This window comes from Streptomyces sp. JH14 (assembly GCF_029428675.1).
Taxonomy (GTDB): Bacteria; Actinomycetota; Actinomycetes; order Streptomycetales; family Streptomycetaceae; genus Streptomyces.
The window spans coordinates 3,955,760-4,070,016 of the sequence record NZ_JAJNEL010000001.1 but is presented as its reverse complement, the minus strand read 5'-3'; the positions used below and the strand labels follow the sequence as shown (position 1 = coordinate 4,070,016).

The window sequence follows — 114,257 nt, the reverse complement described above, 5'->3', positions numbered from 1 at the left end:
AGCGGAAAGGCGTCGAGCTGGCTGCTGGGCGCCCCCGATGTGCTGCTGCCGGACCACGACCCCTCGCTCGGCGAGATCGAGCGGCTCAACGAGCAGGGGCTGCGGGTCCTGCTGCTGGCCCGCGCCCAGGGGGAGCTGGAGGGGCCGCAGAGCGCCGCGGGGGCCGAACCGACCGCACTGGTCGTCCTGGAGCAGCGGCTGCGGCCGGACGCCGGGGACACGCTGCGCTACTTCGCCGACCAGCGAGTCGCCACGAAGGTCATCTCCGGGGACAACGCCGTCTCGGTCGGCGCGGTCGCGGGCAAGCTGGGCCTGCCCGGCGCCGAGCACACCCTGGACGCACGCCGGCTGCCCGCCGATCCGGACGACATGGCCTCCGCCATGGAGGAGCACACGGTCTTCGGCCGGGTCACCCCGCAGCAGAAGCGGGAGATGGTCGCGGCCCTCCAGTCCCGCGGCCACACCGTCGCGATGACGGGCGACGGGGTCAACGACGTGCTGGCGCTCAAGGACGCCGACATCGGGGTCTCGATGGGCTCCGGCTCGGAGGCGACGCGCGCGGTGGCGCAGATCGTGCTGCTCAACAACAGCTTCGCGACCCTGCCGTCGGTGGTCGCCGAGGGCCGCCGGGTCATCGGCAACATCACCCGGGTCGCCACGCTGTTCCTGACGAAGACCGTCTACTCGGTGCTGCTGGCGATCCTGGTGGTCTGCTCCCAGGTCGAGTACCCGTTCCTGCCCCGGCACCTGACCCTGCTGTCGACGCTGACGATCGGCGTCCCGGCGTTCTTCCTGGCCCTCGCGCCCAACAAGGAGCGGGCCCGGCCCCACTTCGTCCGCAGGGTCATGCGGTACTCGGTGCCGTCCGGCGTCATCGCGGGCATCGCCACGTTCGTGACGTATCTGATCGCCCGGCACTACTACACGGGTCCGGGGTCGCTGGACGCGGAGACCAGCGCGGCGACGCTCACGCTGTTCCTGGTCTCGATGTGGGTCCTCGCGATCATCGCCCGCCCCTACACCTGGTGGCGGATCGTCCTGGTCGCGGCGATGGGCGGAGCCTTCCTGATCGTGCTGATCGTGCCGTGGCTGCAGGAGTTCTTCGCGCTGAAACTGGTGGGTTCCGTGATGCCGTGGACGGCGGTGGCGATCGCGGTGGCGGCGGCGACCGCCCTGGAGTTCACCTGGCGCCTGGTCAGCCGCCGCTTCCCGGTGTAGGCCGCCCGCTCGCCCCTCGGCCGCCGCTCAGCCCCTCGTCCGCCCGCCGCGCCCGTCAGTCGAACCAGCGGTCCCGGGCCAGTTCCTCCGTGCGGGACGGGTCCTCCAGCAGCGCGGCGACCTCGAAGCGGCGCGGCCACTGGCCCGCCGCCCAGGCCAGGCCCGCCGCGACACCCTCCAGCGTCGACGCGTGGACGACCCCGTCCGGGGTGCGGCGCCAGTCCAGTTCGACGCCGCCCGCGCGGAGCTCGCCGTGCTCGACGTACGTGTCAGGGGTACCGGCGCCGAGCAGGATCCGTACCGGCTCCGGCACCCGGTGCTCCTCGCCCTCGGTCGTCACCTGCGCCTCGACGGTCTCACCGAGCCGTCGCACCTGGAAGAGTTCGGCCAGTTCCGCCGCACGCGCGGGAGCCACCGGCAGGAGCGGCAGACTGTCCGTCAGCGGCAGCAGATCGGGAGCGTCTGCGATCACCGCGTCCGCCGCGTCGACGACCCTCACCTCGCCGTCGACCACGGCCCGCAGTTCGTCGGGGAGCGTGACCTGCTCGGGGTCGAGATCGGCGAGGGCCGTGTACAGCTCATGGAGTTGCACGGAGCCGACCGGACGGTCCCCGTCCGCGAGCCGCCCGAGGAGCTCGGCCGCGCCGCCGGGCTCGTCGAGGAGCGCGGCGACCGAGGTCCGCACCCCGAGGGCGCGCAGCACCTGGGCATCGTCGAAGCCGGCCGCGTCCGCGGAGTCGTACAGTCCGGACAGCCGCGGGTCACTGCCCGCCGCCCGCAGACCCGCCGGGCGGCGGCCGTCGAGCACCGGGTGGTCGCGCAGCCACCAGGCGGTGTACGGGCGCACGGACTGCGTCGTGCCGTCCGGGAGGAGCACCCGCACCGGCTGGGTCAGCGCGTCGCGCAGCGGCGGCCGGGAGAGCAGGGCGAGCGCCTGCGGCCAGGCGTCGTCGTCCACGAGGTCGAGGTCACGGACGGCGACGAGTTCGGTGACGACCGGCGGCACCGCGGCGTCCGGCAGCTGGTCGAGGACGTCCTCGCACCACACGTCGACGGCGTCGAGCAGCCCCGCGTCGTCGGGCTCGGCGAAGTCCCCTTCGCGCGGCTCCAGTTCGTCCGGGTCGAGAACGACATCGGTGGCCCGGACCAGCGCGAAGGTGGCCAGCACCCCGCAGGCGGTCAACGGCTGCTCACCCCAGCGCTCGGCCAGTTCCTCGTCGCAGAGCGCGAGTTCTCCTTCGCGCATGATGCCCGCGAACGGGCTGCCCGGCAGGACGAGTTCACCGGCCGGTGCGGGTTCGCCGTCCTCGTCGGGCAGGGCCAGGGCGCCGAGCCAGGGTTCGTCGCCGGGGGCCAGGCCTGCGTCCCGGACGAGCGTGAGAACGGTCTCCGCGAGCTCTTCGGCGTCCAGCGCGTCCTCGTCCCACACCTCGCCCGCATCCAGCGAGGCGGCGACGGCAGCCCGCACCTGCGGGGTCGTCAGCACGGCACGCGGAGTGGCGGGCAGGGCGCCCAGCTTCTCCAGGAGCGGATGGGCGGCGTCCGGATGTGCGACCTTCAGCCCGAGCCGGGCCAGCCGGTCGAGGACGGAGCCGGTGAGCGCTTCGGGCAGGGGCAGCAGGACCTGCCGGGGCCCGATCGTGGTGCGCGGGGCCGCGGTGACGTCCGTCCCGTCCACCGCCTGCGTCGTCTCCGCCGTCCCGGCCAGCGGCACCGGCAGTCCGGAGAGCCGGTCCGGGTCCATGCCGGCCAGGCTGTCGTACAGCCGCCGCCACCACGCGGGATCGCGCTCCAGACCGGCGAGCCGGTCGATGGCCTCGGTCAGCGGCACCCTCGCCACCCCGAGCGTCCGCAGCTCGCTGCGGCGCTCGAGTCCCGCGGGCAGCAGGCACGGCAGCACCTCGGCGAGCACCTGGACGGTCTCGGCTCCGACCCCCTCCAGCACCTCCGCCTCGATGGGCCGCAGACCGAAGGTGGCCTCGCCGGCGCTCTCCGTCTCCGCGTCCCAGGCGTCCCAGCTGTGGGGTTCGGCGGCGGGGTCGCGCGGGGCGGCGGGCTCCAGGAACGCGACGCGCGGCAGCCGTTGCAGGATCGCGCCGCGCAGCGCCCCGTCCAGCTCGCTCTTGCCGAGCGGGCCGGGCACCAGGTCAAGCGTGCCGACACTCACCGGCTGCCAGTCGGCGAGCAGTTCGGCGTACGCGTCGGCCGCGCGCTGCACGAGGAAGTCGGTGAGCGGGCCGGGAGCCGGGTGGCGGCGGGTGGTGTCCAGCGGCAGCGACGCGATGAACAGGGCGGGGACGCCAAGGGGTTCGTCGGTGGGGGTCGGGGCGTGGACGACGGGGGCGGTACGGGGGTAGACCGGCGCCCCTTCCCCGTCCACGGGCACCGCCCAGGTCACCGACCAGTGCGGGCGCAGCCGTTCCTCCAGCGGGCGGTCGGCGAGCAGGGCCGGTTCGATCGGCCCGTGGTGCACGACCGTACGCCAGCGGTTGCGGCCGTACGCGGAGTCGTCGACATGCGTGTACGGGCCGTGCTGGGAGCGGAGCAACGTCCGTACGCCGTCGGGGGTGTCGATGACGATCTCTTCGAGGCCGGGCAGTGTCAGGAGCAGCGCGTCGTCGACGGCGGCGAGCAGCCGGCCGACGAGGTCCTCGGCGACGCCGTCGCGCAGCGGCAGGACGACGACCGTGTCGTACCCGTCCGGTGCGGTGCCCTCGGCGGGCAGCGGGAGCCGGAGCAGCGGCACGTGTCCGTCGCGGCGGCGCAGCTCGTCACCGAGGCCGGGGCTGCCGACGGCGGCCTGACGGGCAAGGTCGCGGGCCTCGGCGAGGGACCAGCGGACACCGCCGTGCCGGCCGACGACGGCGGGCTCGTCACTGACCGCGAGCACGGCGGCGAACCCGACACCGAACCTGCCGACGGCGGACTCGTGCCCCTCCCGCTTGGCGGAGGCCCGCAGCGTGCTGAGCGATTCGACGCCGGTGGCGTCGAGGGGGGCACCGGTGTTGGCGGCCGCGAGGACGGCATGCTCCGCGTCGCCGGGGTGCAGGGTGAGGCGCAGGCGGCCGGGTACGCCGGCGCGGGCGGCGGCGTCGGCGGCGTTCTGGGCCAGCTCGACGACGAGGCGGTCGCGGTAGCCGCCGAGCGCGAGGTCCTCCTCGGCGTTGGCGTCCTCCCGGAACCGGGCGGGACCGGCGCCCCAGGCATCGAGCACCCCGCGCCGCAGCCGTGCCGTCCCGAACGGATCGGCCCCCTCGGTCGCATTCATGCCCACGCTCTGACTCCGCTCTGTCCGGTGACGCGTTACCTGTGCGGCGGAGGGTGCGGGTGCACCCGTGCCGCCAGTGTGCGCCCGAAGGTACCGCGAGCGGAAAGCCGGTGCGCCGAGCCCGGGCGCCACGCTCTGTCCCCGGTCTCCCACGTGGCCCGAAAGGGACGGGCGGACTCTCGACGGGCTCGAAGTGCCGCGGCGCGGCGACGCCCCGGGCGCCCCGGGGTCGCCGGGTCCCGCCCGGCACCCGGCTCAGCCCATGCGGGAGCCCGGCCGGCGCTCGCCGGCAGAGCGGTCACCACGTGGGCTGCGCCCCCACCACGACGTCGGGGCCCCGCAAGCCGGGCCCCGGCGGCCAGGAGCGTCAGGAGTGGCCGAGATCCTCCGACGGCCCGTCCGTCTCCACCGGAACGGACCCGCTGTCCCGCGGCGGACGCAGCAGGTACTCGTCCACCTGCATCGTGTCCAGCGCATGCGGCGCCGGCTTCGGCGGCTTCGGCATCACCGCGGCCTCCGAGTGCCCACCGCACCCGTACGACAGCGAGACGACCCGCCCGTCCGCCGGGCTGAACTCGTTCGCGCACACTCCGAACGCCTGCCGCAGCGATCCCGCCACCGGCACCAGGAAGGCACATGTGTCGCAGGACGCCGGTGCCGCCTGAGCCATCGGCGTCTTCGCGCCGAACGACTCGTCCCACCGGTCGGCCGCCGCGTGCAGCCCGTACCGGGAGAGCACCCGCGCCCGCCGCATCCCGAGTTCCTCGGCCACCGCCGCGATCGAGCCGCGGTCCGTCGCCTCCGGGCGCGTCGTCAGCTCCGCGTCCTCCGCGTCGACGAGGTCGGCCAGTTCCTCCGACATCTCGGAGACGACCGAGTTCGGCGGCGGCTCGTCCTCGCCGGTGTACCCCGGCTCCAGCCGGAGATCCTCCGCCTCGGTGGGCAGCAGATCGCCGGGCCCCATGTCCCCGGGGCGCAGCCGCTCGCTCCACGGCACCCATTCCGGCGCGAGCAGCGCGTCCGCACCGGGCAGCAGTACGGCCTCGTCGAGCGTGACGTTCTTGGCACGGGAGGCCCTGGCGACCGTCACCGCCCAGCGCCAGCCCCGGTAGCCGGGCTCCTTGCACTCGAAGTAGTGCGTGACGACCCGGTCCCCTTCGGAGACCAGCGCCACATGCTCACCGACCACTCCCGGCGCGGCAGCCTCCTCGGCCGCCGAGCGTGCGAGGTCTACCGCCTCCGCGCACAGGCGGTCGGGGGCAGGGGTACGGGCAGTACGGCTTCGCGTCGTAGCAGCACTCACAGGTCTCGCTTCTCTCCATACGCCGTCTCACGAGCGCGCCAGCAGATCCATCGATTTCGGCCTCAACGGTTGCGGGCGGAGCGGACCTGGGGGCCGCGTCGACGTCCACACCCGTTGTGCCTGCCTCGGGCGCGCCTTCTGCTATCCATTCTGCGGGATCGCTGAGAGGCGCGCGGCCAAGAACAACCGCCGGTGGCGCGCTACGCACGCTACCCTCTCCGCCGCTTCCCGCCCACCTGCCCGTCCCAAACGACGCTGTATCCACTGCCGTGTCCGTGTCAGATCGGACACGGGGACGGACGGAACGGACATCGGGGAGGGGCGCCGAAGGTGTCCAGGAGCGGCTACCGGTGATCTTCACTGACCCGACAGGGCGGCACTCACCGCGCCCCGCACCGTTCTCGGTTCGTTACCGGTGGGACTGGGGCACTATGACGAAGTGGCTTCCGCCAGGTCGCACGACGGGTCCGGCCCGCTCCGCAGGACGGGCCGGTCGATCGGCCGTGCCCTGCACGCGCCGTTCACCGGCACCGCGAAGGGCATCCGCAGGGCGACCCACGCCCACGGCGCCGGGGAGTCCGGGCTCGGCAAACTGATCGAGCTGCATGCCGTGAACGGCGCGGGCGACGTGATGATCACGGTCGCGCTCGCCTCGACGGTGTTCTTCTCCGTGCCGACGGACGAGGCCCGCGGACGCGTCGCCCTCTACCTCGCCATCACCATGGCGCCCTTCACGCTCCTCGCCCCCGTCATCGGCCCGCTCCTGGACCGCCTGCCGCACGGCCGCCGCGCCGCGATGGCGGCCGCCATGCTGGCTCGGGCGCTGCTGGCGCTCACCATGTCGGGCGCGGTCGCCACCGGCGGTCTGGAGCTGTATCCGGCGGCACTCGGCGTCCTGGTCTCCTCGAAGGCGTACGGCGTCGTGCGCAGCGCGGTCGTCCCGCGCCTGCTGCCACCCGGCTTCTCCCTGGTGAAGGCCAACTCCCGGGTCACGCTGGCCGGCTTGCTGGCCACCGGTGTGGCGGCACCGATCGGGGCCGGGCTGCAGACCGTCGGACCCGGCTGGCCGCTGTACGGCGCGTGTCTGGTCTTCATCGGCGGCACCGTTCTCGCCTTCACGCTGCCCCCCAAGGTCGACTCGGCGAAGGGTGAGCGCCGGGCCCGGCTGGTCGACCACCACGGGCATCAGCCGCCCGCCCGCCCGGCACCGTCCACGACCGGCAGAAACGGCAAGTCCGGCAGGGTCAACGGCAAGAGATCCGGGGAAAAGGAGAAACGGCCAGGGCTGCGGACCGTCGGACCGTCCGTCCTGCACGGACTCCAGGCCAACGCCGCACACCGGGCCCTCTCCGGGTTCCTGATCTTCTTCCTGGCGTTCCTGCTGCGCGAACACCCCCTGGCCGGGCAGAGCGCCGCCGTCTCGCTCGGCATCGTCGGCGTCGCGGCCGGTGTCGGCAATGCCCTCGGTACGGCGATGGGCTCCTGGCTCCGCGCCCGCGGCCCCGAGGTGATCATCGCCTCGGTGCTGGGCCTGGCCCTCTGCGTCGCCGTCCTGGCCGCCGCCTTCTTCTCCACCCTGATGGTCGCCGCGCTCAGCGCCATGGCGGGCTTCACCCAGGCCCTGTCCAAACTGTCGCTGGACGCGATGATCCAGCGCGACGTGCCCGAGGAGGTGCGGACCTCCGCGTTCGCCCGGTCCGAGACGCTGCTCCAGATGTCCTGGGTGGTCGGCGGCGGCATCGGCATCGCCCTCCCCCTCAACGGCGTACTGGGGATGTCGGTTGCCGCGGGCATCCTCGCCCTGGGCGCGGCAGCCTCCGTACGGGGTCTGCTGAGCGCCGCGCGGCGCGGCTCGCCGCACCCCCGCGTGGCGTGAACGGAAGCGACCGATAACCTTCGGGCCATGACCGTTGCGTTCTTCTCCGGTAAGGGCCGTCGAATCGGCGTCGCTCTTGGTGCCGTGTCCGCGGGACTCCTCGTCCTGTCCGCCTGCGACAAGCCGACGCCGCTCGCCACCGTGACGGTCGGCGACACGTCGGTGTCCACCGAGGCCACCTGCTACAACGACGGCGACGCCATCAAGGCGTCCGAGGTCCAGGCCTGCCTGAACAAGAAGGCGGAGAAGTCCGTCAAGGTCGCGATGGACGACAAGGTCCGCTTCGGCGTCGACCCGGAGATCGCCGACCACGGCTGGACGCTCTTCATCAACGGGCAGCAGGCCGAGCAGGAGCCGTACAAGAGGACCTACCGGTCCATCCCGGGCAGCGCCTTCTTCTCCAGCCAGACCGGCGAGACCGCGGACAAGGCGCAGATCAGCATCGTCGAGACCGACGGCAAGAAGCTCACGGGCATCTGGCACTTCGAGCTCAAGAAGACCAACTGATCCCCTTCCGACCTGGGAGCGCCCTCCCCGTGCGTGTACTTGTCGTGACCGCGGTCCCGGTGGAACGGGACGCGGTCACGCGTGCGTTCACGGACCGGCCCCAGCAGCTCGACGTGCCCGGCGCTGAGCTGCACCGCGCCGGCCTCGTCGACGTCGTCGCGGGCGGCGCCGGACCGGCCGCCTCGGCCGCCACGGCCGCCTTCGCCCTGGCCTCGGGGGCCGGGGCAGAGGCGGGAACCGGGGCCGGCGCGGAGCCGTACGCTCTGGTCGTTTCGGCCGGGATCGGCGGCGGGTTCGCGCCCGCCGCCCCCGTCGGCTCCCTCGTCGTGGCGAGCGCGATCGTCGCCGCCGATCTGGGCGCCGAGACCCCCGAAGGATTCGTGCCCGTCACCGCCCTCGGCTTCGGACGGGACCGGTTCGTACCACCGCCCGCACGGGTACGGGACGTGGCCGCCGCCACCGGCGCACTGGCCGGCGAGGTCCTCACCGTCTCCACGGTGACCGGCAGCGCCGAACGCGCCGCCGCTCTGCGCACCGCCCATCCGCACGCCGTCGCCGAGGCCATGGAGGGCTTCGGGGTCGCCGAGGCCGCCGAGCGGCTGCGCGTACCGGTGCTGGAGCTCCGGGCCGTCTCGAACGCAGTCGGCCCGCGCGACCGGGACGCCTGGCGCATCGGCGACGCGCTGGCCGCGCTCACCGAGGCGTTCGGGAAGCTCACCCCCGTACTGGAAGGCTGGACCACCCACCATGACCGACACCACCGGCACCACTGACGCGACCGGCGACGCCCTGCGCATCGCGTACTCGCCGTGCCCGAACGACACGTTCGTCTTCGACGCCTGGGCCCACGGCCGGGTACCCGGCGCGCCCGCCCTCGACGTCACGTTCGCCGACATCGACCTCACCAACGGCATGGCCGAGCGCGGCGAACTCGACGTGCTGAAGGTGTCGTACGCGGTGCTCCCCTGGGTCCTCGAGGAGTACGCGCTGCTGCCGTGCGGCGGGGCGCTGGGACGCGGCTGCGGGCCGCTCGTCCTGACGAAGGAGCCGGGTACGGATCTGACGGGGAAGACCGTCGCCGTGCCGAGCGAGCGGTCGACCGCCTACCTGCTGTTCCGGCTCTGGGCGGCGGACGTCGTCCCGGGCGACGTCGGCGACATCGTCGTCATGCCGTTCGACGAGATCATGCCGGCCGTGCGGGACGGGAAGGTGGACGCCGGACTCGTCATCCACGAGGCGCGGTTCACGTACCGCACCTACGGGCTGCACAGCCTTGCCGACATGGGCGAGCACTGGGAGCTGACGACCGGTCTGCCGATCCCGCTGGGCGCGATCATCGCCAAGCGGTCGCTGGGCGCGGAGAAGCTGAAGGTACTGGCCGAGTCGGTGCGTACGTCGGTACGGATGGCCTGGGACGACCCGGAGGCGTCGCGGCCGTACGTGCTGGAGCACGCCCAGGAGATGGACCCGGCCGTGGCCGACCAGCACATCGGGCTGTACGTGAACGAGTTCACCGCCGACCTCGGTGAGAACGGCTACGCGGCGATCCGCGGACTGCTGACCCGCGCCGCGGCCGAGGGGCTGGTACCGCCCCTCGGCCCGGACGCGCTGTCGTTCGTCTGACGTCGAGGCCCTGGTGCCTCTCGTGGCGAAAGGCGCCAGGGCCTCTCGTGGCGAAAGGCCCTAGACGTCGAGCTGGTCGGCGACTGCGCGCAGCAGGCCGCCGATCTGCTTGCCGGCCGCCTTGTCGGGGTAGCGGCCCCGCTCCAGCATCGGCGTGATGTTCTCCAGCAACGTCGTCAGATCCTGCACGATCGATGCCAGTTCGTCCGGTTTGCGGCGCTGCGCGGCCGCGACGGACGGCGTCGGATCGAGGATGGCCACCGAGAGCGCCTGATCTCCACGCTGACCTGCGACGACACCGAATTCGACACGCTGGCCGGGCTTGAGTGCGTCGACTCCGTCAGGGAGCACCGACGAGTGCACGAACACGTCGCCACCGTCGTCGCGGGAAAGGAAGCCGAAGCCCTTCTCGCTGTTGAACCATTTGACCTTGCCAGTCGGCAAAGCACGCACCCCATCTCAACCCGTAAGCCGGAACCAAGCCTCAGCAGGTCAGGCCGGACCATGGTCGTGCTCCCCTGCTGGCAGAAGCCTCCACAGGTGCAGTACCCCTCGTCAAGCCTGGTCATCCGGACTGTGTCCAGAAACGGCACACTCCGGGTGAAGGGGGGATCGTCCGGGGCGGGAACTACCCTGGCGCAGTGAGTACTACACCTTCCGGCGCAGGCGACCGGCTCGTCCGGGTCGGCGCGATCGTCTTCTTCATCGGGGCGCTGGCCACACTCGTCACCGTGGCCCCGCTGTTCCTCGGGACCGACCCGTTCCCCTCCTTCGCATATGCAGTGTGCATGCTGATGGGGGTGGGGTTCCTGATCGCGGCAGCGGGTGTGCTGCGGTCGGTGTGGGCGGCGTCCCCGAAGCGGAGCGCCGCGCGGTAGAGCGCCACGCGGGAGGGCGCGGCCGCCCACGGCCCCCTATCCGGCCCGGTAGGCACCCAGCCACGCCGGGAACTCGGTCAGGTCCCGCAGGATCACATCCGCGCCCGCCGCCCTCAGTTCGTCCGCGTCGCACGGTCCCGTCGTGACCCCCACCGACAGCGCCTCGGCCCGGCGGGCACCGCGTACGTCGCCGGTGTGGTCGCCGACGTACACCTGGGCGCCGTGCTCGCGCAGCGCCCGCGCCTTCCCCTCCGCCCACAGGCCGCCGATGATCTCGTCGGTCTCGATCCCGAGGTGCGCCAGGTGGAGCCGGGCGTTCGGCTCGTGCTTCGCGGTGACGACGACGGTCCGGCCGCCGCGTTCGCGGATCGCGGCTATGGACTCCCGGGCGCCGGGCAGCGCCGGAGTCGGGATGATGGCGTGTGTGGGATAGATCTCCCGGTAACGGTCGGCCGTGGCGGCCACGACGTCCGCCGGGAACCAGTTCGCCAGCTCGTCCTCCACCGGCGGACCGAGCCTGCTCACGACCAGGTCGGCGTCGATGTGCGTCCCCGTCTCGGCGGAAAGCGCCTGGTAGGCGGCCTTGATGCCGGGCCGGGAATCGATGAGCGTCATATCGAGGTCGAAGCCGACCGTCAGCGGGTGCGAAGCCATGGTCCCCATTGTGCCGAGCCCGCGATCCGCCCCTCGCCCTTCGGGTCCCGGTGGCCCCCGCCTAGACTAAGCCAAGCCTTACCTGGCTGCGCCCGACCATGGGGGGCTGCGCCGCCAGGCCGTCCAGCTCGCCGATTGGGTCCGATGCCAGCCGCCGCACCTCGCCGCCACAGACGCGCTCTCGCGACGGCGGCGGCCGTCCTCGCGCTGCTGGTGGCCGTCCTGCTCAGCCTTGCCGTGGGCGCGCGCACCATCCCGCCGTCCGCGGTGCTCGACGCCCTGCTGCACGGCGGGCACTCCGACGCCGCCGAAGTGATCCGCCAGCTGCGGGTGCCGCGCACCCTGATCGGGCTGATGGTCGGTGCGGCGCTCGCCCTCGCGGGCACGGTGTTCCAGGGCATCACCCGTAACCCCATCGCCGACCCCGGCATCCTCGGCATCAGCCAGGGCGCCTCGGTCGGCGTGGTGCTGGCCATCGCCTTCGCCGGTGTCCACACGCTCACCGGGTACGTCTGGTTCGCGTTCGCGGGCGCCGCCGTCGCGTCCGTCGCGGTGTACGCGATCGCCTCGCGCGGACGCGGCGGTGCCACGCCGGTGAAGCTCGCGCTGGGCGGCGCCGCGATCAATGCGCTGCTGGTGTCGGTGACGATGGCGGTGCTGACGACGAAGGCGTCCGCGCTCGACGAGTTCCGCTTCTGGCAGGTCGGTTCGATCGGCGGGCGCGAGGCCGAGGTGGCACAGCAGATCTGGCCGTTCCTGCTGGTCGGCACGGTGCTCGTGCTGTCCGTGGCACGCGGTCTCGATGCGCTGGCACTGGGCGAGGACGTCGCGAAGGGCCTGGGGCAGAAGGTCGCGACGGTACGGATCGTCGGCGGTATCGGGGCCACCGTGCTGACCGGCGTCGGGGTGGCCGCGGCCGGACCGATCGCGTTCATCGGGCTGGCCGTCCCGCACATTGCCCGCGCGATCGTCGGCAGCGACCACCGGTGGCTGCTGCCGATGGCGGCGCTGACCGGCCCCGTGATGCTGCTCGTCTCGGACGTCATCGGACGCATCGTCTTCCCGCCGAGCGAAGTCCCGGCGGGTGTGATGACGGCGCTGATCGGGGTGCCGTTCCTGGTCACGCTCGTACGTCGGAAGGCGGTCCCGGCATGAGCGGCACCCTCACCCGGACCCGGGTCCGGCCCGCCGGGTACAGCGTCGTACGGATCGGAGCGCGCGGACGCTTCCTACTGCACCGGCGGGCGGCCGTCGTCGCGGCGGTCCTCGTCGTGCTGCTGGCGGCCGTCTGTGTCGCGTACCTCTGTGTCGGCGAGAGCTTCGTCGCGCCGTCCGAGGTCGTGAAGGTGATCCTCGGGCAGCCGTCGCAGAGCGAACTGGTCGTCGGAACGCTGCGGCTGCCGCGCATGGTCGTCGGGCTGCTCGTCGGCACCGCGTTCGGCTTCGCCGGGGCGCTGATCCAGACGGTGGCCCGCAATCCGCTGGCCAGCCCCGACATCATCGGCATCAGCCAGGGCGCGGGCGCGCTCACGGTCGGCGCGATGACGTTCGGCGTCACCTCGTACACCGTGCTGCCGTACCTGTCGGTCATCGGCGGGATCGCGGCGGCGGCGCTCGTGTACGTCTTCGCATGGCGCGGCGGACTGCACGCCACCCGGTTCGTCCTCATCGGCATCGGCTTCGCCATCGCGCTGCGGTCCGTCACCACCCTGTTCCTGACGAAGGGCGACTACCTGGTCGCCCAGCAGGCGCAGATCTGGATGACGGGTTCGCTGAACGGCCGCGGCTGGAGCGAGGTGGCACCGATCGGCTGGACGCTGCTGGTGCTCGCACCGGCCGTCCTGTGGGCGGCGCGTGCGCAGCGGACCGTGTCCATGGACGACGACACAGCGACCGCGCTCGGCGTGCGGCTGGGCCGGGTACGCCTGGGCCTCGTCGCGCTCGGCGTGATCCTGGCGTCCGTGGCGACCGGGACGGCCGGGCCGGTCGACTTCGTGGCCCTGCTCGCCCCGCAGATCGCCCGCCGCATGACGCGTACCGCGCAGATCCCGCTGCTGTGCTCGGCGCTCCTCGGTGCGGTGATCGTCGTCTTCGCCGATCTGCTGGCCCGCAAACTCTTCTCGCCCACCGAGCTGCCGGTGGGCGTACTGACGGCGGCGGTCGGCGCCCCGTATCTGATCTGGCTGATCATCCGCGGTCACGGTGGCCGCAAGGGAGGCAAGGCATGAGCCCGACCCGTACGTCCGATGCCGTCGCGGTCGCCGAGGAGACGGCCGGCCGGCTCACCGCGCGCGGACTGACTCTTGCCTACGAGGACCGCACGGTCGTGCACGAGCTGGACCTCACCGTTCCCGACGGCCGGGTGACGGTCATCGTCGGCCCGAACGCGTGCGGCAAGTCGACCACCCTGCGGGCGCTCGGCCGGCTGCTCAAGCCGCGCGGCGGAGCCGTGCTCCTCGACGGTACGGAGCTGTCCCGGATCCCCACCAGGAAGATCGCCCAGTCGATAGGGCTGCTGCCGCAGACCCCGGTCGCGCCCGAGGCGATCACCGTCTCCGACCTCGTCGCGCGCGGCCGCCAGCCGCATCAGCACTGGTGGCAGCAGTGGTCGGAGGCGGACGAACGGGCCGTCACCGACGCGATGGACCGTACGGACATCACGACGCTCGGCGACCGGCCGGTCGACGAACTGTCGGGCGGGCAGCGGCAGCGGGTCTGGATCGCGATGGCGCTCGCGCAGGAGACGGACCTGCTGCTCCTCGACGAGCCGACCACGTACCTCGACATCGCGCACCAGGTGGAGGTCCTCGACCTGGTGCGTCAGCTGGCCGCACCGGCGGCGGACGGCACCCGCGGCCGGACGGTCGTCACCGTGCTCCACGACCTGAACCAGGCCGCGCGGTACGCGGACCACCTGGTCGCGATGAAGGCGGGCCGGATCGTCGCGGAGGGCCCTCCGGGGGACGTCGTCACGGCCGAGCTCGTACGCGAGGTGTTCGGCCTGGACGCAGTGATCGTCCCGGACCCGGTGACGGGTTCCCCCCTGGTGGTACCGGGCGCCCCGTGGTCCCCTGCACGATGACCCCTCCGGGGGGCGTCAGTTGTCCCACCCCGGTCCGAGGCGGAGGGTTCCGTCCTCAATCGCCGGACGGGCTCGATGTCGCTGCCCCGGTCCGGGGCGGGGGGTCCGTCCTCAATCGCCGGACGGGCTTGGTTGTGTCACCCCGGGCCGTGGGGGTGCCGTCGCCTCCGGCCGGGGGTGGGGTGGGCGGTGCCCCTCCGGGGCGTCTCCTCAGGACTGGCGCGGAAGCCCGCAACGCGGACGAGCCCGGCACGTGCGCCAGCCCCTGCGGGGACTCCCCTGCACGGCCCCACCCACGCATCACTCGCGCCTGCACCCCGGTGGTCGTGACACGTCCGCGCCTTGGTGGGATGTGCCCGCGCCCCGGTGGTCGTGACATGAAGGCACAAGCGCCCGCGGGCGCGTACCGGCCGGTCCGGGGCCGTGCAGGGGGGTCCCTGTAGGACGACGAACGGATACCCGGGCTCGCCCGACGACGAGCCCGAACGTTCGTCGTTCGAGGAGACACCCCGGAGGGGCCCCGGACCACCACCCACCGAACCAAGGCGACCGCACCCCCGGAGAACCGCGCCAGGGCGGACACCCCAAGCCCGTCCGGCGATTGAGGACGGAACCCCCGCCCGGGGCGACGGCACCACAACGGACCCGGCGGACACCCCAAGCCCGTCCGGCGCTTGAGGACAACCCGGCAGCCGGACGCCCCGGCACAAGCCCCCGCCTACTCCACCCTCCGCGCCCGCCACACCAGGAACACCGCCGACGCCACCGCCGCCCCGCGTACCACCACCGGCCACACTCCGCTCAGCGCCTCCGCCATCCCGTCCTGCGGGATCGGCTCGCCCCAGCGCCCGTCCAGCCGCCCCCACAGCCAGACCAGTCCGCCCGCCGCGACCGCGCCCGGCAGCCACATCGCGGCCAGTTTCGCCTCCGTACGCGAGAGCGTGCGGGAGCCGTACGCGAGCAGCCAGCCGCCCGCCAGGGCCACCCAGGACCCGGTCAGCGCCCCCGTGACCAGCAGCACGGCAGCGAGCAGCAGCAACGGGTGGGAGAAGCCGAGCCCCCTGCCCTCACGCGGCGCACGCCGACGCAGCCGCCACCGGCCGCGCTCCGCCTCGTCCCCCACCTCGTCCCCCTCCTCGTCACCGCCCTCGTCGGAGTCGTCCTCGTCCTCGTCCCCATCCGCATCCGCATCCGCCCCGGCCTCCTCCGCAGGCTGCCGCGGCTGCTTCAGCAGCTCGGCGATCTCCACCCCGCCCACGAACCCAGGCACCTCCACCCCCTCCCCGAACGGCCCCGGCTCGATGCGCCACCAGTCGGGCTCGCTCCCGGACGCGCCCAGCTCGTCCGTCCCCGCCATGTGCGGCGGCGACGGCGGCCGCTGCGCCGGCACATTGCCCGCCGCGGCCCCCGGGTCCCCGGAGCCCCCCGGCTCCTCCTGCGACGCGCCCTTGCGTGAACTCTCTTTCCGGAGCGTCCCCCTGCGCGGCCGCGGGATCCCCCGCGGCTCCGGACCGCGCTCCGCCGAACCCCCCGCCGCCCCCGGCAACGTCACCGTTCCGTCCGCCGACCCGGCGGCCGCGGCGACCAGTTCGTCGGGCGTGCCGAGCCGCCCGATGATGCGCCGCACCGCCGCCGGCGAGTCCGTGGCCTGGCTTCCGCGCTGCCGGTCGATCTCGGTGCGCAGGGCCGCCACGAGCCGCATCCGGGCGCCCGAGGAAAGCTGGTGCTGCTGGGCCAGGTCCCCGACCCGGCTCAGATAGTCGTAGACGAGCTGGTCGCTCTCGATCCCCACGCGATGGTTCCCCTCTGACGGGCCTGCACCGACGGTAGCGCCCTCGGGCCTGTCCGGAGCGACTACCGTGGGACGGATGGGGATGACCACACCACCGCGGACGCTCGCCGAAGCTCTGCGCGCCCGGGACGACGAGTCGTTGGCCGGGCTGCTCCGTGCCCGCCCCGATCTGCTGTCCCCCGTGCCGAACGACATCACCCAGCTCGCGACACGGGCCGGTACCCGGGCCTCCGTCGTCCGCGCGCTGGAACACCTCGACCGGTTCGCCCTGCAGACCGCGGAGGCGCTGGCCGTGGCTCCGGACCCGGCACCGTACGACACGCTGCTCGCCCTGCTCACCGGCGACGGCCAGGACGACGGCGCGGACCGCGACGACGCGGGTGCGGCTATCCGGGACGCGGCTCCCTTCGCCCTTGCGACGCTGCGCGAACAGGCCCTCGTCTGGGGCGAGGACGACCGGCTGCGCCTGGTGCGCACCGCGCGCGAAATCCTCGCCCCGTCCCCGCAGCACCCGTCTCCCACCGGGCTCGGGCCGACGGTCGCCGAGGCCACGTCGGGCATGTCGCCGGGCCGGCTCCAGGAGATCCTGGTGACGGCCGGACTGCCCGCCACGCACGACCCGGTCTCGGCGGTGGCGTCCCTGTCCGCACTGTTCACCGACCGCACCAGGATGGGCGAACTGCTCGACACCGCCCCCGTGGAAGCCCTGTCCGTACTGGACCGGCTGGTGTGGGGTCCGCCCTACGGTGAAGTGACCCCGAACCCGACCCCTCCCGTGAAGTGGCTGCGCGACCGCGGCCTGCTGCTGCCGGTGTCGACGCGCACGGTCGTGCTGCCGCGCGAGGCGGCCCTGCACCTGCGGGCCGGGCGTGCCCACCGCGTACCGGAGCCGCTGCCGCCCGCCGTCGTGGCGCTCGCGACGCGTGATCCCCAGGCTGTGGACAGTGCGGCGGCGGGCCAGGCGTTCCTGGCGGTGTCCACCGTCGAGGAACTCCTGACGAGCTGGAACGGCGGCGGCCCCCCCGATACTGCGCGCCGGCGGCCTCAGCGTCCGCGAGCTGAAGCGGATCGCGGCCGTCCTCGACGTGTCCGAGCCGATCGCCGTGTTCTGGCTCGAACTCGCCTACGCGGCCGGGCTGCTGGCCTCCGACGGCGAGGCCGACGAGCGGTACGCACCGACGCCCGCGTACGACGACTGGACCGAACTCCCCGTCCAGGACCGCTGGGTGCACCTCGCCACCGCCTGGCTCGCCGCGACCCGCACCGCCGGTCTGGTCGGCGGTCAGGACGCCAAGGGCCGGGCCCTGTCCGCACTCGGCCCCGAACTCGACCGCTCGGCCGCCCCCGAGGTACGCCACCGGGTCCTGGCCCTGCTCACCTCGCTGGACCCCGGCACCGCACCGGACCCGGAGACGCTGCTGGCCCGGCTCCGCTGGGAACGGCCGCTGCGCGGTGCCTCCGCGTCCGCAGGGGACATCACCGACCTGCGCTCCCGGATCGCCCTGTGGACGCTGAACGAGTCCGAACTCCTCGGCATCACCGGCCGTGGCGCGCTCTCCTCCCAGTCCCGCGCCCTGCTCGACTCCGGGCCCGCGAAGGCCGCCGCGCTGCTCGCCCCGCTCATCCCGGAACCCCTCGGCCACGTCCTGCTCCAGGCCGACCTGACGGCCGTCGCCCCCGGCCCGCTGGAACGCCCCCTCGCCGACACCCTGTCCGTCCTCGCGGAAATCGAGTCGAAGGGCGGTGCGACGGTCTACCGGTTCACGCCCGGCTCCGTGCGCCGCGCGCTGGACGCCGGACAGTCCGCGGCCGATCTGCACGCGTTCCTCGCCGCCCACAGCCGGACGCCCGTCCCGCAGCCCCTCAGCTACCTCATCGACGACGTCGCCCGCCGCCACGGCCATCTGCGGATCGGCGCCGCGTCCGCGTATGTGCGCTGCGACGACGAGGCCGTGCTCAACGAGATCCTCGCGGACCGGCGCTCGGCCACCCTGCGCCTGCGCCGCCTCGCGCCGACGGCGCTGGCCGCCCAGATCGACCCCGCGTCCCTGCTCGAAGGGCTGCGCGAGATGGGCTACGCCCCGGCCGCCGAGTCCGCCGAGGGCGACGTCCTGATCACCCGCGCCGGCATCCGCCGCACCCCGCCCCGTACACCCCCCGTCCCCGTGCCCGAGGGCCCGCCGGTCCCGGACGGAACACTGCTGGGCGCGGCGGTACGGGCGATCCGCGCCGGCGACACGGCCGCGACGGTCGTCCGCAAGGACGCGGACAGCACCCCCGCCGCCCCGGCCGGCTCCCTGCCCCGTACGACCTCCGCGGAGACCCTGGCCACGGTCCAGGCGGCGGCGATGACGGGCTCGGCCGTATGGATCGGCTACGTCAACGCGGACGGCGCGGCCAGCCAGCGGGTCATCGCCCCGGTCCGGGTGGAGGGTGGCTTCGTGACGGCGTACGACCACACGGCCGACGAGGTCCGCACGTACCCGCTGCACCGCATCACCGGTGTCGCCGAACTGGCCGACGCCGAAGACGCCTGACGTCCCGGGTGACCGGCCGACGGGCCATGGCCGGTGCGGCTGCTCGCCGACGCCTACGCGCCACCTACCCCGCATGCGGCACACTGGACGTTTGGCCGCACTGGTGGCCGCACCCCGTAGAAAGGGCCGAGACGCGTGACCGGACCCCTCATCGTCCAAAGTGACAAGACGCTGCTCCTGGAGGTCGACCACGACCAGGCCGATGCCTGCCGTCGTGCGATCGCGCCCTTCGCGGAACTGGAGCGGGCGCCGGAGCACATCCACACCTACCGGCTGACCCCGCTCGGGCTGTGGAACGCACGCGCCGCCGGGCACGACGCCGAGCAGGTCGTCGACGCCCTCGTGCAGTACTCGCGCTATCCGGTGCCGCACGCGCTGCTCGTCGACATCGCCGAGACGATGGCCCGGTACGGCCGCCTCACACTCTCCAAGCATCCGGTCCACGGGCTGGTGCTGACCTCCACCGACCGGCCCGTGCTGGAGGAGATCCTCCGGTCGAAGAAGGTCCAGCCGCTGGTCGGGGCACGGATCGACCCGGACACCGTGGCGGTGCACCCGTCCGAGCGCGGGCAGATCAAGCAGACGCTGCTGAAGCTGGGCTGGCCGGCGGAGGACCTTGCCGGGTACGTCGACGGCGAGGCGCACCCGATCGAGCTGGCCGAGGACGGCTGGGCGCTGCGGCCGTACCAGAGGCAGGCCGTCGAGGGGTTCTGGCACGGTGGCTCCGGCGTCGTCGTACTGCCCTGTGGTGCGGGCAAGACGCTGGTCGGGGCCGGTGCGATGGCGGAGGCCAAGGCGACCACGCTGATCCTGGTGACGAACACCGTCTCGGCCCGGCAGTGGAAGCACGAGCTGGTGAAGCGGACGTCGCTGACCGAGGACGAGATCGGTGAGTACAGCGGTACGCGCAAGGAGATCCGGCCGGTCACCATCGCCACCTACCAGGTGCTGACGACCCGCCGGAAGGGCATCTATCCGCACCTGGAGCTGTTCGACTCCCGCGACTGGGGGCTGGTGATCTACGACGAGGTGCATCTGCTGCCCGCCCCCGTCTTCAAGTTCACCGCCGATCTGCAGGCGCGGCGGCGGCTCGGTCTGACGGCGACGCTCGTCCGCGAGGACGGCCGCGAGTCGGACGTCTTCTCGCTGATCGGCCCCAAGCGGTTCGACGCACCGTGGAAGGAGATCGAGGCACAGGGCTACATCGCGCCCGCCGACTGTGTCGAGGTCCGGGTCAATCTGACGGACTCGGAGCGGCTGGCGTACGCGACCGCCGAGGCCGAGGAGAAGTACCGGTTCTGCGCGACGACCGCGACGAAGCGGAAGGTCACGGAGGCGCTGGTGCGCAAGCACCGGGGCGAGCAGACCCTCGTCATCGGGCAGTACATCGACCAGCTCGACGAGCTGGGCGAGCATCTCGACGCCCCGGTGATCAAGGGCGAGACGAGCAATGCGCAGCGGGAGAAGCTCTTCGACGCGTTCCGCGAGGGCGAGCTCAGCGTCCTCGTCGTGTCGAAGGTCGCGAACTTCTCGATCGACCTGCCGGAAGCAACCGTCGCCATCCAGGTGTCGGGAACGTTCGGCTCGCGGCAGGAGGAGGCGCAGCGGCTCGGCCGGGTGCTGCGGCCGAAGGCGGACGGGCACGAGGCCCGGTTCTACTCGGTGGTCGCCCGCGACACGATCGACCAGGACTTCGCGGCCCACCGCCAGCGGTTCCTGGCCGAGCAGGGGTACGCGTACCGGATCGTCGACGCGGACGAGCTGCTGTCGGAGAACTGAAGCCGGTCCCTCGCGGGGCGACGCCCGGACCGGGGTCGCGGCTCAGTGGTCGCGGTGGTGGATGTTCGCCTCCGTCTCCTCCGCGTACTCGCCGAGGACGGCCACACCGACCGCGGTCCGTGCGAAGACCCTGACGGCGCGGACGGCGTCGCCGACGCGATGGGTGGGCGGGTGACCGGTGACCGCGGTCGCGCCGTGCGCGGGGCCGGCCGTTCGGGGGTTCGGACTCGGGGTGCTCATGTACTCCATGGTCCTGCGCCCGGCCGGGTGAGGGCACCGGTCCACGGGGGTGCAATCACCGGTGGCCGGTGTGCGTGCAGGTGGACCGGGGTGGACGCGGCCGCAGAATTCGTTCGCCCCCGGCGGACGCGGTCGATACAATCGCCGGTCTGCCCGCCTCCCGCACCGTGGTACCGGCCCTTCGCCGGCAGCCGGGGGAGCGCCGCCGACCGGACGGAAACCGGCCGACAGCTGTGCGCACACCTGCGTGCGTGCCCGTGATCGATCCCCGAGCGGACCGTATCGCCCCCGGACAGTGAACGGGAGCGAGCTGCGGTCCGCCGTCCTGCGTTGAAAAGCCGGAGGCAACACCGTGCCCGCGCACGAACACGAAAGCGACACCACCACCGATCCGCTGGCTCGCGAGCGCGCCCATCTCGCCGCGTCCCGCGCCGCGCTGCGCGCCATGCGCGAGGACGCCCAGGCCCTCGACATCCGCGATGTCACCGCGAACTGGGTCAACGCCGCCGTCCTGCAGGCCCAGATCGACGAGCGCATCAAGTCCCTCGCCGACCTCTCCCACACCCCGCTCTTCTTCGGCCGGCTGGACTATCTCCACCCGGTCGGTGCCGAGCAGGCCGAGGGAGCGGAGGGGGAGCAGTTCTACATCGGGCGCCGCCACGTGCATGACGCCGACGGCGACCCGATGGTCATCGACTGGCGCGCACCCGTCTCGCAGCCGTTCTACCGGGCTTCGAAGAAGGACCCGCAGGACGTAGGACAGCGCCGCCGCTTCGGGTACACCGGCGGCGACCTGACCGCGTACGAGGACGAGCACCTCACCGACCCGACCGAGGCCGCGCAGACCAGCAAGCTGCTCCAGGCGGAGATCGAGCGGCCTCGCGTCGGTCCGATGCGCGACATCGTGGCGACGATCCAGCCCGAGCAGGACGAGATCGTCCGCAGCGGGCTCGGCGGAACGGTCTGCGTGCAGGGAGGGCCGGGTACCGGCAAGACCGCCGTCGGCCTGCACCGGGTGGCGTATCTGCTGTATGCGCACCGCGAGCGGCTCGCCCGCACCGGCACGCTGGTCATCGGGCCGAACCGGTCGTTCCTCCACTACATCGAGCAGGTGCTGCCGGCCCTCGGTGAGCTGGAGGTGAAGCAGGCGACCGTCGACGATCTGGTGGCCGCCCAGGTCGAGGTGCGGGGCACGGACGCGGCGGAGTCGGCCGTCGTCAAGGGCGATGCCCGCATGGCCGAGGTGCTGCGGCGGGCGATCCGTTCGCATGTGACCCTGCCGACGGAGCCGGTGATGGTGGTGCGCGGCTCGCGCCGGTGGCGGGTGCCCGCGTACGAACTGGAGGAGATCGTCACCGAGCTGCTGGCCCGGGACATGCGGTACGGCGCGGCGCACGACGCGCTCCCGCAGCGCATCGCGCACGCCGTCCTGGTCCGGATGGAGGAGGCCGGCGAGGCCCCCGACGACCGGGTGCAGAACGCGGTGGCCCGTACTCCGGCGGTCAAGGCGGCCGTGAAGGCCATCTGGCCCGCCGTCGACCCGGCCAAGCTGGTGCTGCGACTGCTCTCCGACCCTGAGTTCCTGGCCGCGCACGCGGACGGGCTGCTCACCGAGGACGAGCAGAAGGCGATCCTGTGGACGAAGCCGGCCCGGAGCGTGAAGTCGGCGAAGTGGTCGGCGGCGGACGCGGTGCTGATCGACGAGGCGAGCGATCTGGTGGCGCGCACGCACTCGCTCGGCCATGTCGTCCTCGACGAGGCGCAGGACCTCTCCCCCATGCAGTACCGGGCGGTGGGCCGTCGCTGCACGACCGGTTCGGCGACCGTACTGGGCGACCTGGCGCAGGGGACGACGCCGTGGTCGACGGAGAGCTGGGCGCAGGCGCTGCACCACCTGGGCAAGGAGGACGCCGTGGTGGAGGAGCTGACGGCGGGCTTCCGTGTGCCGCGGGAGGTGATCGCGTACGCGTCGCGGCTGCTGCCGGTGATCTCGCCGGGCCTGGCGGAGGTGGAGTCGGTGCGTGAGTCACCGGGGTCGCTGGCGGTACGGGAGGTGGCCGGCCCTGCGGAGCTGGACGCGGCGGTGGTCGCGGCGTGCGAGGAGTCGCTGGCGCAGGAGGGTTCCATCGGCCTGATCGCGGCGGACGCGCGGATCCCGGTGCTCGCGCAGGCGCTGACGGCGGCGGGCCACGCCTATCTGTCCCCGGGCGAGGAGACGACGGCCGAGTCCCGGCTGACGCTGGTACCGGCGTCGCTGGCGAAGGGCCTGGAGTACGACTACGTGGTGCTGGACGAACCGGCTGCGGTGGTCGACGGCGAACCCGACGAACGGACCGGGCTGCGGCGGCTGTACGTGGCGCTGACCCGTGCGGTGTCGGGGTTGATGGTGCTTCATGCGGCGCCGCTGCCGGACGAGTTGGCCTGAGCCGGGCCGGGGCCGGTGCGGCGGCTGACGCCCCGCTTCCGGTCCCCGGCCCCCTGAGCGCGCGTGATCCGCACCAAATGGACCGCGTCCGGGCGGGATCGGCGCACCGTGTGGCGCATGCCGCTGCCTCGTGTGCCACGACGAGCGCCCCACGACGGCTCTGGGGCCGGCCGCCGATCGGGGTCCGCCCTCGCGCCCGGTCCGGCGGCCACCGTCGTGCGCGGCGGCTTTTCAGTGGCCGCCGCGGTGCAGGCGTCCCTCGTACTCGGCTTCGAGCACGGCGTTCCGTTCGAAGCCGCCCGGCAGGTTGGCGGAGATGTACACGGGCGCTTCGTGCCCCTCGGCGAGCAGAAGGGCGATGCTCTCGGCCACCACCATTTGAACGAGAAAGGTGGAGACGACCGTGGACACGCCACACGCATTGCCGCCGCCGGGCAGGGGCAGCACTGCGTCGCCGGCGGGCGCGTGGTTGTCGAGCACGGTGTCGGCGAGGTCGGCGAGCCGCTGTCCACTGGGGTGCAGGGCAGGGACCGAACGGGTGTGTTCCAGCGACGTCAGTGCCACCAGTCGGTGACCCTTGCTCTTCACCAGATGGGCGAAGTCGACGATCGAGTTGTTGACCCCCGAGTTGGAGATGATCACGAACAGGTCCTGCGGCCTCGGGGTGCTCAATTCGTAGAGCCGTGCGGCAAGCCCCGGCCGCCGCTCCAGCAGCGGGTCGTCGAGTACGGCGCGGTCCTCGCCACCGCGCAGCACGAGGTCGGGCAGTCCGATCCGGTGGGTGGGGATGAAGCCGCCGGCGCGGCCGGCGATCTCCATCGCGGTGGCCTGGGAGTGGCCGGTGCCGAAGGCGTGGATCACGCCGTTCGCGCTGACGCAGTCCGCGAACAGGCGGGCCGCGGCGGCCACCGCGTCCTTGTTGGCGGCGATGGCTCCGTCCAGGGACTCGCGCGCCCGGTCGGCGAACGCGCTCGCACTGATGTGCGGCTGAGGCATGGGACCACCACTCTCGCTCGGTTTATTGATTCAAGATTCTCCGAATGAACCGAAACACTGAACCAATTCGGTCACGTCGTCAAGAGACGGGCCAGCGCCACCGCACCGATGGCGCCGTCCTCAACGGCCGCGACACGCAGCCCCATCGACTCCACGCGATCGGCCAACCGCCCCGCCAGCGGCCCCTCGGGGCAGATCAGGCCTCCGGTCGTCACCAGGACCTCGCCGCCCCGCGGCGCCAGCGTCCGGACTTTGCCGGCAAGTTCGTCGGCGGCGCGGTCGAGCAGGGAGAGCGCCGCCGGATCGCCCTCGGCTCCGGCCGCCACCACGAGGGGGCTCAGTCGGGCCAGCGCCACGGGCGGTCCCGAGTAGGCCCAGTCGGCGACAGCGGCTCGCAGGCGATCACACTCCCCCGGAGAGGGTGTGGAGCCCTGCCGGCAGGCAGTGATCTCCTGCACCACCAGCCTGGCCAGCGGCCCCCACGGACCGCGCCCGTCCAGCGCCTGCACGACGGCCCGCACCGCTTGGCGCCCGAGCCAGAACCCGCTGCCCTCGTCGCCGAGCAGCCAGCCGTGCCCGTCCACGGTCCGCACGCAGCGCCGTTCCCTCACCCGCCCGGCGACCGCGCCGGTTCCGGCGATCAGGATCAGTCCGTCGGCAGGCATGCCGGGCCCCGAGGCGAAGGCGACTTCCGCATCCCCGTATATCCCTGTCACCACGTCGTCGATGCCCAGGGCCGCGAGAGCCTCGGCCAGGCAGGACACCGCGGCGTTCCGCCCGCGCCCCGGACCCGCGCCCGCGAAGCCGCCCGCCACCGCCACCACCGAGCCACGCAGCCCGGCGGGCACGGCGGAGTCCATGGCCCGGGTCAAGTGCCGTACGAGATCGGCCCGCCGTACGCCCAGCGGATTGCCCGGACCGTCGGCCCCCGTGCCGATCACGTTGCCGTTCGCGTCGGCGCAGTAGGCCCTCGTGCGAGAGCCGCCCGCGTCGATTCCGATCACCAGGCGTTGTTCGATGGATTCAGAGATCACGCTTCATGGTGGTTGATAGAGTCATCACCGGACAAGAGATCGTCCGAACCCGAAGGGCACTGAGTCCCGACGCCTCGAATCGAGCCGAGCCCACCGTGATCACAGATCTGATCCACTCCGAACTGCCCCGGATGACCGTCTCGCTGCGCAAGGTCGGCGAGCTGGTCCTGGCGGACCCGGGGGCACTGGCCCAGATGTCGGCTGCGGATCTCGGGCGGCGCACCGGCACCTCGCAGGCGACCGTGACCCGCTTCTGCCAGGCCATCGGGCTCGACTCGTATCAGGGTCTGCTCCTCGAACTCGCCAAGGAGCAGGGGCAGGTCCCGCAGGAGCGGCCGCTGGGACCCGACATCGGCCCCGGCGACGACCTGGAGCACGTCATCGCCGTCATTGCGCACGCCGACCTCCAGGCGCTGCGCGGCACCAGGGACCGGCTGGACCGCGCCGCACTCGAAAGAGCCGCGCAGTCCCTCGCCAAGGCGCGCCGCATCGACGTCTACGGGGTGGGGACGTCCGGGGTTCTGGCCCGCGAGGCGGAGTCCCGCCTCTTCAACATCGGCTGCCACGCCCGCGGCTGGACGGAGGTGCACGCGGCGGAGACCTCGGCGTCGCTCCTCACGCCCGCCGACACGGTCATCGCACTCTCCCACTCGGGCAGCACCCGCGAAGTGCTGAGCCCCCTCCAGCTCGCGGCCGAACGGGGAGCCACGACCATCGCCATCACCGGAGACGCGCGCTCACCGGTCGCCCGTGCCGCGGAGATCCACCTCGCCTCGACCTCGGCGGAGACGAGCTTCCGGCACGGCGGCTTCGGGGCACGCCACTCCGTCGTGTTCATCATCGACTGCCTCTACGCGCGCGTGGCCCAGCTCTCCTACGAGCGGGCCACCGCTTCGATCACCCTGACCGCGCACATCCCCGAGGAACACTCGGCCAGGGCGCGCCGACGGGCGTGAGCCCGGACGCCCACGCCCCCGACCGCGGCGCCCATGCCGAGCGCACCGCGTGCCCCGCCTACGCGTCGAGGACCGTGCGCCACTCACGCACCGCGGCCACATCCACCGGCCCCGACCACCCGGCCGGACGGGCCGCGCCGCCGATGTGCACCGCGTCGATGCCGGCGGCCAGCAGCTGCGGCAGATGCTCCAGCCGCAACCCGCCGCCCACCAGGATCTGCGGCTCGTACCCCGGCTCCCCCTTGCGTGCCGCCTCGGCCAGCAGCGTCGGGATGCCGCCGTCCACCCCCTGCGCGGAACCCGCGGTGAGATAGGTGTCCAGTCCCGGCAGACCTGCGAGCGCCTTGCGCAGGGCGTCCCGGTCGGCCGCGCGGTCGATGGCCCGGTGGAACGTCCAGCGGCAGCCGTCCAGCTCGGCGACGAGCCGTTCGACGGCGACCAGATCGGGGTGGCCGTTCGCGTCGAGGAAACCGAGGACGAATTCGTCCGCGCCCTCCGCCCGCAGCCCACACGCCCTGCCCACGAGCACGTCGATGTCGCCGGCCGCGAACCCGTCCGCCACCCTGAGCATCACCCGCAACGGGATGTCCACCGCAGCCCGGATCTCCGCGAAGGTCGCGCAGGACGGGGTCAGGCCGTCCGCCGCCATGTCGGTGACCAGCTCGAGCCGGTCCGCACCACCCGACTGGGCAGCGACCGCGTCCTCCGCGTCGAGAGCGATCACCTCCAGGACTGCACGGTTGCTCATGGGACCCCAATCCTCCAGGAGACAGCTATAGGTCTAGTCCAATGCCAGACTACGGCGCGAACGGCCGAGGGCGCAGCCTCGCCGTGACGTGAAAATACGCGAGGTCAGACGCCCGCCTGGCGACCGGACTCGCGCACTCCGCACCCCGCCCACGGATTCCACCCTTGCGCAACATAGGGGGAGGGGGTATATCCTGACCTCAGAAGGATATACCCCCTGGGGGTATGAATCCCCGGCAACAGCAGGAGGATCCCGTGTCCGCGCAGACCGCCGCCCCCGGACAGCACACCGGCACCCCCACCGAGATCGAGCTCGCCATCGGTGGCATGACCTGTGCCTCGTGCGCGGCCCGCATCGAGAAGAAGCTCAACCGGATGGACGGCGTCGAGGCCACCGTCAACTACGCCACCGAGAAGGCCAGGGTCAGGTACCGGGGCGAGGACGTCTCCGTGCAGGACCTGATCGCCACCGTCGAGAAGACCGGTTACACGGCGCAGCAGCCGGCGCCCCCCGTACGCGGCGACGCCGCGCCCACCGAGGAGGCGCCGGGCCCCGACGAGCTCACCCTGCTGCGGCAGCGGCTGGTCACCGCCGTGGTGCTGGCCGTGCCGGTGATCGCGATGTCGATGATCCCTGTGCTCCAGTTCGACAACTGGCAGTGGCTCTCCCTCACCCTCGCCGCCCCGGTCGTCACCTACGCCGGCTGGCCCTTCCACCGCGCCGCGTGGACGAACGCGCGGCACGGCGCGGCGACGATGGACACCCTGATCTCGGTCGGCACCTCGGCGGCGTTCCTGTGGTCGGTGTGGGCGCTGTTCTTCGGCACCGCCGGGATGACCGGGATGACGCACCCGTTCGAGCTGACGATCGGCCGCAGTGACGGCGCCGGGAACATCTATCTGGAGGCCGCCGCCGGAGTCACCGCGTTCATCCTGGCCGGCCGCTGGTTCGAGGCCCGTTCCAAGCGGAAGGCGGGCGCGGCACTGACCGCGCTCCTGGAGCTCGGCGCGAAGGAGGTCACCGTCCTGCGCGGGGGCCGGGAGCTGACCGTGCCGACGGCGGAACTGCGGGTCGGTGACCGGTTCCTGGTCCGCCCCGGCGAGAAGATCGCCACCGACGGCACGGTCGTCGAGGGCAGCTCCGCCGTGGACGCGTCGATGCTCACCGGCGAGTCCGTACCCCTGGAGGTCGCCGTCGGCGACGCCGTCACCGGTGCCACGCTCAACGCGGGCGGCCGCCTCGTCGTCGAAGCCACCCGGATCGGCGCCGACACCCAGCTCGCCCGGATGGCGAAGCTCGTCGAGGACGCGCAGAACGGCAAGGCGGCGGCCCAGCGCCTCGCGGACCGGATCTCCGCCGTCTTCGTCCCGGTCGTCATCGCTCTGGCGCTCGGCACACTCGGCGTCTGGCTGGCCACCGGATCGGGCCTCACGGCCGCGTTCACCGCCGCCGTCTCCGTACTGATCATCGCTTGCCCCTGTGCCCTGGGCCTCGCCACACCCACGGCCCTCATGGTCGGTACGGGACGCGGCGCCCAGCTCGGCATCCTGATCAAGGGCCCCGAGGTCCTGGAGACCACGCGCCGCGTCGACACGATCGTCCTGGACAAGACGGGCACCGTCACCACCGGCCGCATGACGCTCCAGGCCGTCCACACCACCCCCGGCACCGACGCGACAACCGCCCTTCGCCTGGCCGGCGCCCTGGAACACGCCTCCGAGCACCCCATCGCCAGGGCAATCGCCGCCGGAGCCGCCGAACGCACCACCACCCCCCTGCCCACCGCCGAGGACTTCGGCGCGCTCGCGGGCCTCGGCGTCCAGGGCGTCGTCGAGGGCCATGCGGTCCTGGTCGGCCGCGAGCAGCTGCTCGCGGAGCGGGAGATCCACCTGCCCGCCGGACTGGCCCGCCACAAGGCCGAGTCGGAGGCTGCGGGCCGCACGGCGATCGCAGTCGCCTGGGACGGCGAGGCCCGCGCCGTCCTCGAGGTCGCCGACGCGGTGAAGGACACCAGCGCGGAAGCGGTCGCGCGGCTGCGGGCCCTGGGCCTGACACCCATCCTCCTCACCGGGGACAACCGGGCGGTGGCGGAAGCGGTCGCGGCAGAGGTCGGGATCGGCCGGGACGACGTGTACGCGGAGGTCATGCCCGAGGGCAAGCTCGAGGTCGTCAAGCGGCTGCAGGCACAGGGCCGTTCGGTCGCGATGGTCGGCGACGGGATCAACGACGCGGCGGCCCTCGCCCGGGCGGACCTGGGTCTGGCGATGGGCACGGGCACGGACGCGGCGATCGAGGCCGGTGACCTGACGCTGGTCCGCGGGGACCTGCGGGTGGCGGCGGACGCGATCCGGCTGGCGCGCAGGACGCTGGGGACGATCCGTACGAACCTGTTCTGGGCGTTCGCCTACAACGTGGCGGCGCTGCCGCTGGCGGCGGCGGGGCTGCTGAACCCGATGATCGCGGGGGCGGCGATGGCGTTCTCGTCGGTGTTCGTGGTGGGGAACTCGTTGCGGCTGCGAGGGTTCAGAGCGGCCGTGTAGGACCTGAGCACGGCCCGGCGGGGCCGGTGCTCAGCCCGCGCCGACGAACCGCACCCGGGTTCCCGGCACCGCCTGCGCCGCCCCCGCGAGTGCGGTCTCGCGCACGACCCCGATGACCGGGTACCCCCCGGTCGTCGGATGGTCGTTGAGGAACACCACCGGGCGGCCGTCCGGCGGCACCTGAATGGCGCCGAGCACCATCCCCTCACTGGGCAGTTCGCCCTCACGGGCACGCGTCAGGGCCGGGCCCTCCGTGCGCAGCCCGATCCGGTTGCTGTGCGGCGAGACCCGGTACGTGGCCGTGGTGAGCGTGCGCAGCGCCTCATCCGTGAACCAGGTGTGGCGGGGGCCGAGGCGTACGGGAAGGACGAGTTCACCGGGCGCCGCCGGCCAGGGCACGACATCGGCGGCCACGGGCCTCGGCGCCTCGTGGCCCAGCGGCAGTACGTCCCCGTCGCGCAGCGGGGCCGGGCCGAGCCCGGAGAGCAGGTCGGCAGACCTGCTGCCCAGCACCGGTTCCGGCAGCAGGCCGCCCCCGAAGGCCAGATAGCTGCGCAGCCCCCGCACCGCGGGGCCTGCGTCGAGCACCGCGCCCGCAGGTACGTGCACGGGTGCCCCCCAGGCCACGGGCCGCCCGTCGACCGTGACGCGGCAGGGCGCACCGCCGACGACGGCGACCACGGGCCGGTCCGCGCGGACCGCGCAGCCGGTCACGGTCGTCTCCAGCAGTGCCGCGTCCGCAGGGTTTCCGGCCAGCCTGTTCGCGAGCCGGCGGGAGGGGGCGTCCAGGGCCCCGGCGCGCGGCACCCCGAGGTGCGCCCAGCCGATACGGCCCGCGTCCTGGACGGTGGTCAGGGCTCCGGCCCGGACCACCTCGATGGCACCGGTCACGGCCGCACCTCCGCCGCGACGAAGCGCACCCGGGCGCCGGGACTCAGCAGGGCGGCCGGTTCACGGGCCGGGTTCCAGAGGTCGCCCGGCTCGGGCATCCGCCCGATGATCTGCCAGCCGCCGGGCGAGGGGCGCGGATACACCCCGCTGTACTCCCCCGCGAGGGCCAGCGCACCGGCCGGAACCCTGGTGCGCGGAGTGGCGCGGCGCGGCGTGTGCAGGTGCTCGGGGAGGCCGGTGAGATAGCCGAAGCCGGGGGCGAACCCGCAGAAGGCCACGCGGAATTCGGTCCCGGCGTGGATGCGGGGCACATCGGCGGCGGTGACGCCCCAGGCCGCCGCGACGTCGGCGAGGTCCGGGCCGTCGTAGACGACGGGGATCTCCACGGCGTCCCCGGTGTCGCGCCGCAGCGGCGGTATCCGCCAGGTGAGGAGTTCCCGGGCGAGCCGTGCGCTGCCGTCCGCGATGCCGCCCAGCAGGACGGTCCGGGCACCGGGCACGATCTCGCGTACGGCGGGCAGCTCGCCGCGTGCCCGGCGCCGCAGCAGCTCGGCGTGAAAGGCCTCGGCGTGCTCACCGGAGGACAGCTCGACGAGCAGCGCTCCGGACCCGGCGGGAAGGACGCTGATGCCCTCCGCGGTGCCCGCGTCGGCGGACGGGCGCGCGGCACCCGTGCCCGCGCTCATGCGAATGCCCGCACGGCCACGCCCGCTGCTTCGAGCGCGGCTCTGACCCTGCGGGCCAGCGCCGCCGCGCCCGGGGTGTCGCCGTGGACGCACAGCGAGCGTGCCGCGACCGGTATCCGGCTGCCGTCCACACCGGTGACGCCCCGGTCCACCGCCATCCCGACGCTGCGGCGTACGACTTCGTCCTCGTCGTGCAGCACCGCGCCTGGCTCGCTCCGTGGGACCAGCGTGCCCTGCGGGGTGTACGCGCGGTCGGCGAAGGCCTCTTCGACCGCGACGAGACCCGCGGCCGCGGCGTGGACGAGCAGGCGCGAACCGGGGAGCCCGAGGACCGCCAGGTCCCCGCCTGCCAGCCGGACGCCCTCGACCACGGCGGCGGCCTGGTCGTCGTCCCAGACGGCGCGGTTGTAGAGGGCGCCGTGCGGTTTGACGTACGCGACCGTGGAGCCGGCGGCTTCGGCGAAGACCCGCAGGGCGCCGATCTGGTAGGCGACCTCGGCGGTGAGTTCGGCGGGTGGCACATCCATGGAGCGACGCCCGAAGCCGGCCAGATCGCGGTAGGCGACCTGGGCACCGATCCGGACGCCCCTGGCGGCCGCGGTGTCGCAGACCCGCCGCATCACGGAGGCATCGCCCGCGTGGAACCCGCAGGCCACATTGGCGCTGGTGACACAGTCGAGCAGCGCGTCGTCATCGGTGAGGGTCCAGTGCCCGAACCCTTCGCCGAGATCCGCGTTGAGATCCATCGGGTTCGTCTGGTTCGTCGCGCTCGCCGGGTTCGTCAGATCCATCACGGGCGCACGCTAGCGATTGTTCAACAATCTGACAAGACCCGGCTTGGGGAGTGAGACACCCGTACGGTTCACTGGGCACAGAGTGCGCACCGGACGACGCGTACGGCAACAGGCAGGGGACGGGGCATGGCGGGGGACTGCGGGCGGCCGGACTTCTCCGGATCTCTCGGAACTGGCGGCGGACAGCGCCTCCCTGGCCCGGTCCGGCACCGCCGAGCGGGTCGCCGCCATCCTCCGGGACCGGATCACCGAGGGTTACTTCCCGCCGGGCAGCCGGCTCTCCGAGGAGAGCATCAGCGGCGCTCTCGCCGTCTCCCGGAACACCCTGCGCGAGGCGTTCCGCCTGCTCTCGCACGAACGCCTCCTGGAGCACCGGCTCAACAAGGGCGTCTTCGTCCGCATCCTCGCCGTCGACGACCTCGTGGACATCTACCGGGTCCGGCTGCTCGTCGAGTGCGCCGCCCTGCGGACGCTGGGCGAGCCGCCGTACGACCTGACGGCCGTCGAAGCCGCCGTGTCGGCGGGCGAGCAGGCGGCGCTGGCGAACGACTGGCCCGGCTGCTCGACCGCCAACATCCGCTTCCACCAGGCCCTGGCCGGTCTCGCGAACAGTCCCCGCACGGACGAGCTGATGCGCAGCGTCCTCGCCGAACTGCGACTGGCCTTCCACGTGATGGCCGACCCGCGCCGGTTCCACGAGCCCTACCTCACCCGGAACAGGGAGATCGCGAACAGACTCGCCGAGGGCGACGCGGCAGGCGCAGAGCGGATGCTGGCCTTCTACCTGGAGGACTCACGGCGCCAGCTGGCGGAGGCGTACGCGGAGCGCCTGACCACGCGATAGCCCTCCCCGGGGGGCGCTCCGCACGACCCCGCGCTTCGCCCGACGCCGCCCCGTGCGCCGCATCGGACGTTCCACAATCCGCGCCATCCCCCGAACCCCAACCCTCACGCCTCACGTCGGACTCCTCTCCGGACGAAGCAGCAGATCAGGTACATGTGGCGCCGCCCCTCGCCCGAACCGGCCGAACCGCGCACCGCTCGCCCCGGCCGCACCACGGCTCCACCTCACGCTTTGCTATCCATGTAGCCCACACCCTTGTGGGTTTGTTGAACAATCGCCTAATGTCTCGCGCACTACCCCCCGTCTGATCAGGACCGAGCAGGCCTGCCTGCACGTCCATGCGCGGAAGAAGGCCGACGCGTGATCGTTCTCCTCGGCGTGCTCGTGGTGATCCTCGGATTCGCCACCCGCCGCAATCCCCTCCTCGTGGTGGGTGTCGCAGGCATCGTCACAGGGCTGCTCGGCAAGCTCTCCCCGCAGGAGGTGCTCGCCTCGTTCGGCAACAGCTTCGCCTCCGCGCGCTCCGTGACCGTCTTCGTCATCACCCTGCCCGTCATCGGGCTCCTCGAGCGGTACGGACTCCAGGAGCAGGCCCGTACCCTCATCGGCAAGCTGGGCAGGCTGACCACCGGCCGCTTCCTGGCGCTCTACCTGCTGATACGGCAGCTCACCGCCTCCGTCGGCCTCACCAGCATCGGCGGCCCCGCGCAGAGCGTGCGGCCGCTGATCGCCCCGATGGCCGAGGCCGCCGCCGAGGCGAAGGCGGGCCGTCCGCTGCCGCAGAAGCTGCGCGAGAAGGTCCGCTCGCACGCGTCCGGCGCCGACACCATCGGTGTGTTCTTCGGTGAGGACTGCTTCATCGCCATCGGATCGATCCTGCTGATCACCGGTTTCGTGAACTCCACGTACGACCAGCACCTCGAGCCCCTGCACCTGGCCCTGTGGGCGATCCCCTCCGCGATCTGCGCCTTCCTGATCCACGGGGCCCGCCTGCTCAACCTGGACCGGCAGCTGGAGCGCGAACTCGCCGTCGCCGCCGCCGAGAACGAACTGACGACGCACGCCGGGCTCCGGACGGAGGACGCCAAGTGATCAAGTCCGAATACTTCTTCTGGCTGGTCGGCGCGGTGTTCCTCGTCATGGCCGCGCAGATGGTCATGGACCGCACCAACCCCAAGCGCTTCGGCTCGGCCGGCTTCTGGGGCCTGCTGGGCGCGGCGTTCTTCTACTCGACCGGAGTCGTCGACAAGTCCCTCCCCGCCGAACCGCTGGGCGTCGCCGTCCTGATCCTGATCGTCCTGGGCGGCTGCGGTCTCACCGGCAAGGGCGCATCGCACACGCCGTCCCGCGAGAAGCGCGCGGCCTCGGCCGCCCGCTTCGGCAACAAGCTGTTCCTTCCGGCCCTCACCATCCCCGTCGTCGCGATGATCTGCGCGACGCTCGTGAAGAACTGGAAGATCGGTGGCGAACCGGTCCTGGAACCGGGGTACGAGACCATCCTCGGCCTCGGCGTCGGTGCCATCGCCGCGCTGATCGTGGGCATGGTGCTGCTGCGCGAGCGGAGGGTCTCCGTACCGCTGCACTCCGGTCGCAACATGCTCGAATCGATGGGCTGGGCGCTGATCCTGCCCCAGCTGCTCGCGGTCCTCGGCTCGATCTTCCAGTCCGCCGGCGTCGGCGAGCAGGTCGGCAGGATCACCGAGGCGGTGCTGCCGGACGGCCAGAAGTTCGTGGCTGTGGCCGTCTACTGCTGCGGCATGGCGCTGTTCACCATCGTCATGGGCAACGCCTTCGCCGCGTTCCCGGTGATGACCGCCGCGATCGGCTGGCCCGTCCTCATCCAGCAGATGAACGGCAACGCGCCCGCGATCCTCGCGATCGGCATGCTCTGCGGCTTCTGCGGCACCCTCGTGACCCCGATGGCCGCCAACTTCAACCTGGTTCCCGCCGCCCTGCTCGAACTCAAGGACCAGTACGGCCCGATCAAGGCCCAGCTCCCCACCGCAGCGGCGCTGCTGGTCTGCAACGTCGCGATCATGGCCCTCTTCGCCTTCTGACCCGAATCACCCCTGATCCGAGCCGCCCCCTGACCCGAGCCGCTCGCCCACCCCTCTGGAGTGACCCCGATGTCCCCCGCGCTCCCTGCCGCGTACGCCCTCCCCTTCGCGGAACTGGCCCTCGCCAACGTCGTACGCGAGTACCCCAACGCCCCGGCCCACCTGTACACCGGCCCCGAGGAACTGGTCGCACCCCGCACCCTGCACCCCGCCTTCTACGGGGGGTACGACTGGCACTCCACCGTGCACATGCACTGGCTGCTCGTCCGCCTGCTGCGCCGCTTCTCCACCACCGGCGACCTCCCGGCCACGGTCACCACCCGTGTCCACGAGGTGCTGGACTCCCACCTCACCCCGGAGAACCTCGCCGTCGAGGCGGCGTATCTCCGCAAGCGCCCGCACTTCGAACGCCCCTACGGCTGGGCGTGGCTGGTGGCGCTGGCGGCGGAGTGCCGTGCGCTCGCCACCCCCGAGGGCGACCGCTGGGCCGACGCCATCGCGCCCGCCGTGGAGACGGTCGGCGAACTCCTCGCCGTCTGGCTGCCCAAGGCGACGTACCCGATCCGGCACGGGATCCACCCCAACAGTGCCTTCGGCCTGGGCATGGTTCTGGACGCCGGCGAGCGCGCCGGGCTGCCCGGCGCGGTCCTCGACGCGGTGGCCGACCGGCTGCGCACGTGGTTCGCCGAGGACCACGACGCCCCCGCCCACTGGGAGCCGTCCGGCCAGGACTTCCTCTCCCCCGCCCTGACCGAGGCGGACGCGATGCGCCGGGTGCTCCCCGTCGCCGAGTTCCGGACCTGGCTGGCCGGGTTCCTGCCGGGGCTGACGGACTCTCTGCTGCTCACCCCGCCCGTGGTCTCCGACCACGCGGACCCGCAGATCGGCCACCTCCTGGGCCTCACCCTGAGCCGGGCAGCGGCTCTCCGTACGATCGGCGACGCGCTGGGCGAGGGCCCCGCCCGCACCGCTCTGACCGCTTCTGCCGAGGCCCATCTCGCCGTCGGCCTGCCCACGGTCTCCTCCGGTGACTTCAGCACGGACCACTGGCTGGCCACCTTCGCCGCACTGGCCCTGGACACCCCGCCCGGCCACTGACCGGTCCGGCGCCCCGCCGGGATGCCCGCGGGCATCCCGGCGGAGACTCCGAGACCGTCCTGTCGTCATGGGACACCCCTTAGGGTCGTCCCATGACGGACAGCTCGCGCGAAAGCAGTGCCCCCGGCGCCGCCCATGAGGCGGGCAGCGTGCACGAAGCAGGAACGGCCGCCGACGTCCTCCGTGGCCGCTGGCAGGAGGCACTCGTCGGCGCCCGGGGCGGCGCCGACGGCCCCGATCCGCTGCCGTACGCCGACAACCTCCTTGCCCGCTGGGCCGAACCCCAGCGCCGCTACCACACCACCGCCCATCTGACGGCCGTCCTCGACCGCATCGACACCCTCGCCGGCCACGCCGCCGATCCGGACGCCGTCCGCCTCGCCGCGTGGTTCCACGACGCGGTGTACCGGCCCGACCGGTCCGAGAACGAGGAGCGCAGCGCCGCTCTCGCCGAACGCGCGCTGCCCGAGGCGGGTGTTCCCGGCGACACCACTGCGGAGGTGGCCAGGCTGGTCCGGCTCACCGTCACCCACGATCCGGCGGACGGTGACACCAACGGCGAGGTGCTGTGCGACGCGGATCTGGCGATCCTCGCGGCCGCCCCCAAGGAGTACGCGGCGTACGCGGCCCAGGTACGGGACGAATACGGTTTCGTCCCCGACGACGCGTTCCGGGACGGGCGCGCGGCCGTGCTGCGCCAACTGCTCGGACTGCCGAGACTGTTCCGTACACCGCACGGGATCGGGGAGTGGGAACCGCGCGCCCGGCAGAACCTGCTGACGGAGCTGGAGCTGCTCACCCACTGAGACAAGCGGCACGATCCGCCGATACGGGAATGACACGACCGATAACGGTGTTGGCACCTGTCATGCCCGATACCGCCCTCAGCCGCCGCACCCGCATGCCTCTGGCCGTCTACATTCTGGGCCTCTCGGTCTTCGCCCTCGGCACGAGCGAGTTCATGCTCTCCGGGCTGCTGCCGCCGATCGCCGACGACATGAACGTGTCGATCCCCCGGGCCGGGCTCCTCATATCCGCCTTCGCCATCGGCATGGTGATCGGTGCGCCCCTGCTCGCCGTGGCCACGCTCCGGCTGCCGCGCCGCACCACCCTGATCGCGCTGATCTCGGTCTTCGGCCTCGGGCAGGTCGCCGGTGCGCTGGCGCCGACGTACGAGGTGCTCTTCGCGTCCCGGGTGGTGAGCGCCTTCGCGTGCGCCGGGTTCTGGGCGGTGGGGGCGGCGGTCGCCATCGCGATGGTGCCGATGAACGCGCGGGCCAGAGCGATGGCCGTGATGATCGGCGGGCTGTCGATCGCGAACGTCCTCGGCGTACCGCTGGGGGCGTTCCTCGGTGAGAACCTCGGCTGGCGGTCGGCGTTCTGGGCGGTCGGCGCGGCGTCGGCCGTGGCACTCGTCGGTATCGCGACGATGATCCCCCGTATCCCGCTCCCGGAGGAGAAGCCGCAGCTCAAGCGGGAGATGTCCATCTACCGCGACCGTCAGGTGTGGCTGTCGATCGTGGTCACGGCGCTGGCGGCGGGCGGCGTCTTCTGCGCCTTCAGCTATCTGGCGCCGCTGCTGACGGACGTCGCCGGGCTGGACTCGGGATGGGTGCCGACGGTCCTCGCGCTGTTCGGGGTCGGTGCCCTGATCGGTACGACGATCGGCGGCCGGGTCGCGGATGCGCACCTCTTCGGGGTCCTGATGAGCGGCATCGCGGCCTCGACGGTCTTCCTGATCGCGCTGGCGCTGTTCGCCTCGAACCAGGTCGCCGCGGTCGGGCTCGCGTTCCTGCTGGGCCTGTCCGCGTTCTACACGGCCCCGGCGCTGAACGCCCGGATGTTCAACATCGCGGGCGCCGCCCCGACGCTGGCGGGGGCGACGACGACCGCCGCGTTCAACCTCGGCAACACGGGCGGCCCCTGGCTGGGTGGCACGGTGATCGACGCGGACTTCGGGTTCGCGGCGACGGCCTGGGCGGGCGCGGCGATGACGCTCCTGGCGCTGGCGGCGGTCGTGTGGTCGCTGCGGCTGCACCGCGGACGCCGTTCGCCGTCCCGGCTGGTGACGGGCGCACAGGTCACGGCGGACCGGTCGGCACAGCCGGCCGGGCAGGCGCTGAAGGCATGACGCCCGGCGGCGGGGCGCTCGTCCCGCCGCCCCCGTTCACGCGGACCCCGGGGGCGCCGGACGTCCCTTCGGGCGGCGCAGTCCGGCGGCCGTGAGCCGGCGCACCAGTTCCTTGGAACCGATTTCGCGGGCCCCGGCCCGCACCGCGTCGGCGTACCGCGTCTGCGGTACGTCGTAGTGGTCACGGTCGAACGCCTTCGGCGGGCAGCCGATCGACGCGGCGAAGGCGTGCAGTTCCTCGAACGACGCATCGCTGACCAGGTGGGACCAGAGACGTCCGTGACCCGGCCAGTCCGGCGGGTCGATGTAGACCGTCACCGGTCCAGCACTCCGTTCAGGGCGCCCACGCGTGCCACCATCACGGTCGCCTTGGTGCACACCCAGCGCGGGTCCGGGCCCAGTTCCGGTTCGACGTCGAGGGCGTGCGGGTCGCCCGCGTCACAGACCGGGCAGATCGGCCAGCGGCCGTACCGCTCCAGCAGCGCGTCCTGAACGTCCTGGGCGACCAGCCCGACCACGTACTCCACACCGTCCGGCCACTGTTCGACCCACCACCGCCGGTGTGCCACCGCATCCTCGACGAGCGAGACGATCTCGGCCTCGGCGACAGCGCCGGCGGCGAGATCGGCCATGACCAGTGCGCGGGCGGTATGCAGCGCCTGCTCCAGGCGGTTCAGCTCCATGGGGCCATTGTCACCCGTTGCGGTGACGGCCCCCGGCGCGGGAGGACCCTTCGTACGCGCAGATCCTCGGCACTGCCGGAGGCGGGGGCCAATTACCGCCAGAGGTCGGGACCAAAGGGGGTTGACGGACCGCAATGTTGAAAATATCTTTCAAATGTGACCAATGACCTGAAGGAAAGTTTCAGCGGTGATTCCCCGCCCGCACCGGCCGCCCTCGCGGCCAAGGTGCGGACCCTCGCGCCGTCCATGACGCGCTCGATGCAGCGGGTCGCCGAAGCCGTCGCCGGGGACCCGGCCGGCTGCGCTGCCCTGACGGTCACCGGTCTCGCCGAGCTCACCGGTACCAGCGAGGCGACCGTGGTCCGCACGGCCCGCCTCCTCGGCTACCCCGGTTACCGGGACCTGCGCCTCGCCCTCGCCGGGCTCGCCGCCCACCAGCAGTCCGGCCGCGCCCCCGCCGTCACGGCGGACATAGCGGTCGACGACCCGATCGCCGATGTGGTCGCCAAGCTCGCCTTCGACGAGCAGCAGACCCTCGCCGACACGGCCGCCGGGCTCGACATGGTGCAGCTCGGTGCGGCCGTCGCCGCCGCGTCGGCCGCCCGCCGGATCGACATCTACGGCGCCGGCGCCTCCTCCCTCGTCGCCCAGGACCTGGGGCAGAAGCTGCTCCGTATCGGCCTGATCGCGCACGCGCACACGGACCCGCACCTGGCCGTGACCAACGCCGTGCAGCTCCGCTCCGGCGACGTGGCCATCGCGATCACCCACTCGGGTTCCACGGTCGATGTGATCGAACCGCTGCGGGTGGCCTTCGACCAGGGCGCGACGACGATCGCGATCACCGGCCGCCCCGACGGTCCGGTGTCGCAGTACGCGGACCACGTGCTGACCACGTCCACCGCCCGCGAGAGCGAACTGCGCCCCGCCGCCATGTCGAGCCGCACGAGCCAGCTGCTCGTCGTGGACTGCCTGTTCATCGGGGTGGCCCAGCGGACGTACGAGACAGCCGCCCCGGCCCTGGCCGCTTCTTACGAGGCGCTCGCCCACCGACACACGCCACGCAGCACCCGCTGACGGCCCGCACCCCGCACACCGCGCCGCCCGCACCCTCATGAGACACGAGATCGAGAAAGCAGAGCCGCTCTCCATGACCTCCACCACCGACGCCAACGCCACGACGCCCGGCGGGCACTCCGAGTACGGGGAGCTGCGCGCCGAGCTCGCCACCCTCACCACCGAGGCGTTCCGGCCCGAGCTCGCCGAGATCGACCGGCTGGACACGCTGGAGATCGCCCGGATCATGAACGGCGAGGACCGGACCGTCCCCACCGCCGTCGCCGCCCGGCTGCCCGAGATCGCCGCCGCGATCGACGCCACGGCCGCGCGCATGGCCCGTGGCGGCCGGCTCATCTACGCCGGCGCCGGCACCCCGGGCCGGCTCGGCATCCTGGACGCCAGCGAGTGCCCGCCCACGTTCAACACCGACCCGTCCGAGGTCATCGGCCTGATCGCGGGCGGACCGTCCGCGATCATCACGGCCGTCGAAGGCGCCGAGGACAGCAAGGAGCTGGCCGCCGCCGACCTCGACGCCCTGGATCTCACCCCCGACGACACCGTGGTCGGCATCTCCGCCTCGGGCCGTACGCCGTACGCCGTCGGAGCCGTCGAGCACGCCCGCCGCAAGGGCGCGCTGACCATCGGCCTGTCCTGCAACGCGGACTCGGCGCTCGGCGCCGCGTCCGAGCACCCCCTCGAGATCGTCGTCGGCGCCGAACTTCTCACCGGCTCCACCCGCCTCAAGGCCGGCACGGCGCAGAAGCTCGTCCTCAACATGCTGTCGACGATCACGATGATCCGGCTCGGCAAGACGTACGGAAACCTCATGGTCGACGTCCGCGCGTCCAACGAGAAGCTGCGCGCCCGGTCCCGCCGGATCGTCGCGCTCGCCACCGGCGCCTCCGACGAGGAGATCGAGGCCGCACTCGCCGCCACCGACGGCGAGGTGAAGAACGCGATCCTCACCATCCTCGGCCGGGTCGACGGCCCCACCGCCGCCACCCTCCTGTCCGCATCCGACGGCCACCTCCGTGCCGCCCTCGCGGCCGCACCGCGCACCACCTGACCCCTCCCCATCCGGGGAACCGCTCCACACCCCCGCACAGCAAGGCACCACGCACCATGGCTACAGAAGACAAGAACCGCGCCACTGCCGCCGCGATCCTTCCGCTCGTCGGTGGCGCCGCAAACGTCAGCTCCGTCGTCCACTGCATGACCCGGCTCCGGCTGGGTCTGAACGACCGCTCGCTCGTCGACGACGAGGCCCTGAAGGCGCTCCCCGCCGTCATGGGTGTGGTCGAGGACGAGACGTACCAGATCGTCCTCGGCCCGGGCACCGTCGCCCGGGTCACCCCGGAGTTCGAGAAGCTGGTGGAGGAGGGCCGGGCGGCAACCCCGGAACCCGCCGCCACCGCCGCGGCTCCTGCCCCGGCCCCGGCCGCCGGGGACGAACTCGCCGCGCAGGGCGCCGCGATCAGGGCAGCCCGGAAGGCGAAGAACGCCACCCCGTTCAAGCTGTTCCTCCGGAAGATCGCCAACATCTTCGTCCCGCTGATCCCCGCCCTCATCGGCTGCGGCATCATCGCCGGCCTCAACGGCCTGCTGAAGAACCTGGGCTGGCTGACGTCGGTCACTCCCGCCCTCGGCGCCATGGCGTCCGGCTTCATGGCACTGATCGCCGTCTTCGTCGGCTACAACACGGCGAAGGAGTTCGGCGGCACGCCGATCCTCGGCGGTGCGGTCGCCGCGATCATCGTCTTCCCGGGCGTCGCGGACATCGAGGCGTTCGGCCAGAAGCTCTCCCCCGGCCAGGGCGGTGTGCTGGGCGCCCTCGGCGCGGCGATCCTCGCGGTGTACGTGGAGAAGTGGTGCCGGCGCTGGGTCCCGGAGGCACTGGACGTCCTGGTCACCCCGACGCTGACGGTGCTGGTCTCCGGCCTGGTGACGATCTTCGGCCTGATGTACGTGGCCGGTGAGGTCTCCACCGCGATCGGCGACTTCGCCGACTGGCTGCTGTCCAACGGCGGTGCGGGTGCGGGCCTGGTCCTCGGCGGGTTCTTCCTCCCGCTGGTCATGCTGGGCCTGCACCAGGCGCTGATCCCGATCCACACCACGCTGATCGAGCAGCAGGGTTACACGGTCCTCCTCCCGATCCTCGCCATGGCGGGCGCGGGCCAGGTCGGCGCGTCGATCGCGGTCTACCTCCGCCTCCCCCGCAACGAGTCGATCCGCAGGACGATCAAGTCGGCGCTCCCGGCAGGCCTGCTGGGCGTGGGCGAGCCCCTGATCTACGGTGTCTCGCTGCCCCTCGGCCGCCCGTTCATCACCGCGTGTGTGGGCGGTGCGTTCGGCGGCGCGTTCGTCGGCTTCTTCAACCAGCTCGGCAGCGCGGTCGGCTCCACGGCGATCGGCCCGTCCGGCTGGGCGCTGTTCCCGCTCCTGGACGGCAACCACGGCCTGGGCACGACGATCGCGATCTACGCGGGCGGCCTGCTGGTCGGCTACCTCGCGGGCTTCGTCGCCACGTACTTCTTCGGCTTCAGCAAGGACCTGCTGGCGGAGTTCAACGTGTCGCAGGAGCCGGCGGCTTCGACGGTCGCGGCAACGGGCACCCCGGCCGCCCCGGTCACCGGCCCGGCAGCGGAACCGGCCCGCGCCTGATCCCGTAACGCGACGGAGGGCGGCACCCCGGCCGGGGTGCCGCCCTCCGTCGCGTCGCGGGTCCGGCGGCCATGAGCCGGACTCGACGCGTGTCGCATCGCATCCCCTTGGTGGCGAACGTGATGATGGCGTACGCAGGTCAAGGTGGGCTCTGACAAGACCCCTCTCCTATGCCGTGCAGCCTGGAGAAACAGATGAACCCTGAGTGCACCGTCGAACGGCGCAAAGCGATTCAGCTGGGCGGGGCCATCGCACTCGGGGCGCGCAGCGCATTCGTGGGCACCTACAGGGATACGGGCCCTCCGAAGACCGGACCGGCGGAACGTCCTGAACCCTTGCCGCCGATCACGGGGCGCAACCATGTCTTCGGGTACGGATCCCTGATTCAGCGGGAATCGCGGACCTCGACCTGGCCCGAGGCGGAAAAAGCTGCACCCGCGGTGGTTCGGGGAATCAGTCGTGGCTGGTACGACCGCGTGGACACGGTCAGTTGGGGCCCTACATACCTGGGGGCCGTCCCCATGAAGGGCGCCACATGCAATGGCGTCGTCTTCTCCGTCACACCGGAGGAGCTCAGGGCCTTCGCGCGACGTGAATCCGGGTACCGGCTCACACGGATCCCGTCACGCGACATCGCCATGCTGGATGGCAGCAAAAGCCCACCGGTCGGCACCGTGTGGTATTTCGCCAACGTCACCCGACGTTATCCGAGCGAGCGTTTCCCCATCGTCCAGTCGTATGTCGACGTATGCCTGGACGGCTGCCTGGAAAACGAGGACAGCTATCCAGAAGCCCGAGCATCTCAATTCGCCAAGGAATTCATCAGAACCACGTCCGACTGGCAGACGCCGTGGTTCAACGACCGCATCTACCCCTGGCGGCCGTTCGTGTACGTTCCCCGCGCCAACGCCATCGACACACTGATTCGTGACGAACTCGGAGAGAAGCTCTTCGGGGAGATCACGCTCCCCCGCCGCTGAACCCGACCGGGCCGGAACCACCGCGTGACGATCGGCCCCACGGCGGGCCGGTCCCGGTGGTACGACCGACCGGGCGGTGGTGCGGCCCGCCCACGCCGGTGCGGGAGAGCGTCAGGAACGTTTCGAAACTTTCGGTGAGTTGACTCCCGAATCCGGGTCTCCACATTGCGCCGTCTCGCGATCAACCCCTACTTGATCAGCCAGGAATGGCGCTGACCAGGCATATTGCTTCGTCCAGGAATTTCTTGGCACGCGAATATTTCGCAACTCTTGCCGAAACTGTTGACAGTTGTCAGGGGCAGATCAACACTGTTCGCCGTTGACAGACCTCAACAACTGTTGAACCGGGTCGCCACCGCGACCTCGTTCTCCGGTCGCCGAGCGCGCGACGACCGGGCCGTGCCCCGCTGCGTTGCGCGACACCAGCGCGCGGTCGACGTCACCTCTTGGCCGGCGACAACCCTGCCAGGTCGTGTCGCGCCGCCCGCCCCTCACCAGCCTTCACCAGGAGGAAACCCGCACATGAACACACTCGTTCATCCGAAGAGACACAGACGTGGTCGCCTCACGCTGCTCATCAGGAGTGTCTGGGCCATTGCGCTGGCCGCGGTGGCCGCGATGATCCTGCCCGTCGTCGCCCATGCCGACACGACGGTCACCACGAATCAAACCGGCACCAACAACGGCTACTACTACTCGTTCTGGTCCGATGGCGGTGGTTCGGTCTCCATGAACCTGGGCTCCGGCGGCAATTACAGCACCTCGTGGAGCAACGTCGGCAACTTCGTCGCCGGCAAGGGCTGGAGTACCGGCGGGCGCAAGAGTGTGAACTATTCGGGCAGCTTCAACCCGTCCGGCAACGCGTACCTGGCCCTCTACGGGTGGACGACCAACCCGCTCGTGGAGTACTACGTCGTCGACAACTGGGGCACCTACCGGCCCACGGGAACATTCAAGGGAACGGTCACCAGCGACGGCGGTACGTACGACATCTACGAGACGACGCGCACCAACGCCCCCTCCATCGAAGGCACCAAGACCTTCAAGCAGTACTGGAGTGTCCGGCAGTCGAAGAAGACAGGCGGAACCATCACCACCGGCAACCACTTCGACGCGTGGGCCGGCAAGGGAATGAGTCTCGGCAGCTTCAACTACATGGTGCTCGCAACTGAGGGGTACCAGAGCAGCGGGAACTCCAACATCACACTGAGCGACTCCGGCGGCGGCACAGGCGGCGGCACCGGGGGCGGCACAGGCGGCGGCACCGGCGGCGGTTCCGGTGGCGGCGGCTGCACCGCGACCCTGTCCGCGGGCGACAAGTGGAGCGACCGGTACAACCTCAACGTCTCGGTCAGCGGCTCCAGCAATTGGACCGTGACCATGAACGTTCCGTCCCCGGAGAAGATCATCGCAAGCTGGAACATCAGCGCCAGCTACCCCAGCGCCCAAGTGCTGACCGCCAAACCCAACGGCAACGGCAACAACTGGGGCGTCACCCTCCAGACCAACGGCACCTGGACCTGGCCGACAGTCACCTGCAGCGCCGGCTGACACCCGGACCACCGCACCCGTGGCGCGGCTCCCCACGGCCGCCGCGCCACGGGGGCGGTTCGGACCGCGTGGACGCGAAACGAGGATGCGCGGCTCGAACGCCCCGGGGCTCAAGCCCCGTGCCCCGAGCCCTCTTTTCATGGAATGGGTGGAGGGCTCTCTGCCCACCCACCCTCCCCAGCAGCCGCGTTCACTTTTCGTGACCGGCTTGCCACACACGGTGCGGACGCTCTAGCGTTCCGGACAACGAACGACCCCTGCCGGTGCTGGAACACCGAACAGGGGTCTGACCAACGAGATCGAAAAGGCGATCCAATGGCTGACAGTCAGCTTAGTGCTGCCGCGTGCCCTCCGCACGTACCGTCGCACCCGATGGCCAATCCGGGATACGGCAAGCGGTCCGCTTCTCACCAACACCCTCGTACCGCAACCGATTTCAGGCATTTGCCGCCGCGCGAGGCCGCCGTCGCGGCCTATGTCGACCGGCTGCCGGACGGCGCCGACATCTCCGTGAAGACGCTGGCCAAGGTGCTGCCGTACGGACAGTGCGCACTGCGGACCGCGCTGAACAACCTTCAGCGGGCCGGGCATCTGCGCCGGGGCAGCGAGCACGTCATCGGCTCGGGCAGCGCGCACTGGGTGACGCGCACGTTCTTCTCCCGCACACCCCGCGACGACGCATGGTGGGCGGCGTTCACCAGGGGCGACACACCGCCGGAGCAGCAGCGGAAGACCCGTTCCCGGGCGTTCGTCCTGCTGGCCGCGCTCGGCCGTACCGCACCCGCACTGAGTCTGTCGGCGACGGGCTGCGCGGCGCTGGAGCCGTACGTCACGGTCTGGTTCGACCGGGGCGCCACCGAGGCACAGCTGCTGCACGCACTCACCGACGGGCTGCCGGTACCGGTGCATCACGCGGCGGCGCTGGTCCGCAGCCGACTGACCGCGAAAATGCCACCCGAACGGGTCGCTCCGTCCGCCCCACGCGCCGTGCTGCGGGTCCTGGAGTGCGCGAAGTGCGGCGCACCGGGGCGGGCGGAGGCGCTCCCCGGCGGGGAGTGCGGACTGTGCCGGGGTGAGCACGTCCCCGTACCGTCGGGCAGCCGCGGGATCCCGGCCGGCGAAGTCCGCGGCCGGATGGCCCAGGTGCGCGCGGCGATGGGCCCCCGCCCCGCAAGGTCACGGACATGACGGTCCGGGCCACCGTCATACCGAGGGCTCGGACCGCAAGCCCTTTGCGGGCCGGGGGCATGACGGGCGGTCACACCTCGACGAGGTTGCCCGTGGTGGCTGCCGGTACGACAGCGGCGGCGGAGACACGGCGGGCGAGCACTCCGGCCACATGACGGTCTCGAAGATGGTGCGGCCCCAGTCGTCGGGCATCTCGTCGGCGACCTTCGTGGTGCCCAGCGCGACGGCCCCGCACCGAGCCCCCTCGACGGGCCCTCGGCCCGGGCCCCGCGCGGCCGGTTCACGGCGCGTCCACGAGAAGTTTCCTACCGACCAGTAGACATGGGGCCCGACCCCGTCGAGGGTTGAGCGCGTGCATGCCAAAGTCGACCCAGGAGACACCCTCATGAGCCGAACTCGAAGCCGTACCCGGTCCATCCGTACGGCCGGTGCCGTCGCCGCCGCGGCAGCCGTTCTCGCCCTCGCCGTACCCGCAGGCACCGCCCAGGCCGCCCCCGCGTCCTCGCCCGCCGCCACCGCGACGTGGGCCCCCGGCGGAAACGCCGCCATCCTGGGCATCGACTACGGCACCTGGCAGCGCGATGTCGCCGCGGTCATCGACGTGGCCCGTCCCTACATTCAGCAGCGCATCGCGCAGACACCCGCGGGCCAGAAGCCGGCGATCGTCCTCGACATCGACAACTCGTCGCTGGAGACGGACTTCCACTACTTCTGGACGTTCCCCACCCCGGCGATCGCCAAGGTCCGCGATCTGGTGCAGTACGCCGACTCCCAGGGCGTCGCCATCTTCTTCGTCACCGCCCGCCCGGGCATCATCGCCTCCCTGACGCAGTACAACCTCACCGCGGTCGGCTACCCGGTGACCGGGCTCTACGTCCGCGACCTGCCCGACCTCTTCGACGAGGTCAGCGCGTACAAGACCGCCAAGCGCGCCGAGATCGAGGCCCGGGGCTACACGATCATCGCCAACATCGGCAACAACGACAGCGACCTGGTGGGCGGTCACGCCGAGCGGACGTTCAAGCTCCCGGACTACGACGGCAAGCTCTCCTGACCGCTGACCGCTGACCGGCCGTCACCGCCGCAGTTGCAGCCGTCGCGAACACGGCATCGGCCCCCGGGACCAGTAAAGGTCCCGGGGGCCGATGTGCGATCGAACTACTGATCCGTCAGGATCAGAAGTCCATGTCACCGCCCGGCATGCCGCCCGGAGCGGCCGCAGAGGCCTTCTCCGGCTTGTCGGCGATGACGGCCTCGGTGGTCAGGAACAGCGCGGCGATCGACGCGGCGTTCTGCAGAGCGGAGCGCGTGACCTTCGCCGGGTCGAGAATGCCCTCGGCGATCATGTCGACGTACTCGCCGGTCGCGGCGTTGAGGCCGTGACCGATCGGCAGGTTGCGCACCTTCTCGACGACGACGCCACCCTCGAGACCACCGTTGACGGCGATCTGCTTGAGCGGGGCCTCCAGCGCCAGCTTGACGGCGTTGGCGCCGGTCGCCTCGTCACCCGAGAGCTCCAGCTTCTCGAAGACGGCGGAAGCCTGCAGCAGCGCGACGCCACCACCGGCGACGATGCCCTCTTCGACGGCCGCCTTCGCGTTGCGAACGGCGTCCTCGATGCGGTGCTTGCGCTCCTTGAGCTCGACCTCGGTGGCGGCACCGGCCTTGATGACGGCCACGCCGCCGGCCAGCTTCGCCAGGCGCTCCTGGAGCTTCTCGCGGTCGTAGTCCGAGTCGGAGTTCTCGATCTCGGCACGGATCTGGTTGACGCGACCCTGAACCTGGTCGCTGTCACCGGCACCGTCGACGATCGTGGTCTCGTCCTTGGTGATGACGACCTTGCGGGCGCGGCCCAGCAGGTCCAGGCCGGCGTTCTCGAGCTTGAGACCGACCTCCTCGGAGATGACCGTGCCACCGGTGAGGATGGCGATGTCGCCGAGCATGGCCTTGCGGCGGTCACCGAAGCCCGGAGCCTTGACGGCGACGGACTTGAAGGTGCCACGGATCTTGTTGACGACCAGGGTCGACAGGGCCTCGCCCTCGACGTCCTCGGCGATGATCAGCAGCGGCTTGCCGGACTGCATGACCTTCTCCAGCAGCGGAAGGAGGTCCTTCACGTTGCTGACCTTGGAGTTGACGATGAGGATGTACGGGTCGTCCAGGGACGACTCCATGCGCTCCATGTCGGTGGCGAAGTACGCCGAGATGTAGCCCTTGTCGAAGCGCATACCCTCGGTGAGCTCCAGCTCCAGACCGAAGGTCTGGGACTCCTCGACGGTGATGACGCCTTCCTTGCCGACCTTGTCCATCGCCTCGGCGATGAGCTCGCCGATCTGGGTGTCGGCGGCGGAGATGGAGGCCGTCGAAGCGATCTGCTCCTTGGTCTCCACGTCCTTGGCCTGCTCCAGCAGAGCGGCGGAGACGGCCTCGACGGCCTTCTCGATGCCCCGCTTGAGGGCCATCGGGTTGGCACCCGCGGCGACGTTGCGCAGGCCCTCGCGGACGAGCGCCTGGGCGAGAACGGTGGCGGTGGTCGTACCGTCGCCGGCGACGTCGTCCGTCTTCTTGGCGACTTCCTTGACCAGCTCGGCGCCGATCTTCTCGTACGGGTCCTCGAGCTCGATCTCCTTGGCGATGGAAACACCATCGTTGGTGATCGTGGGCGCGCCCCACTTCTTCTCGAGGACGACGTTGCGGCCCTTGGGGCCAAGGGTGACCTTGACGGCGTCGGCGAGCTGGTTCATCCCGCGCTCGAGACCGCGCCGTGCCTCCTCGTCGAACGCGATGATCTTGGCCATGTGAAGTGGTCCTCCCGGACAGGGGTGGATTTCTCCGGACCGAGTGGCGCCCGCGACGGACGGCCTGCGCGCCCGGCGGTTCCTTGCCCCACCAGGCCTGCGGGCCTCACCGGCCCGGTCCAAATTCTGTCACTCTCACCTGGAGAGTGCTAACGCCAATGATTAGCACTCGACCCTCACGAGTGCAAGCGCCCCCGGCGGTTGTGGACAACCCGGAAGCCGGGCGCCGGCACATCGGGCAAGGGGCGGCCCGACGGACGGGGCACCGAGGCGGCGTGGCGCGCGGGGCACGCGTGAAGGGCCCGTCCCCTGGCGGGTACGGACCCTTCATGCGTGAGTGGTGTCGTTGGCCGACTGCGCCGAGCTCAGCCGACGGCGAGCTTGACCATGTCCGCCTGCGGCCCCTTCTGGCCCTGCGAGATTTCGAATTCAACTCGCTGACCCTCTTCGAGGGTGCGGTACCCGTCCATCTGGATCGCGCTGTAGTGGACGAAAACATCCGCACCACCGTCGACCGCGATGAAGCCGTACCCCTTCTCCGCGTTGAACCACTTGACGGTGCCCTGAGCCATGCCTAACTCCCCTATTACTGGCCCTTGCACAGGACCGCACTTCGCGGACCCGGGTCAGAACTCACCCTCCGACAGGAGAGGGTGCGTGCGCCGGAACGCGTCGACCGCGGCTGAATGTATCTGCCCAACTGCCCTCTGCAACAGGTCAATCGGACGAGAATTCTGAGCGGCACCGAACGCCCGAATATACGGAATTCATGCGATTCCAGGGCAACTCGGGCCGGGCAAAGGCCACTAATGGCGCAAGGAGTTCGAGCACTTTGGCTGCATCTTGTCGCGGGCGGGCGCATTCTCATATGCGGTCGGCGCGGGCAGCGATGGGGACTTCCCAACTCTACCGCGCTCAACCATGCAGAATTGCCCCCTCTGCTCAGCTCGCAGAGGGGGCAATTGCGGTGACACCGTGCAGCCGGCCGCCGAGGCCGGCGAGGACGACGCCGCAGGACGGACCCGGGGTCCGCCGCCGCGCCGACGGCGGGTCAGCAGCCGCCCGCGACCGCCGGAATGATCGAGATGCCCGCACCGTCCGGGGTGGCCGTCTCCAGGCCGCCCTCGAAGCGCACGTCGTCGTCGTTGACGTACACGTTCACGAACCGGCGCAGCTTGCCCTGGTCGTCCAGGACGCGGGCGGCGATGCCCGGGTGGTTCTGCTCCAGCGACTCGATGACCTGGGAGAGGGTCGTGCCCTCGGCCGCGACCTCGGCCTGACCGCCCGTGTAGGTGCGCAGGATGGTGGGGATACGGACCTTGACGCTCATGTGGGTGCCTTCCTTGTGCCTCGGGTGGTCGGATCAGCTGCGGGCGAGACCGGCGTCGCGGAACGCGTCCAGGCTGGGCCGGATCGTCGCGGTCGGGCCGGTGGTCGGGGCGACCGCGTCCAGCGTCTTCAGTCCGTCACCGGTGTTCAGGACGACGGTGGTGAGCGTCGGGTCCAGCAGACCGGCCTCGATCAGCTTCTTCGTCACGCCGACCGTCACCCCGCCCGCCGTCTCGGCGAAGATGCCCTCGGTGCGCGCCAGCAGCTTGATCGCGTCGACGATCTGCTGGTCGTCGACGTCCTCGACGGCGCCGCCGGTCCGGCGGGCGATGTCCAGGACGTACGGGCCGTCGGCCGGGTTGCCGATCGCCAGGGACTTGGCGATGGTGTCCGGCTTCTGCGGGCGCACGACGTCGTGACCGGCCTTGAAGGCCGTGGAGACCGGGGAGCAGCCCTCGGCCTGGGCGCCGAAGATCTTGTACGGCTTGTCCTCCACGAGACCGAGCTTGATCAGCTCCTGCAGACCCTTGTCGATCTTCGTGAGCTGCGAGCCGGAGGCGATCGGGATGACGAGCTGGTCGGGCAGCTGCCAGCCGAGCTGCTCGCAGATCTCGTACGCGAGGGTCTTGGAACCCTCGCCGTAGTACGGCCGCAGGTTCACGTTGACGAAGCCCCAGCCCTCGCCGAGCGGGTCGCCGATGAGCTCCGAGCAGAAGCGGTTGACGTCGTCGTAGTTGCCCTCGATGCCGACCAGTTCGCCGCCGTACACCGCGGCCATGACGACCTTGCCCTGCTCCAGGTCGTGCGGGATGAACACGCAGGACCGCAGTCCGGCCCGGGCGGCGGCGGCGCCGACGGCGCCTGCGAGGTTGCCGGTGGAGGAGCAGGAGAGCGTGGTGAAGCCGAAGGCGCGGGCGGCCTCGACGGCGATCGCGACGACGCGGTCCTTGAAGGAGTGCGTCGGGTTGCCGGAGTCGTCCTTGACGTACAGGCCGCCGGTGACGCCCAGTTCACGGGCGAGGTTGTCGGCCTTGACCAGCTTGGTGAAGCCGGGGTTGATGTTGGGCTTGTCGGCCACATCGGCGGGGACCGGCAGCAGCGGCGCGTAACGCCAGATGTTGTTCGGCCCGGCTTCGATGCGCTTCTTCAGCTCGTCCGGGGAGCCGCTCGGCAGGTCGTACGCCACTTCGAGCGGCCCGAAACACGAGGCGCAGGCGAAAATGGGGCCGAGGTCGAAACGCTCTCCGCATTCGCGACAGGAGAGTGCCGCGGCGGGACCGAGGTCGACGGCGTCGGCGGAAAAATCGGTGCTTACTGCAACAGTCTGCGTAGCCATGATGGCGAGGCCCTTTCTCCTCATCTTCCTCGCGACGCGTTTCGCCACGAGACGGAATTGGCACCTTCCCCACCTGACCTCGCGGTCGGCAGGAGGGTTGCCGGGACTTCAACGGGCCGTTCCCTCAGTCCCTCTGGATGAGCGCTGTGGCACTGGATCATCGACCCAGGCATTTGTTTGCGGACCGACCCCGACATGCGACGGCCATCCGCGTTGTTCAAGACTGTAACTGAAGCACCGGACGGTCGAGATAGCCGTCCGAACCGCGAGATGGATCACATACAGGGAGTATCGACCGTGCTGGAAGAGGTCGAACGCTGGCTGGCCAGGCGCTCCTGGTCGGTCGCCGACCGCCCACTGGACCGGCTCCCTGGCGCCAAGGCAAGCCTTGGCGCCAGGGATCCCCGGCGTGGGAGCGTCAGCGTCGTGCTGCCCGCTCTCAACGAGGAGGCCACGGTCGGCGCGATCGTGGAGACGATCCGGCGCGAGCTGATGGAGAAGGTGCCGCTGGTCGACGAGCTGGTGGTGATCGACTCCGGGTCGACGGACGCCACCGCGGATGTCGCCCGGACGGCGGGCGCCCGGGTGGTCCACCGCGACGCGATACTCCCCCGGATACCCGCGCTCCCCGGCAAGGGAGAGGTCCTGTGGCGGTCACTCCTGGTCACCACCGGCGACATCGTCTGTTTCATCGACGCCGACCTCAAGGACTTCTCCGCGGACTTCGTCTCCGGCATCGTCGGCCCGTTGCTGACCGATCCCGGGGTGCAGTTCGTGAAGGCGATGTACGACCGCCCGCTGGGGGAAGCGGCAGGCCAGGGTGGCCGCGTCACGGAACTGGTGGCCCGCCCGCTGCTCAACCTGCACTGGCCACAGCTGGCCGGCTTCGTCCAGCCGCTGGGCGGCGAGTACGCGGTGCGGCGCTCGCTGCTGGAGCGGCTGCCGTTCCCGGTCGGCTACGGGGTGGAACTGGGCCTGCTGGTGGATGCGCTGCACACGGTGGGGCTCGACGCGCTGGCGCAGGTCGACGTCGGGGTCAGGAAACACCGCCACCAGGACGGTCAGGCGCTGGGCCGGATGGCGGCGGCGATCTACCGGACCGCGCAACTGCGTCTCTCCCGGGGGCATCTGGTGCGGCCTTCGCTCACCCAGTTCGAGCGGGGCGAGGACGGTTTCGTGCCGTTCACACATCCGGTGGACACGGAGGAACGGCCGCCGATGTGCGAGATCGGCGAGTACGTTTCACGCCGCGCCGCCTGACGTGGCCTGACTTCGCACGTTTGGGCGGTTCGCGATCGGGCTAGATTCCGCAACATGGTCTCCGAGCACGCGATCACGCCCGCCGCCCAGGTACTCGTCGCGTCCAACCGCGGCCCCGTCTCGTACGCGCTGCGCGCGGACGGTTCGATCGGCGCCAGACGGGGCGGCGGCGGGCTCGTCTCCGGGCTCAGCGCGGTCGAGGACAAGCTGTGGGTCTGCGCGGCGCTCGGCGACGGGGACAGGGCGGCGGTCCGGCACGGAATCGCCGAGCCGGGTGTGCGGATGCTCGACATCGACGCCGATGTCCACGCCGACGCGTACAACGGCATCGCGAACTCGGTGCTCTGGTTCGTGCATCACATGCTGTACCAGACGCCGCTGGATCCGGTCTTCGACGCGGAGTTCCGCCGGCAGTGGGCGTCGTTCGAGACGTACAACCAGGCCTTCGCGCAGGCGCTCGCCGAAGAGGCGGGCGAGGGTGCGGCGGTGCTGGTGCAGGACTACCACCTGGCCCTGGTCCCGGGCATGCTCCGTGAGCTGCGGCCCGACCTGCGGATCGGTCACTTCTCGCACACCCCGTGGGCCCCGGTCGACTACTTCCGGCTGCTGCCCGACGACATCGCGGAGCAGCTGCTGCGCGGCATGCTCGGCGCGGACCGGGCGGGCTTCCTGACCCGGCGGTGGGCCGACGCGTTCACCGCCTGCTGCACGGAGATCCTGGGCGGCACGGGCCGGACGACGATCGGCGTGCACGGTCTGGGGGCGGACGCGGACTTCCTGCGCCGCCGCGCGCACGAGGCGGACGTGGACGAGCGGATGGCGGTGCTGCGGGAGCAGGTGGGCGGCACCGGCCGCAAGACGATCGTGCGGGTGGACCGTACGGAGCTGTCCAAGAACATCGTGCGCGGGCTGCTGGCGTACCGGGAGCTGCTGACCACCCGCCCGCAGTGGCGCGAGCGGGTGGTGCATGTGGCGTTCGCGTACCCGTCGCGGCAGGACCTGACGGTGTACCGGGAGTACACGGCCGAGGTGCAGCGGCTGGCGGACGACATCAACTCAGCCTACGGGACACCCGATTGGACCCCGGTCCTGCTGCATGTGAACGACGACTTCGCGCGCTCGCTGGGGGCGTACCGACTGGCGGACGTGGCGCTCGTCAACCCGATCCGCGACGGCATGAACCTCGTCGCGAAGGAGGTCCCGGTGGTCTCCGACCAGGGCTGCGCGCTGGTGCTGTCGCGGGAGGCGGGGGCGTACGAGGAGCTGGGCGCGGACGCGATCGTGGTGAACCCGTACGACGTGTCGGCGACGGCGGTGGCCCTGCACGCGGCGCTGACGATGCCGGACGGGGAGCGGGCGGAGCGGTCGAAACGGCTGGCCGCCGCCGCGACCGCGCTGCCGCCGCAGCAGTGGTTCCTGGAGCAGTTGGAGGCGCTGCGGGGGCAGTGACCCGTCCGGGGCCGTGGCGCCGGTGCCGGGCGGCGCGTGTCAGATGTGCTCGGCGAGGGCCGCGAGGAAGCCGACCACTGCCGCCGGTCCCGGCAGCAACAGGTCCGCACGTTCGGCTAGTTCGGGCACCTCGGCGCTTCCGCTGCACACCAGCAGGCCCGGGGTGCCGCCGGGGCCCTCCGCGCGGAGCTTCTCCACGGCGGCGTAGGCGGCGAGGTCGCCCAGGTCGTCCCCGGCGTACAGGACGGACTCGGCGCCCGTCTCGCGTACGTACTCCGCCAGCGCCACACCCTTGTCCGTGCCGGGCGGGCGCAGCTCCAGGACGAGGCGCCCCGGCTCGACGATCAGCCCGTGCCGGGCGGCGAGGTCACCGAGCGGGGCGCGCAACGCGTCGAAGGCGGCCTGCGGGTCGGCGGCGCGGCGGGTGTGGACGGCGAGCGCCTGCCCCTTCTCCTCGATCCACGTGCCGTGCCACGACCCGAACAGATCGAGCACGCCCGGGAGTTCGGCACGGGCCGCGGCCACACCGGGGTGCGGGGCGGGGGCGTGGACGGTGCTGGAGACGGCGTCCCAGCGTTCGGCGCCGTAGTGGCCGAGGACGACGAGGTGATCGAGACCCGGGACGCCCGCGAAGCCGCCGTGCCGGACCGCGACGCCGGCGGGCCGGCCGGTGATCACTGCGACGGAGGCGACCTTCGGGGCGAGCGCGGCGAGGGCCGGGACGGCGCCGGGGTGGGCGCGGGCCTGCTCCGGGTCCGGGACGATGTCGGCGAGGGTGCCGTCGAAATCGAGGGCGACCACGGCGCGATCGGGACGGGCGAGAAGGGCGGCGAGGCCTTCGCGGCCGGCCGGGGTGGTGGGGGTGGGAAGGGGATGTGCCGGGTTGCTGCCCATGGGGCGAGCCTAGCGGGGGTGCGGGGGTCCGGCTACGGGTGGCGCCTGCGGCAGGGACGGCCCGCTGCCCGGTCCTTCCCGTAACCGCGGTTTCACCCCCGGGCCCCTGCGCCCTCGGTCGCCGAAAGGGGCCGACAGGATGCCCCCGGACGCCGGGCGGGCCTGATGTGTCACCGGCGCCCGCGCCGGGCCTCCCGTACGCGCCGCAGCCGGTTGACCGTCACCGGGTCCTCCGCCAGCGCCCGCCGGTCGTCCAGCAACGCGTTCAGCAGCTGGTAGTAGCGCGTCGGCGATATCCCGAGCCCCTCGCGGATCTCGCGCTCCTTCGCGCCAGGCCCCGGCCACGACCGCCGTTCCAGCGCCAGTACCGCGCGTTCCCGTTCGGAGAGCCCCGGCCGCGCCGGCGCAGCCGGCTGCGTCGCGTCGGGGCCGTCCTCGGGGGTGGTCATATCAGCCAACATAATGCCCACCCCGCAGCCCGCTACTCCGCGTCCTCCGCCACATGGGCCGCGCGCGCTATCTCGCCCAGCACGCCCGTCGGGTTTCCGCCCGGCTCCACGGCCTGGCCGATCTTCTCCTTGATCAGTTCGCTCGTCTTCGCCCAGGACGTCTTGCCGACGGGGTAGAACTCCGAGTTCGGCAGCGCGTCCAGGAACTGGCGCAGCGGCTTGTGCTTGGCGTCCGTCTCCATCGCCTCGGACGCGCTGTCGGTGACCGGCAGCAGGTCGTACTCGTCGGCGAAGGCCACCACGTTCTTGTCCTCAAACATGTAGTCGAAGAACGTGCCGATGGCCTCACGGTGGTTGTTCTGCTTGAAGCCCATGATCCAGTCGGCGACGCCCATCGACCCCTCGGTGGGGCCGTCGATGCCGGGCAGCGGCACCATGCCGACCTTCACGCCCCGCTTCTCGGCCTCCTGCATCAGCGTCGGATGGCCGTTCAGCATCCCCACATCGCCGCGCGTGAACGCGTCGAACGCCTTCGCGCGGTCCAGCTTTCCGGGCGCCACCGGGCCGACCAGGCCCTTGTCGACCAGGTTGGTCTTCAGCCAGTCGAACGTGTTGATGTTCTCGGGCGAGTCGATGGTGTACGAGCCCATGTCGTCCGTGTAGCCGCCGCCCCCGCTGAGCAGCCACATCATGGTCTCGGCCTGGGACTCCTCCTGACCGAGCGGCAGCGCGAACGGGTAGGTGACGCCCCGCTGCTTGAGCACCGCCGCGTCGTTGCGGATGTCGTCCCAGGTCTTCGGGGCGTCCAGGCCCGCCCGGCTGAAGGACGTCTTGTTGTAGAAGAGCAGCCGGGTGCTGGCGACGAACGGCAGTCCGTACTGGGTCTGGTTGTACTGGCCCGCGTCGGCCAGTCGCGGCAGGAAGTTGGCCTGGGTGCGGATGGCGAGCATCTCGTCCGCGCTGTAGAGCTTCCCGGCCTTGGCGTAGTCCGCGTAGGCGCCGATCTGCGCGATGTCCGGGGCGTGCCCGCTCTCCACCATCTCGGCGACCTTGCGGTCGACGTCCTTCCACGAGTAGACGTGGACGTCGACCTTGATGTTCTTGTGGGCCGCCTCGAATTTCCGGGCGAGATCGTCCCAGTACTTCTCGGAACTGTTCGCCGCACTGGTGCCGTAGTCGGCCGCGACGAGCGTGAGGGTGACATCCCCCGAGCCGGTGCCGGTGCCGCAGCCGGACAACGTTGCCGTCATGCCCAGTGCGGCTGCCGCCGCTGTCAGTCCCAAGTAGCGCCGCTGCACAGCCAGTCCATCCTCATCGTTTCGGCGAACACCCGACCGTCCGGATGAGCTGCGATTTTGACCCATGGCTGCAACTGAGGTCTACACCAGAGAAGTATCGCTTCCGCATCGTAACCGGACCTGTGTCCAAATGGTCCCGGGGTGCCGTTGCACCGGGACCGGACCGGCGGTTAAGTACATCCCGGCGCACGGCATTTCATGGTCTGGACCTTTGTGTGCCCCTGTTCCGGCAGAGACCGTCGCCACCGTTCTCCCCCGCACCGAGGAGCCGTCCAGCATGTCCCGTACCGCATCCGAAATCGCCACCCAGCCCGGCTGCTGGCGGCGTGCCGCAGCGGCGGGGGCCGCGTTCGACGGCCTGCCCCGGCCGGGCGAGCGGGTCGCCGTCACCGGGTGCGGCACCTCCTGGTTCATGGCGATCGCGTACGCGGCGCTGCGCGAGGCGGCCGGACAGGGCGAGACCGACGCGTTCGCCGCGTCGGAGTTCCCCGTGGGCCGTCGGTACGACCGGGTCGTGGCCATCACCCGCTCCGGCACGACGACCGAGGTGCTCGCGCTCCTCGGCGAGCTGCGCGGGAAAGTCGCGACGGTGGCACTGACCGGCGATCCGAAGACGCCCGTCATGGACGCCGCCGACGCCGTGGCCGTACTGGACTGGGCGGACGAGGAGTCCGTCGTCCAGACCCGGTTCGCCACCACCGCACTGGCCTTCCTGCGGGCCGGCCTGGAGGCGGCGGGTCCGCTCCCGGCAGGGGTGAAGACGGTCGCCGAGGCCGCGGTCGACGCGGAGCTCGCGGTGACCGAGCCGCTGGCGGAGGCGGTCGTCGCGGCCGAGCAGTGGACGTTCCTGGGGCGCGGCTGGACGTACGGGCTCGCCCAGGAGGCCGGGCTGAAGATGCGCGAGGCGGCCGGCGCCTGGACCGAGTCGTACCCGGCGATGGAGTACCGGCACGGCCCGATCTCGATCACCGGGCCGAACCGGGTCACCTGGGTGTTCGGAGCGCTGCCCGAGGGGCTGGCGGGCGAGGTCGCGGGGGTCGGCGGCACGCTGGCCGCCCATGCCACGGCCGACCCGATGGCCGATCTGATCCGGGTGCAGCGGCTCGCGGTCGAGATCGCGGAGTCGAAGGGGTACGACCCCGACCACCCGCGCAATCTCTCGCGCAGCGTGATCCTGGCCCCCTGAGCCGACGGTCCGCACCGGCCCTCCGCATCATTTTGTATGGGTGCGCAACAAACAGCACTAGTGGACTAGACCTATCGGGGTTCGACGGGCGAAACTGTCCCCGTGAAACACGTCATCGCCCTCGATGTGGGCGGCACCGGAATGAAGGCCGCACTGGTCGGGGCCGACGGCACTCTGCTGCACGAGGCCCGGCGCGCGACCGGCAGGGAGCGCGGGCCCGACGCCGTCGTGGAGTCGATCCTCTCCTTCGCCGCGGACCTGCGCGCCCACGGCGAGGAGCACCTCGGCGAGAGCGCCGTCGCGGCCGGTGTCGCCGTCCCCGGCATCGTCGACGCGGAGAACGGGATCGCGGTCTATGCCGCGAACCTGGGCTGGCACGACGTACCCCTGCGGGACCAGCTCGGCGAGCGGCTCGGCAAGGTGCCCGTCGCGCTCGGCCACGACGTCAGGACCGGCGGCCTCGCCGAGGGCCGGATCGGCGCGGGCAAGGGTGCCGACCGCTTCCTGTTCGTACCGCTGGGGACCGGGATCGCCGGGGCCATCGGCATCGCGGGCACCATCGAGGCGGGCGCGCACGGGTACGCGGGCGAGATCGGACACATCGTGGTCCGGCCCGACGGGCCGGACTGCGGCTGCGGACAGCGCGGCTGCCTGGAGACTCTGGCCTCCGCCTCCGCCGTCAGCCGCGCCTGGGCCGCCGCCTCCGGTGACCCCGCCGCCGACGCCGCGGACTGCGCCAAGGCCGTGGAATCGGGCGATCCCGCGGCCGTACGGGTCTGGCAGGACGCGGTCGACGCGCTCGCCGCCGGGCTGGTCACCGCGCTCACGCTGCTGGACCCGCGCATGCTCATCATCGGTGGCGGTCTCGCAGAGGCAGGGGAAACGTTGTTCGTACCACTCCGTGCGGCCGTCGAGGAACGCGTCACGTTCCAGAAGCTGCCCCACATCGTCCCGGCGGCCCTCGGGGACACCGCCGGATGCCTGGGCGCAGGGCTGCTCGCCTGGGATCTTCTCTCCACGGAGGTATCCGCCTGATGGCCGCACGCGCAGACAGCACGGTTCTCGCAGGGGCCAGGGTGGTACTCCCCACCGGAACCGTCGAGAACGGCCGGGTGATCGTCGACGGCGCCCGGATCTCGGGCAGCGCGCCGGAGAACGCCCGGACCGTCGAACTGGCCGGCCACTGGGTCGTCCCCGGCTTCGTCGACATGCACAACCACGGCGGCGGCGGCGCCTCCTTCACCTCCGGCACCGTGGACGAGGTGCTCACCGGTGTCCGCACCCACCGCGAGCACGGCACCACCACCCTGGTCGCCTCCACCGTCACGGGTGAGATGGACTTCCTCGCCCAGCGGGCCGGCGTCCTCTCCGAACTCGTCGAACAGGGCGACCTGGCCGGAATCCACTTCGAGGGCCCGTTCATTTCGCCGTGCCGCAAAGGCGCGCACAGCGAACAGCTGCTGCGCCACCCGGACCCGGCCGAGGTCCGCAAGCTGATGGACGCCGCGCGCGGCACCGCGAAGATGTTCACGCTCGCCACCGAACTGCCGGGCGGCCTCGAGTCGGTGCGCATGCTCGCCGAGCACGGGGTGATCGCCGCGATCGGGCACACCGACGCGACGTACGAGCAGACCGTCGAGGCGATCGACGCCGGCGCCACCGTCGCCACCCACCTCTTCAACGCGATGCCGCCGCTCGCCCACCGCGAGCCCGGCCCGATCGCCGCGCTCCTGGCGGACGAGCGGATCACCGTCGAGCTGATCAACGACGGTACGCATCTGCACCCGGCCGCCCTGGAACTGGCCTACCGTCACGCCGGGGCCTCCCGCGTCGCGCTGATCACGGACGCGATGGACGCGGCCGGTTTCGGCGACGGCCGGTACCAGCTGGGCCCGCTCGCCGTCGACGTCAGGGACGGCGTCGCCAGGCTCGTCGAAGGCGGTTCGATCGCGGGCTCTACGCTCACCCTGGACACCGCGTTCCGCCGGTCCGTCACCCTCGACAGGATCCCGGTCGAGGACGTCGTGGAGTCCATCTCCGCCAACCCGGCGCGGCTGCTCGGCCTGTACGACAGGGTCGGCTCGCTGGAGCCGGGCAAGGACGCGGACCTGGTGGTCCTGGACGACGACTTCGTACTCAAGGGCGTCATGCGCAAGGGCGAATGGGTCATCGAACCCCAGCTCGGCTGATTCCGCCCCTGGTTGACGGTGGGTCGCATGCGTAACGAAGAGGAGGCGGTTGGTCCCGGGGTCTGGGCCGACCGCCGTCTCTTTGACATGATCGCTTCGTCAACAGCAGGGAATGCGCGTTCTGGCAAGGGGATCCGCGCTCCGGCACGGATCGAAGGGGTGGCCGAGGTGATCCTCACGGTCACGCTGAACACGGCGCTCGACCTGACCTACGGCGTACCGGCGCTGGTTCCGCACACCAGCCACCGCGTCCGCGACCTCTCCGAACGCCCGGGAGGCAAGGGCCTCAACGTGGCCCAGGTGCTCTCCGCGCTCGGCCACGACACCGTGGTCACCGGCTTCGCCGGAGGCACCACCGGAGCAGTGCTCCGCGAGCTGCTGGCCGGCCTCCCGCCGCGCGACGCCCTCGTCGCCGTCGCCGGGAACACCCGCCGCACGATCGCCGTCGTCGATGCGTCCACCGGCGACACCACCCAGTTCAACGAACCGGGCCCGCAGGTCACCGCCGAGGAATGGGCCGCCTTCCTGACGACGTACGAGAAGCTCCTCGGCGAGGCGGACGCGGTCGCCCTCTGCGGCAGCCTGCCGCCCGGCATCCACGTCGGTGCGTATGCCGAACTGGTCCGCCTGGCCCGCGCCGCCGGGGTCCCGGTCCTCCTCGACACCAGCGGCGAACCGCTGCGACGGGGCATCGCCGCCCGCCCCGACCTGATCAAGCCGAACGCCGACGAGCTCGCCCAGCTCACCGGCTCCCGCGAACCGCTGCGCGCCACCCGCGACGCCCGCCGGCGCGGTGCGCACGGTGTCATGGCCTCGCTCGGCGCGGACGGCATGCTCGCCGCCACGCCCGACGGCACCTGGCGGGCCGCACCGCCCGCCCGGGTGGCGGGCAACCCGACCGGAGCGGGCGACTCCGCGGTGGCCGGGCTGCTGTCCGGCCTCGTCGAGGGCCTGAGCTGGCCGGACCGGCTGCGCAGGGCGGTGGCACTGTCAACGGCGACGGTGCTGGCCCCGGCGGCCGGGGAGTTCGACCGGGCGGCATACGAGGAGCTGCTGCCGCGCGTCGTCGTCGAGGAGTACGCCCCGACGACGGCCTGAGCCGGGCCGGACCGCTGCGTGAGCCGCGCACCCGTCCGGCACCGGCACCACCACCCGTACCAACCGCACGGCCCAGCACCACCCCGTACCAACCCGCGCCAACAGAACGTTTCAGGGGGCAGCATGCCGCTCGTCAGCACCGGTGAACTCGTCTCGGACGCGCAGGCCGACCGTCGCGGGATCGCCGCCTTCAACGTCATCACGCTGGAGCACGCGGAGGCCATCGCCGAGGGCGCGGAACGCGCCGGGGCGCCCGCCATCCTGCAGATCTCCGAGAACGCCGTGAAGTTCCACGGCGGCCGGCTCTCCGCCGTCGCCGCCGCGGCCGCCGCCGTCGCCCGCGCCTCCAGCGCGCCGCTCGCCCTCCACCTCGACCATGTCGAGTCCGTCGAGCTGCTGCACCAGGCGCACGCGGAGGGCTTCGGTTCGGTCATGTTCGACGCATCGAAGCTCCCCTACGAGGAGAACGTGCGGGCCACGGCCGACGCGGTGGCCTGGGGTCACGAGCGCGGTGTGTGGATCGAGGCGGAGCTCGGCAAGGTCGGTGGCAAGGAGGGCGAGCCGCCGCTCGACGCGCACGCCCCCGGTGTCCGCACCGACCCGGCCGAGGCCGCCGCCTATGTCGCGGCGACCGGGGTGGACGCGCTGGCCGTCGCGGTCGGCTCCTCGCACGCGATGACGGAGCGCACCGCCGCCCTGGACCACGCCCTGATCGGCCGGCTGCGCGATGCGGTCACGGTCCCGCTGGTGCTGCACGGCTCCAGCGGCGTCCCGGACGACGAGATCCGCCAGGCGGTCGCCTCCGGCATGCGCAAGATCAATGTGGGCACGGCCCTGAACACGGCCTTCACCGGTGCCGTCCGTGCGTACCTGGCCGAGAACCCGACGGGCGTCGACCCCCGCAAGTACCTCGTCCCGGGCCGCGAGGCGATGGCCGCGACCGTGGCGGGGTTCCTGGCGCTGATGGGCTGAGAACCACGAGGTGGCCGGAGCGCAAGAACTGCCCTACGTCCTCGTCCGAACCGTCGCGGTGCGGAGGAAGGCGTAGGGCAGAGCGGTTCCGGAAGGGCTCAGCCCGTCGCCGGCGTGACCTCGAGCCAGTCGAGAATCACATCGCACTGATTGCCGGTCTCGCACGAGATCTTGATCTCGTTGTCGCCCTGGTTCAAGGTCACCGGCGCCCAGGTGGTCTGCCAGTTCTTCTCCCAGTTCGGGTCCGAGGAGTGCACGAAGTTCTTCAGACCGATGGGCTGGCTGTTGGCCTTGCCGTTGACCGTCAGCGTGGCGTTGGCGTCCTTGGCGGGGATGGCGTACCGCACCGTCAGCCGGTACTCCCCGTCGGTCTTCATGGGTGCCTTCCAGGTCACCGAGGACCCGACCTGGTTGAAGCCGGTGACGTACACGCCGTCCGCGCCCTCGGCCCCCTTGATGACCTTCTCGACCTTGGCCGTGCCGCCGAGCTGCAGCGTCGCCGCGTCCTGCTTCGGCAGCTCCACGGGCTCCTCGGAGGAGGACGCGGAGTCTTTCGGCTTCGGGGAGTCGTCGGTCCCGCCGTTGGCGCCGGCCGAGGTGGTGGCCTCGTCCTTCTTCTTGCCGTCGTTGTCGTCGCCCGTGATCAGTGCGGCGCTGATGCCGATGACCACGACGGCGACGACCGCGATCGCGCCGATCAGCAGGCCCTTGTTGTTCGGGCCGCCCTTGCCGGGGCCACCGGTCCGGCCATGGCCGCCCGGCGGCGGGACCTGGGAGGCGGGTGCGCCACCGGGGTAGGTCTCGGGGGCGGCGTACTGCGCGTTCGGGCGGCCGTAGGGCGCCTGGGGCTGGCCGTACGCGGCCTGGGCCTGCGGCTGCCCGTACGGGGCCTGCGGCTGGCCGTACTGCTGCGGCGGCACCTGCTGCCCGTACTGGCGCTCGCCGACGGTCCGCACCTGGTTGTACGAGGTCCTCGGCACGCCCGGCTGCGCGGCCGGACCCGGGTAGCCGTACCCGCCCTGCCGCGGCGCCTGCGCGCCGGATGCCTGCCCGTCCTCGTACAGGTAGCCGAACGGATCGTCGTCCTCGGGCGTGCTTGCGCCGTTGTTCCCGGCCGTCATCCCTGGGTCACTCCTCACCATGTCGCCAGCCGTCGCCGAATATCGCCAGCCGTGGCCGACCGGCCGAGCCTACCTCGAACGGAGCACACCAAGAGTTGCCGACGACCATCGGGGGCGGAGACGGGAAGCGGCGCGGGGCGCCCGGAGCAGCCCTGCCGTGAACGTCAGCCGGCCCTGCGGTGAACCTTCGAACGGGAACGCTTCTCCACGTACATCCGCTGGTCGGCGGAGCGCAGCACCTCTTCGCCGGTCATGCCGCAGGCGGCCCAGCCGATCCCGAAGCTCGCCCCGACCCGCACCGCGCGACCATCCACCCGAATGGGCGGAATGATGGCGTTACGGAGGCGTACGGCAAGGTCTGCGGCGTCCGCGGCGCCGAGCCCGTCCGCGAGAACGACGAATTCGTCACCCCCGAGCCGGGCGACCGTGTCGCCGTCGCGCACACAGGTGGTGAGCCGGCGGGCGACCTCGATCAGGACGGCGTCGCCGGTGTGGTGCCCGAAGCGGTCGTTGATGGACTTGAAGCCGTCGAGGTCGCAGAAGAGGACCGCGAGCCCCTTCGCCCCGTCGTCGGCGCCGTCGGGCGCCACGGCGTGCACATGGTGGTCGTACGGGCCGCCGCCCACCGCGTCGGCCTCGAAGCCGTCGGCCCGGAAGCCGTGCATCCGGCCGTCCGGGTCCTCGACGTCGCCGTACGCCGCGTCCAGCGCCTCCACGGCGGTGGTGGCCGCCGCGTACGGGCGCTCGCAGAGCCGGGCGGCGAGCCGGGCGCGCAGCTCGGCGCTGTTGGGCAGGCCGGTGAGCGCGTCGTGCGAGGCGCGGTGCGCCAGGTTCAGCTCATGGCGCTTGCGCTCCTCTATGTCCTCGACATGGGTGAGGAGGAAGCGCGGGCCGTCGGCGGTGTCCGCGACGACGGAGTTGCGCAGCGAGACCCAGAGGTAGGACCCGTCCCGGCGCCCGAGCCGCAGTTCCGCGCGGCCGCCCTCGGCGGAGGTGCGCAGCAGGGTGCCGACGTCCTCGGGGTGGACCAGGTCGGCGAAGGAGTAGCGGCGCAGCACCGAGGCCGGGCGGCCGAGCAGCCGGCACAGCGCGTCGTTGGTGCGCAGCAGCCTGCCGTGCTGGTCGCCGCCCATCTCGGCGATGGCCATGCCGCTGGGTGCGTACTCGAAGGCCTGGCGGAACGACTCCTCGCTGGCCCGCAGCGCCTGCTGCTCGCGTTCGAGCCGGACCAGAGCGCGCTGCATGTTTGCTCGGAGCCGGGCGTTGCTGATCGCAATGGCCGCCTGCGATGCGTACATCTGGAGGGCCTCACGGCCCCAGGCGCCGGGACGGCGGCCGTTGCGCGGCCGGTCGACGGAAATGACGCCGAGGAGGTCGAGGCCGCCGCCGGACGCGTACATCGGGGCGTAGAGCCGGTCCTGCGGGTGCCACTCGTCGTCGAAGCGGGGCTCGGGGCCTTCGGTGTGCCACTGCGGTACGTCGTCGTCGAGGAGGACCCAGCCGTCGGTGTGCGGTATGAAGCGGAGCTCGTCCCATGCCTCACCCATGGACAGCCGGCGCTCCCACGAGGCCCGGGAACCGACGCGGCCGGTGATCAGGGACTCGGCGGCGGAGTTGCCGGCGAACGCGGCCACGACGAGATCACCGTCGGGGCGGACGAGGTTGACGCAGGCCAGCCCGTATCCGAGACCGGCGACGATCCCGTCGGCCACGGTCTGCAGTGTGTCGGCCAGACTCCGCGCCGTGTTGAGATCGGCGACGGCCTGATGCAGCTGCCGCATCGTCGCCAGACGGACGTACGGCTCCGACTCGGCCTCCATCGCTCGCACTCCCCGAGACCTCGACAGCACTCCAGGTTTCATATCGACGTACTTGTTCGCAGTGTCACCGCCACTGAATCACAGTGAGCTGTACACCCGGTACACAGGGTCAGCAAATATTGCACTCTGTGACTCAAGTCACAACAGATGGTGAAGGGTTGAGCAGGCCCCGTGCAAGCGGTCCGTCCGTTTCTTGAACGCAAATCTGGACGTTGCAGTACGTTGCGGCCCGCCCCTGGGCCCGGAGTCCTAGGACCTGGCTGGTCCCCTGGCCCGATGCGGCGGCGCACGGTCCACGGCTAGCGTGCCCGTTGTGTTGCAGACGAAGCCCCCCACCCCGCGGTCCGAGCCCATCCCCCATGCTGAGGGAGTGAGCAACGACGAGTTCCGCGGCGCCCTCGCCCGCCTGGCGGCCGGCGTGGTCCTGATCACCGCCCAGGAGCCGCCGCTCGACGAGAACGGACGCGGCGAGGACGTCGGGATGACGGCCACCGCCTTCATGTCCGTGTCGCTGGACCCGCCGCTCGTCCTGGTGAGCCTGCGCAACGGCTCCCGGATGGACGACCTGCTCGACGAACAGCCGCTGTGGGCGGTCTCCGTGCTCACGGAGAGCCAGCGGCACATCGCGGGGCGGTTCGCGATGAAGGGCCGGATCAGCGACCGGCTGCTGTTCGAGGACATCCCCTATGTGCGGGGAGAGGTGACGCGCGCACCGCTGGTCGGCGGGTCCCTCGCCACCCTGGAGTGCCGTACGGAGCAACGGGTGCTCGCGGGCGACCACACGCTGGTGATCGGACGGGTGCTGAGCGCCTCGCTTCCGAGCGCGGACGGCGGGCCGCTGACGTACTTCCGGGGGCGCTACCGCCAGCTCGGCTGACGGGCCGCCGGGCGGCTCATGGCCCCGGGGGCCGGCCGGCCGGGTGCGCAGGCCGCGGCCCGCGTCGTCTACCAGTCGCGGCCGGAGCGGCCGCGCTTCGTGTCGCCCCGCTGCTTCTTCTCGCGCAGCCGGCGTTCGTTGATCCCGCGGGGGATCCTGGTCCTGCGGCGCGGCTTCGGCGGCGGCGCGGTGGCTTCGGCGAGCAGCGCGGCGAGACGGACGAGGGCGGTCTCGCGGTTGCGCCACTGGGAGCGGTGCTCCGACGCCCGCACCGTGACGACGCCGCCCACCAGCCTGCTCGCCAGGCGCTCGAGCGCCCGCTCCTTCCACACCTCGGGGAGCGCGTCGGTCGCCGCGAGGTCGAAGCGGAGCTCCACCTGGGAGTCGCTGGTGTTGACGTGCTGGCCGCCGGGCCCGGAGGACCGCGAGAAACGCCACATGAGTTCGGCCTCCGGCAGAGAGACCGAACCGCGGATGACATAGGGCCCGGACATGACACCCATGTTCCCTGGCCCGGACCCCGTTCGTCACCTTCTTTTGACGTCTCGGTCGACAGTTCGGTAAAGAAAGTAAAGGGAGCAGGAACCTCTCGGTCCCTTGGGTGCGTTATGACATGTGACGGTAGCTTCGTGAAGGCACGAAGCCCTCACTCGACGATGAAAGGGACTTCCCATGGCAGTAAGCCTGTCCAAGGGCGGCAACGTCTCCCTCACCAAGGAGGCCCCGGGCCTGACCGCCGTCACGGTCGGCCTCGGCTGGGACGTCCGCACCACCACCGGTACCGACTTCGACCTCGACGCCTCGGCGATCGCGGTGAACCCCACGGGGAAGGTCGTCTCCGACGGCCACTTCGTGTTCTTCAACAACAAGTCGACCCCGGACCAGACCATCGTCCACACCGGTGACAACGTCACGGGTCAGGGCGAGGGCGACGACGAGCAGATCAACGTCAACCTGGCAGGCCTGCCGGCCGACGTCGACAAGATCGTCTTCCCCGTCTCGATCTACGACGCCGAGACCCGCAGCCAGAACTTCGGCCAGGTGCGCAACGCGTTCATCCGCATCATCAACCAGGCCGGCGGCACCGAGATCGCCCGCTACGACCTGAGCGAGGACGCCGCCACCGAGACCGCCATGGTCTTCGGCGAGCTGTACCGCAACGGGGCGGAGTGGAAGTTCCGCGCGGTGGGCCAGGGTTACGCATCCGGCCTGCGCGGCATCGCCCAGGACTTCGGCGTCAACATCTGACGCGGCACGCATGCGGCACCACGGTTCGGGGCCTGACCTGAACCGTGCGGGCGCCCCCGGCCGATTCGCCTTCGGCCGGGGGCGCCCGCGCGTCCGGCCGAAGGCCCGAACACGCAGAGAGCACGAAGAGAGTGCGCGACATGATCATCGAACCACTGCGGCCGGTGGCCGGCGCCCTTCCCGGCCCGCTGCTCGCCGAACTCACCGCGCTCTACGCGTCCAACCTGACGTTCCAGCAGCTCAGCGGTGACTTCCCGGACCCCCGCGACATCCGGCCCGAGCAGGTCGCCGCCTCGCTCGCCGACGAGCTGGCGAACCCGGACACCGAGGTGCTGCTCGCCCGGTCGCAGGGGCGGTTGGTCGGCGTGGCCGTCACCCTGGCGCACCACCCGGACCCGGCCGACCCCGACCCCTGGATCGGGCTGCTCATGGTCGACGCACGGCGGCACCGCTCCGGTTACGGGCGCCGGCTGGCCGGCCTCGTCGAGGACCGGTTCCGGGCAGCCGGGCGGGACGGCATCCGGCTGGCCGTCCTGGAGAACAACCCCGCGGCGCTCGCCTTCTGGACCGCGCTCGGCTACGACGTCATCGACCATCGCCGCGACCACTCGCTGGGCCGCCCCTGCTCGGTGTTGCACAAAGCGCTGAAGGCCACCGAAGCGGAGTAGGTCACGGCGGGTTTCCCGCGACCGGTCACCCGTTCTCCGTGGCGGGCCGGCCGTCGCCGTACAGCCAGGTCTTCCACAGATCCGTCAGATCCTGCCCCGTGGCCTTCTCCACATAGGCGGTGAAGTCGGCCGTCGACGCGTTGCCATGGCGATGGGCCTTCGTCCAGCCCGCGACGAGGGCGAAGAACCGCCGGTCGTCGTCGACGGCCTGCCGGATCTTGTGGATCACCATCGCCCCGCGCCCGTACACCGGGGCCCGGGAGATGTCCGCGGCCGTCGGCGGATCGGCGGGCGGGAAGGCCCAGTTGTCGTCGTCGGCGAAGGCCGCGTCGAAACTGTCCCGCACCGGGACACCCTCCTTGTCGGCCTCCCACAGCCACTCCGCGTACGTGGCGAACCCCTCGTTGAGCCACATGTCGCGCCAGCTCGCGGGCGTGACGGAGTCCCCGAACCACTGGTGGGACATCTCGTGGACCAGAAGTCCGGCGGTCGGCGGCCCGGGGAAGTACGGCCGGTCCTGGGTCTCCAGCGCATAGCCGGAGTCGTGCGAACGGTCGACGATCGCACCGGTCGAGGAGAACGGGTACGGCCCGAAGCGCGCGGCCTCCCACTGCACGATCTCGGGGATCCGGGCGAGGGTCCGAGCACTCGCCGCGGCCACCTTCGGGTCCACGGCCGTGAACACCTTGATGCCGTCGGGGGTCGTCGACGCCTTCGTGTCGAAACGGCCGATCGCGAGCGTCGCGAGATAGGTCGCCATGGGCTCGGCGGTATGCCAGTGGTACGCGGAGGTGCGACCGGAAGCCCCGCCCGACACCCTGCGGGACGTCAGTTCTCCGTTGGAGACAGCGGTCAGGCCCTCGGGAACGGTGACCGTGAGGTCGTACGTCGCCTTGTCGCTCGGGTGGTTGTTGCCGGGGAACCAGGTCATCGCACCGACGGGCTCGCCGAGCGCGACCGACCCGTCCGCCGTCCTCAGCCAGCCCTCCTTCGACCCGTCCGGATCGGTGAGGGTCAGCGGGGAACCGGAGTAACGGACGACCGTGCGGAAGGTCCTGCCCCGGCGAAGGCGGCTCTCCACCTCGGCGTCGGGCCGCAGCGTCAGCTCGCGGGCCGCCCGGTTGAAGGCGGCCGGACGCCCCTCGACCCGGGCGGACTCGACAGTCAGGCCGGCCAGGTCGAGGTTGAAGGCGCTGAGGTCCTGGGTGGCGCGCGCCGTGATCACGGCGGTACCGCGGATCCGGTGTGCGGCCGGGTCGACGTCGAGGGTGAGGTCGTAGTGCGTGACGTCGTACCCGCCGTTGCCGGCCTTCGGGAAGTACGGGTCGCGCAGACCCGCGGAGCCGGGGGTTCCCTGCACGCCACCGCTGCAGGCGGTGGCGAGGGAGACGACGGCGGCGAGGACCAGGAGCGGGACGGTGGGGCGCACACCGACGACCCTATGTGCGGAATGTCGGATCGGGGATGCTCACCTGGGGTCCCGGTCCCGCAGCAGCGCCGCGATCTCCCCGAACCCGCGCCGCTCCGCGTGTTCCAGCGCCGTCACCCCGTCGCCGTCCGGCAGACCGGGGGTGGCGCCCGCCGCCAGCAGCAGTTCGACGATCTCCTGGTGCGCCCGGCCGCCGTCGCCCAGGATCACGGCCTCCAGCAGGGCGGTCCAGCCGAGCCGGTTGACGTGGTCGACGTCGATGTCCGTGACGCGGAGCAGCTCCCGTACGTAACCGACATGACCGCGCTCGCTCGCCGGGATCAGCACAATGCCGCCGAACCGGTTACGGAGCTTCAGGTCCGGACCGGCGGGCAGCAGGGTGTGCAGCATCGCGACGCTGCCGGTGACGCCGGTCGCCAGCCAGGGACTCTCCTCACGCCGGTCCTGCGCATCGGGGTCCGCACCCGCCTCGACGAGCAGCCGGGCGACCTCGACATGGTCCCCGTGGACGGCGAGGAGCAGCGGGGTACGCCCCTCCCCATCGCGGACGTCGACACGGGCGCCGCCCTCGATCGCGGCGCGTGCGGCATCGGCGTCACCGGTGCGCGCGGCTCGGAGGAGGTCGTGATCGAGGGCGTTCATACGCGGTCTCTCCTGGGTCCTGTGGTCGGCTCTCCTACCGGGCGAGTGCGGCGACGCCTGCCCGGGCGAACTTCTCGTCGAGGTCGCCGCTGGGGGCGCCGGCCACTCCGATGCCGGCCACCGGTGCGCCCTTGACCTGCACCGGGGCGCCGCCCGCGAGGAAAAGAGTGCCAGGGATGTCCTTCAGGTTCGGGGCCTGGGCGAGGCGGCCGGCGAGCACGGAGGTGGGGGCGTTCCAGGAGACGGCGGTGTACGCCTTCTTCCCGGCGGACTCGTACGCCTGCGGGCCGGAACCGTCGCCGCGCAGCGTCACGAGGGTGTTGCCGTTCCGGTCGACGACGGCGACCGCCACACGCTGGTTCTCCTTCTCGGCGGCGTCGAGGGCGGCGCGCGCGGCCTCGGTGGCGGCGGCGACGGTCAGATGGGTGGTCTGCTGGAGGTTCCGGTTCGCCGTATCGGCCGTGACGGCGGCGGCAGGGGCAGCGGCGGGGGCGGAGGCGCTCGCGGACATGGCACCGAACGTTCCGGCACCGAGCGCGGCGGCGGCGACGGCACCGGTGAGGACACGGGTGCGCAGCGACATCTTCTTCATGGGGATGCTCCTCGACGATTCGACGTTTCCGCCCGGGCGGCGTTCCGGTCGGGCGGTGTCCGGCTCTGTGATCGATCCTCCGGCCGGATCCGGCCCCGTGACGTCGACGTACCGGATCGACAGCGCGCACAGGACGGCTGACGGTCCCATCGGCCGATCGGTTGATGCGGGGGTGGCCCCACCGGGTCACCATGGATGTATCCGCGCAGGTCAGCAGCAGCTCTTCGGTAGCCGGCAGGGAGTACGAGGTACGAAGTGGAGCACCGAACCGAAGCCGCCGACCCGGATGCCCGGTGGCTCGCGCTGCTGATGCACGCCGCCTTCTTCCTGCTGCTCGGCGCGTCCCTGGCCCGCTTCCTGCTCCGCCACCCGGGCGAGGACCGCACCCCGTGGATCATCGCGCTGTCCGTGACGCTCGCCGCGCTGTATCTGCTGGGCCCGGTGCTCGGTTCGCGCCCCACCCCGCGCCGGCTCGCCTGGCTCGGCGTGCTCGTGGCCGTGTGGATGGTGCTCGTCGTCCTCGCGCCGAGCTTCGCGTGGTGCGCGGTGCCGCTCTTCTACACGGGACTGCGGCTGCTCCCGCCGCGCGCCGCGCTCGCGCTCGTCGCACTGCTCACCGTGTTCGTCGTGGCCGCGCAGCTGCGGCTGGCCGACGGCTTCGACCCGAACCTGGTGCTCGCGCCCCCCGCCGTGGCGGCCATCGCGACCGCGGTCTTCGTCCATATGGAGCGTCAGGCCGTGCGCCAGCGCGAACTGATCGACGATCTGCTGCGCACCCGTCGCGAACTCGCCGCCACCGAGCGCCGCGAAGGCACCCTCGCCGAACGCCAGCGGCTCTCCATGGAGATCCACGACACCCTCGCGCAGGGCCTGTCCAGCCAGCAGATGCTGCTCCAGGCCGCGGACCGCACCTGGGACGCCGACCCGGGGACCGCCCGCCGCCACGTCCGTACGGCCACAGGCATCGCCGAACGCAACCTCGCCGAAGCCCGCCGCTTCGTCCACGACCTGGCACCGGCGGATCTCGCGGAGGGCGGCGGCCTGGAGGCGGCGCTGCACGCCCTGGCCGCCCGCGAAACGGGGCAGGCCCAGGGGCTGCTCACGGTCCGCTGCCATGTGGAGGGAACGCCGCACGCGGCGCTGCCCGACCGGGTGCAGTCCGCACTGCTGCGCATCGCCCAGGGCGCCCTGGCCAATGTGAAGGAGCACGCGGACGCCACGGAGGCCGCGCTGACACTGACCCACCTGGACGACCGGACCGTCCTGGACATCGCCGACGACGGCCGCGGCTTCGTCCCGCCCGCACCGGCCGCCCTGCGTCCGTCAGTGGGCGTACGCGGCCATGGGCTGCCCGCGATGCGCGCCCGGCTGCACCAGCTCGGCGGCACGCTCACGATCGAATCGGCACCGGGCGAGGGAACCGTCGTCTCCGCCGCGGTTCCCCTGCCCGCCCCTGCCTCCTCGCCCTCGCCCTCGCCCTCGCCCTCGCCCTCGCCGGAGGAACCCTCATGACCTCGCCCGCGGTACGGATCCTGCTCTGCGACGACCACGCCGTCGTACGCGCCGGGCTGCTCGCCCTCCTGGGCAGCGAACCGGACATCGAGGTCGTCGGCGAGGCGGGCAGCGGCGAGGAGGCCGTCGCCGTGGCCGCCCGGCTCACCCCCGACGTCGTCCTGATGGACCTGCAGCTGGGCGAAGGAATCGACGGCGTCGAAGCCACCCGCCGCATCGCGGCCACCGGCGTCCACGTCCTCGTCCTCACGACGTACGACACGGACGCGGACATCACCCGCGCCATCGAGGCGGGCGCCACCGGCTACCTGCTGAAGGCGGAACGCCCGGAGGAGCTGTTCGCCGCGATCCGCTCGGCGGCCCAGGGCCGCACCACGCTCTCCGCACCGGTGGCCGGCCGTGTCATGGCCCGCATGCGCAGCCCCCTGCCGACGCTCACCGACCGCGAACGCGACATCCTGGGCCAGCTGTCCCAGGGCCTGGGCAACCGGGACATCGCCCGGGCCCTGTTCATCAGCGAGGCCACGGTCAAGACGCACCTGGGCCGCATCTACCACAAACTCGGCGTCGACACCCGTGCGGGCGCCGTCGCCGTGGCGAAGGAGCAGCGGCTGCTGCCGTGAGCCGGGACGCCCGCGACGAGGACCGCCGCGGCACCGGCCACCCGCGGTCCCCGGCCGGCGGGGCAGCCCACCGCTCCGGCGTCGACACACCCCCGGGCATGACACCATCGAACCGTGCTCGATATCGGCTACTCCCTCTCCCGGCGCTTCCCCGATCCTCCGCAGACCGACTACCGCCGCGCGGACATCCACGCACTGCGGCACGACCTGTTCTCCGGGGACGTCTACCTCGCGGACACCAAGGCGGACCGCGAAGTATCCACAGCCTGGGGATGGGTGCCCGTGCTCGACTTCGCCTGGGCTCTCTGCGACATCGTCGAACAGATCGACCAGGACCCCCGCGGCAGCCGCTCTCACCGGCGGCAGTTCGCCGAGCTGGACTTCACCGAGTCGTCCGACCGGATGCTCTTCGAGCGCCGCTTCGGCTGGGTCGATGTCGAAGCCGACTGGATGCCCGGCGACGAACCCCCGCTCACCTTCGGCCACTCCCTGCTGCGCCGCGAGGCCCGCGACTTCCTGCACGACCTGATCGCGGACCTCGCCGACATGCACGAGGGGCTCGCCGACAACCCCGTGATCTGGGACCTCCAGGCCCGCTTCCCCCGCATCTGACGGGCGGACCGCGGAAACCGGCTACGCCTCCACCCGCACCCCGATCTGCGCCGCGAACGCCGGGGCCAGTTCCATCAACTGCACCGGACTGATCACTGCCCCCGCCAGCCGCTCCACGCCCCTCGCGATGTCCAGCTCGGAAGCCGTCCGCAGGTCCACCGACTCCATCCGTGCGGACGTGAAGTCGGCGCGCTTCAGCACACAGTCCCGGAACTCCACCCGCACCAGCTGCGCGTCCCCGAAGTCCGGCTCGGACAGCACGCAGCCTTCGAAGACCACGTCCGTCAGCCGCGCCGTCCGCAGGTTCAGATAGTCGATCTTCCCGCCGCGCACATGCACCCGCTCCAGCACCGCGCCGTGCAGCTGCACCCCTCCCAGTCGCGCGTCCACCACCTCGACATCGCGCAGCGACGCCCCCGCGAGATCGGTGCCCACCCCTCGCACCCCCGTCAGGACCGAGTCCATGAAGCGGGCCCTGACCAGCTCCGTACGGTCGAGCGCGCACCCCTCCAGCGCACAGTCCATGAACCGGGCGCCCGGACCCGACTCGTCCGTGAGGTCCGTCCCCTCGAACCGCACACCGTCGTAGTCCCCGTCCGGCTCCAGCCCCTCCCCGTCGTACGGAACGAGCGGCGGCAGCCGCACCTCCGGCCGCCGAGCCGCCGCCACGGCGCCCTTCCCGCCACCACTCCTGCTGTTACGTGCCATGGCCCCATCGTGACCCACGCCACTGACAATGCCCCCGCGCCGATGTCACACCCGGCCCCCTTCACACCGTCGTGTCTGTGACGCCTTCTTCGACGACGCCTTCTTCGACCGAGGAGACCGGTACCCATGAAGCGCATCCACATCATCGGCGGCGGCCTCGCCGGTTTCACCGCAGCGATCACCGCCGCCGAGTCCGGTGCCCCCGTGACCGTCCACGAGGCCCATCACACCCTCGGCGGCCGCGCCAGGACCGCCGAGGGCCCGTACCGCACCAACGACGGGCCCCACGCCCTCTACCGCCGCGGACCGCACTGGACCTGGCTCGCGCAGCGCGGCCTCCTCGGCCCGACCGCCACCGTGCCGCTGCTCGCGGCCACCCGGCTCCGGTTCCGGTTGGACGGCGCGCTGCGCCGCACCCCGCCCCTCGACCTCCTCCGGCTCACCCGGCGCAGCGCCGGACACGCCCCCGTCGACACCGACTTCCGCACCTGGGCGACCGGCCGGGTCGGAGAAGAAGGGGCCCGTGCGGCCGCGCACTTCGCCGCCGTCGCGCTCTACCACCACGATCCCGGTTCGCTCTCCGCCGCATTCGTTCAGGAGCGGCTGTGCCGCGCCGCCGCCCTGCCGCCCGAGGCCCGCTACCCGGTCGGCGGCTGGGCGCAGGTCGTCGACCGGATGGCCGCACGCGCCTGGAATCTGAGCGTCCGGATCGAGACGGTGAACCGGATCGATCCGAGCGCCCTCGACGACCTGGCCCGCAGCGGCCCCGTCATCGTCGCCACCTCCCTCGACGCCGCCCGCGGACTGCTTCGCGACCCCACGCTGACCTGGGACAGCGGCAGAACCGCGCTGATCGACCTGGCCCTGCGCACCCGGCGCGGCGACGCCTTCGCCGTCTCCGACCTGGACGCTCCCGGCTGGATCGAACGCTTCAGTGCCCAGGACCGCACCCTTGCCCCGGCGGGCCTGCAGCTCGTCCAGGGCCAGTTCCCCGTCGCCCCCGGCGAGTCGAAGGCGGTGGGCATCGCCCGTGCCGAGGGGGTCCTCGACCTCGGATTCCCGGGCTGGCGCGACCGCGTCGAGTGGCGGCGCGAGGCTCTCTCCGCCGGCCGTACGGGCGCGGTCGACCGCCCCGGCACCACCTGGCGGGACCGGCCGGCCATCGACCGCGGCAACGGCGTCTACCTCGCGGGCGACCAGGTGGCGGCGCCCGGACTGCTCAGCGAGGTGTCGTTCAACAGCGGGATGGAGGCGGCGCTGCTCGCCCTCGGAACGGACGGGCAGCGCCGCCCGGACCGCCGGACGCCCGACCTCGAGCGGAGTTGAGGCCGCAGGGTGCCCCGGATGTCCGGCGGAGGTCAGCCGCCGAGCTCCGCCAGCGCCCCGTCCGTCAGCCGGTACACCGTCCACTCGTCCTGCGGCCGCGCGCCCAGCGACTCGTAGAAGGCGATGGACGGGGCGTTCCAGTTCAGCACCGACCACTCCAGACGCTCGTAACCCCGCTCCACACAGATCCGCGCCAGCTCCGTCAGCAGCGCCTTCCCGTGCCCGCCGCCGCGCCGGTCCGGGCGCACGTACAGGTCCTCCAGATAGATGCCGTGCACCCCGCGCCACGTCGAGAAGTTCAGGAACCACAGCGCGAAACCGACGGCCTCGCCGTCCTCGTCCGACACGGCGATGTGTGCGTACGCGGCGGGCCGCTCACCGAACAGCGCCTCGCGCAGCTGCTCCTCGGTGGCGTTCGCCTCGTGGAGCGCCTTCTCGTAGTCGGCGAGCTCGCGGATCATCGCGTGAATGACAGGGACATCGGCAGGGGTGGCGGTACGAATCATGAGGGCAGCGTAGGCACACGCCCGCACCGCTCCTCACCCCTGCCCCTGCCGCTACTCCCGCTCCAGCAGCTGCCGGGCGATCTCCGCCTGCTCCGGCGGCAGCCGGTGTGCTCCGTCCGTCACGGTCCAGACCCCGTTCTGCAGCACCCGGCCCAGCGTCCAGGCCCGCGCCCGCTCCCGGTCCAGCCCCAGCATCTCCGTCATCAGATCGAACCTCCACCGGACCCCCGACGTGTCGAACCGGTTGAACAGGGCGGGCATCAGATCGAAGCCGGGATCCCCGGCCAGCGGTTTCGGGTCCAGTGCGACCCACTCGTGCGCCCGGCCCTCGTCGGCCCGGCCGGCCAAAACGTTGTCGTAGTGCAGGTCCCAGTGGAGCAGCCGGTCCCCCGGTTCGCCCGCCACCTCCCGCACAGCCGCCGCGCAGTCCATCAGCATCCGCCGTTCGCCCGTGTCCGCCAGCCCCGCGGCCGCCCGCCCCGCCTCGGCCAGCATCCGCTCCGTGACGTCCCCGAGCCGGCGCAGTCCGTCCGGCGCAGGTACGGACGTCAGCCGGGCCAGCAGCCCGGCGAGCACCTCGACCGCCGCCCGCTCATCGGCCACCGCCGACAGCGGCCGCCGCTCGTCCAGCCGTTCCAGCAGCATCGTGCCGGTCCCGGGGTCGTGACCGAGCAGCTCCACCGCTCCCGCGCCCGCCTCGCCCCACACCCGCAGCGCGACCGGCTCCCCCACCGTCTCCTCGTCCTGCGCCTGGAGCTTCAGCGCCGCCCGCCGGCCGTCCGACTCGCGCACCACCGGCAGCACCAGCGCGCACATCCCGTACATCTCGGCCCCGTCCCGCCGCAGCCCCCACTCCCCCAGAAACCGGTCCACGAGCCCCGGCAGCCCGGCCAGAAAGGCCCGCCCGGCCTCGCCGTTGTACTTGGACTGGGTGGCGATCAGCGCGTCCGGAATGTCAATCACGCACCCGATCGTAGGACCGTGCATCAATCGACCATGGCCCCGAGCAGCCCCTCCCCACCCGCACACCCGGTCTCCGCGCGAGCCCTCCGCGCCCTCGGCTCCTGGATCCGCAGCGCCCCCGCCACCTACGTCTGGCTGGCGATCCTCTTCGTCACCACCGTCGTCGTGCACCAGATGTCACCCGACTTCGAAGAGGACTTCCTGCGGCGGCACTCGACCAACATCCACGAGCTGCTGCGCGACCCGGTACGCGTCCTCATCTCCAGCGCCTTCTGGATCGAGGGCGGCCGCTGGCTGCCGTACGCCTTCCTCTTCACGGTCTTCCACGCCCCCGCCGAACGCTGGCTCGGGACACTGCGCTGGTTCGTGGTCGCCGCGCTCGCACACGTCCTGGCCACCCTCGTCAGCGAGGGCGCCCTCGCCTGGGCCGTCCGCCACGGACAGGCACCTGTGTCCGTGGTCAACACCCTGGACATCGGAGTCAGTTACGCACTCGCGGGCGTGGTCGCCGTCCTCACGTACCACGTCCCCCGGCCCTGGCGGCCGGCGTACCTCTTCGCCGTCCTCGTCGTCTACGGCCTCCCCCTGATCACCGGCCGCACCTTCACCGACCTCGGCCACCTCACCGGCGCGCTCGTCGGTCTCGCCTGCTACCCGCTCACCCGGGGGACGACGAAACCACCCCTCGCGCAGTAACGTCCCGCCACACAGAGACTCGGGCTTCACACCGGACAAGCAGGGGCAACATGAGCACCGTCAGCACGGTCAACGGCGGAATATCGTTCTGGTACGCGGATCAAGGCACCCCCACCGCCCGCGAACCCCTGCCCGGCGACACCACGGCCGACGTCTGCATCGTCGGCGGCGGATACACCGGCCTGTGGACCGCCTACTACCTCAAGAAGGCTGTCCCCTTCCTCAACATCACCGTCCTCGAAGCCAAGTTCTGCGGCTACGGCGCCTCCGGGCGCAACGGCGGCTGGCTCTACAACGGCATCGCCGGCCGTGACCGCTACGCGAAGCTCCACGGACACGACGCCGCGGTCCGCCTCCAGAAGGCGATGAACGACACCGTCGGCGAAGTCGTACGCGTCGCCGCCGAGGAGAACATCGACGCCGACATCCACCGGGGCGGCGTCCTCGAAGTCGCGTACACCCCCGCCCAGCTGGCCCGCCTCAAGGACTTCCACTCCGTGGAGATCGCCTTCGGCGAGACCGACCGCGTCCTGCGCGGCGCCCGCGAGACCTCCGAACGCATCCGTGTCACCGGAGCGGTCGGCTCCACCTGGACCCCGCACGGCGCCCGCCTGCACCCGATCAAACTCGTCAAGGGCCTTGCCGACACCGTCGAGGCCCTCGGCGTCACCATCCACGAATCGACGCCCGTCACCGAGATCAAGCCCAAGCACGCGCACACCCCGTACGGCACCGTCCGCGCCCCGTACATCCTGCGCTGCACCGAGGGATTCACCGCCGGCATCCAGGGCCAGCGACGCACCTGGCTCCCGATGAACTCCTCGATGATCGCCACCGAGCCGCTCCCCAAGGAGATCTGGGACACCATCGGCTGGGACGGCCGCGAGACCCTCGGCGACATGGCCCACGCCTACATGTACGCCCAGCGCACCGCCGACGACCGCATCGCACTCGGTGGCCGCGGCGTCCCCTACCGCTACGGCTCCGCCACCGACAACGACGGCCGCACCCAGCCCGCCACCATCGAGGCGCTGCGCGACATCCTCGTCCGGTTCTTCCCCACCACGGCGGGCGTCCGCATCGACCACGCCTGGTCGGGCGTCCTCGGCGTCCCCCGTGACTGGTGCGCCACCGTCACCCTCGACCGGTCCACCGGACTGGGCTGGGCCGGCGGCTACGTCGGCTCCGGCGTCGCCACCACCAACCTCGCAGCCCGCACCCTGCGCGACCTGATCCAGCAGGACTCCGGCCAGTCCGGGCCGACGGATCTGACCGCTCTCCCCTGGGTGAACCACAAGGTCCGTCGCTGGGAACCGGAACCCTTCCGCTGGATCGGCGTCCACGGCATGTACGCGGCCTATCGCACCGCGGACCGCCGCGAACTCGCCTCCCCCCGCCCCGGCACCGACCGCCTCGCCAAGGTCGCGGACCGGTTGGCGGGAAGGCACTGAACCGAGGCCGAGCCTGCGCCGGTGCCGTACGTGCACCGGCGCCGGGCAGGGACGGACCCGGAACCGCCCCGGCGAAGATCCTGCGGAGATCTCCTGGAGATCCCGCGAACCCGCGAACATGCGGCGGCCCGAATATCCCCTTCCACCACTTTTGATCTTGCGTGGCTGCGTCATGCCTTGGTCACAGCGGGGACCTCCGGTTGAAACCGGCGTGCCGGGTTCGCAAGGATGGCGCCCTATGGGATCACTCGGTCTGGCAGGGGGATGCACATGAAGTTCGACATGGGGGCGCAGGTTCTGTCGACGTTGACGTCGAAGTCGCGTGGTTCGAGTGATGACTTGGGGACGTTGATCCGTCAGCTGGTGCAGGCGGCGGCGCCGTTGGAGGGGAAGTTCCACGGTGCGGGGCGGGTCGCGTTCGATTCGTTCAAGAACCGGTCGGACGAGATCACGGCGGCGTTGAACGGTTCGCTGGCGTCGCTGCTGGGCGGTCAGTCGGGCATGGACTCGGCGTTCGGTTCCGGTGACCAGGAGCAGGGCGACAACGCGCGGCAGCAGATGGGCGCCGCCAACTTCGACGCGGCCCGCTTCGGCGGACGCTGAGCTGCAGGGGTAGGGGTTCGTGATGGCTGGTGGCAGTGATCGTCGTGCGTACGACACGGGTGCGTCGGCGGATGTGCAGGGCAATATCCAGGTCGTGATCGGGCGCCTGGAGGAGGTGATCGCGGCGCGTGACGCGCAGGTGAAGGCCGCGATGGCGGACTTCACGGCGGACGGTGTCGCGGACGAGTACCACGGCAAGGAAATGCGGTGGAACCGGGCCTCGCAGGAGGTCAGGAACATCATCCAGTTGCTGAAGACGACGCTGGAGAAGAACGACGGCACCGCGCAGCACACGATCACGCGCGCGAAGGCCGCGGTCGACAACATCGGCTGATACGCGGGCGCAGACCGCGGCGGACAACATCGGCTGACCTGGGTGCGGATGAGCGCCGGTCGGTATCGGGGAGCATGAGGTAGCGCATGACCGGCTGGGATCTGAAGCCGCAGGGTATTCAGGGTGTGCTGAAGACGACGGGTGAGACGGCGGGGAAGATCGAGACGTATGCGAAGGCGTACGGGGAGCATCTGACGTCGGCGGCGACGAGTGCGGGCACGATCACTGCGGAGGGCGGTGGTGAGGGCGGGGAGAAGGCCGGTGGTGGTCTCGTCGCGCTGGCGCTGTCGCAGTACGCCGAACACGCCACGTCGGACCTGAAGTTCATCGCGGCGCGGGCGGGGAAGTCGTTGACGGGTGCGGTGGATGCGACGACCGCGTATCTGAACGGTGACCTGGAGATGGCGGCCGAGTCGCAGCGCAAGGCCCTGGGTGTCCCGGATCTCGATCTGACGAAGCCCGGGGTGCAGACCAAGTGATCAAGCCGGAAGCGATACCGCAGTTCACCGGTGATCTGGGCCAGTTGGAGAAGGACTACGGCAGCCTGAAAACGGATGCCGGGCACATGCGCAGCACCGGGTCCGACGTCCATACCCAGTTCCAGGGGTTGTCCGCGTACTACCAGGCACCCGAGGCGGAGCGGCTTTTCGCGTCGACGAAGCCGGTCCAGGACCGGGCCGACGGTTTCGCCGACGACCTGGAGAAGGTTTCCACGGCCCTGTCGGACTACGCGACCGAAGTCCGTCCGCTGGTCACGAAGCTCGCACAGCTCAAAGCGGATGCGTCGACGTTCGTGAACAAGGTCAAGGACGACGACGACTGGGAGTACGACGAGGACAAGATCGAGGAGCACAATCAGCTCCGCGACGATGTCACGACGACGGTTGCCGCGTTCTGGGCCGCGGAACGCACCTGCCACAACAAGATCACCGCGTTGTTCGGCGGGACGCAGATGGTCGCCGGTGACGGGTCCGAGCGTAAGGACCAGTACGGGTTCAACGCCGACGACCTCAAGAACGCGAAGCTTCCCTGGGGTGATCCCATGGAGGAGAAGCACCATGTCTGGGAAGTCGGGCACTGGGTCAAGTCGTTCGTCTGGGACGGGCTGATCGTCGACGGGATCTGGGGCACCATCAAGGGCCTGGGCACCCTGGTCGGGTTCGGTGGCTGGGACGCCATGGGCCAGGCCTGGAAAGGTCTCGCCCAGCTCGCGACCGGTCTGGTGATCACGTCGATCCCGGGTGCGGGCGCGTTGTTCTGGACCCTGCCGGACGACAAGCTGCCGTCCTGGCTGCGGGACTCGCGCACCGCGATGAAGGAGACCGGCAAGGCGCTGGTCGCCTGGGACGAGTGGGGCAAGAACCCGGGACGGGCCGCGGGAGCGGTCACGTTCAACGTCCTGACCACCGTCTTCACCGGCGGCGCCGGTGCCGGTGTCTCCGGCGCGGGCAAGGCGGGAGCGGTCGCGAAGGTCCTGTCGGTGGCCGGGAAGGCCGGAAAGGTCATCGACCCGATGACCTACATCGCCAAGGGCGCGGGCGCCGGCCTCTCCAAGATCGGCGACATCACCAAGGGCCTCAAGGGCATCGGCAACGTCGAGATCCCCACGCTGCCCGACGGCTCGTTCCAGTTGCCCGACGGACACCTTCTGGACCCCAACGGCAACCTGATCCCCCCGAACACCCCGATCGACACACCTTCGATCCCGCACGCCACGGTCCCCGGCACGTCGTTGCCCACCTCCTGGCAGCTCCCGCAGTCGTCGATGCCCGGAGTCCACGCCGGCAGCGGTCTCCCCGGTGTGCCGCACACGGGCGGCTTCGACAACCTGCCGGCCGACGCGGGCACCCATGTGCCCGGCGCTCCGGCGACCCATGTACCGAACGGCTCCTTCGGCCCCGCCCCGGCGTCGTTCGACCCGGCAGGCCACGTGCCGGGAAGCCCGGCATCGCACGTACCCGGCGGCTCATTCGGACCCGCCCCCTCGGCCTTCGATCCTGCGGGCCACGTACCCGGCGGCCCCGCAGGCCACGTACCCGGCGGACCGGCAGCGCACGTGCCGGGAGAGCACCTCCCGACGGGCGCCGGGCACGACGTCCCGCCCGCGGGCCCGCACGGCCCCGGGCACGACGTGCCGACCACGCACGGGCACGACGCACCGGGTACGCACGGCCAAGATGGCCCGCACCACGGCGGCCACGCCGACGACGCGGGCCCGCACGCCGACGACGCGGCGCACGCCGGTGACAACGGCGGGCATGTCGACCCGAACGGCGCCACCGGTGACGCCCTGCACGGCGCGGACGACGCCGCGACGGCCGGCCATCCCGATGCGGACGGGACGGGTGTCGCCGGCGCGGCGGACGACTTCAAGTACACCCCGCACATGTCACATGCCGATTTTGACAAGCTTTCCACTGCGGACAAGCACCGGGTCGCCCTGGCCGAGATCTCCGACGGGACAGTTCATTTCCCCGACGACCAGGCTGCCGTCAAGTACGGCAGGGAACAGTGGAACGACTACGCCGACAACCTTCCGCAGTCGCAGAAGGACGCCGTCTTCGACTACACGAAGGAACCTCCGCAGCCCACTCCGACGTACAAGGAGATCAATGGATTCCTGCGGGGCAAGACGGAATTTGACACGCCCCAGGTCCGACACGAGGTCGACGAGATCGACAAGGCTCTTGCCGGGAACCCGATGCCCGAGGACATGATGGTTGTCCGTGGGACCGGACTGGGCCACATCGACGTTCCCAGCCCGATGCGCATGTTGGGCAACACGTATCCTGACCAGGGCTACATGTCGACGTCATTGGGCAACCATCCGGTCCCCAGCTTCGCGGGCAAGGAAGCGATTCTCCGCCTGCGTGTGCCCAAGGGCACCCCGACCATGTGGGTCGAGCGGCTGAGCGACTTCGGAGTGGCCGAACGTGAAATGCTGCTCGGTCGCGGTACTGAATACAAGGTGACGCGCGTCTTCATGGATGACAGCGGCAAGTGGCAGATCTATGGCGAAGTTCTTCCCAGGACCTAGCAGAGGACAGGCGCAATGAGTGACGAGTACCGGCGCAATCCGCGCTTCGACGAGGACCTGCATTTCGAACGCAGCGATGGCCCCCCGGACTACGCCTACAGGACGGATGGGCCCGTCCGATACTTTGCTGTGGCGGACGAAACCAACACCGTGCTCGGCTATGTGTGGGGTAACGACCAGGATGACGCCGCAGCTTGGGAGCCGCGGCCGACCGCCGGTCCCAAAGCCTTCAATGGCGGCTTTCTGTGGGAGATGAAGCTCCGCGAGTTCAAGGCGCGCGGCACCGCTCCCACAGCCGCGCTCGCTGAGATGGTCCGGGACTCGAGCGATATCGAATCGAGTCATGTCATCCCCGGCTCGCTGGCGGAGGCACCCACTCTCGCCGCTCTCAAGGAGCTGGCTGGAAAGGGCTGATCTTCCACCTATGGATCCAGGAGTCGGACCCCACGAAGACCAGCCACGTCGTACCCGACTCGCTGAGCGAAGCCCCGAACCCCGACGTGGTCAGAAGACTGGCCAACCCGGAGCGAGAACGCCCGGCGAACACCACTCCAATCCGCGCTTCGAAGAAGACATGCGGTTCAAGCGCATCGCCGGACCACCCCACTACAGCCCTGTCGCACAGGGACCTGTGCGGTATGTGCGGGTGGCCGCCGACACCGGCGTGGTGATCGGGTATGTCTGGGCGAACGACGAGGGAGGAGCCGCCGGCTGGGTCACGCCGCCGGGGCTCGGCGCTGCCGAGATCAACGCCGGTGCCGCATGGCTTCGGAAGCTGCGGGACGCGAAGGCGCGCGACATCGCCCCCACCGCCCTGCTCGCCGAGCTGATCCGGGACACGAGTGACATCCAGGGCAGCCGCGTCGTGCCCGGCTCGCTGGCCGAGTCCACGACTCTCGATGAACTCAAGGAATTGGCGAACAAAGGCTGACCACCCACATCGAGAAGTGACGGAGCACGGCCCGAATGACCGAGCTACAGCGACCCAATCCGCGCTTGAACGAAGATCTGTTGTTCAACGCGGCGCCCGGTGGTCCACCGCGCTACAGCCATGTATCCAACAAGCCTGTTCAGCACCTGACAGTGGCGGACAGGGACGGTCAGGTGATCGGCTACACCTGGGCGAATGACGAGGACGACGCGGCCGGCTGGGTAGTCCGCAAGGCAGGCGGCGACGAGGCGTTCAACAAGGGTGCCAAATGGGCGAGGAAACTCCACGACGCAAAGGCGCGCGGGATTGCACCCAGCGCCGCCCTGGCAGAGATGATTCAGGAGTCGGACCGCACGAAGAGCAGCCACGTCGTTCCCGGGTCCTTGACCGAGGCGGCGAACCCCGACGCGGTCAGGAGACTGGCCAACCCGGAGTAAGGGTGACCGGCGAAAACCGACCCCCCTCCGCGCTTCGAGGAAGACCTGCACTTCAAGCACATCGCCGGACCGCCCCGCTACAACCGTGTCGCGCGGGGGCCTGTGCAGTATGTGCGAGTGGCCGCCGACACCGGCGTGGTGATCGGGTACGTCTGGGCGAGCGCCGAGGACGATGCCGCCGGTTGGGTCACGCCGCCGGGGCTGGGCGCCGCCGAGGTCAATGCCGCTGCCGCATGGCTCCGGAGGCTGCGGGACGCGAAGGCGCGCGAGATCGCCCCCCACGCCCTGCCCGCCGAGCTGATCCGGGACACGAGGAGATGACTTCTCCATTGATGATCGGTGATTTCTCTCCGATCAGGCGGCAGCTGTTCCCGAGGGAGCGAGAGACATCTTCACCAGCGTTCCCGACCTGCTGATCAACAGATCCGGAACATCATCCTCATAGAAGCGAATTTGTCCGATCACTCCCTCGGTGCTGGAATTCCACGCGAGTCGCTCCGCGAGCAAGTCCAGTTCGGGAAGGAGTTCGGCGTGCACCTCTTGGCGTGCCGTCAGAGACCAACCGCCGGCCGTCCGGGCGAACTCACCCACCAGAACCCCGCCGATTCGCACCGCAGGTCCGCGCGCCGCGAGCAGGGGGACCACGTCGCCCACCTCGCCGACAGGGTCCTCCGCTCCGCTCTCGCCGACGGCCTCGAAGCCGAGGTGCCATCGCAGATCGGCGAGTACGGAGCTCGGCACTGAGGCTTGCAGGTCAAGGGCGAAGTCCACGGCGTACACGTCACTCATATCCGCACCCTATTACTCCGACGGCAGGCAGCTCTCTGTCGTGAGCGAACAGCCGTGCGCAGGACAGCACTCCCACCGCACCCGGTGCTCCGGCACCGGGAAGTGGATCGACGCGGAGGGACGCGAACACCGCGAGCGTGAACTCGTCACACTGGCTTCTGTGCAGACCGCGACCTTACGCTGGATGGCGTGGACAGCTCGTACGGAAGGTTCACCGCAAATCCGCCGACCGACGACAATTGGATTCCCTGATGGCCGAGGTAACACGAATCGGCATCGACGACCCCGACGTCGATATGGATCAGGGGCAGCGCGTGCTGTACCGGGGGGAACTCTTCACGGGCGAGGCCGAAGAACGTCTGGGGGGCGTTGTTGTCAGCCTGGACTCCTACGTGGCCGGCGTGCAGGACGGTCCCAGCCGTGAGTGGTACAAGGACGGCAGGCTCAGGTCCGAGGGAACGGTCCGCATGGGGCTTCCCGTAGGGGTTTCCAAAGAGTGGCACCCGAACGGCACCCTCGCCGCTGAGCGCGTGTTCGCCGAGGACGGGTTGACCTTGCTGGAGGATCGACAGTGGGACGAGAAGGGTCGGCCCACGAAGAACCGGCGCAAGAGCGAGGGGTAAGCCCCTCCGTGGCATGAGCCGGGTCACCGGACTGGTTCATCTCTCCGCTGAGCTGCATGTCCGCGACCACCCGCATTCCGGTCCGGGGTCCGTTCGACGAACCGGAGTTGCCACTGTGTCTGCGCGCCTGGCGCCCCGAGTGGCTCATCGTTGCAGGCCGGTGCCCCCAATTGCCCCGTACATTCTCCTGGTCGACGAAGAGGAAAGAATCAGTGAGCACGAGCGTTTCCCGTCATCAGTTCCCCATGGATGGTGTGGCGGAGACCATGACGGCTCGCATCCAGAGCGTCAGCCGTGTACTCGACCGGCTCGAGACGTCGGAGACATCCCGCTCCCGCGCCCTGAGCAGCATGCTGACCGTGGCCAAGTCGTACTGCTTGGCGGACTCCACAGCGCAGAAGTTCCCGACGTGGGAGGCATGGGTCACAGCCATGCAGGTCGGCTCCGCACTGTTCGCCGCGGGCACGGCGCCCGAGGGACCTGTGCCGTGCCGTATCGGGGCCGACGGCGAGGTGAAGAACCTTCCCGCGACCGGACGTCAGGACTACCTGCACGCCGGGAGCTGGCTCACCTCCTACTACCTGGCGGTGGTCTGCCGCGAGAACGGCCGCGCCAACCAGCTGGCCCAGGTACCCGTCTCGTTCCTGCGTGAGTCGGGTGTCATGTTCGACGAGTACACATACGCGTGGGTGGAAACCCTGCAGAACGCGTGGTTCGGCCGACAGGAGACTTGGGACACCTTGGTCACCGCGGTCAACGACACCGACCCCGAGACCACACGGATCGCCGGCAAAGAACTGATGCTGAAGGTCCTGTATCCGCCCCTCGAGCTGTTCCACCTCTACCTGCGCCGGGAGGCCGAGCGGTTCAACGAGTCGCTGGCCACGGCTCTCACCTGGCACAAGGAGTACTGGACCGCGAACGAGGCACGTTCCCTGAGCGGCGAAGGCCTGGTGGCCCTCGGCCCGCTCGCCATCGCCTGTATGGCCCGCGATGCCGACATGCCGATCGAGGTCGAGTCCGAATACCTGCCCAAGGAACTCCTGGAGTTCGGCTGGGTCGGCGAAATCGACACCTGAGCCCCAACCCGCAGCTGACAACGATCGTCCAGGGCGGCACAGTCCCGTGCACGAGGATTCTTCGGTGTTCGGTCAGGCACCTGCGCGTACCGAAGCCGGTGCGTGAGCAACTGGGCCGTACGACTCAGTGGGTGCAGTCCCACTGGGCCGAGCAGCACCGGTCGTTCATCGGCATCGTTGCGGACCGGGCAGCCCCGGCGCCCGCCGTTCCTCATCCCCCGCCCCACAACTCACCGGCGCATCGTCTGTATCGCCCTGATTCCTCTCCTTTGGAACTGCTTCATGATTGTCCGGGGTCTGTCCCACTCCCGGCTCCGGGTTGTACTGCTGACTTGTCCATGCCTTATGTTGCGGAGGCAAAGCAAGGGGGATTCCGTATGCCGCAACACGCGCAACCGACTGCAGCACCACGGACGAAGTCGGCCGACGCCGCCGTCGGCGCCGTGGCGCGCGTCGGGCGCGCCCGACGGTCTGCGGCCGGGCACGGCAACGTTCGTGCAGTGGACGCAGGACGCGGTACGCGCGACGGTTCGCCGACCATGACCGAGGCAACGGACGACTGAGGCAGCGGACGACTGATGGCACGGGATTACGACAGCCAGCTTCTGGAATCGGTGGCGGTACGCCGCCGCAGGATGCGGGACGCGCTGCTGTTCGGTGTACAGCGGTCCCGGCGCACGGCGGACGAGCGGCTCGGGAAGGTGTTCGCCGGGATCGCCATCGCGGCCGTCCTGTGCGCGGGATGCGTCGGGTGGTCCTTCCTCCAGCACACGCTGGCCAAGCAGAAGGCCGAGCAGGAGAAGCAGCAGCGCCAGGAGCAGCAGTACGAGCAGCCGGCCCCCACCGCGAAACCGGACAAGTCCGGTGGATCCAGCCCCGGTTCTCCGTAGTTCCGGCCGCCCGATGACGACTTCCGTGAACAGCACCCCGGGCGCGTCCAGCCGGCCCCCGTCCTCAATGTCGCGACGATAGGTTCCCGTAAAGTGGTGAGCACAGCAATGACTTCCCGGGCTCAGCTGAGCCGGGTGACCCTGGTCGGCGAGCGACGCCGCGCCGACATCGTCCTGCCGTCCGACACACCGATCGGGCAACTGCTCCCGGACATACTGCAGTTGCTGGACGACCGGGCCGCGGCACGCCCCATGACACGGCAGTTGATCACGTCGGACGGCTCCGCGCTGCCGCACGACAGCACGCTGTCCTCCGCCGAGATCGCGGACGGCGCCGTGCTCCGGCTCGTCCGGGCCCACTCCGCGCCGCCCGCCCCCGTCGTCCACGACGTCACGGATCTGGTGGCCGACGACCTCGACCTCCAGGCGTGGCGCTGGCGTCCCGCCGCGCGCCGGACCAGCGCGGGCGTGGCGACCGTGGCGTTCGCGGTGATCGCGGCGCTGCTCGCCCGTCGTGAGTTCGCGCTCGACACCCTGGCGGGCGCACTCGTCGCGGTCACGCTCCTTCTTCTGGTGGCGGGCGCGCTCGTCGCCAGGATCGGCCAGGGCAACCGCGGTCTCGCGACCGCCTTGCTGCTGGCCTCCGGCGGGCTCGGCATCGTCACCGCCTGGACCGCCGCCGACGCGTACGACTGGCCGGGGACCGCGCGGCTCGCCGCCGTCGCGGGCGCACTCGTCCTCGTCCTGCTGCTGCTCGGCTATTTCTCGCCGCTCGGCCGCGGCGGGCTCATCGGCGCCGTGGCGACCGCCGCGATCACCGTGGTGTGGGAAGCCGTCGCCGCCGTCCAGGACGACCTGTCCCGGCTGGGCGCCGTCATGGCCGTCTTCTCGGTGGTGCTGCTCGGGCTGCTGCCCCGGCTGGCCCTGATGGCCTCCGGTCTCACCGCACTCGACGACCGCCGCTCCGGGGACATCTCCGTCAGCCGCCACCAGGTGGGCAACGCGCTCGCGGCCACCCACCGCGGCCTCGCTCTCGCGACGACCGTCACCGCCCTCTCCGCGGCGGCCGGCGGCTGGCTGCTCACCCAGGCGCACACACCGACCGTGTGGACCACGGCGCTGCCCGCACTCGTGGCTCTCGTGCTGCTCTCCCGGGCACGGGCCTTCCCTCTGGTCGCCGAGGTCGTGGCACTCATCGCCGCCGCCGCGGTCCTCGTCGTACGGCTCGTCATGGTGTGGATGCAGCACGCCGGAGGCGCCGGACCGCTCGCCGTGCTCTGCGCGGCCGCGGTCCTGCCGCTGCTCGTCCTGGCGGTGCAGCCGCCCGAGCATGTGCAGGTCCGGCTTCGGCGCATGGGCGACCTGGTCGAGTCCATCGGTGTCGTGGGGCTCTTCCCGCTCGCCGTCGGGGCGTTCGGCGTGTACGGACAGCTGCTCAACAAGTTCTGAGTCGACGCTCAGGCGCTCCGAGCGGGGCAGCAGGGCGGAAAGAGGAAGGCTGACATGCCGAACGGAGACAACTGGCAGGGCGATGTGCTGCGCGACCTGCGCGGCGCCACCGGCCGGCCGAGCACCCCGCAGCAGGGCGGCCCGGAGCAGGATCCGGCCCAGCAGGGCCCGCAGGGACCCGGTACGCAGGGACCCGCCGGACACGCACAGGGCGCCCCGGCACCGGACCCCGGCGCCGGGTACGCGGCACCCCCGCAGGCCGCCGCACCGCAGCCCGGCTACGGGTACCCGCCCCAGCAGGACGCGTACCAGGGCGCCCCCGCGGCCCACCCCGGACACCCCCGGCCCGCGCCCGACGCCGCATACGGCTACACGTCCCCGCAGCAGGCCGCCCCCGCACCGGCCGCCGGCTACGGCTACCCGCCCCAGCAGCCCTCCCCCGCAGGCCACCCCGGTCACGCCCAGCCCGCACCGGACCCGGCCTACGGTTATCCGCCGCAGCAGGGCGCGTACCAGAGTGCCCCCGCCGCGTACCAGCAGGTCGCCCACCAGCACGGGCCCGCCCCGCAGCAGCCCCAGGCCACCGCCACGGCGCAGGCATCCGCCTACACCCCCACCACCCGCCCCCACCACGCCCCCGACTCCCGGCCCGTGGTCGACAAGGCCCTGGTCACCACGGGGCGCAAGCCGCGGCACGGGCAGTCCTTCGCCTCGCGGGCCACACGCGCCGTGCGCCGTACCGTCTCCTCGTCGGCGGCGAAGGAAGTCGCCGAGATCACCCGGATCGCCGAGGTGCTCCAGCAGCCCGTGACGACCGGGCGGCAGATCGCCGTCACCTCCATCCGGGGCGGCGCCGGCAAGACGACCGTCGCCGCGCTGCTCGGCACCACGTACGCGCACTACCGGCAGGACCCGGTCCTCGTCGTCGAAGCCGACCCGGCGCTCGGCTCGCTGCCGCTGCGGCTCGGCGCGGAGACGCTGCGCTGGACCATCGGCGACTTCGCCGACATCGTCGAACCGCAGATGTCGCTCCTCGACATCACGGGCTATCTCGTCCAGCTGCCGGGCAACGCCTGGCTGCTGCCCGGCAGCCAGGGACAGATCGGCGCCATGCTGGGCAGCAAGGCGTACGAAGGCGTCATGGTCTCGCTGCGCCGCTACTTCGGCGTCACGGTCGTCGACTGCGAGACGCTGCCCGCCGAGGTCGCCCGGGTCGCGCTCTCCGCCTCGCAGGCCCGCATCCTGACCGCCCCCGCCACGCTGGAGGGCGTCACCAGCACGTACTCGGTGCTCCAGTGGATGCAGGGACTGCCGAAGCATGTGATCGCCGGCACCGTCGTCGTACTCACCGAACTCGTACCGCACGCCGGACTCGACCTCACCGAGGCCGCCGAGAAGCTCAGGTCCACCGGGGCGAGCGTCCAGGTCCTGCCGTACGACCGGCACCTGGCCGCCGGCGGCCTCATCCGCACCGAGCTGCTCGCCCACTCGACCCGGGAGGCCGCCACCCGTCTCGCCGCGGACGTCTTCCAGCTCTCCCAGAAGCGCCACTGAACCCGATGCCGAGCCCGACCGTGAGTGACGGACGCCGATGAGTACCCGACTGATCCACCGCCCGGCCAGGACCACCCGGCCCGCGGCCCCCTCCGAGGCACGCACCATCGAGGCCCCGCCCAACCTCCCCGAGGGGAAGTCGGGCAACATCGCCATGTCGCTGCTGCCCGTGGCGGGCGTCATGTCGTCCGTCGTGATGATGACCGTCGTGCGCAACAGTCAGTTCGCCGGACTCGGCGCGATCATCCTCGTCGTCACCGTCATCGGCTCCGTCGCCCTCGTCTTCTCCCAGCGCGGCAAGGCCCAGCGCACCCGCCGCACCCAGCGCGAGGCCTACCTCGCCTATCTGGAGGACCTGCGCGAGGAACTCTCCGGTGAGGAACGCGAGCGGCGCGAACGCACCGAGATCCTCACACCGCCGCCGGACGCCCTGTACGACATAGTGCGCGACCCGGCCCGGCTCTGGGAACGCCGCCGCTTCGACGGCGACTTCCTGCGGGTCCGCGTCGGCACCGGCGAAATGCCCGTCCGCGATCTGAAAGTGGCCCAGCAGGGCTCCTCCGTCCTCTCCCCGCCCGACCGCTTCATGCTCAACGAGGCGTCGGCCCTCATGGCCCGGTTCCATACCGGCACCGAACTCCCGCTCACCGTCCCGCTCGACCGCGTCGGCAACGTCAGCGTCATCGGCCCCCGCGAGGACTGCCTGCGCGTCGCCCGCGCCCTGCTCGTGCAGACCGCCGCCACCCACGCCCCCGACGACGTGGCGATGGCCCTCGCCGTGCCCGGCGACCGGCTCGCCGACTGGGAATGGGCCAAGTGGATGCCGCACCTGCTCGACACCGAACAGCTCGACGGCCCCGTCGCCGCCCGCCGCATCGCCCCGTCCGCGCCCCAGCTCGCCCGGCAGATCGGGGCGGAACTGCGCCGGCGCGCCTCGTACGCGGCCGAGGTGCGCCGCGGCCTGTCCGGCAAGGACGCGCTGTCCATGACGTCGCGGCTGCTCGTCGTCGCCGACGGACACGGCGAGGACGCCGTGGACCTGCCGTGCCCCGACGACGCGGTGGGCCTGCGCGAGATGAGCGTCACCATGCTCCACCTGCTCGAACACCGGGTCCAGGAGCCCGGACACGTCGGCGTGCGCATCACCGTCGACGGCAACGAGGTGCTCATCGAGGACCTGCGCGAGAAGGAACCGATCAGCGCCCACGGCACCGTCGACGAGATCACCATCCCGTTCGCCGAAGGCCTCGCCCGGATGCTCGCCCCCCTGCGGCTCGCCGCCGAATCGCTCGTCGACGCCCCGTTGTCCGGCCCCGTCGACTTCGCCGACCTCCTCGGCATCGACGACGTCGCACAGCTCGACCTCGAACGCCTGTGGGCACCGCGCGGCGAACGCTCCTTCCTGCGCGTGCCGATCGGTGTCAGCGACGCCCGCGAACCGGTGCTCCTCGACCTCAAGGAGTCGTCCGAGCTCGGCATGGGCCCGCACGGCCTGTGCGTCGGCGCCACCGGGTCCGGGAAGTCGGAACTGCTGCGCACCCTCGTCCTCGCCCTGGTCGCCACCCACCCGCCGGAGGACCTGGCGCTCGTCCTCGTCGACTACAAGGGCGGCGCGACCTTCGCACCCTTCGCGGAACTCCCGCACGTCGCCGGCGTCATCACCAACCTGGAGAACCAGGCCGGACTCGTCGAACGCGTCCACGCCTCGCTCGCCGGCGAGGTCAAGCGCCGCCAGCAGGTCCTCAAGGACGCGGGCAACGTCGCCGACATCGGCGACTACGCCGCCCTGCGCGCCGAGAAGCGACCCGACCTGGACCCGCTGCCGCACCTGTTCGTCGTCATCGACGAGTTCGGTGAACTCCTCACCGCAAAACCGGACTTCATCGACCTGTTCCTGTCCATCGGACGCATCGGCCGCTCCATCGGCGTACACCTCCTGCTGTCCAGCCAGCGCATCGAGGGCGGCAAGCTCAAGGGCCTGGACACCTACCTCTCGTACCGGCTCGGCCTGCGCACCTTCTCCGCCGACGAGTCCCGCACGGTCCTGGACACCACCGACGCCTTCCACCTGCCGCCGCTGCCCGGCTTCGGTTACCTCAAGGTCGACACCAGCCACTACGAACGCTTCAAGGCGAGTTACGTGTCCGGCGCCTACCGCGGCCCCGTGCAGCGCGCCGAGGAAGCGGACTCCGGACCGCTCGCCCTCGAGTACGAGGCGTTCAACACCCTCGCGAAGAAGGAGGGTTCCGGCGAGCAGGAACCGACCGCCAGGCGTCGCGAGACCGGGCCGACCGAGATGGGCGTCATCGTCGGACAGCTGGAGAAGGCCGCCGGACCGGTACGCCGCATCTGGCTGCCCCCGCTGCCCGCGGCCGTCGCCCTCGACAAGGTCGCCGGCCCGCTCGACGTCGGCCCGCGCGGCATGCAGCTCGCCAAGCGCAGCAGCGCGCTCCGGGTTCCGCTCGGCCTGCTCGACGACCCCACCAAGCAGTGGCAGGGCGAGTGGTACCTCGACCTCACCGTGGCAGGCGGTCACGCCGCCGTCATCGGCGGCCCGCAGTCCGGCAAGACCACCCTGCTGCGCACCCTCGCCCTGTCCCTCGCACTGACCCACACCCCGCAGGAGGTCGGCGTCTACGGCCTCGACCTCGTCGGCGGCGGCCTCCAGGCACTGTCGGACCTGCCGCACGTCGGCGGCGTCGCAGGACGTGCCGACCGCGAACGCGCCGGACGCACCGTCGAAGAGGTACGCAGCGCCCTCGCCACGCGCGAGGAACTCTTCCGCGAGCACAACATCGACTCCGTCGAGCAGCTGCGCACCCTCCACGCGGCAGGCCGGCTGCCCCAGTTGGCCTCCGCCGAGATCGTGCTGATCATCGACGGCTTCGGTGCGCTGCGCGACGACTTCGAGGAGCTCGACGACGCCGTCGTCGACATCCTCAAGCGGGGCGGCGGCTACGGCATCCACGTCGTCGCCGGCATGCTCCGCTGGAACGACGTCCGCATCGCCACCCAGTCGAACTTCGGCACCCGCGTCGAACTGCGCCTCAACGACCCCAGCGAGTCCAGCATCGACCGCAAGCTCGCCCAGACCCTGTCGCCCGACGAGCCCGGCCGCGTCCTCACCGACGGCAAACTCTTCGCACAGGTCGCCCTCCCCCGCACCGACGGGCTCCCCGACACCTCGGACCTGGGCGCCGTCCTGGAACGGACGGCCCGCACCGTCCGCGCCACCTGGAGCGGTGAAGTCGCTCAGCCGGTGCGGGTCCTGCCGCACATCCTGGAACCGCACCTGCTGCCCGGCCCGGTCGCCGAACCGCAGCGCGTACCGATCGGCCTGGACCAGACGGCCCTGGCGCCCGTCCTCCTCGACCTGTTCCACCACGACCAGCACCTGCTGATCATGGGCGACAGCGAATGCGGCAAGACGAACCTCCTCAAGACCATCGCCGGCGGACTCATCGAGCGCTACAGCGAGGACGAACTCGTCTTCGCCGTCATGGACCCGCGACGCGGACTGCGCGGCGCGATCCCCGAGGAGTTCCGCGGCGGCTACGCGTACAACGCCAAGATGTGCGCCGGCCTCGCCGCCGGTATCGCGACCGAGCTGGAGAAGCGGCTGCCCGACGACAGCGCGGGCAGCGAGGACCTGGAGCCCGGCAGCTGGGGCAGCGGCCCGCGGATCGTGGTCCTCGTCGACGACTACGACGTACTGACCACCGCGGGACTGGCCCCGCTCGCACCCTTCCTGCCGTACATCCCGTCCGCGGTCGACATCGGGCTCCACTTCGTCCTGACCCGCCGGGTCGCAGGCGCCTCGCGCGGCATGTACGAACCGCTGATGCAGGGCCTGCGCGAGTCGGGTGCCTCGGCGGTCGTCATGGCCGGCGACCGCAGCGAGGGCCAGCTGTTCCCCGGGGTGTACGCCACCCAGCAGCCGGCCGGGCGCGGCGTACTCGTCCGCAGGGGCCAGTCGAACCGGCTGATCCAGACCGTGTACACCGCCGGGTGAGCCGCCACCACAGGACCGGCCCGCGCACGCAGATCACGCGACGCACGACCACCACGCCACGCACCACGAAGGACCGGACGACCACATGACCAAGGACGTCATCGCCCTCACCCCGAAAATGCCCGACCCGCTCAGCGTGATCGCGGGCCTGCTCTCCGGAGGCCCCGACAAGCTGGTGGAGACCACCGGCGAGGGCGCCGTCGTACAGCTCTGCGACCCCGAGGGCAGGCCCCTCGTCTCCGTCGAGGCACCCCTGCTCGTGCAGGTCGCGGGCGAGGCCGAGCGGCTGCTCGGAGCAACGGCACCCGCCGTTCCGTTCTGGTGGACCGAAGCACGCGCCACCACCGGCGTCGAGGAGGCCGAGCGGATCGCGGGCACGTTCGCGGCCCGCCTCATCACGCTCGCGGGCGGCTCCGCCTGGCCGCCGGAGGCCGCACGCTCCGTCGCCGTGGTGAAGAGCGAGGGCGTCGCCGTCGCCCCCACGCCCGCCGCCGCGCAGCCCGCGATCGACGCGCTCACCGACAAGGTCGCCGTCGTCATCCAGGACCGGCCCGTGGTGGCCATGACGGCCTGGCTCTCCGACGCGTTCCGGGCCACCGCCAACGCCGAGATCGGCCTCCAGATCGTCACCTCACCCGGAACCACGCTCTCCCCGGCCGTACGGGGAAGCCTGCCCGGCTGGCCGTCGCGCTGGGTCGTGCAGGACGAGCGGGACGGCTACTACGACGGTCTGTCCGGCGCCGTGCTGCGCTGGCAGAACGGCATGTTCGCGACCGTCGAGGCGGCCGACGCGACCCCCGACGACCCACGCACCCCGGTCGCCGCCGCCTTCAAGGAGTTCACCGACACCGGCGAACGCCAGCTCGCCCTCTCGTTCCGCACCGTCCACCCCGCCGACGACCGGCTCGTCCTCGGCGGCGCCCTGGAATCGGTATGGCGCGAACTCACCGGGAACCCCCCGGCCGGCTGGGGCACCGCCGAACCCGCCAACCTGCCCTGGTCGCTGCGCCAGCTGACCGATGTCGCCCACGACAGGTCGCCCGCGCCGACCTGGATCGTCGTGGTCGGCAGCCCGGACAGGCCCGGCCTCGCCACGGTCCGCATCAGCCGCACGACGGCGGGCGTGGAGGAGGACGTCACCCTGGCGTTCGGCTACGGGCCCGGCGAGGAGCCGCCGGTGGACGCGCTGCCCCGGGTCGCGGAGATCCTCGCCACCCGCCACCACCTGCAGTCGATGCTGATCCAGATCCGCAAGGCCCGCCGCGACCTGGCGGTACCGCCCCGCTTCGAGGGCCCCGGCGTCCCGGTGGCGTTCGTGCTCGGCGCGGAGGAGGTCCGCGAGATGCCCGGTGACCGCGCCCGTCGCACCCCGCTGTCCGAGCCCCCGGTCCAGCTCGGTCCGAAGACCCGCCCCGCGTTGTACTACCCGCTGCCGGGCGACCCGTCGGACCTGTCGGGCTGGCAGGACTTCGAACGCCTGATGCGCCATCTGAAGGGCGCCTGACCGGCGTCACGGTGAAGCACGAGGGCCTTCCGGTCCGGTGCGGATGTCGCAATCCACACCGGACCGGAAGGCCCTCACCGTTCCAGGACGTACAGAACAGCTAGTACTTGCTGATCTCCCAGAAGCGGAAGACGGTCGAGGTGTCCAGGGTCCACTCCAGGCCGGAGATGCCGTCGGCCGCCACCGCATACTGCTTGCCCTGCCACAGCGGCAGGATCGGCAGGTCCTCGGCCACGTCGTCCTGGAGCTCGTTGAAGGCCTTCTCGGTGGTGCCCCGTTCGGCCCGGGAGGCGGCGTCGGGAATGATGCGGTCGGTGATGTCGTCGTTCTCGTAGCCGTTCTGCAGGACGTTGTCCTTGCCGAAGAAGGGCTGGGTGAAGTTGTCCGGGTCCGGGTAGTCCGGGACCCAGCCCTTCACGTAGACGCCGAGCTCACCGGCCGCTATCCGCTTCTCGTACTGGTCGAAGGGGAGGGACTTGACCTGCGCTTCGAACAGTCCGCTCGCGTTGAGCTGCTGGGCGATCGCCCGGAACTCGTCGTCGGTGGCAGGGCCGTAGCGGCTCGGCGTGGACCACAGCGTGAGCTTCACCTTGTCGGTGATACCCGCGCTGCGCAGCGCGTCTTCGGCCTTGTCCGGCTCCGGGCTCCCGCCGTACTTGTCGAAGAACGCGGTGTTGTGGGCCGTGATGCCGGCCGGGACGATCGAGTACAGCGGGGTGGCCGTCGAGTGGTAGACCTGGCTGACGAGGGCGTCACGATTGACCAGGTACGCGATGGCCTTGCGCACGGGGAGCTGTCCGACCACCGGGTCCTTCATGTTGAAGACCAGGTGCTGCACCTCGGCGCTGGTGCCTTCGACGACGTCGATGCCCTTGTCGGCCGCGGCGCTGGATTCCTCCAGCCGGGAGGTGTCCTGCGCGGTCAGACCACGGTAGGCGACATCGATGTCACCCTTCTGCAGCGCCGACGCCAGCTTCTTCTGGTCGCCCCGGAAGAATTCGAGGGTGATGCCCGAGTTCTTCACTCGCGCTGTGCCTTCGTAGCCGGAGTTGACCGAGAAGACGGCCTTCGACTTGTCGAGGGACTTCAGCTTGTAGGGACCCGACCCGACGGCCTTGCCGTCCTTGCGCAGGCCGTTCGCCGGGTACTCGCGGTGGTTCACGATGGAGCCGGCGCCCGAGGCGATCTTGCTGGGGAAGGTGGCGTCCGGAACGTTGAGCTGGAAGACGACCGTTCGCTCGTCCGGAGTGGTGATCTTCTCGATCGTGGAGAGCAGCGGCGCGGGGCCGCCGGGGTCGTCGATCCTGATCGCCCGGTCGAAGGAGTACTTGACGTCCTCGGAGGTGAGGCTGTCGCCATTGCTGAACTTCAGGCCGTCGCGGAGCGTGCACCGGTAGGTCCTGCTGCCGTCCGCGAACGAGCAGGACTTCGCCGCTTCCGGCTGCGGGGTCGATTCCCCTCGGGGAAAGCTGAGCAGGGACTGGAAGACATTGTTGAACAGCAGCCAGGATCCCGGGTCGTAGCCCGAGGCCGGATCCGCGGCCAGGACGTCGTCCGACATGCCCACGACGATCGAGTTGCCGGACTCGGCATCGCCTCCATCGGACTGGAAGGCGCAGCCGCCCAGCAGGGCCACCGCGAGTCCGGCCCCGAGGGGAGCCGTCCACCGTTTGCGTATGTTCACAGAACTGCCTCGTGCTCTCTGTCGGCTGCGCGGGGGCGCCTGCGCGGCCGTGATTGATCAGGAACCGCCGGTTGCGGATCTGGTCGGCCCGTTCGGGGATGGTGTCGCCGCTGCCCCGCTGCCTGATCCAGGTCCGGACGGGCGGGAGCTGTAGCCCTCGCCGCCCAGGACACGGTCAGGCCGGACCCGTCGCTGTACCGGGCCGGTGCCGAGGCATCCGGATCTCCTCCATCACGGCAGTGAACCGGGTGCAGTCGTTGCTGTGCCCAGCCTCCGTCCGCGGTCCCCCCTCCAGACGCGGGGATGCTCCGCGCATCCGGACCAGGGAGGCGAGCATCTTGTCGCCTGAATCATAAGGGCGGAGTGGCAGACCCTCCTTATGCCCCCGGCAGTTGGTGAACAGCAGGCAGGAACGAGGGAAACTCGCAGGTCACGGCGAGTAGGGCCCGGGGGTTCCCCTGAGCCCCCGGCCGGATTCGAGCCGAGGACGTAGGCATGACAAGTTGTCGGATCCCGGTCCGCCCGCGCCGCCGACAGCGAGCCGGCACCCACCCGGCCATGTCGCGGAGCGCGGGCGCTTGTTCGGGCGGAGCAGGAAGGCGGACGAGACCGGATCCGTTCGCGCACAGGCGGCCATCACCGTCGCCGGTGACAGGGCGGCGTGTGCCGCCGGCAGCGACGACGTACGGAAAGCCGGCCCGGAGGTCGCGGTCGGCCTGCGTGCCGAGCCCGGTGCGGACAGCACCACATCCAGCTGTTCCGTGGCCCGACTCCGCGACCGACCGCTCCGGCTGAGAGGCGCGCTCGGGTCCTGTAATGCCGCAGTAACGGTCCCTTTCTAGCGTCGGGCGCTGCCCCAACCGTTCCTGTCCCGGAGGAGCACCCTTGATGCCCCTGCCCCGTCCGTCCCGACGCAGACGTGCAGTGTGGGCGGCGACCTCGCTGTCCGCGGCGGCCGCCCTGCTGACCAGCCCGATACCGGCGATGGCCGACACCGTCCCGGCATCGGCCACCGCGAAGATCGACTCGGCGCTGCGCAGCGCCGTCGCCAAGGGCGGCGACGCGACCTTCTTCGTCGTCCTCAAGGACCAGGCCGACCTGTCCGGCGCCAAGAAGCAGAAGACGCACGCCGCCAAGGCCAAGGCCGCGTACAAGGAGCTGCGCGCGCACGCCGCGAACAGCCAGAAGTCGCTCACCTCCTTTCTGGACAAGGAGAAGGTCGGGCACAAGGACTACTGGATCGCCGACGCGATCCAGGTCACCGGTGACGCGGACCTCGTGAACGAGCTCGCGAAGCGCTCGGACGTCGCCTCGATCGTCAAGGAGCAGAAGTACAAGCTCGACGACGTCGAGACGTCGGACAGCACGGTCACCAAGTCGCGCACCACCTCGGCGGGCACGGACTCGTCCGCCACCGGTGACGACACCCCCGAGTGGGGCGTGGCCGACATCAACGCCGACGACGTCTGGAAGCAGTACGAAGACCGCGGCGAGGGCATCGTCATCGCCAGCGTCGACTCCGGTGTGCAGTACGACCACCCGGACCTGGTGAAGCAGTACCGCGGCAACAACGGCGACGGCACCTTCACGCACGACTACAACTTCTACGACCCGACCGGGAACTGCCCCTCCGACGGCACCCCGTGCGACAACAACGGCCACGGCACCCACACGATGGGCACGATGGTCGGCAAGAACGGCATCGGTGTCGCGCCGAACGCGAAGTGGATCGCCGCCAAGGGCTGCGCGACCAGCGAGTGCCCTGACGACGGCCTGCTCGCCGCCGGCCAGTGGATCCTCGCGCCGACCGACCACAACGGGCAGAACCCGCGCCCGGACCTCGCCCCGAACATCGTCAACAACTCCTGGGGCGGCGGCGACACGACGTTCTACCAGGACATCGTCGAGGCCTGGAACGCCGCGGGCATCTTCGAGGCGTTCGCGGCCGGCAACGACGGTGACGGCAAGACCTGCTCCACCGCGCACGCTCCCGGCTCGCAGGCCACGTCCTACGGCGTCGGCGCGTACGACTCCACCGGCAAGATCGCCTCGTTCTCCGGCTTCGGCCCGTCCCTGGTCGACGGCTCGGCGAAGCCGAACATCTCCGCGCCGGGTGTCGACATCCCCTCCACCTGGCCGGGTTCGTCGTACAACACCATCAGTGGTACGTCGATGGCGACGCCGCACGTCGCGGGCGCGGTGGCGCTGCTGTGGTCGGCGGCTCCGTCGCTGATCGGCAACATCGACGAGACGCGCGAGCTCCTCAACGAGGGCGCGATCGACATCGACGACACGCACTGCGGCGGCACCGCCGGCATGAACAACGTCTGGGGCGAGGGCAAGCTCGACATTCTCGCCTCCATCGACAAGGCCCCGCACACCGCGGCCACCGTCACCGGCAAGGTCACCGACAGGGCGACCGGCGCGGCTCTGCCGAACATCACCGTGAACGCCGCCGACGCCGCAGGCTCCGTCCGCACGGTCACCACCGGCCCGGACGGCGCGTACCGTCTGCCGCTGCCCCCGGGCACGTACTCCTTCGCCTTCACCGGCTACGGCTACGCGAACGGCTCGGCGACCGGTGTCACGCTCGCCGCCGAGCAGACCTACACCCAGGACATCGCGCTGACCGCGGTTCCCTCGCACCAGGTCTCCGGCACCGTCCTCGACGTCACCGGCAAGGCCCTCGCCGGTGCGAAGGTCGAGCTGAACGGCTCGCCGCTGGACGCCGTCACCACCAACGCCCAGGGCAAGTACTCCTTCGCCAAGGTCGCCGAGGGGTCCTACGGCGTCGTGGTGAAGCCCGCGGCCCCGGTCCTGTGCAACGGCGTCTACAACGGTGCCGCCACCGTCGGCGCCGCCGACCTGACCAAGGACGTGAAGATCCCGAACCGCACGGACAACTCGGGCAACAGCTGTGCCCCGGCCGCGTACTCCTGGATCGCGGGCTCCAAGAAGGTCGCCCTGTCCGGTGACGAGGACTCCGCGCAGGTCGCGCTGCCGTTCTCGGTGAAGCTGTACGGGGTCTCGTACTCCTCGGCCTCGGTCACCACCGACGGCCTGGTCAACTTCCTGTCCTCGCGTGTCGGCGACTACAGCAACACCGCGCTGCCGACGACCGGCGTGAACGGTGTGAAGGGCATCGTCGCCCCGCTGTGGGACGACCTGACGCTGGACAAGAAGTCCTCCGTGCAGACGGCCACCACCGGCACGAAGGGCAACCGCGCGTTCGCCATCGTCTGGAACAACGCCGCCTACGCGAACGGCACGTCGGGCCGCGCCACCTTCGAGGCCGTCTTCGACGAGGCCACCGGCGCCGTGACCCTCCAGTACCAGTCCGTCGCGGACAAGGGCGCGGGTGCCACCGTCGGCATCGCGAACCAGTCCGGCAGCGACGCCCTGCAGTACTCCTTCAACCAGTCCGTGCTCGCCAACGGCACGGCCATCAGCTTCACGCAGGGAGCCAAGTGATGAGAGCCCACCACTCGCGGCGGGCCCTCAGGCTCGCCTCCGGCCTGGTCGCGGCGGGCCTGTGCCTGACCGCCGCCCCACAGGCCCTGGCCGCCGACGACAGCGGCTCGGCGATGAAACTGAGCAGCGCCGAGGCGAAGACGCTGGCCGCACACGTGGCCCTCGACCCGTGGGTCACGGCCGAGGACACCACCGGCACGAAGAAGGAGGACGACGCCCCCGCCACGGACTCCGGCAGCGGCTCGCAGCCGGCCGGCGCGTCCACCGACGTCGACCCGACGACCAAGGTCACGACGACCGCGAAGTCCACGCTGGAAGGCGTGCGCGGCATGGGCGCCACGGTGCCGGTCGGCAAGAACGGCGACTACTTCTCCGTCAACAGCATGGGCTACGTGCAGCGCCATGCCGCCGACGGCAGTGAGACGTGGGCCCGCACCAGCAGCTCGTTCTTCACGGACTGGCAGGTCAAGCCGCTCCAGGTGTGGCGCGTCGAGCCGTACCCGGCGCAGATCCTCATGGGCTACAACGCGGTCTCGCCGTTCTCGCCCAACTCGGACTCCGGTTACTCGACCGGTGACCTGACCGGCGACGGCGTCCCGGACCTGGTGTTCACGGCGCTGGTCGGCGCGACCCCGTACCCGCGGGCGTTCTCCTCGCCGGGCTCGAACCTGAGCACCGGCACGTTCGTGACGGTCCTCGATGGCAAGACCGGCACCACCGTCTGGTCGAAGCTCTACAACCACGCCTCCATGGTGAAGATCGTCGACGGCACCCTGCTGATCGCCGACGCACCCCGGATGAGCAGCGACGCGAAGGTCCCGGCCGACGCGACGGCCACCCTGACCGGCATCCGCTTCTCGTCCGCGGACGGAAAGCTGACCCCGGCGCAGACGTGGACGTACGACACCGAGGAAGCCCGGTACGTGAACTGGGGCGACATCCAGGACCTCGGCAAGGGCAAGGTCTCCGTCTCCTGGAACCTGGCCAAGGACGACGGCGTCGCCGCGCGCGGCCGCACCGCCCTGCTCGACACCGCCGACGGCTCCGTCACCTGGCAGACCGACAGCATGCTGTACAGCCGTCAGCTGCGCCTGGACGCCGGCCGCAAGCGGCTCGTCGCGATCGAGCAGGCGGACACCACGGACGCGGTGCGCTACGAGGTCGCCGCGTACGACCTGAAGACCGGTGACCGATCCACCCTCGACGGCCGCGACAACGTGGTGCCGACCGCGCTGACGGTCGGCGACCTCGGTGCCAAGGCCGGCGACGAGTACGTGGTCGCGGAGTCCTCGCTGGACGAGAACCTGTACGTCAACGCCAGCACCGTCCGGGTGCTCGACGGGGCCGACGCGGACAAGCTCCTGTGGTCGAGCACGATCAAGCGGGACGCCGACAACTCCAGGGACTCGTCCAGCATCTGGGGCCTCGGCGTGACCGACGGCTCGCTGGTCGTCTCCGCCCAGGACGACCGCAAGATCTTCGACCCGGAGAACCGCGGCGGCTCGCGCTTCGCGTCCCTGACCGTGTTCTCCGGCAAGGGCGCCGTCAAGTGGCAGAACAAGGGCGTCGCCGCCGCTCCGATGTTCCAGGACGTCTACGCAGACGACCAGGGCACACACGTGCGCGTGGTCGACCAGGGGCAGAACATCCGCACCTTCAAGCTCGGCACCGGCAAGGCGGAGAACGTCACGCCGCTGCAGGGCGACATCGCCCTCGCCAAGGGCGCGGACCTGAACAATGACGGCAAGACCGACCTGATCATGGGCGGTTCGTCCAACGGCGTGTGGGCCTACTCGGGCCCGTCCCTCGTCGACGGCAGCAAGCCGCAGAAGCTGTGGCGGGCCACCGTCCCCGGCGAGGTCCACGACATCGAAACCGGCGACGTCAACGGCGACGGCAAGACCGAGATCGTCGTCGCGGCCGACACCGCGACGGTCGTCCTCAACGGCAAGACCGGCAAGACGCTCGCCACGATCGACGGCGGCGGCCAGTTCGTGCGCTCGGCCAAGCTGGCCGACCTCAACGGCGACGGCGAGCTGGACATCCTGGTCCCGACGGACGCGCTGCGCGCCTACTACGGCGACGGTCACGCCCTGTGGACGTACAGCGCCCCGAAGGACGCGGGCGACGTGCGCTTCGCCGACCCGTCGACGGGCGACGGCCAGGTGTACGCCTCGTACGCGAGCCTCAACGCGTTCCAGCTGACCACGCCGACCACGAACGCGGTCGCGCTCAACGGCAAGACTGGCAAGGCCCGTTGGACCGCCACACCGAAGGCCCCGGACAACGCGGTCGGCGGCATCCGCACCGCCATCCCGAACGAGGGCGTCTTCGCCTCCAAGGAGATCCCGTACGCCGACGGGCACGCGGTCATCTACACGTGGGCCGTCAACGCGCCCATCAAGTGGGACTCGGACGCCCTCAGCCCGCAGAACTGGTTCGAGATCCGCGACGGCCGCACCGGCGAGGTGCTGCACACCTGGATGTCCGGCGGTCTGTGGACGCACTTCAGCTTCTTCGCCAAGGACGGGGCGCTGTACGAGGGCGGCACGGCGTCGTTCCGGCGCTTCCGTGCGAACGGTGACGACACCCAGCAGGGCGTCTTCCCGCAGTCGTACGGCGGCGGCTTCCTTACCGGTCCCGGCGGGCGCGAGCTCCTGGTCGCCGGTGTGGAGGCCGGCCTGTATCTCTGGGACCCGAGCATCTTCGAGTCCGAGGACAGCTGGGCTCATGAGGTCGGCAGCACCCCCGTCCTCGGGGGCGCCCGCAACTACTTCGCGGGAGACCTCGACGGAGACGGCGTCGACGAGGTTCTGTCCCTCAACAGCGACGACCACGGCTTCGACCGCACTGCCGGCGACTTCGGCGGCGGCTACTACCTGACCGACAACAACATCCACCAGGTCACCACGTACAAGCTGTCGTAACCCGCCGGCCATGATCCACGGCTGACGCAGTGATCGACCGGACCCCCGGGGCGAATGAGCCCCGGGGGTCCTCAGCATGAACTCGGTGCGCCATCCCTGCTGCCCCCGGTCGCTGGTGCCGCGACCGGCCGTGTTTGCCCGTCGCGACAGGGCAAAGCTTGCCGGGAGGGGCACTGGCTAGGAGGACTCGCTGCTTGCGGGCAGCCGAACCGCGAACGTCGTCGATCCCGGACTGCTGTCGAGCGTGACCCCTCCCCCGTGGGCTTCGGCGACCGCCGCCACGATCGACAGTCCGAGGCCGGCGCCGCCGCCCGGGCCCTCGGTGCGGCGGCGGTCCGCCCGCGTGAAGCGCTCGAAGACTCCGGGCTGGACCTCCGGGGGTACGCCGGGGCCGTCGTCGTGGACCTTCAGTACGGCCGTCGCCTTGTCCGGCTCCTCAGAATCCTCGTATTCCAGGGAGACAGTCACCGTGGTACCGGCGGGTGTGTGCAGACGTGCGTTGGCCAGCAGGTTGGCCAGCACCTGCTGGAGCCGGTGGCCGTCGCCCGTCACCCTCACCGGCTCCTCGGAGAGCTCCAGCGTCCAGCGGTGGCCGGGGCCTGCGGCCTGCGCGTCCGTGACCGCGTCCAGGACCAGGCGGGTGAGGTCGACGGGGCGGCGTTCCAGCGGGCGCCCCGCGTCGAGGCGGGCAAGGAGGAGCAGGTCGTCGACCATCTCGCCCATACGGGCCGACTCCGCCGCGATGCGCTCCAGGGCCCGCACCACCTTCGGGGGCACGTCGCCGGGGTGCAGCAGCGCCAGTTCGGCGTGGCCGCGGACCGACGCCACCGGAGTGCGCAGCTCATGGCTGGCGTCGGCGGCGAAACTGCGCAGCCGTTCCTCGCTCGCGTGCCGTTTGGTCAGCGCGTCCTCGACATGGCCGAGCATCCGGTTGAAGGCGCCGGCGACGCGGCCCACCTCGCTGCGCGGGTCGGTCTCGGGTGCGCGCGGCGGAAGGGCCACCTCGCCGCTGGCCAGTGGCAGTTCGCTGACGCGGGTCGCGGTCGCGGCCACCCTGCTGAGTGGCCGTAGCGACCAGCGCACCCACAGGGCACCCGCGACGCCGGTGATGGCGAGTGCCGCGCCGAAGACGATCGCGGCGACCAGTTCCAGCCGGTGGAGGGTGGCCTCGACGGGCTCCATGGGCAGTCCGGTGATCAGGACGTCGCCGTCCATGCCCCCGACCGCCATCAGGCGGTACGCGCCGAGCGACGACAGGTCGACGGTGTGCCCTCGGCCGTCGGCCGGCATTGCGGCGAGCTCCCTCCTGTCCCCGGTGCTCAGCGGAGCGGACAGATCGCCCGTGCCGCTGGTGGAGCCCACCACCGCGGCGTTGGTGACCGTGTCACCGAACAGCCGGGCGCCGAAGGTGCCGGTGGCCTGCCGGCGGGTGTCGGCGCGCTCGTCGCCGTCGTGGTCCGACGGCAGGCGCCCGTCGTGCTCCAGGCTCGCCGGGAACCGTTCGCCGACGCCGCGCAGCTGCTGGTCGAGGCGGCCGGTGAGGAAGCCGTCCAGCTCGACCACCGCTGCGACGCCGACGGCGGCACAGCTGACCGCGAGCAGCACGACGAGTCCGGCGGTGAGCCGCGCCCGGAGCGTGTGGGGCCAGGACAGGCGCGACAGCCGGTGGGGCAGACGCGACAGCCGGCGCCGCAGGCCCGTGGTCACAGGGCTACGGGTGCTCACTGGACCACCGGCTTGAGCACGTAGCCGGCGCCACGCACCGTGTGGATCATGGGTGCGCGGCCCGCGTCCACCTTCTTGCGCAGGTAGGAGATGTACAGCTCGACGACATGGGCCTGGCCACCGAAGTCGTACGACCACACGCGGTCGAGTATCTGCGCCTTGCTGAGCACGCGCCGCGGGTTGCGCATGAGGAAGCGCAGCAGCTCGAACTCGGTCGGGGACAGCTCGATGAGCTCGCCGCCGCGGGTGACCTCGCGGGCCTCCTCGTCCATGACCAGGTCGCCGACGGTCAGCCGCGGCCCGTCCTCCCCCTGCTGCCGGGCCATGCCGGCGCGGCGCAGCAGTCCGCGCAGCCGGGCGACGACCTCCTCCAGGCTGAACGGTTTCGTCACGTAGTCGTCGCCGCCCGCCGTGATGCCCGCGATGCGGTCCTCGACGGCGTCCCGTGCGGTCAGGAAGAGCACGCACACGTCGGAACGTACGGCGTGCAGCGAGCGCAGCACGGCGAAGCCGTCGGTGTCCGGGAGCATCACGTCGAGGACGACGGCGTCGGGGAGCAGCTCGCGCGCCTCGGTGACGGCACAGGCGCCGTCACCGGCCGTCCGCACCTCCCAGCCCTCGTAGCGCAACGCGCCGGACAGGACCTCGGCCAGGTCGGGGTCGTCATCGACGACGAGCACCCGGAGGGGAGTGCCGTCGGGGCGGGTGAGAGCGGGGAGGCCGGAGCCTCGGGAGCGGGGAGTGTTCATCTCACGTACCAGGATGCGGCGTCTCCGGGCCGGGGTCTGCTGCTCTCGGGCTCTGAGTTTCCTCTGAGTCCGCCGTGCCGCCGGTCCGGCCTTCCGGACCGCGCCACCCCGTGCCACCTGCGCCGAAGGCTGTGCCGCTCGCCGTGCGCTCAGAGCCGGCTCAAAGGTTCCCCCGGCACAGTTGCGTCCCGGGCAGGCGCAGGACCCGTCTCGGTCTCGTGCACTGCGGCAGCACCCTTCGCGGACAGCCGCAGGTTGCCTCGCAGACAGCCGAAAGGACGAGTGGATGACGACGGTGTACGAGCAGCGGGCGGTGGCCCTTGCGCCTCCCGAGCCCCGGCGCTCCCACGCCGGCCCGGTGCTCATCTTCCTGTGGGGCGGTGCCGCGGCGGTGGTCGCCCTGTGGTGGCAGGACACGGGGTCGGTCGTGGGCACGGCGGGCCTGCTGACCGGGGCCGGGCGGATCGCGGGGCTGCTGTGCGGCTACGCCTGCGCCGTACTCGTCGGGCTGATGGCCCGCGTCCCGCTCCTCGAGCGGCGGATCGGCTCGGACCGGGTGGCGCGCTGGCACGCGATGGCGGGCCGCTACACGATCTGCCTGCTGGTCGCCCACGTCGTGCTGATCCTCTTCGGGTACGCCGCCCAGGACGGTTCCTCGATCGTGCACGAGACGCTCACGGTGGTCCTGGACTACCCGGAGATGCTCAAGGGCACCGCCGGCACAGTCATCCTGTTCGCCGTCGGGATCACCTCGGCCCGCGCCGTGCGCCGCCGGGTCAACCACGAGTTCTGGTACTACGTGCACCTGCTCACGTACGCCGCGGTCTTCCTCGCCTTCGGCCACCAGCTCGCCCTCGGGTCCGACTTCACCGGCGACGGCCCGGCGCAGGCGGCCTGGTACGTGCTGTACCTGGGCGCCGCCGCCCTGGTGATGTGGTTCCGGATCCTCGCCCCGGTGCGGCTGAACCTGCGTCACCGGCTGCGCGTCGAGTCCGTGCACCGGGAGGCGCCGGGCGTGTACTCGGTCGTCATGCACGGGCGGCAGCTGCACGAGTTGGGTGCGCGACCGGGGCAGTTCTTCCGCTGGCGGTTCCTCACGGAGGGCATGCGCTGGACCTCCACGCCGTACTCCCTGTCGGCGCCGCCCCGCCAGGACCTGCTACGGATCACGGTCAAGGCGCTCGGAGACCACAGCGCCGCCGTCCCGATGCTGCGGCCGGGCACGCGGGTGTGGGCGGAGGGCCCTTACGGGTCGCTGACCGCCGACCGGAGCACCACGCACAAGTCCCTGCTGATCGCGGGCGGTGTCGGCATCACCCCGCTGCGGGCCCTGTTCGAGACGCTGCCCGGCGACGTCACCCTCGTCTACCGGGCGCGCACGACCGAGGACCTCGCCCTGGGTGGGGAGCTCGAGGCCATCGCGCGGTGGCGCGGGGCGAGGGTGCTGTATGCGCTCAACGGTCCGCACGGGCAGCGCCCCAGCTTCACGGCCGAGTCCCTGCGCGCGGCCGTGCCCGATCTCGCCGGGCGCGACGTGTACCTGTGCGGGCCGCACGGATTCGCCCAGGACCTGTACGAGGCGCTGCGCACCGCCGGGGTTCCGGACCGCCGTATCCAGCACGAGTCGTTCGAACTGTGAGGCCGTAGAAATGCACGGGTTGAAGAAGAACCGTCCGCTGCGCCGCATCGTGCTGGCGAGCGCCGCCACCGTCTCCGGGATGGTGCTGCTGCTGTCGCTGAAGCCGCACACGACCCCGAGCGTCGCTGTGGGCGCACCGTCGGTCGGTTCGAGCGCGTCGGCCGGCTCCGGAGGATCGAGCAGGTCGGCCACGGGCACGAAGACGGTCACCGGGGACTCGGTCCAGACCCGCTACGGCCCCGTACAGGTCCGTGTCACCGTGAAGAACGGCAAGATCACCGACGTCACCGCGGTCACGTACCCCCAGGAGAACCCGAGGGACCAGCAGATCAACAGCTACGCGATACCCCAGCTGACGAGGGAGGCGCTGGCCGCGCAGAGCGCCGACATCGACACCCTCTCGGGAGCCACGTACACCAGCGACGGGTACCGCACGTCCCTGCAGTCCGCTCTGGATCAGGCCGGTGGCTGAGCCGTGGCGGCATGCCGAGGAGGTCATGGGCACGGTCTTCTCCTTCGACATCCGCGGCGGCCGGCCGAGCGGTGTCCGGGAGGCGCTGGACGCGGCGGTGGCCGAACTCCACCGCGTCGACGAGGTGTTCAGCACCTACCGCGCAGGCAGCCAGGTCTCCCGGCTGGCGCGCGGCGAGCTGACCACCGCGGACTGCGACCCGGAGGTCGGCGCGGTGCTGGCGCTGTGCGGGGAGGCGGAGCGGCTCAGCGGGGGCTGGTTCAGCGCGACGTACGCGGGGTCGGTCGACCCGACGGGCCTGGTGAAGGGGTGGGCGACCGAGCGCGCGGCACGGCGGATCGCTGGGGCGGGCGTGGACGGCGTGAGTGTGAACGGTGGCGGCGACGCGCAGTTGTACGGGGCTCCGGGGCCGGACCGGCCGTGGCGGATCGGGGTGGCCGACCCGCTTCGACCGGGCGCTCTGGCGGCGGTCGTCTCGGGGGCGGGTGAAGTGGCCGTGGCGTCGTCCGGCACGGCCGAGCGCGGCCGTCACATCGTGGATCCGCACACAGGTCTGGCCGCCGAAACGGACCTGGCCGCCGTCACCGTGGTGACCCCGAGCCTGACCTGGGCGGACACCTGGGCGACTGCGGCCTTCGCGATGGGGTCCGAACGGGCTCTGCCGTGGCTGGAGTCGCTGGACGGCACGGAGGCGCTGCTGATCCACGAGGACGGGGCGGTGCGGTGCACGAAGGGGCTCGGGGTGTACCTCCGGTAGGGGCAAGGCACCTGCAGCAAGACCTGTGCCAAGCACGCGAGCATCTGCCCCGGACGCAAGGGCGGCGGTCACGATGCGACGCGCGGGCAACGCCCTCCTGCCCGCCCCGAAACCGTCACCTGAGCCCACAACGGAGACCAGGACTGAGACCGGCGGCCGCCGCGCGGCCCGCTCCCGCGCACGCCGCCGCATCCAGTCAATGGAAAAGGCCAGGTCAGATGATGTCTGACCTGGCCTTTCTCCGAGCCCCCTATCGGATTCGAACCGATGACCTACGCATTACAAGTGCGTTGCTCTGGCCAGCTGAGCTAAGGAGGCAACACGGACAGCAAAGCCGCGCGCGCAAGTTCCCTCACTCTACACAGCAGCCCGACTCCTGATCCACGAAGTTCTTCCGCGCCCGTGACCGGTCGGTCATCGGCCGCCGGCCGACCTGCCCATGGCACCCCTGCGGGACCGGCCGGGTACGGCCCTCACGATGGCGCCGCGCCGGCGGCGGGCGGCGAAGGAGGTGGCGCCCGGTGCACGGCGGCCAAGAGTCCGTGGTTCTGCCCGAACGCACGGGACCGGAGGTACGTCGTTCCGGCCGCCAGGTCCCGATGCGATATTTCAGTCGCCCGAGAACTACTGACAGATTCGAAATGGCCAGGTAGCGTCGCTGAAGGTTCACCCAAATGGACCAGACCACTCCGTTACTCGGATCGTCCGGCACGTTCCTGCCGGTGGAGGAGAAGATTCAGCATGGCCAGTGTCACGTTCGACAAGGCGTCCCGCATCTACCCCGGCTCCACCAAGCCCGCGGTGGACCAGCTCGAGATCGACATCGCGGACGGTGAGTTCCTCGTCCTCGTCGGTCCTTCCGGCTGTGGCAAGTCGACCTCCCTGCGCATGCTCGCGGGTCTCGAGGACGTCAACGGCGGCGCGATCCGCATCGGTGACCGCGACGTCACGCACCTGCCGCCGAAGGACCGGGACATCGCCATGGTGTTCCAGAACTACGCGCTCTACCCGCACATGTCCGTCGCGGACAACATGGGCTTCGCGCTCAAGATCGCCGGTGTCAACAAGACCGAGATCCGGGCGAAGGTCGAAGAGGCCGCCAAGATGCTGGACCTCACCGAGTACCTGGACCGCAAGCCGAAGGCGCTCTCCGGTGGTCAGCGTCAGCGTGTCGCGATGGGCCGCGCCATCGTGCGTGAGCCGCAGGTCTTCCTCATGGACGAGCCGCTGTCGAACCTCGACGCCAAGCTCCGTGTCTCCACCCGTACGCAGATCGCGTCGCTGCAGCGCCGTCTCGGCATCACGACCGTGTACGTCACGCACGACCAGGTCGAGGCCCTGACCATGGGTGACCGTGTCGCGGTCCTCAAGGACGGTCTGCTGCAGCAGGTCGACTCGCCGCGCAACATGTACGACCGCCCGGCCAACCTCTTCGTCGCCGGCTTCATCGGCTCCCCGGCCATGAACCTGGTCGAGGTCCCGATCACCGACGGTGGCGTGAAGTTCGGCAACAGCGTCGTCCCGGTCTCCCGCGAGGCGCTCACCGCCGCCGCCGACCGCGGCGACACCACGGTCACGGTCGGCATCCGCCCGGAGCACTTCGACATCGTCGAGCACGGTGGCGCCGCCGCCAAGTCGCTCTCGAAGGACAGCGCCGACGCCCCGGCCGGTCTGGCCGTCTCGGTCAACGTCGTCGAGGAGCTCGGCGCCGACGGCTTCGTCTACGGCTCCGCGCAGGTCGGCGGCCAGGACAAGGACCTCGTGGTCCGCGTCGGCGGCCGCGCCGTGCCGGAGAAGGGCACCAAGCTGCACGTCGTGCCGCGCCCGGACGAGCTGCACGTCTTCTCGACGTCGACGGGCGAGCGTCTCACCGACTGACGTCGCACACGCCGTACGCGAACGGCCCCGCACCCCCGTGGTGCGGGGCCGTTCGCGTGCCGATGCCCGTGTGCGGGTTTCAATCCAGGGCGGCCGGAATCTGGCCCAAATACCCTGACACTTCGGTTATTTCACCAGCTGTCGTCAACCAGTGATGCGAAAAGTACCCGTGCGCCGTCCCCCGCAAGGGTGACGAAATGTCGCCAAATCATCACTCCCCGCTACGCTCGCTGCGTGACCCACACCGCGCGCCGCATCGGCCGAACTCTCGCTCTCGTCCTGCCCGTCGTCATGGTCCTGTCCGGGACCCTCGCGGTCACCCGTGTGCCGTGGGCAGCGCACAACTCCGAGTCGCAGGTACTCACCGCGGCGGCCCAGCCCGTCTCGCAGCGTGCCGCGGCCCGCGCCCCGCAGGACGTGCTGCGCGACCGGCTGCTCCTGGAACTCCAGCAGAAGGACCCGGGCGTCGCGCTGACGGACCTCCAGCGATCCGTCGAAGGCCGCCCGACGCTCGCCCGGCACTGCATGACGATCGCCAGGGCGCTGGGCCGGGCCGCGGTCGAGCGGTACGGTCCGGTGCGCGCGCACCGGTTCTCCCGGCCGGTCTGCGACACGTCGTTCGCCTCGGGTGTCGCGCAGTTCAGCTGACGGGCACGGCCCGGGCACGGCATATCGTGCCTGCCATGCATACGTATCCGACGCAGGCCGTGATCCTGGCGGGTGGCCAGGGGTCACGGCTGCGCCCGTACACCGATGACCGCCCCAAGCCGATGGTCGAGATCCCGGGCACCGGGACTCCGATCATCGGCCATCAGCTTTCCTGGCTGGCCGCCGAGGGCGTGACCGATGCCGTCGTGTCGTGCGGTCATCTGGCCGAGGTGCTTCAGGAGTGGCTCGCCGAAGCGGTGCTGCCGCTGCGGGTGACGACCGTCGTGGAGTCGGAGCCGCTGGGCCGCGGGGGCGGCCTCAAGCACGCTGCCGCCCGGCTCCCGGACCCCTCGGAGCCCTGGTACGCCACGAACGGCGACATCTGGACCCGTTTCTCGTTGCGCGAGATGGCCGCCTTCCACGCGGAGCGTGATGCGACGGCCACGCTGGCGCTGGCCCGTCCCCGTATCCCGTGGGGTGCCGTGGAGACGGACGCGTTCGGGCACATCACCGACTTCATCGAGTCGCCGCCGTCGCCGTATCTGATCAACGCGGGTGTGTACGTCTTCTCACCGCTGTTCACGACGCTGCTGCCGGAGCGGGGCGACCACGAGCGGACGACGTTCCCACGGCTGGCCCGCGAGCGCCGGCTGGCCGGGTATCCGCTGCCGCTGGGGGCCTACTGGCGGGCCATCGACACGGCGAAGGACCTGACCGAGGCGGCGAGGGAGCTGGACGGTCCGCAGGCCCGCTGAGGCGGGGGCCGGGTACGGAGAAGGAGAGGGGCGGTCGCCGGAGACCCGGCGACCGCCCCTCTCTGTCGTGCTTCTTGCTCCTCAGCCGAACAGCCCGCCGATCGGGTTGCGGCCGCCGCCCGACGTGCCGCCGGACGTCGAGCCCGTGGAGTCGCCGCCGGTCGATCCGCCGCCAGTCGATCCGCCGCCGGTGGAACCGCCGCCCGTGCCGGTGGAACCGGACGAGGTCGGTCCGGAGCTGGTGGCCGGCGGCTGCGGGGGCGTCCGCCGCGGAGTCCGGCTGCCGGTGCCCTGCGTCTGGCTGGGCTGTCCGGCGCCGGCGGCCTGGCCGGATTCGCGGACGCTGCCCGTACCGGGTGTGGACGCCGGGGCGGACGGGATGGTGGCGGCACTGGAGCGCGACGGTGCGGGCTTCCGTCCTGCGGGGGTGTGCGAGGGGCTGCCGGTGGACTCCTGCGGGAGCGGGGAACCGGGAAGCTGGTTGGTCGGGTTGTCGTTCGGGCCGGGCACGGTGACGACCTCGGAGGAGCGTACGGCGCCTCCGAGCATCGAGCCGACCAGCAGGGTGAGCCCGACGACGACGGTGGCGACGACGGCGCCGCGGCGCAGTACCCGGCGGCGCAGGTCCCAGATCGCGGAGCGCGGGCCGAGCCTGCGCCAGGCCTCGCCGGCCAGCCGTCCGTCGACGGAGTAGACGGGGGCGCCCGCGATGATCAGCGGGCTCCAGGCGGCGAGGTAGATGATGTCCGGCGCGTCGTAGACGGCGACGGTGCGCCAGCTGACGGTGACCAGCAGGGCGGCGGAGAGCAGGGCGCCGACGGAGGCGGCGAGGCGCTGCCACAGGCCGAGAACGGTGAGGACACCGACGACGATCTGGAGGAAGGCGACGCTGAGTCCGGCGCCGACCGGGTGCGAGAGCGCGAAGTCCCGCAGCGGCTCGGCGAGCGCCCAAGGGTGCAGTGATGCCAGCCACTTGACCATGGAGCCCCGGTCGCCGCCGTCGAAGAAGACGGGGTCGCAGAGCTTGCCCATGCCGGCGTAGATGGAGATGAAGCCGAGGAAGACCCGCATCGGGAGGAGTACGACCCCGAGGTTCATCCGGCGGCCGGGGTAGTAGGCGTGCCGGACGGCGTCGGCGCCGTGGCGCGGCGGCCTGGCCCCGAGGGTTTCCTCGAACTC

The 114,257-nt window shown here is 71.3% G+C and carries 100 protein-coding genes, 1 tRNA gene, 1 pseudogene and 1 riboswitch (2 of these 103 running past the window's edge); of the genes and pseudogenes, 66 read left to right on the top strand and 36 right to left on the bottom strand.

Going from position 1 to position 114,257, the window contains the following annotated elements; all coding sequences use genetic code 11:
• Window positions 1-1,218 carry the 3' end of an HAD-IC family P-type ATPase gene (locus tag LRD69_RS18365; protein WP_277327663.1) on the top strand. It extends 1,251 nt beyond the left edge of the window, so 1,218 of the gene's 2,469 nt are visible here — the last part of the coding sequence; its start codon lies off the left edge, out of view; it ends in the stop codon at window positions 1,216-1,218.
• Between the two features lie 55 nt (window positions 1,219-1,273).
• Here LRD69_RS18365 and LRD69_RS18360 read toward each other — a convergent pair whose 3' ends face one another.
• Both LRD69_RS18360 and LRD69_RS18355 read right to left on the bottom strand, forming a co-directional pair.
• On the bottom strand, window positions 1,274-4,486 hold the full coding sequence (locus LRD69_RS18360; RefSeq protein ID WP_277327662.1) for a molecular chaperone Hsp90: 3,213 nt from the start codon (window positions 4,484-4,486) through the stop codon (window positions 1,274-1,276).
• A gap of 367 nt (window positions 4,487-4,853) precedes the next feature.
• Window positions 4,854-5,789: a DUF3027 domain-containing protein gene (locus tag LRD69_RS18355; RefSeq protein ID WP_277327661.1), complete on the bottom strand. Its 936-nt coding sequence runs from the start codon at window positions 5,787-5,789 to the stop codon at window positions 4,854-4,856.
• Window positions 5,790-6,228: 439 nt separating this feature from the next.
• Between LRD69_RS18355 and LRD69_RS18350 the strand changes: the two genes are divergently transcribed.
• The 4 genes from LRD69_RS18350 to LRD69_RS18335 are packed head-to-tail and all read left to right on the top strand — an operon-like array spanning window position 6,229 to window position 9,795.
• Entirely contained in the window at window positions 6,229-7,665 is a 1,437-nt protein-coding gene (locus tag LRD69_RS18350) for an MFS transporter (RefSeq protein ID WP_277327660.1), read from the top strand.
• 27 nt (window positions 7,666-7,692) lie between these two features.
• The gene (locus LRD69_RS18345; RefSeq protein WP_277327659.1) at window positions 7,693-8,172 is read left to right on the top strand and encodes a DUF2771 domain-containing protein; all 480 of its coding nucleotides are present in this window, start codon (window positions 7,693-7,695) and stop codon (window positions 8,170-8,172) included.
• Between the two features lie 29 nt (window positions 8,173-8,201).
• Window positions 8,202-8,945: a futalosine hydrolase gene (locus tag LRD69_RS18340; protein ID WP_277327658.1), complete on the top strand. Its 744-nt coding sequence runs from the start codon at window positions 8,202-8,204 to the stop codon at window positions 8,943-8,945.
• Entirely contained in the window at window positions 8,920-9,795 is an 876-nt protein-coding gene (locus LRD69_RS18335; protein ID WP_277327657.1) for a 1,4-dihydroxy-6-naphthoate synthase, read from the top strand. Before LRD69_RS18340 ends, LRD69_RS18335 begins: the two co-directional genes overlap by 26 nt.
• Window positions 9,796-9,855: 60 nt before the next feature.
• On the opposite strand, the gene LRD69_RS18330 is transcribed toward LRD69_RS18335, so the two are convergent.
• Entirely contained in the window at window positions 9,856-10,239 is a 384-nt protein-coding gene (locus LRD69_RS18330; RefSeq protein ID WP_037692759.1) for a cold-shock protein, read from the bottom strand.
• 197 nt (window positions 10,240-10,436) lie between these two features.
• Here LRD69_RS18330 and LRD69_RS18325 point away from each other — a divergent pair, with 197 nt between their 5' ends.
• The gene (locus LRD69_RS18325; RefSeq protein ID WP_277327656.1) at window positions 10,437-10,673 is read left to right on the top strand and encodes a hypothetical protein; all 237 of its coding nucleotides are present in this window, start codon (window positions 10,437-10,439) and stop codon (window positions 10,671-10,673) included.
• A gap of 36 nt (window positions 10,674-10,709) precedes the next feature.
• On the opposite strand, the gene LRD69_RS18320 is transcribed toward LRD69_RS18325, so the two are convergent.
• The gene (locus LRD69_RS18320; RefSeq protein ID WP_277327655.1) at window positions 10,710-11,336 is read right to left on the bottom strand and encodes an HAD family hydrolase; all 627 of its coding nucleotides are present in this window, start codon (window positions 11,334-11,336) and stop codon (window positions 10,710-10,712) included.
• A gap of 135 nt (window positions 11,337-11,471) precedes the next feature.
• Between LRD69_RS18320 and LRD69_RS18315 the strand changes: the two genes are divergently transcribed.
• The 3 genes from LRD69_RS18315 to LRD69_RS18305 are packed head-to-tail and all read left to right on the top strand — an operon-like array spanning window position 11,472 to window position 14,409.
• On the top strand, window positions 11,472-12,482 hold the full coding sequence (locus LRD69_RS18315) for an iron ABC transporter permease (RefSeq protein WP_277327654.1): 1,011 nt from the start codon (window positions 11,472-11,474) through the stop codon (window positions 12,480-12,482).
• Window positions 12,479-13,555: an iron chelate uptake ABC transporter family permease subunit gene (locus tag LRD69_RS18310; protein WP_277327653.1), complete on the top strand. Its 1,077-nt coding sequence runs from the start codon at window positions 12,479-12,481 to the stop codon at window positions 13,553-13,555. Before LRD69_RS18315 ends, LRD69_RS18310 begins: the two co-directional genes overlap by 4 nt.
• Window positions 13,552-14,409 (top strand): ABC transporter ATP-binding protein, encoded by an 858-nt coding sequence (locus LRD69_RS18305; protein WP_277327652.1) that lies wholly within the window; start codon window positions 13,552-13,554, stop codon window positions 14,407-14,409. Before LRD69_RS18310 ends, LRD69_RS18305 begins: the two co-directional genes overlap by 4 nt.
• A gap of 718 nt (window positions 14,410-15,127) precedes the next feature.
• On the opposite strand, the gene LRD69_RS18300 is transcribed toward LRD69_RS18305, so the two are convergent.
• The gene (locus LRD69_RS18300) at window positions 15,128-16,201 is read right to left on the bottom strand and encodes a hypothetical protein (protein ID WP_277327651.1); all 1,074 of its coding nucleotides are present in this window, start codon (window positions 16,199-16,201) and stop codon (window positions 15,128-15,130) included.
• A gap of 76 nt (window positions 16,202-16,277) precedes the next feature.
• On the opposite strand from LRD69_RS18300, the pseudogene LRD69_RS18295 reads away from it, so the two are divergent.
• Window positions 16,278-18,738, top strand: a pseudogene (locus LRD69_RS18295) (helicase C-terminal domain-containing protein).
• 135 nt (window positions 18,739-18,873) lie between these two features.
• The gene (locus tag LRD69_RS18290) at window positions 18,874-20,517 is read left to right on the top strand and encodes a DNA repair helicase XPB (RefSeq protein ID WP_277327650.1); all 1,644 of its coding nucleotides are present in this window, start codon (window positions 18,874-18,876) and stop codon (window positions 20,515-20,517) included.
• A gap of 42 nt (window positions 20,518-20,559) precedes the next feature.
• Here LRD69_RS18290 and LRD69_RS18285 read toward each other — a convergent pair whose 3' ends face one another.
• A complete protein-coding gene (locus LRD69_RS18285) occupies window positions 20,560-20,757 on the bottom strand; it encodes a hypothetical protein (RefSeq protein WP_277327649.1) in 198 nt (65 codons plus the stop codon).
• Between the two features lie 352 nt (window positions 20,758-21,109).
• On the opposite strand from LRD69_RS18285, the gene LRD69_RS18280 reads away from it, so the two are divergent.
• A complete protein-coding gene (locus tag LRD69_RS18280) occupies window positions 21,110-23,182 on the top strand; it encodes a UvrD-helicase domain-containing protein (protein ID WP_277327648.1) in 2,073 nt (690 codons plus the stop codon).
• Window positions 23,183-23,413: 231 nt separating this feature from the next.
• On the opposite strand, the gene LRD69_RS18275 is transcribed toward LRD69_RS18280, so the two are convergent.
• Together LRD69_RS18275 and LRD69_RS18270 are read right to left on the bottom strand one after the other, a co-directional pair.
• Window positions 23,414-24,178: an SIS domain-containing protein gene (locus tag LRD69_RS18275; RefSeq protein WP_277327647.1), complete on the bottom strand. Its 765-nt coding sequence runs from the start codon at window positions 24,176-24,178 to the stop codon at window positions 23,414-23,416.
• Window positions 24,179-24,249: 71 nt separating this feature from the next.
• On the bottom strand, window positions 24,250-25,212 hold the full coding sequence (locus tag LRD69_RS18270) for a BadF/BadG/BcrA/BcrD ATPase family protein (RefSeq protein ID WP_277327646.1): 963 nt from the start codon (window positions 25,210-25,212) through the stop codon (window positions 24,250-24,252).
• Between the two features lie 95 nt (window positions 25,213-25,307).
• Between LRD69_RS18270 and LRD69_RS18265 the strand changes: the two genes are divergently transcribed.
• Window positions 25,308-26,168 carry a MurR/RpiR family transcriptional regulator gene (locus tag LRD69_RS18265; protein WP_277327645.1) on the top strand — a complete coding sequence of 287 codons (861 nt, stop codon included), beginning with the start codon at window positions 25,308-25,310 and terminating at the stop codon, window positions 26,166-26,168.
• A 58-nt stretch (window positions 26,169-26,226) separates the two neighbouring features.
• Here LRD69_RS18265 and LRD69_RS18260 read toward each other — a convergent pair whose 3' ends face one another.
• Window positions 26,227-26,916: a copper homeostasis protein CutC gene (locus LRD69_RS18260; protein WP_277327644.1), complete on the bottom strand. Its 690-nt coding sequence runs from the start codon at window positions 26,914-26,916 to the stop codon at window positions 26,227-26,229.
• 254 nt (window positions 26,917-27,170) lie between these two features.
• Here LRD69_RS18260 and LRD69_RS18255 point away from each other — a divergent pair, with 254 nt between their 5' ends.
• Window positions 27,171-29,456, top strand: a complete 2,286-nt coding sequence (locus LRD69_RS18255) for a heavy metal translocating P-type ATPase (protein WP_277327643.1) — start codon at window positions 27,171-27,173, stop codon at window positions 29,454-29,456.
• 30 nt (window positions 29,457-29,486) lie between these two features.
• Here LRD69_RS18255 and LRD69_RS18250 read toward each other — a convergent pair whose 3' ends face one another.
• Genes LRD69_RS18250 through LRD69_RS18240 form a run of 3 tightly spaced genes read right to left on the bottom strand, consistent with a single transcriptional unit; the run spans window position 29,487 to window position 31,779 of the window.
• Complete coding sequence (locus LRD69_RS18250) at window positions 29,487-30,347, bottom strand: biotin-dependent carboxyltransferase family protein (protein ID WP_277327642.1); 861 nt, start codon at window positions 30,345-30,347, stop codon at window positions 29,487-29,489.
• The gene (locus LRD69_RS18245; protein ID WP_277327641.1) at window positions 30,344-31,033 is read right to left on the bottom strand and encodes an allophanate hydrolase subunit 1; all 690 of its coding nucleotides are present in this window, start codon (window positions 31,031-31,033) and stop codon (window positions 30,344-30,346) included. Before LRD69_RS18245 ends, LRD69_RS18250 begins: the two co-directional genes overlap by 4 nt.
• Window positions 31,030-31,779, bottom strand: a complete 750-nt coding sequence (locus tag LRD69_RS18240; protein WP_277329779.1) for a 5-oxoprolinase subunit PxpA — start codon at window positions 31,777-31,779, stop codon at window positions 31,030-31,032. The genes LRD69_RS18245 and LRD69_RS18240 overlap by 4 nt, the downstream gene beginning before the upstream one ends.
• A 220-nt stretch (window positions 31,780-31,999) precedes the next feature.
• Between LRD69_RS18240 and LRD69_RS18235 the strand changes: the two genes are divergently transcribed.
• From LRD69_RS18235 to LRD69_RS18210, 6 genes are all read left to right on the top strand, one after another.
• The gene (locus LRD69_RS18235) at window positions 32,000-32,671 is read left to right on the top strand and encodes a GntR family transcriptional regulator (RefSeq protein ID WP_277329778.1); all 672 of its coding nucleotides are present in this window, start codon (window positions 32,000-32,002) and stop codon (window positions 32,669-32,671) included.
• Window positions 32,672-33,031: 360 nt separating this feature from the next.
• Complete coding sequence (locus LRD69_RS18230) at window positions 33,032-33,763, top strand: DUF969 domain-containing protein (protein ID WP_277327640.1); 732 nt, start codon at window positions 33,032-33,034, stop codon at window positions 33,761-33,763.
• Window positions 33,760-34,728, top strand: a complete 969-nt coding sequence (locus tag LRD69_RS18225) for a DUF979 domain-containing protein (protein WP_277327639.1) — start codon at window positions 33,760-33,762, stop codon at window positions 34,726-34,728. The genes LRD69_RS18230 and LRD69_RS18225 overlap by 4 nt, the downstream gene beginning before the upstream one ends.
• 69 nt (window positions 34,729-34,797) lie before the next feature.
• Window positions 34,798-35,826, top strand: coding sequence for a DUF2891 domain-containing protein (locus LRD69_RS18220; protein ID WP_277327638.1), 1,029 nt, complete (start codon window positions 34,798-34,800; stop codon window positions 35,824-35,826).
• 92 nt (window positions 35,827-35,918) lie between these two features.
• Window positions 35,919-36,632, top strand: a complete 714-nt coding sequence (locus LRD69_RS18215; RefSeq protein ID WP_277327637.1) for a hypothetical protein — start codon at window positions 35,919-35,921, stop codon at window positions 36,630-36,632.
• A gap of 95 nt (window positions 36,633-36,727) precedes the next feature.
• Entirely contained in the window at window positions 36,728-37,957 is a 1,230-nt protein-coding gene (locus LRD69_RS18210; protein ID WP_277329777.1) for a Cmx/CmrA family chloramphenicol efflux MFS transporter, read from the top strand.
• Between the two features lie 36 nt (window positions 37,958-37,993).
• Here LRD69_RS18210 and LRD69_RS18205 read toward each other — a convergent pair whose 3' ends face one another.
• A complete protein-coding gene (locus tag LRD69_RS18205; RefSeq protein WP_277327636.1) occupies window positions 37,994-38,275 on the bottom strand; it encodes a DUF4031 domain-containing protein in 282 nt (93 codons plus the stop codon).
• Window positions 38,272-38,640: a hypothetical protein gene (locus LRD69_RS18200; protein ID WP_277327635.1), complete on the bottom strand. Its 369-nt coding sequence runs from the start codon at window positions 38,638-38,640 to the stop codon at window positions 38,272-38,274. Before LRD69_RS18200 ends, LRD69_RS18205 begins: the two co-directional genes overlap by 4 nt.
• A gap of 156 nt (window positions 38,641-38,796) precedes the next feature.
• Between LRD69_RS18200 and LRD69_RS18195 the strand changes: the two genes are divergently transcribed.
• The 7 genes from LRD69_RS18195 to LRD69_RS18165 all read left to right on the top strand — a co-directional run bounded on the left by LRD69_RS18195 (window position 38,797) and on the right by LRD69_RS18165 (window position 47,133).
• Window positions 38,797-39,717, top strand: coding sequence for a MurR/RpiR family transcriptional regulator (locus LRD69_RS18195; RefSeq protein WP_277327634.1), 921 nt, complete (start codon window positions 38,797-38,799; stop codon window positions 39,715-39,717).
• Between the two features lie 73 nt (window positions 39,718-39,790).
• Window positions 39,791-40,765: an N-acetylmuramic acid 6-phosphate etherase gene (gene murQ / locus LRD69_RS18190; protein ID WP_277327633.1), complete on the top strand. Its 975-nt coding sequence runs from the start codon at window positions 39,791-39,793 to the stop codon at window positions 40,763-40,765.
• Between the two features lie 56 nt (window positions 40,766-40,821).
• Window positions 40,822-42,360: a PTS transporter subunit EIIC gene (locus LRD69_RS18185; RefSeq protein WP_277327632.1), complete on the top strand. Its 1,539-nt coding sequence runs from the start codon at window positions 40,822-40,824 to the stop codon at window positions 42,358-42,360.
• 194 nt (window positions 42,361-42,554) lie between these two features.
• Window positions 42,555-43,340 carry a gamma-glutamylcyclotransferase family protein gene (locus LRD69_RS18180; protein ID WP_277327631.1) on the top strand — a complete coding sequence of 262 codons (786 nt, stop codon included), beginning with the start codon at window positions 42,555-42,557 and terminating at the stop codon, window positions 43,338-43,340.
• 522 nt (window positions 43,341-43,862) lie between these two features.
• The gene (locus LRD69_RS18175; RefSeq protein WP_277327630.1) at window positions 43,863-44,891 is read left to right on the top strand and encodes a glycoside hydrolase family 11 protein; all 1,029 of its coding nucleotides are present in this window, start codon (window positions 43,863-43,865) and stop codon (window positions 44,889-44,891) included.
• A 372-nt stretch (window positions 44,892-45,263) separates the two neighbouring features.
• A complete protein-coding gene (locus LRD69_RS18170; protein WP_277327629.1) occupies window positions 45,264-46,079 on the top strand; it encodes a hypothetical protein in 816 nt (271 codons plus the stop codon).
• Between the two features lie 385 nt (window positions 46,080-46,464).
• Window positions 46,465-47,133, top strand: a complete 669-nt coding sequence (locus LRD69_RS18165) for an HAD family acid phosphatase (protein WP_277327628.1) — start codon at window positions 46,465-46,467, stop codon at window positions 47,131-47,133.
• Between the two features lie 121 nt (window positions 47,134-47,254).
• Here the strand turns inward: LRD69_RS18165 and groL are convergent, their stop codons facing one another.
• From groL to thrC, 4 genes are all read right to left on the bottom strand, one after another.
• Window positions 47,255-48,877 carry a chaperonin GroEL gene (gene groL / locus LRD69_RS18160; protein ID WP_037692815.1) on the bottom strand — a complete coding sequence of 541 codons (1,623 nt, stop codon included), beginning with the start codon at window positions 48,875-48,877 and terminating at the stop codon, window positions 47,255-47,257.
• A 365-nt stretch (window positions 48,878-49,242) separates the two neighbouring features.
• Window positions 49,243-49,449: a cold-shock protein gene (locus LRD69_RS18155; RefSeq protein WP_003967346.1), complete on the bottom strand. Its 207-nt coding sequence runs from the start codon at window positions 49,447-49,449 to the stop codon at window positions 49,243-49,245.
• A gap of 479 nt (window positions 49,450-49,928) precedes the next feature.
• Window positions 49,929-50,207, bottom strand: coding sequence for a ubiquitin-like small modifier protein 1 (locus tag LRD69_RS18150; RefSeq protein ID WP_277327627.1), 279 nt, complete (start codon window positions 50,205-50,207; stop codon window positions 49,929-49,931).
• A gap of 33 nt (window positions 50,208-50,240) precedes the next feature.
• Entirely contained in the window at window positions 50,241-51,542 is a 1,302-nt protein-coding gene (gene thrC / locus LRD69_RS18145; RefSeq protein ID WP_277327626.1) for a threonine synthase, read from the bottom strand.
• A 17-nt stretch (window positions 51,543-51,559) separates the two neighbouring features.
• A riboswitch (SAM riboswitch) is annotated at window positions 51,560-51,686 on the bottom strand.
• A 153-nt stretch (window positions 51,687-51,839) separates the two neighbouring features.
• Here thrC and LRD69_RS18140 point away from each other — a divergent pair.
• Together LRD69_RS18140 and LRD69_RS18135 are read left to right on the top strand one after the other, a co-directional pair.
• Complete coding sequence (locus LRD69_RS18140; RefSeq protein ID WP_277327625.1) at window positions 51,840-52,802, top strand: glucosyl-3-phosphoglycerate synthase; 963 nt, start codon at window positions 51,840-51,842, stop codon at window positions 52,800-52,802.
• A gap of 54 nt (window positions 52,803-52,856) precedes the next feature.
• Window positions 52,857-54,251, top strand: coding sequence for a trehalose-6-phosphate synthase (locus LRD69_RS18135; RefSeq protein WP_277327624.1), 1,395 nt, complete (start codon window positions 52,857-52,859; stop codon window positions 54,249-54,251).
• A gap of 39 nt (window positions 54,252-54,290) precedes the next feature.
• Here the strand turns inward: LRD69_RS18135 and otsB are convergent, their stop codons facing one another.
• From otsB to LRD69_RS18120, 3 genes are all read right to left on the bottom strand, one after another.
• Window positions 54,291-55,145 (bottom strand): trehalose-phosphatase, encoded by an 855-nt coding sequence (gene otsB / locus LRD69_RS18130; protein ID WP_277327623.1) that lies wholly within the window; start codon window positions 55,143-55,145, stop codon window positions 54,291-54,293.
• Window positions 55,146-55,315: 170 nt separating this feature from the next.
• Window positions 55,316-55,594 (bottom strand): DUF3263 domain-containing protein, encoded by a 279-nt coding sequence (locus LRD69_RS18125; RefSeq protein WP_277327622.1) that lies wholly within the window; start codon window positions 55,592-55,594, stop codon window positions 55,316-55,318.
• 32 nt (window positions 55,595-55,626) lie between these two features.
• On the bottom strand, window positions 55,627-56,844 hold the full coding sequence (locus LRD69_RS18120; protein WP_277329776.1) for an extracellular solute-binding protein: 1,218 nt from the start codon (window positions 56,842-56,844) through the stop codon (window positions 55,627-55,629).
• A 325-nt stretch (window positions 56,845-57,169) separates the two neighbouring features.
• On the opposite strand from LRD69_RS18120, the gene LRD69_RS18115 reads away from it, so the two are divergent.
• The 5 genes from LRD69_RS18115 (at window position 57,170) to LRD69_RS18095 (ending at window position 62,337) form a co-directional block, all read left to right on the top strand.
• Window positions 57,170-58,078: a sugar isomerase gene (locus LRD69_RS18115; RefSeq protein ID WP_277327621.1), complete on the top strand. Its 909-nt coding sequence runs from the start codon at window positions 57,170-57,172 to the stop codon at window positions 58,076-58,078.
• 102 nt (window positions 58,079-58,180) lie between these two features.
• Entirely contained in the window at window positions 58,181-59,113 is a 933-nt protein-coding gene (locus tag LRD69_RS18110) for an ROK family protein (protein WP_277327620.1), read from the top strand.
• A complete protein-coding gene (gene nagA, locus LRD69_RS18105) occupies window positions 59,113-60,267 on the top strand; it encodes an N-acetylglucosamine-6-phosphate deacetylase (RefSeq protein ID WP_277327619.1) in 1,155 nt (384 codons plus the stop codon). Before LRD69_RS18110 ends, nagA begins: the two co-directional genes overlap by 1 nt.
• Window positions 60,268-60,435: 168 nt before the next feature.
• Window positions 60,436-61,365 (top strand): 1-phosphofructokinase family hexose kinase, encoded by a 930-nt coding sequence (locus LRD69_RS18100; protein WP_277329775.1) that lies wholly within the window; start codon window positions 60,436-60,438, stop codon window positions 61,363-61,365.
• A gap of 123 nt (window positions 61,366-61,488) precedes the next feature.
• Window positions 61,489-62,337 carry a class II fructose-bisphosphate aldolase gene (locus tag LRD69_RS18095; protein ID WP_277327618.1) on the top strand — a complete coding sequence of 283 codons (849 nt, stop codon included), beginning with the start codon at window positions 61,489-61,491 and terminating at the stop codon, window positions 62,335-62,337.
• A 98-nt stretch (window positions 62,338-62,435) separates the two neighbouring features.
• Here the strand turns inward: LRD69_RS18095 and LRD69_RS18090 are convergent, their stop codons facing one another.
• On the bottom strand, window positions 62,436-63,458 hold the full coding sequence (locus LRD69_RS18090; RefSeq protein ID WP_277327617.1) for a CBM35 domain-containing protein: 1,023 nt from the start codon (window positions 63,456-63,458) through the stop codon (window positions 62,436-62,438).
• Window positions 63,459-63,622: 164 nt separating this feature from the next.
• Window positions 63,623-65,278 carry a diguanylate cyclase CdgB gene (cdgB, locus tag LRD69_RS18085; protein WP_277327616.1) on the bottom strand — a complete coding sequence of 552 codons (1,656 nt, stop codon included), beginning with the start codon at window positions 65,276-65,278 and terminating at the stop codon, window positions 63,623-63,625.
• A gap of 370 nt (window positions 65,279-65,648) precedes the next feature.
• On the opposite strand from cdgB, the gene LRD69_RS18080 reads away from it, so the two are divergent.
• Entirely contained in the window at window positions 65,649-66,155 is a 507-nt protein-coding gene (locus LRD69_RS18080; RefSeq protein ID WP_346771913.1) for a flavin reductase family protein, read from the top strand.
• Between the two features lie 68 nt (window positions 66,156-66,223).
• Here the strand turns inward: LRD69_RS18080 and arfB are convergent, their stop codons facing one another.
• Window positions 66,224-66,649 (bottom strand): alternative ribosome rescue aminoacyl-tRNA hydrolase ArfB, encoded by a 426-nt coding sequence (gene arfB, locus LRD69_RS18075; RefSeq protein WP_277327614.1) that lies wholly within the window; start codon window positions 66,647-66,649, stop codon window positions 66,224-66,226.
• Between the two features lie 178 nt (window positions 66,650-66,827).
• Between arfB and LRD69_RS18070 the strand changes: the two genes are divergently transcribed.
• Together LRD69_RS18070 and LRD69_RS18065 are read left to right on the top strand one after the other, a co-directional pair.
• Window positions 66,828-67,403 carry a TerD family protein gene (locus LRD69_RS18070; protein ID WP_277327613.1) on the top strand — a complete coding sequence of 192 codons (576 nt, stop codon included), beginning with the start codon at window positions 66,828-66,830 and terminating at the stop codon, window positions 67,401-67,403.
• A gap of 140 nt (window positions 67,404-67,543) precedes the next feature.
• Window positions 67,544-68,071 carry a GNAT family N-acetyltransferase gene (locus LRD69_RS18065; RefSeq protein WP_277327612.1) on the top strand — a complete coding sequence of 176 codons (528 nt, stop codon included), beginning with the start codon at window positions 67,544-67,546 and terminating at the stop codon, window positions 68,069-68,071.
• A 25-nt stretch (window positions 68,072-68,096) separates the two neighbouring features.
• On the opposite strand, the gene LRD69_RS18060 is transcribed toward LRD69_RS18065, so the two are convergent.
• From LRD69_RS18060 to LRD69_RS18050, 3 genes are read right to left on the bottom strand one after another with little or no spacing between them, the layout of a single operon-like run.
• Complete coding sequence (locus LRD69_RS18060) at window positions 68,097-69,500, bottom strand: M1 family metallopeptidase (RefSeq protein ID WP_277327611.1); 1,404 nt, start codon at window positions 69,498-69,500, stop codon at window positions 68,097-68,099.
• Between the two features lie 39 nt (window positions 69,501-69,539).
• Window positions 69,540-70,142, bottom strand: coding sequence for an ankyrin repeat domain-containing protein (locus tag LRD69_RS18055; protein ID WP_277327610.1), 603 nt, complete (start codon window positions 70,140-70,142; stop codon window positions 69,540-69,542).
• A gap of 34 nt (window positions 70,143-70,176) precedes the next feature.
• A complete protein-coding gene (locus tag LRD69_RS18050; RefSeq protein ID WP_277327609.1) occupies window positions 70,177-70,734 on the bottom strand; it encodes a heme-binding protein in 558 nt (185 codons plus the stop codon).
• A gap of 309 nt (window positions 70,735-71,043) precedes the next feature.
• Between LRD69_RS18050 and LRD69_RS18045 the strand changes: the two genes are divergently transcribed.
• The 3 genes from LRD69_RS18045 (at window position 71,044) to LRD69_RS18035 (ending at window position 73,481) form a co-directional block, all read left to right on the top strand.
• A complete protein-coding gene (locus tag LRD69_RS18045; RefSeq protein ID WP_277329774.1) occupies window positions 71,044-72,246 on the top strand; it encodes a sensor histidine kinase in 1,203 nt (400 codons plus the stop codon).
• Window positions 72,243-72,869: a response regulator transcription factor gene (locus tag LRD69_RS18040; protein WP_277327608.1), complete on the top strand. Its 627-nt coding sequence runs from the start codon at window positions 72,243-72,245 to the stop codon at window positions 72,867-72,869. Before LRD69_RS18045 ends, LRD69_RS18040 begins: the two co-directional genes overlap by 4 nt.
• A gap of 114 nt (window positions 72,870-72,983) precedes the next feature.
• Window positions 72,984-73,481, top strand: a complete 498-nt coding sequence (locus LRD69_RS18035) for a hypothetical protein (RefSeq protein ID WP_277327607.1) — start codon at window positions 72,984-72,986, stop codon at window positions 73,479-73,481.
• Between the two features lie 21 nt (window positions 73,482-73,502).
• Here the strand turns inward: LRD69_RS18035 and LRD69_RS18030 are convergent, their stop codons facing one another.
• Window positions 73,503-74,189, bottom strand: coding sequence for a pentapeptide repeat-containing protein (locus LRD69_RS18030; protein ID WP_277327606.1), 687 nt, complete (start codon window positions 74,187-74,189; stop codon window positions 73,503-73,505).
• Window positions 74,190-74,315: 126 nt separating this feature from the next.
• On the opposite strand from LRD69_RS18030, the gene LRD69_RS18025 reads away from it, so the two are divergent.
• Window positions 74,316-75,515 carry an NAD(P)-binding protein gene (locus LRD69_RS18025; RefSeq protein ID WP_277327605.1) on the top strand — a complete coding sequence of 400 codons (1,200 nt, stop codon included), beginning with the start codon at window positions 74,316-74,318 and terminating at the stop codon, window positions 75,513-75,515.
• A 32-nt stretch (window positions 75,516-75,547) separates the two neighbouring features.
• Here LRD69_RS18025 and LRD69_RS18020 read toward each other — a convergent pair whose 3' ends face one another.
• Window positions 75,548-76,021, bottom strand: a complete 474-nt coding sequence (locus tag LRD69_RS18020; RefSeq protein WP_277327604.1) for a GNAT family N-acetyltransferase — start codon at window positions 76,019-76,021, stop codon at window positions 75,548-75,550.
• A 51-nt stretch (window positions 76,022-76,072) separates the two neighbouring features.
• Entirely contained in the window at window positions 76,073-76,984 is a 912-nt protein-coding gene (locus LRD69_RS18015; RefSeq protein WP_277327603.1) for an aminoglycoside phosphotransferase family protein, read from the bottom strand.
• Between the two features lie 33 nt (window positions 76,985-77,017).
• On the opposite strand from LRD69_RS18015, the gene LRD69_RS18010 reads away from it, so the two are divergent.
• The 10 genes from LRD69_RS18010 to LRD69_RS17965 all read left to right on the top strand — a co-directional run bounded on the left by LRD69_RS18010 (window position 77,018) and on the right by LRD69_RS17965 (window position 84,794).
• Window positions 77,018-77,680 (top strand): rhomboid family intramembrane serine protease, encoded by a 663-nt coding sequence (locus LRD69_RS18010; protein ID WP_277327602.1) that lies wholly within the window; start codon window positions 77,018-77,020, stop codon window positions 77,678-77,680.
• A 50-nt stretch (window positions 77,681-77,730) separates the two neighbouring features.
• Window positions 77,731-79,131 (top strand): FAD-dependent oxidoreductase, encoded by a 1,401-nt coding sequence (locus LRD69_RS18005; RefSeq protein WP_277327601.1) that lies wholly within the window; start codon window positions 77,731-77,733, stop codon window positions 79,129-79,131.
• A 270-nt stretch (window positions 79,132-79,401) separates the two neighbouring features.
• Window positions 79,402-79,734 carry a hypothetical protein gene (locus LRD69_RS18000; RefSeq protein ID WP_277327600.1) on the top strand — a complete coding sequence of 111 codons (333 nt, stop codon included), beginning with the start codon at window positions 79,402-79,404 and terminating at the stop codon, window positions 79,732-79,734.
• Window positions 79,735-79,756: 22 nt separating this feature from the next.
• Window positions 79,757-80,068 (top strand): pore-forming ESAT-6 family protein, encoded by a 312-nt coding sequence (locus LRD69_RS17995; protein WP_277327599.1) that lies wholly within the window; start codon window positions 79,757-79,759, stop codon window positions 80,066-80,068.
• A gap of 86 nt (window positions 80,069-80,154) precedes the next feature.
• On the top strand, window positions 80,155-80,547 hold the full coding sequence (locus tag LRD69_RS17990) for a DUF6507 family protein (RefSeq protein WP_277327598.1): 393 nt from the start codon (window positions 80,155-80,157) through the stop codon (window positions 80,545-80,547).
• Window positions 80,544-83,105, top strand: a complete 2,562-nt coding sequence (locus LRD69_RS17985) for an ADP-ribosyltransferase (protein WP_277327597.1) — start codon at window positions 80,544-80,546, stop codon at window positions 83,103-83,105. The genes LRD69_RS17990 and LRD69_RS17985 overlap by 4 nt, the downstream gene beginning before the upstream one ends.
• Window positions 83,106-83,120: 15 nt before the next feature.
• Window positions 83,121-83,519: a hypothetical protein gene (locus tag LRD69_RS17980; protein WP_277327596.1), complete on the top strand. Its 399-nt coding sequence runs from the start codon at window positions 83,121-83,123 to the stop codon at window positions 83,517-83,519.
• Between the two features lie 160 nt (window positions 83,520-83,679).
• Window positions 83,680-84,036 (top strand): hypothetical protein, encoded by a 357-nt coding sequence (locus tag LRD69_RS17975; protein ID WP_277327595.1) that lies wholly within the window; start codon window positions 83,680-83,682, stop codon window positions 84,034-84,036.
• A 35-nt stretch (window positions 84,037-84,071) separates the two neighbouring features.
• The gene (locus tag LRD69_RS17970; RefSeq protein ID WP_277327594.1) at window positions 84,072-84,473 is read left to right on the top strand and encodes a hypothetical protein; all 402 of its coding nucleotides are present in this window, start codon (window positions 84,072-84,074) and stop codon (window positions 84,471-84,473) included.
• A gap of 117 nt (window positions 84,474-84,590) precedes the next feature.
• Complete coding sequence (locus LRD69_RS17965; RefSeq protein WP_277327593.1) at window positions 84,591-84,794, top strand: hypothetical protein; 204 nt, start codon at window positions 84,591-84,593, stop codon at window positions 84,792-84,794.
• A gap of 33 nt (window positions 84,795-84,827) precedes the next feature.
• On the opposite strand, the gene LRD69_RS17960 is transcribed toward LRD69_RS17965, so the two are convergent.
• Window positions 84,828-85,262: a hypothetical protein gene (locus LRD69_RS17960; RefSeq protein ID WP_277327592.1), complete on the bottom strand. Its 435-nt coding sequence runs from the start codon at window positions 85,260-85,262 to the stop codon at window positions 84,828-84,830.
• A 251-nt stretch (window positions 85,263-85,513) separates the two neighbouring features.
• Here LRD69_RS17960 and LRD69_RS17955 point away from each other — a divergent pair, with 251 nt between their 5' ends.
• The 7 genes from LRD69_RS17955 (at window position 85,514) to LRD69_RS17925 (ending at window position 96,373) form a co-directional block, all read left to right on the top strand.
• Entirely contained in the window at window positions 85,514-85,885 is a 372-nt protein-coding gene (locus LRD69_RS17955; RefSeq protein ID WP_277327591.1) for a hypothetical protein, read from the top strand.
• A gap of 266 nt (window positions 85,886-86,151) precedes the next feature.
• A complete protein-coding gene (locus LRD69_RS17950; RefSeq protein WP_277327590.1) occupies window positions 86,152-86,964 on the top strand; it encodes an immunity 49 family protein in 813 nt (270 codons plus the stop codon).
• Window positions 86,965-87,542: 578 nt separating this feature from the next.
• Window positions 87,543-87,854, top strand: coding sequence for a hypothetical protein (locus tag LRD69_RS17945; protein WP_277327589.1), 312 nt, complete (start codon window positions 87,543-87,545; stop codon window positions 87,852-87,854).
• A 108-nt stretch (window positions 87,855-87,962) separates the two neighbouring features.
• Window positions 87,963-89,303, top strand: a complete 1,341-nt coding sequence (eccD, locus tag LRD69_RS17940) for a type VII secretion integral membrane protein EccD (protein WP_277327588.1) — start codon at window positions 87,963-87,965, stop codon at window positions 89,301-89,303.
• A 54-nt stretch (window positions 89,304-89,357) separates the two neighbouring features.
• Window positions 89,358-90,857 carry a hypothetical protein gene (locus tag LRD69_RS17935; RefSeq protein ID WP_277327587.1) on the top strand — a complete coding sequence of 500 codons (1,500 nt, stop codon included), beginning with the start codon at window positions 89,358-89,360 and terminating at the stop codon, window positions 90,855-90,857.
• Between the two features lie 37 nt (window positions 90,858-90,894).
• A complete protein-coding gene (gene eccCa, locus LRD69_RS17930; protein WP_277327586.1) occupies window positions 90,895-94,869 on the top strand; it encodes a type VII secretion protein EccCa in 3,975 nt (1,324 codons plus the stop codon).
• A gap of 85 nt (window positions 94,870-94,954) precedes the next feature.
• Window positions 94,955-96,373 (top strand): DUF6177 family protein, encoded by a 1,419-nt coding sequence (locus LRD69_RS17925; protein ID WP_277327585.1) that lies wholly within the window; start codon window positions 94,955-94,957, stop codon window positions 96,371-96,373.
• A gap of 100 nt (window positions 96,374-96,473) precedes the next feature.
• Here the strand turns inward: LRD69_RS17925 and LRD69_RS17920 are convergent, their stop codons facing one another.
• Window positions 96,474-98,057 (bottom strand): ABC transporter substrate-binding protein, encoded by a 1,584-nt coding sequence (locus tag LRD69_RS17920; protein WP_277327584.1) that lies wholly within the window; start codon window positions 98,055-98,057, stop codon window positions 96,474-96,476.
• A gap of 888 nt (window positions 98,058-98,945) precedes the next feature.
• Between LRD69_RS17920 and LRD69_RS17915 the strand changes: the two genes are divergently transcribed.
• Together LRD69_RS17915 and LRD69_RS17910 are read left to right on the top strand one after the other, a co-directional pair.
• Window positions 98,946-101,528, top strand: a complete 2,583-nt coding sequence (locus LRD69_RS17915) for a S8 family serine peptidase (protein ID WP_277327583.1) — start codon at window positions 98,946-98,948, stop codon at window positions 101,526-101,528.
• Complete coding sequence (locus tag LRD69_RS17910; RefSeq protein ID WP_277327582.1) at window positions 101,528-104,455, top strand: VCBS repeat-containing protein; 2,928 nt, start codon at window positions 101,528-101,530, stop codon at window positions 104,453-104,455. Before LRD69_RS17915 ends, LRD69_RS17910 begins: the two co-directional genes overlap by 1 nt.
• Before the next feature lie 177 nt (window positions 104,456-104,632).
• Here the strand turns inward: LRD69_RS17910 and LRD69_RS17905 are convergent, their stop codons facing one another.
• Complete coding sequence (locus tag LRD69_RS17905) at window positions 104,633-106,129, bottom strand: HAMP domain-containing sensor histidine kinase (RefSeq protein WP_277329773.1); 1,497 nt, start codon at window positions 106,127-106,129, stop codon at window positions 104,633-104,635.
• Window positions 106,130-106,176: 47 nt separating this feature from the next.
• Window positions 106,177-106,929 carry a response regulator transcription factor gene (locus LRD69_RS17900; RefSeq protein WP_277327581.1) on the bottom strand — a complete coding sequence of 251 codons (753 nt, stop codon included), beginning with the start codon at window positions 106,927-106,929 and terminating at the stop codon, window positions 106,177-106,179.
• A 286-nt stretch (window positions 106,930-107,215) separates the two neighbouring features.
• Here LRD69_RS17900 and LRD69_RS17895 point away from each other — a divergent pair, with 286 nt between their 5' ends.
• From LRD69_RS17895 to LRD69_RS17885, 3 genes are read left to right on the top strand one after another with little or no spacing between them, the layout of a single operon-like run.
• Window positions 107,216-108,568: a ferredoxin reductase family protein gene (locus LRD69_RS17895; RefSeq protein WP_277327580.1), complete on the top strand. Its 1,353-nt coding sequence runs from the start codon at window positions 107,216-107,218 to the stop codon at window positions 108,566-108,568.
• Between the two features lie 10 nt (window positions 108,569-108,578).
• Window positions 108,579-109,040: an FMN-binding protein gene (locus LRD69_RS17890; RefSeq protein ID WP_277327579.1), complete on the top strand. Its 462-nt coding sequence runs from the start codon at window positions 108,579-108,581 to the stop codon at window positions 109,038-109,040.
• A 25-nt stretch (window positions 109,041-109,065) separates the two neighbouring features.
• Window positions 109,066-109,797 (top strand): FAD:protein FMN transferase, encoded by a 732-nt coding sequence (locus LRD69_RS17885; RefSeq protein WP_277329772.1) that lies wholly within the window; start codon window positions 109,066-109,068, stop codon window positions 109,795-109,797.
• A gap of 244 nt (window positions 109,798-110,041) precedes the next feature.
• On the opposite strand, the gene LRD69_RS17880 is transcribed toward LRD69_RS17885, so the two are convergent.
• A tRNA-Thr gene (locus tag LRD69_RS17880) sits at window positions 110,042-110,115 on the bottom strand.
• A 423-nt stretch (window positions 110,116-110,538) separates the two neighbouring features.
• On the opposite strand from LRD69_RS17880, the gene ugpC reads away from it, so the two are divergent.
• The 3 genes from ugpC to LRD69_RS17865 all read left to right on the top strand — a co-directional run bounded on the left by ugpC (window position 110,539) and on the right by LRD69_RS17865 (window position 113,078).
• Window positions 110,539-111,675 (top strand): sn-glycerol-3-phosphate ABC transporter ATP-binding protein UgpC, encoded by a 1,137-nt coding sequence (gene ugpC / locus LRD69_RS17875; RefSeq protein ID WP_277327578.1) that lies wholly within the window; start codon window positions 110,539-110,541, stop codon window positions 111,673-111,675.
• A gap of 234 nt (window positions 111,676-111,909) precedes the next feature.
• Window positions 111,910-112,323, top strand: a complete 414-nt coding sequence (locus LRD69_RS17870; RefSeq protein ID WP_277327577.1) for a hypothetical protein — start codon at window positions 111,910-111,912, stop codon at window positions 112,321-112,323.
• Window positions 112,324-112,358: 35 nt separating this feature from the next.
• Window positions 112,359-113,078, top strand: coding sequence for a nucleotidyltransferase family protein (locus LRD69_RS17865; RefSeq protein ID WP_277327576.1), 720 nt, complete (start codon window positions 112,359-112,361; stop codon window positions 113,076-113,078).
• A gap of 81 nt (window positions 113,079-113,159) precedes the next feature.
• On the opposite strand, the gene LRD69_RS17860 is transcribed toward LRD69_RS17865, so the two are convergent.
• Window positions 113,160-114,257: the 3' portion of a DoxX family protein gene (locus LRD69_RS17860; protein WP_277327575.1), read on the bottom strand. 561 nt of this gene lie beyond the right edge of the window; 1,098 of the gene's 1,659 nt are visible here — the last part of the coding sequence; its start codon lies off the right edge, out of view — the gene reads right to left on this strand; it ends in the stop codon at window positions 113,160-113,162.

What these genes read in the sequence shown, in the direction of transcription:
- LRD69_RS17960 (WP_277327592.1), bottom strand. Translation starts at nt 85,262, where the DNA reads ATGAGTGACGTGTACGCCGTGGACTTCGCCCTTGACCTGCAAGCCTCA.
- LRD69_RS18185 (WP_277327632.1), top strand. Translation starts at nt 40,822, where the DNA reads ATGGCTACAGAAGACAAGAACCGCGCCACTGCCGCCGCGATCCTTCCG.
- LRD69_RS18115 (WP_277327621.1), top strand. Translation starts at nt 57,170, where the DNA reads ATGTCCCGTACCGCATCCGAAATCGCCACCCAGCCCGGCTGCTGGCGG.
- LRD69_RS18305 (WP_277327652.1), top strand. Translation starts at nt 13,552, where the DNA reads ATGAGCCCGACCCGTACGTCCGATGCCGTCGCGGTCGCCGAGGAGACG.
- LRD69_RS18000 (WP_277327600.1), top strand. Translation starts at nt 79,402, where the DNA reads ATGAAGTTCGACATGGGGGCGCAGGTTCTGTCGACGTTGACGTCGAAG.
- LRD69_RS18125 (WP_277327622.1), bottom strand. Translation starts at nt 55,594, where the DNA reads ATGACCACCCCCGAGGACGGCCCCGACGCGACGCAGCCGGCTGCGCCG.
- LRD69_RS18360 (WP_277327662.1), bottom strand. Translation starts at nt 4,486, where the DNA reads ATGAATGCGACCGAGGGGGCCGATCCGTTCGGGACGGCACGGCTGCGG.
- LRD69_RS18095 (WP_277327618.1), top strand. Translation starts at nt 61,489, where the DNA reads ATGCCGCTCGTCAGCACCGGTGAACTCGTCTCGGACGCGCAGGCCGAC.
- LRD69_RS18030 (WP_277327606.1), bottom strand. Translation starts at nt 74,189, where the DNA reads ATGGCACGTAACAGCAGGAGTGGTGGCGGGAAGGGCGCCGTGGCGGCG.
- LRD69_RS18210 (WP_277329777.1), top strand. Translation starts at nt 36,728, where the DNA reads ATGCCTCTGGCCGTCTACATTCTGGGCCTCTCGGTCTTCGCCCTCGGC.
- LRD69_RS17970 (WP_277327594.1), top strand. Translation starts at nt 84,072, where the DNA reads ATGACCGAGCTACAGCGACCCAATCCGCGCTTGAACGAAGATCTGTTG.
- groL (WP_037692815.1), bottom strand. Translation starts at nt 48,877, where the DNA reads ATGGCCAAGATCATCGCGTTCGACGAGGAGGCACGGCGCGGTCTCGAG.
- LRD69_RS18200 (WP_277327635.1), bottom strand. Translation starts at nt 38,640, where the DNA reads ATGGAGCTGAACCGCCTGGAGCAGGCGCTGCATACCGCCCGCGCACTG.
- LRD69_RS18005 (WP_277327601.1), top strand. Translation starts at nt 77,731, where the DNA reads ATGAGCACCGTCAGCACGGTCAACGGCGGAATATCGTTCTGGTACGCG.
- eccCa (WP_277327586.1), top strand. Translation starts at nt 90,895, where the DNA reads ATGAGTACCCGACTGATCCACCGCCCGGCCAGGACCACCCGGCCCGCG.
- LRD69_RS18070 (WP_277327613.1), top strand. Translation starts at nt 66,828, where the DNA reads ATGGCAGTAAGCCTGTCCAAGGGCGGCAACGTCTCCCTCACCAAGGAG.
- LRD69_RS18155 (WP_003967346.1), bottom strand. Translation starts at nt 49,449, where the DNA reads ATGGCTCAGGGCACCGTCAAGTGGTTCAACGCGGAGAAGGGGTACGGC.
- LRD69_RS18040 (WP_277327608.1), top strand. Translation starts at nt 72,243, where the DNA reads ATGACCTCGCCCGCGGTACGGATCCTGCTCTGCGACGACCACGCCGTC.
- LRD69_RS17885 (WP_277329772.1), top strand. Translation starts at nt 109,066, where the DNA reads ATGGGCACGGTCTTCTCCTTCGACATCCGCGGCGGCCGGCCGAGCGGT.
- LRD69_RS17910 (WP_277327582.1), top strand. Translation starts at nt 101,528, where the DNA reads ATGAGAGCCCACCACTCGCGGCGGGCCCTCAGGCTCGCCTCCGGCCTG.
- LRD69_RS18310 (WP_277327653.1), top strand. Translation starts at nt 12,479, where the DNA reads ATGAGCGGCACCCTCACCCGGACCCGGGTCCGGCCCGCCGGGTACAGC.
- LRD69_RS18055 (WP_277327610.1), bottom strand. Translation starts at nt 70,142, where the DNA reads ATGAACGCCCTCGATCACGACCTCCTCCGAGCCGCGCGCACCGGTGAC.
- LRD69_RS18065 (WP_277327612.1), top strand. Translation starts at nt 67,544, where the DNA reads ATGATCATCGAACCACTGCGGCCGGTGGCCGGCGCCCTTCCCGGCCCG.
- LRD69_RS17995 (WP_277327599.1), top strand. Translation starts at nt 79,757, where the DNA reads ATGGCTGGTGGCAGTGATCGTCGTGCGTACGACACGGGTGCGTCGGCG.
- LRD69_RS17890 (WP_277327579.1), top strand. Translation starts at nt 108,579, where the DNA reads ATGCACGGGTTGAAGAAGAACCGTCCGCTGCGCCGCATCGTGCTGGCG.
- ugpC (WP_277327578.1), top strand. Translation starts at nt 110,539, where the DNA reads ATGGCCAGTGTCACGTTCGACAAGGCGTCCCGCATCTACCCCGGCTCC.
- LRD69_RS17980 (WP_277327596.1), top strand. Translation starts at nt 83,121, where the DNA reads ATGAGTGACGAGTACCGGCGCAATCCGCGCTTCGACGAGGACCTGCAT.
- LRD69_RS18090 (WP_277327617.1), bottom strand. Translation starts at nt 63,458, where the DNA reads ATGACGGCCGGGAACAACGGCGCAAGCACGCCCGAGGACGACGATCCG.
- LRD69_RS17915 (WP_277327583.1), top strand. Translation starts at nt 98,946, where the DNA reads ATGCCCCTGCCCCGTCCGTCCCGACGCAGACGTGCAGTGTGGGCGGCG.
- LRD69_RS18240 (WP_277329779.1), bottom strand. Translation starts at nt 31,779, where the DNA reads ATGGATCTCAACGCGGATCTCGGCGAAGGGTTCGGGCACTGGACCCTC.
- LRD69_RS17945 (WP_277327589.1), top strand. Translation starts at nt 87,543, where the DNA reads ATGGCACGGGATTACGACAGCCAGCTTCTGGAATCGGTGGCGGTACGC.
- LRD69_RS18170 (WP_277327629.1), top strand. Translation starts at nt 45,264, where the DNA reads ATGGCCAATCCGGGATACGGCAAGCGGTCCGCTTCTCACCAACACCCT.
- cdgB (WP_277327616.1), bottom strand. Translation starts at nt 65,278, where the DNA reads ATGGAGGCCGAGTCGGAGCCGTACGTCCGTCTGGCGACGATGCGGCAG.
- LRD69_RS18215 (WP_277327637.1), top strand. Translation starts at nt 35,919, where the DNA reads ATGACGGACAGCTCGCGCGAAAGCAGTGCCCCCGGCGCCGCCCATGAG.
- LRD69_RS18165 (WP_277327628.1), top strand. Translation starts at nt 46,465, where the DNA reads ATGAGCCGAACTCGAAGCCGTACCCGGTCCATCCGTACGGCCGGTGCC.
- LRD69_RS17925 (WP_277327585.1), top strand. Translation starts at nt 94,955, where the DNA reads ATGACCAAGGACGTCATCGCCCTCACCCCGAAAATGCCCGACCCGCTC.
- LRD69_RS17955 (WP_277327591.1), top strand. Translation starts at nt 85,514, where the DNA reads ATGGCCGAGGTAACACGAATCGGCATCGACGACCCCGACGTCGATATG.
- LRD69_RS17975 (WP_277327595.1), top strand. Translation starts at nt 83,680, where the DNA reads ATGCGGTTCAAGCGCATCGCCGGACCACCCCACTACAGCCCTGTCGCA.
- LRD69_RS18220 (WP_277327638.1), top strand. Translation starts at nt 34,798, where the DNA reads ATGTCCCCCGCGCTCCCTGCCGCGTACGCCCTCCCCTTCGCGGAACTG.
- LRD69_RS17900 (WP_277327581.1), bottom strand. Translation starts at nt 106,929, where the DNA reads ATGAACACTCCCCGCTCCCGAGGCTCCGGCCTCCCCGCTCTCACCCGC.
- LRD69_RS18275 (WP_277327647.1), bottom strand. Translation starts at nt 24,178, where the DNA reads ATGCCTCAGCCGCACATCAGTGCGAGCGCGTTCGCCGACCGGGCGCGC.
- LRD69_RS18020 (WP_277327604.1), bottom strand. Translation starts at nt 76,021, where the DNA reads ATGATTCGTACCGCCACCCCTGCCGATGTCCCTGTCATTCACGCGATG.
- LRD69_RS18180 (WP_277327631.1), top strand. Translation starts at nt 42,555, where the DNA reads ATGAACCCTGAGTGCACCGTCGAACGGCGCAAAGCGATTCAGCTGGGC.
- LRD69_RS18010 (WP_277327602.1), top strand. Translation starts at nt 77,018, where the DNA reads ATGGCCCCGAGCAGCCCCTCCCCACCCGCACACCCGGTCTCCGCGCGA.
- arfB (WP_277327614.1), bottom strand. Translation starts at nt 66,649, where the DNA reads ATGTCCGGGCCCTATGTCATCCGCGGTTCGGTCTCTCTGCCGGAGGCC.
- LRD69_RS17935 (WP_277327587.1), top strand. Translation starts at nt 89,358, where the DNA reads ATGCCGAACGGAGACAACTGGCAGGGCGATGTGCTGCGCGACCTGCGC.
- LRD69_RS18045 (WP_277329774.1), top strand. Translation starts at nt 71,044, where the DNA reads ATGCACGCCGCCTTCTTCCTGCTGCTCGGCGCGTCCCTGGCCCGCTTC.
- LRD69_RS18050 (WP_277327609.1), bottom strand. Translation starts at nt 70,734, where the DNA reads ATGAAGAAGATGTCGCTGCGCACCCGTGTCCTCACCGGTGCCGTCGCC.
- LRD69_RS18150 (WP_277327627.1), bottom strand. Translation starts at nt 50,207, where the DNA reads ATGAGCGTCAAGGTCCGTATCCCCACCATCCTGCGCACCTACACGGGC.
- LRD69_RS18175 (WP_277327630.1), top strand. Translation starts at nt 43,863, where the DNA reads ATGAACACACTCGTTCATCCGAAGAGACACAGACGTGGTCGCCTCACG.
- LRD69_RS18260 (WP_277327644.1), bottom strand. Translation starts at nt 26,916, where the DNA reads ATGAGCAACCGTGCAGTCCTGGAGGTGATCGCTCTCGACGCGGAGGAC.
- LRD69_RS18320 (WP_277327655.1), bottom strand. Translation starts at nt 11,336, where the DNA reads ATGGGGACCATGGCTTCGCACCCGCTGACGGTCGGCTTCGACCTCGAT.
- LRD69_RS18025 (WP_277327605.1), top strand. Translation starts at nt 74,316, where the DNA reads ATGAAGCGCATCCACATCATCGGCGGCGGCCTCGCCGGTTTCACCGCA.
- LRD69_RS17895 (WP_277327580.1), top strand. Translation starts at nt 107,216, where the DNA reads ATGACGACGGTGTACGAGCAGCGGGCGGTGGCCCTTGCGCCTCCCGAG.
- nagA (WP_277327619.1), top strand. Translation starts at nt 59,113, where the DNA reads ATGGCCGCACGCGCAGACAGCACGGTTCTCGCAGGGGCCAGGGTGGTA.
- thrC (WP_277327626.1), bottom strand. Translation starts at nt 51,542, where the DNA reads ATGGCTACGCAGACTGTTGCAGTAAGCACCGATTTTTCCGCCGACGCC.
- LRD69_RS18335 (WP_277327657.1), top strand. Translation starts at nt 8,920, where the DNA reads ATGACCGACACCACCGGCACCACTGACGCGACCGGCGACGCCCTGCGC.
- LRD69_RS18245 (WP_277327641.1), bottom strand. Translation starts at nt 31,033, where the DNA reads ATGAGCGCGGGCACGGGTGCCGCGCGCCCGTCCGCCGACGCGGGCACC.
- murQ (WP_277327633.1), top strand. Translation starts at nt 39,791, where the DNA reads ATGACCTCCACCACCGACGCCAACGCCACGACGCCCGGCGGGCACTCC.
- LRD69_RS17990 (WP_277327598.1), top strand. Translation starts at nt 80,155, where the DNA reads ATGACCGGCTGGGATCTGAAGCCGCAGGGTATTCAGGGTGTGCTGAAG.
- LRD69_RS17865 (WP_277327576.1), top strand. Translation starts at nt 112,359, where the DNA reads ATGCATACGTATCCGACGCAGGCCGTGATCCTGGCGGGTGGCCAGGGG.
- LRD69_RS18315 (WP_277327654.1), top strand. Translation starts at nt 11,472, where the DNA reads ATGCCAGCCGCCGCACCTCGCCGCCACAGACGCGCTCTCGCGACGGCG.
- LRD69_RS18120 (WP_277329776.1), bottom strand. Translation starts at nt 56,844, where the DNA reads ATGACGGCAACGTTGTCCGGCTGCGGCACCGGCACCGGCTCGGGGGAT.
- LRD69_RS18345 (WP_277327659.1), top strand. Translation starts at nt 7,693, where the DNA reads ATGACCGTTGCGTTCTTCTCCGGTAAGGGCCGTCGAATCGGCGTCGCT.
- LRD69_RS18285 (WP_277327649.1), bottom strand. Translation starts at nt 20,757, where the DNA reads ATGAGCACCCCGAGTCCGAACCCCCGAACGGCCGGCCCCGCGCACGGC.
- otsB (WP_277327623.1), bottom strand. Translation starts at nt 55,145, where the DNA reads ATGGGCAGCAACCCGGCACATCCCCTTCCCACCCCCACCACCCCGGCC.
- eccD (WP_277327588.1), top strand. Translation starts at nt 87,963, where the DNA reads ATGACTTCCCGGGCTCAGCTGAGCCGGGTGACCCTGGTCGGCGAGCGA.
- LRD69_RS17950 (WP_277327590.1), top strand. Translation starts at nt 86,152, where the DNA reads ATGACGGCTCGCATCCAGAGCGTCAGCCGTGTACTCGACCGGCTCGAG.
- LRD69_RS18135 (WP_277327624.1), top strand. Translation starts at nt 52,857, where the DNA reads ATGGTCTCCGAGCACGCGATCACGCCCGCCGCCCAGGTACTCGTCGCG.